96 protein-coding genes and 4 pseudogenes (1 of these 100 running past the window's edge) are annotated in these 115343 nt (G+C 71.2%); 38 read left to right on the forward strand and 62 right to left on the reverse strand.

Annotated elements, in window-relative coordinates; translation table 11 throughout:
• The 3 genes and pseudogenes from AB0K02_RS10605 to AB0K02_RS10615 form a co-directional block, all read right to left on the reverse strand.
• Nucleotides 1-96: pseudogene (locus AB0K02_RS10605) on the reverse strand (phosphoglyceromutase); the annotation flags it as partial.
• A 59-nt stretch (nt 97-155) separates the two neighbouring features.
• Nucleotides 156-1232 (reverse strand): methyltransferase, encoded by a 1077-nt coding sequence (locus AB0K02_RS10610; protein ID WP_365991994.1) that lies wholly within the window; start codon nt 1230-1232, stop codon nt 156-158.
• Nucleotides 1233-1298: 66 nt separating this feature from the next.
• Nucleotides 1299-2366 carry a right-handed parallel beta-helix repeat-containing protein gene (locus tag AB0K02_RS10615; RefSeq protein ID WP_365991995.1) on the reverse strand — a complete coding sequence of 356 codons (1068 nt, stop codon included), beginning with the start codon at nt 2364-2366 and terminating at the stop codon, nt 1299-1301.
• A gap of 152 nt (nt 2367-2518) precedes the next feature.
• Between AB0K02_RS10615 and hemC the strand changes: the two genes are divergently transcribed.
• Complete coding sequence (hemC, locus tag AB0K02_RS10620; RefSeq protein WP_365991996.1) at nt 2519-3454, forward strand: hydroxymethylbilane synthase; 936 nt, start codon at nt 2519-2521, stop codon at nt 3452-3454.
• Nucleotides 3455-3464: 10 nt separating this feature from the next.
• Here the strand turns inward: hemC and AB0K02_RS10625 are convergent, their stop codons facing one another.
• The 21 genes from AB0K02_RS10625 to AB0K02_RS10725 form a co-directional block, all read right to left on the reverse strand.
• Nucleotides 3465-4034: a hypothetical protein gene (locus AB0K02_RS10625; RefSeq protein WP_365991997.1), complete on the reverse strand. Its 570-nt coding sequence runs from the start codon at nt 4032-4034 to the stop codon at nt 3465-3467.
• A 176-nt stretch (nt 4035-4210) separates the two neighbouring features.
• Nucleotides 4211-5101, reverse strand: a complete 891-nt coding sequence (locus AB0K02_RS10630; protein ID WP_365991998.1) for a serine protease — start codon at nt 5099-5101, stop codon at nt 4211-4213.
• A 235-nt stretch (nt 5102-5336) separates the two neighbouring features.
• A complete protein-coding gene (locus AB0K02_RS10635; RefSeq protein ID WP_365991999.1) occupies nt 5337-5690 on the reverse strand; it encodes a VOC family protein in 354 nt (117 codons plus the stop codon).
• A gap of 129 nt (nt 5691-5819) precedes the next feature.
• On the reverse strand, nt 5820-7073 hold the full coding sequence (locus AB0K02_RS10640) for an MFS transporter (protein ID WP_365992000.1): 1254 nt from the start codon (nt 7071-7073) through the stop codon (nt 5820-5822).
• A gap of 49 nt (nt 7074-7122) precedes the next feature.
• Nucleotides 7123-8196: a diiron oxygenase gene (locus AB0K02_RS10645; protein ID WP_365992001.1), complete on the reverse strand. Its 1074-nt coding sequence runs from the start codon at nt 8194-8196 to the stop codon at nt 7123-7125.
• 84 nt (nt 8197-8280) lie between these two features.
• On the reverse strand, nt 8281-8568 hold the full coding sequence (locus AB0K02_RS10650) for a PqqD family protein (protein WP_365992002.1): 288 nt from the start codon (nt 8566-8568) through the stop codon (nt 8281-8283).
• Nucleotides 8568-9356, reverse strand: a complete 789-nt coding sequence (locus AB0K02_RS10655) for a nucleotidyltransferase domain-containing protein (protein WP_365992003.1) — start codon at nt 9354-9356, stop codon at nt 8568-8570. Before AB0K02_RS10655 ends, AB0K02_RS10650 begins: the two co-directional genes overlap by 1 nt.
• Nucleotides 9357-9448: 92 nt before the next feature.
• Entirely contained in the window at nt 9449-11647 is a 2199-nt protein-coding gene (gene asnB / locus AB0K02_RS10660) for an asparagine synthase (glutamine-hydrolyzing) (protein ID WP_365992004.1), read from the reverse strand.
• Between the two features lie 57 nt (nt 11648-11704).
• Complete coding sequence (gene tmk / locus AB0K02_RS10665; protein WP_365992005.1) at nt 11705-12367, reverse strand: dTMP kinase; 663 nt, start codon at nt 12365-12367, stop codon at nt 11705-11707.
• A gap of 32 nt (nt 12368-12399) precedes the next feature.
• On the reverse strand, nt 12400-13215 hold the full coding sequence (locus tag AB0K02_RS10670) for a BtpA/SgcQ family protein (RefSeq protein ID WP_365992006.1): 816 nt from the start codon (nt 13213-13215) through the stop codon (nt 12400-12402).
• The gene (pyrF, locus tag AB0K02_RS10675) at nt 13215-13961 is read right to left on the reverse strand and encodes an orotidine-5'-phosphate decarboxylase (protein WP_365992007.1); all 747 of its coding nucleotides are present in this window, start codon (nt 13959-13961) and stop codon (nt 13215-13217) included. The genes AB0K02_RS10670 and pyrF overlap by 1 nt, the downstream gene beginning before the upstream one ends.
• Before the next feature lie 32 nt (nt 13962-13993).
• On the reverse strand, nt 13994-16351 hold the full coding sequence (locus AB0K02_RS10680) for a M20/M25/M40 family metallo-hydrolase (protein WP_365992008.1): 2358 nt from the start codon (nt 16349-16351) through the stop codon (nt 13994-13996).
• 1250 nt (nt 16352-17601) lie between these two features.
• A complete protein-coding gene (locus AB0K02_RS10685; protein WP_365992009.1) occupies nt 17602-18579 on the reverse strand; it encodes a hypothetical protein in 978 nt (325 codons plus the stop codon).
• A complete protein-coding gene (locus AB0K02_RS10690; RefSeq protein WP_365992010.1) occupies nt 18572-18898 on the reverse strand; it encodes a hypothetical protein in 327 nt (108 codons plus the stop codon). Before AB0K02_RS10690 ends, AB0K02_RS10685 begins: the two co-directional genes overlap by 8 nt.
• Nucleotides 18895-19809 carry a dihydroorotate oxidase electron transfer subunit gene (locus AB0K02_RS10695; protein ID WP_365992011.1) on the reverse strand — a complete coding sequence of 305 codons (915 nt, stop codon included), beginning with the start codon at nt 19807-19809 and terminating at the stop codon, nt 18895-18897. Before AB0K02_RS10695 ends, AB0K02_RS10690 begins: the two co-directional genes overlap by 4 nt.
• Entirely contained in the window at nt 19806-21125 is a 1320-nt protein-coding gene (locus AB0K02_RS10700) for a Zn-dependent hydrolase (protein ID WP_365992012.1), read from the reverse strand. Before AB0K02_RS10700 ends, AB0K02_RS10695 begins: the two co-directional genes overlap by 4 nt.
• Nucleotides 21122-21652 (reverse strand): hypothetical protein, encoded by a 531-nt coding sequence (locus tag AB0K02_RS10705; protein WP_365992013.1) that lies wholly within the window; start codon nt 21650-21652, stop codon nt 21122-21124. The genes AB0K02_RS10700 and AB0K02_RS10705 overlap by 4 nt, the downstream gene beginning before the upstream one ends.
• A 49-nt stretch (nt 21653-21701) precedes the next feature.
• Complete coding sequence (locus AB0K02_RS10710) at nt 21702-22286, reverse strand: orotate phosphoribosyltransferase (RefSeq protein WP_365992014.1); 585 nt, start codon at nt 22284-22286, stop codon at nt 21702-21704.
• Entirely contained in the window at nt 22283-23128 is an 846-nt protein-coding gene (locus AB0K02_RS10715; protein ID WP_365992015.1) for an IclR family transcriptional regulator, read from the reverse strand. Before AB0K02_RS10715 ends, AB0K02_RS10710 begins: the two co-directional genes overlap by 4 nt.
• A gap of 54 nt (nt 23129-23182) precedes the next feature.
• Nucleotides 23183-24511 carry an MFS transporter gene (locus AB0K02_RS10720; RefSeq protein ID WP_365992016.1) on the reverse strand — a complete coding sequence of 443 codons (1329 nt, stop codon included), beginning with the start codon at nt 24509-24511 and terminating at the stop codon, nt 23183-23185.
• Complete coding sequence (locus AB0K02_RS10725; protein ID WP_365992189.1) at nt 24484-25446, reverse strand: dihydroorotate dehydrogenase; 963 nt, start codon at nt 25444-25446, stop codon at nt 24484-24486. The genes AB0K02_RS10720 and AB0K02_RS10725 overlap by 28 nt, the downstream gene beginning before the upstream one ends.
• Before the next feature lie 457 nt (nt 25447-25903).
• Between AB0K02_RS10725 and AB0K02_RS10730 the strand changes: the two genes are divergently transcribed.
• From AB0K02_RS10730 to AB0K02_RS10740, 3 genes are all read left to right on the forward strand, one after another.
• Nucleotides 25904-26068 carry a hypothetical protein gene (locus tag AB0K02_RS10730; protein WP_365992017.1) on the forward strand — a complete coding sequence of 55 codons (165 nt, stop codon included), beginning with the start codon at nt 25904-25906 and terminating at the stop codon, nt 26066-26068.
• Nucleotides 26069-26253: 185 nt separating this feature from the next.
• On the forward strand, nt 26254-28809 hold the full coding sequence (locus tag AB0K02_RS10735; protein ID WP_365992018.1) for a SpoIIE family protein phosphatase: 2556 nt from the start codon (nt 26254-26256) through the stop codon (nt 28807-28809).
• A 506-nt stretch (nt 28810-29315) separates the two neighbouring features.
• The gene (locus tag AB0K02_RS10740) at nt 29316-30161 is read left to right on the forward strand and encodes a hypothetical protein (protein ID WP_365992019.1); all 846 of its coding nucleotides are present in this window, start codon (nt 29316-29318) and stop codon (nt 30159-30161) included.
• 10 nt (nt 30162-30171) lie between these two features.
• On the opposite strand, the gene AB0K02_RS10745 is transcribed toward AB0K02_RS10740, so the two are convergent.
• The 18 genes from AB0K02_RS10745 to AB0K02_RS10830 form a co-directional block, all read right to left on the reverse strand.
• Nucleotides 30172-31722 (reverse strand): BTAD domain-containing putative transcriptional regulator, encoded by a 1551-nt coding sequence (locus AB0K02_RS10745; protein ID WP_365992020.1) that lies wholly within the window; start codon nt 31720-31722, stop codon nt 30172-30174.
• A 178-nt stretch (nt 31723-31900) separates the two neighbouring features.
• Entirely contained in the window at nt 31901-32419 is a 519-nt protein-coding gene (locus AB0K02_RS10750; protein WP_365992021.1) for a phage tail protein, read from the reverse strand.
• A gap of 18 nt (nt 32420-32437) precedes the next feature.
• Nucleotides 32438-34405 (reverse strand): putative baseplate assembly protein, encoded by a 1968-nt coding sequence (locus AB0K02_RS10755; protein WP_365992022.1) that lies wholly within the window; start codon nt 34403-34405, stop codon nt 32438-32440.
• Entirely contained in the window at nt 34402-34827 is a 426-nt protein-coding gene (locus AB0K02_RS10760) for a GPW/gp25 family protein (RefSeq protein WP_365992023.1), read from the reverse strand. Before AB0K02_RS10760 ends, AB0K02_RS10755 begins: the two co-directional genes overlap by 4 nt.
• Before the next feature lie 5 nt (nt 34828-34832).
• Nucleotides 34833-35114 (reverse strand): PAAR domain-containing protein, encoded by a 282-nt coding sequence (locus AB0K02_RS10765; protein ID WP_365992024.1) that lies wholly within the window; start codon nt 35112-35114, stop codon nt 34833-34835.
• Between the two features lie 43 nt (nt 35115-35157).
• Nucleotides 35158-37011: a VgrG-related protein gene (locus AB0K02_RS10770; RefSeq protein WP_365992025.1), complete on the reverse strand. Its 1854-nt coding sequence runs from the start codon at nt 37009-37011 to the stop codon at nt 35158-35160.
• The gene (locus tag AB0K02_RS10775) at nt 37001-37783 is read right to left on the reverse strand and encodes a LysM peptidoglycan-binding domain-containing protein (RefSeq protein ID WP_365992026.1); all 783 of its coding nucleotides are present in this window, start codon (nt 37781-37783) and stop codon (nt 37001-37003) included. The genes AB0K02_RS10770 and AB0K02_RS10775 overlap by 11 nt, the downstream gene beginning before the upstream one ends.
• Before the next feature lie 5 nt (nt 37784-37788).
• Nucleotides 37789-38229 carry a phage tail protein gene (locus tag AB0K02_RS10780; RefSeq protein WP_365992027.1) on the reverse strand — a complete coding sequence of 147 codons (441 nt, stop codon included), beginning with the start codon at nt 38227-38229 and terminating at the stop codon, nt 37789-37791.
• 2505 nt (nt 38230-40734) lie between these two features.
• On the reverse strand, nt 40735-40890 hold the full coding sequence (locus AB0K02_RS10785) for a DUF6760 family protein (protein ID WP_365992028.1): 156 nt from the start codon (nt 40888-40890) through the stop codon (nt 40735-40737).
• Entirely contained in the window at nt 40887-41369 is a 483-nt protein-coding gene (locus AB0K02_RS10790) for a hypothetical protein (protein WP_365992029.1), read from the reverse strand. The genes AB0K02_RS10785 and AB0K02_RS10790 overlap by 4 nt, the downstream gene beginning before the upstream one ends.
• 7 nt (nt 41370-41376) lie before the next feature.
• Nucleotides 41377-41820: a phage tail protein gene (locus tag AB0K02_RS10795; RefSeq protein WP_100110404.1), complete on the reverse strand. Its 444-nt coding sequence runs from the start codon at nt 41818-41820 to the stop codon at nt 41377-41379.
• A 40-nt stretch (nt 41821-41860) separates the two neighbouring features.
• Nucleotides 41861-43444 carry a phage tail sheath subtilisin-like domain-containing protein gene (locus tag AB0K02_RS10800; protein ID WP_365992030.1) on the reverse strand — a complete coding sequence of 528 codons (1584 nt, stop codon included), beginning with the start codon at nt 43442-43444 and terminating at the stop codon, nt 41861-41863.
• Nucleotides 43445-43560: 116 nt separating this feature from the next.
• The gene (locus tag AB0K02_RS10805; RefSeq protein WP_365992031.1) at nt 43561-46920 is read right to left on the reverse strand and encodes a hypothetical protein; all 3360 of its coding nucleotides are present in this window, start codon (nt 46918-46920) and stop codon (nt 43561-43563) included.
• Nucleotides 46921-46923: 3 nt separating this feature from the next.
• A complete protein-coding gene (locus AB0K02_RS10810) occupies nt 46924-47628 on the reverse strand; it encodes a DUF4157 domain-containing protein (RefSeq protein WP_365992032.1) in 705 nt (234 codons plus the stop codon).
• Nucleotides 47629-47778: 150 nt separating this feature from the next.
• On the reverse strand, nt 47779-49800 hold the full coding sequence (locus AB0K02_RS10815; protein ID WP_365992033.1) for an ATP-binding protein: 2022 nt from the start codon (nt 49798-49800) through the stop codon (nt 47779-47781).
• Nucleotides 49800-50471 (reverse strand): DUF4255 domain-containing protein, encoded by a 672-nt coding sequence (locus tag AB0K02_RS10820; protein ID WP_365992034.1) that lies wholly within the window; start codon nt 50469-50471, stop codon nt 49800-49802. The genes AB0K02_RS10815 and AB0K02_RS10820 overlap by 1 nt, the downstream gene beginning before the upstream one ends.
• 6 nt (nt 50472-50477) lie before the next feature.
• Nucleotides 50478-54494: a hypothetical protein gene (locus tag AB0K02_RS10825; protein WP_365992035.1), complete on the reverse strand. Its 4017-nt coding sequence runs from the start codon at nt 54492-54494 to the stop codon at nt 50478-50480.
• 260 nt (nt 54495-54754) lie between these two features.
• Nucleotides 54755-55402 (reverse strand): response regulator transcription factor, encoded by a 648-nt coding sequence (locus tag AB0K02_RS10830; protein WP_365992036.1) that lies wholly within the window; start codon nt 55400-55402, stop codon nt 54755-54757.
• A 202-nt stretch (nt 55403-55604) separates the two neighbouring features.
• On the opposite strand from AB0K02_RS10830, the gene AB0K02_RS10835 reads away from it, so the two are divergent.
• A complete protein-coding gene (locus AB0K02_RS10835; RefSeq protein WP_365992037.1) occupies nt 55605-56915 on the forward strand; it encodes a hypothetical protein in 1311 nt (436 codons plus the stop codon).
• A 568-nt stretch (nt 56916-57483) separates the two neighbouring features.
• On the opposite strand, the gene AB0K02_RS10840 is transcribed toward AB0K02_RS10835, so the two are convergent.
• Genes AB0K02_RS10840 through AB0K02_RS10850 form a run of 3 tightly spaced genes read right to left on the reverse strand, consistent with a single transcriptional unit; the run spans nt 57484 to nt 59811 of the window.
• Nucleotides 57484-58200: an NADPH-dependent F420 reductase gene (locus tag AB0K02_RS10840; RefSeq protein ID WP_365992038.1), complete on the reverse strand. Its 717-nt coding sequence runs from the start codon at nt 58198-58200 to the stop codon at nt 57484-57486.
• Nucleotides 58201-58228: 28 nt separating this feature from the next.
• Entirely contained in the window at nt 58229-59257 is a 1029-nt protein-coding gene (locus AB0K02_RS10845) for an LLM class flavin-dependent oxidoreductase (protein ID WP_365992039.1), read from the reverse strand.
• A 50-nt stretch (nt 59258-59307) separates the two neighbouring features.
• Nucleotides 59308-59811, reverse strand: a complete 504-nt coding sequence (locus AB0K02_RS10850) for a DoxX family protein (protein WP_365992040.1) — start codon at nt 59809-59811, stop codon at nt 59308-59310.
• Here AB0K02_RS10850 and AB0K02_RS10855 point away from each other — a divergent pair.
• On the forward strand, nt 59810-60427 hold the full coding sequence (locus AB0K02_RS10855; RefSeq protein WP_365992041.1) for a TetR/AcrR family transcriptional regulator: 618 nt from the start codon (nt 59810-59812) through the stop codon (nt 60425-60427). The two genes, AB0K02_RS10850 and AB0K02_RS10855, sit on opposite strands and share 2 nt — an antisense overlap.
• Nucleotides 60428-60675: 248 nt before the next feature.
• Here AB0K02_RS10855 and AB0K02_RS10860 read toward each other — a convergent pair whose 3' ends face one another.
• Both AB0K02_RS10860 and AB0K02_RS10865 read right to left on the reverse strand, forming a co-directional pair.
• On the reverse strand, nt 60676-60822 hold the full coding sequence (locus AB0K02_RS10860; protein WP_365992042.1) for a hypothetical protein: 147 nt from the start codon (nt 60820-60822) through the stop codon (nt 60676-60678).
• The gene (locus AB0K02_RS10865) at nt 60822-61028 is read right to left on the reverse strand and encodes a hypothetical protein (protein ID WP_365992043.1); all 207 of its coding nucleotides are present in this window, start codon (nt 61026-61028) and stop codon (nt 60822-60824) included. The genes AB0K02_RS10860 and AB0K02_RS10865 overlap by 1 nt, the downstream gene beginning before the upstream one ends.
• 4 nt (nt 61029-61032) lie before the next feature.
• On the opposite strand from AB0K02_RS10865, the gene AB0K02_RS10870 reads away from it, so the two are divergent.
• The gene (locus AB0K02_RS10870; protein WP_365992190.1) at nt 61033-61305 is read left to right on the forward strand and encodes a LysR substrate-binding domain-containing protein; all 273 of its coding nucleotides are present in this window, start codon (nt 61033-61035) and stop codon (nt 61303-61305) included.
• A gap of 316 nt (nt 61306-61621) precedes the next feature.
• Here AB0K02_RS10870 and AB0K02_RS10875 read toward each other — a convergent pair.
• A pseudogene (locus AB0K02_RS10875) lies at nt 61622-62188 on the reverse strand (DUF6223 family protein); the annotation flags it as partial.
• Nucleotides 62189-62587, reverse strand: a complete 399-nt coding sequence (locus tag AB0K02_RS10880; protein WP_365992044.1) for a hypothetical protein — start codon at nt 62585-62587, stop codon at nt 62189-62191.
• Nucleotides 62588-62979: 392 nt separating this feature from the next.
• Between AB0K02_RS10880 and AB0K02_RS10885 the strand changes: the two genes are divergently transcribed.
• The 3 genes from AB0K02_RS10885 (at nt 62980) to AB0K02_RS10895 (ending at nt 64913) form a co-directional block, all read left to right on the forward strand.
• Nucleotides 62980-63855, forward strand: a complete 876-nt coding sequence (locus AB0K02_RS10885) for an MBL fold metallo-hydrolase (RefSeq protein WP_365992045.1) — start codon at nt 62980-62982, stop codon at nt 63853-63855.
• 378 nt (nt 63856-64233) lie between these two features.
• On the forward strand, nt 64234-64518 hold the full coding sequence (locus AB0K02_RS10890) for a hypothetical protein (protein WP_365992046.1): 285 nt from the start codon (nt 64234-64236) through the stop codon (nt 64516-64518).
• Nucleotides 64515-64913 (forward strand): PIN domain-containing protein, encoded by a 399-nt coding sequence (locus AB0K02_RS10895; RefSeq protein WP_365992047.1) that lies wholly within the window; start codon nt 64515-64517, stop codon nt 64911-64913. Before AB0K02_RS10890 ends, AB0K02_RS10895 begins: the two co-directional genes overlap by 4 nt.
• A 458-nt stretch (nt 64914-65371) precedes the next feature.
• Here the strand turns inward: AB0K02_RS10895 and AB0K02_RS10900 are convergent, their stop codons facing one another.
• On the reverse strand, nt 65372-66808 hold the full coding sequence (locus AB0K02_RS10900; protein ID WP_365992048.1) for an amidase: 1437 nt from the start codon (nt 66806-66808) through the stop codon (nt 65372-65374).
• A gap of 150 nt (nt 66809-66958) precedes the next feature.
• The gene (locus tag AB0K02_RS10905) at nt 66959-68026 is read right to left on the reverse strand and encodes an AsnC family transcriptional regulator (protein ID WP_365992049.1); all 1068 of its coding nucleotides are present in this window, start codon (nt 68024-68026) and stop codon (nt 66959-66961) included.
• 116 nt (nt 68027-68142) lie between these two features.
• On the opposite strand from AB0K02_RS10905, the gene AB0K02_RS10910 reads away from it, so the two are divergent.
• From AB0K02_RS10910 to AB0K02_RS10935, 6 genes are all read left to right on the forward strand, one after another.
• Entirely contained in the window at nt 68143-69711 is a 1569-nt protein-coding gene (locus AB0K02_RS10910; RefSeq protein WP_365992050.1) for an ABC transporter substrate-binding protein, read from the forward strand.
• On the forward strand, nt 69711-70610 hold the full coding sequence (locus AB0K02_RS10915; RefSeq protein WP_365992051.1) for an ABC transporter permease: 900 nt from the start codon (nt 69711-69713) through the stop codon (nt 70608-70610). Before AB0K02_RS10910 ends, AB0K02_RS10915 begins: the two co-directional genes overlap by 1 nt.
• The gene (locus tag AB0K02_RS10920; RefSeq protein ID WP_365992052.1) at nt 70610-72445 is read left to right on the forward strand and encodes a dipeptide/oligopeptide/nickel ABC transporter permease/ATP-binding protein; all 1836 of its coding nucleotides are present in this window, start codon (nt 70610-70612) and stop codon (nt 72443-72445) included. The genes AB0K02_RS10915 and AB0K02_RS10920 overlap by 1 nt, the downstream gene beginning before the upstream one ends.
• Nucleotides 72442-73233, forward strand: coding sequence for an ABC transporter ATP-binding protein (locus tag AB0K02_RS10925; RefSeq protein ID WP_365992053.1), 792 nt, complete (start codon nt 72442-72444; stop codon nt 73231-73233). The genes AB0K02_RS10920 and AB0K02_RS10925 overlap by 4 nt, the downstream gene beginning before the upstream one ends.
• Nucleotides 73230-74471, forward strand: a complete 1242-nt coding sequence (locus tag AB0K02_RS10930) for an amidohydrolase (protein WP_365992054.1) — start codon at nt 73230-73232, stop codon at nt 74469-74471. Before AB0K02_RS10925 ends, AB0K02_RS10930 begins: the two co-directional genes overlap by 4 nt.
• Nucleotides 74472-75272: 801 nt before the next feature.
• Entirely contained in the window at nt 75273-75581 is a 309-nt protein-coding gene (locus tag AB0K02_RS10935; RefSeq protein ID WP_365992055.1) for a hypothetical protein, read from the forward strand.
• Between the two features lie 650 nt (nt 75582-76231).
• Here the strand turns inward: AB0K02_RS10935 and AB0K02_RS10940 are convergent.
• On the reverse strand, nt 76232-77467 hold the full coding sequence (locus AB0K02_RS10940; RefSeq protein ID WP_365992056.1) for a helix-turn-helix domain-containing protein: 1236 nt from the start codon (nt 77465-77467) through the stop codon (nt 76232-76234).
• A 321-nt stretch (nt 77468-77788) separates the two neighbouring features.
• Here AB0K02_RS10940 and AB0K02_RS10945 point away from each other — a divergent pair, with 321 nt between their 5' ends.
• Nucleotides 77789-78397 (forward strand): XRE family transcriptional regulator, encoded by a 609-nt coding sequence (locus AB0K02_RS10945; protein ID WP_365992057.1) that lies wholly within the window; start codon nt 77789-77791, stop codon nt 78395-78397.
• A gap of 134 nt (nt 78398-78531) precedes the next feature.
• On the opposite strand, the gene AB0K02_RS10950 is transcribed toward AB0K02_RS10945, so the two are convergent.
• The 3 genes from AB0K02_RS10950 to AB0K02_RS10960 form a co-directional block, all read right to left on the reverse strand.
• On the reverse strand, nt 78532-79896 hold the full coding sequence (locus AB0K02_RS10950) for an FAD-binding oxidoreductase (RefSeq protein ID WP_365992058.1): 1365 nt from the start codon (nt 79894-79896) through the stop codon (nt 78532-78534).
• 179 nt (nt 79897-80075) lie between these two features.
• Nucleotides 80076-81134: a dihydrodipicolinate reductase gene (locus tag AB0K02_RS10955; RefSeq protein ID WP_365992059.1), complete on the reverse strand. Its 1059-nt coding sequence runs from the start codon at nt 81132-81134 to the stop codon at nt 80076-80078.
• A 206-nt stretch (nt 81135-81340) separates the two neighbouring features.
• Entirely contained in the window at nt 81341-82789 is a 1449-nt protein-coding gene (locus AB0K02_RS10960; RefSeq protein WP_365992060.1) for an APC family permease, read from the reverse strand.
• Between the two features lie 610 nt (nt 82790-83399).
• On the opposite strand from AB0K02_RS10960, the gene AB0K02_RS10965 reads away from it, so the two are divergent.
• From AB0K02_RS10965 to AB0K02_RS11045, 17 genes are all read left to right on the forward strand, one after another.
• Complete coding sequence (locus AB0K02_RS10965) at nt 83400-84935, forward strand: NAD(P)/FAD-dependent oxidoreductase (RefSeq protein WP_365992061.1); 1536 nt, start codon at nt 83400-83402, stop codon at nt 84933-84935.
• A complete protein-coding gene (locus AB0K02_RS10970; protein ID WP_365992062.1) occupies nt 84928-85863 on the forward strand; it encodes an alpha/beta fold hydrolase in 936 nt (311 codons plus the stop codon). The genes AB0K02_RS10965 and AB0K02_RS10970 overlap by 8 nt, the downstream gene beginning before the upstream one ends.
• Nucleotides 85847-87241, forward strand: coding sequence for a flavin monoamine oxidase family protein (locus AB0K02_RS10975; RefSeq protein WP_365992063.1), 1395 nt, complete (start codon nt 85847-85849; stop codon nt 87239-87241). Before AB0K02_RS10970 ends, AB0K02_RS10975 begins: the two co-directional genes overlap by 17 nt.
• A complete protein-coding gene (locus AB0K02_RS10980; RefSeq protein WP_365892232.1) occupies nt 87238-87942 on the forward strand; it encodes a transporter in 705 nt (234 codons plus the stop codon). Before AB0K02_RS10975 ends, AB0K02_RS10980 begins: the two co-directional genes overlap by 4 nt.
• Before the next feature lie 26 nt (nt 87943-87968).
• Nucleotides 87969-89327 (forward strand): NAD-dependent succinate-semialdehyde dehydrogenase, encoded by a 1359-nt coding sequence (locus AB0K02_RS10985; protein ID WP_365992064.1) that lies wholly within the window; start codon nt 87969-87971, stop codon nt 89325-89327.
• Nucleotides 89328-89356: 29 nt separating this feature from the next.
• Nucleotides 89357-90472: a Zn-dependent alcohol dehydrogenase gene (locus AB0K02_RS10990; protein ID WP_365992065.1), complete on the forward strand. Its 1116-nt coding sequence runs from the start codon at nt 89357-89359 to the stop codon at nt 90470-90472.
• A gap of 17 nt (nt 90473-90489) precedes the next feature.
• Nucleotides 90490-91746 carry an aminotransferase class III-fold pyridoxal phosphate-dependent enzyme gene (locus AB0K02_RS10995; protein WP_365992066.1) on the forward strand — a complete coding sequence of 419 codons (1257 nt, stop codon included), beginning with the start codon at nt 90490-90492 and terminating at the stop codon, nt 91744-91746.
• Between the two features lie 98 nt (nt 91747-91844).
• The gene (locus AB0K02_RS11000) at nt 91845-93401 is read left to right on the forward strand and encodes a long-chain fatty acid--CoA ligase (RefSeq protein ID WP_365992067.1); all 1557 of its coding nucleotides are present in this window, start codon (nt 91845-91847) and stop codon (nt 93399-93401) included.
• A gap of 41 nt (nt 93402-93442) precedes the next feature.
• A complete protein-coding gene (locus AB0K02_RS11005) occupies nt 93443-95122 on the forward strand; it encodes an AMP-binding protein (protein ID WP_365992068.1) in 1680 nt (559 codons plus the stop codon).
• 3 nt (nt 95123-95125) lie between these two features.
• Nucleotides 95126-95908 (forward strand): SDR family oxidoreductase, encoded by a 783-nt coding sequence (locus AB0K02_RS11010; RefSeq protein ID WP_365992069.1) that lies wholly within the window; start codon nt 95126-95128, stop codon nt 95906-95908.
• Nucleotides 95909-95935: 27 nt separating this feature from the next.
• A complete protein-coding gene (locus tag AB0K02_RS11015) occupies nt 95936-97174 on the forward strand; it encodes an acyl-CoA dehydrogenase family protein (RefSeq protein WP_365992070.1) in 1239 nt (412 codons plus the stop codon).
• Nucleotides 97174-98274, forward strand: a complete 1101-nt coding sequence (locus AB0K02_RS11020) for a phosphotransferase family protein (RefSeq protein ID WP_365992191.1) — start codon at nt 97174-97176, stop codon at nt 98272-98274. The genes AB0K02_RS11015 and AB0K02_RS11020 overlap by 1 nt, the downstream gene beginning before the upstream one ends.
• Nucleotides 98275-98404: 130 nt before the next feature.
• Nucleotides 98405-98680 (forward strand): hypothetical protein, encoded by a 276-nt coding sequence (locus tag AB0K02_RS11025; RefSeq protein ID WP_365992071.1) that lies wholly within the window; start codon nt 98405-98407, stop codon nt 98678-98680.
• A complete protein-coding gene (locus AB0K02_RS11030) occupies nt 98677-100353 on the forward strand; it encodes a transporter (protein ID WP_365992072.1) in 1677 nt (558 codons plus the stop codon). Before AB0K02_RS11025 ends, AB0K02_RS11030 begins: the two co-directional genes overlap by 4 nt.
• A 355-nt stretch (nt 100354-100708) precedes the next feature.
• Entirely contained in the window at nt 100709-101578 is an 870-nt protein-coding gene (locus AB0K02_RS11035) for a phytanoyl-CoA dioxygenase family protein (protein ID WP_365992073.1), read from the forward strand.
• A 64-nt stretch (nt 101579-101642) separates the two neighbouring features.
• Nucleotides 101643-102014, forward strand: a complete 372-nt coding sequence (locus tag AB0K02_RS11040) for an aminotransferase class III-fold pyridoxal phosphate-dependent enzyme (RefSeq protein WP_365992074.1) — start codon at nt 101643-101645, stop codon at nt 102012-102014.
• Nucleotides 102011-102286 carry a hypothetical protein gene (locus tag AB0K02_RS11045; RefSeq protein ID WP_365992075.1) on the forward strand — a complete coding sequence of 92 codons (276 nt, stop codon included), beginning with the start codon at nt 102011-102013 and terminating at the stop codon, nt 102284-102286. The genes AB0K02_RS11040 and AB0K02_RS11045 overlap by 4 nt, the downstream gene beginning before the upstream one ends.
• 299 nt (nt 102287-102585) lie before the next feature.
• Here AB0K02_RS11045 and AB0K02_RS11050 read toward each other — a convergent pair whose 3' ends face one another.
• Nucleotides 102586-103038: a hypothetical protein gene (locus AB0K02_RS11050; RefSeq protein WP_365992076.1), complete on the reverse strand. Its 453-nt coding sequence runs from the start codon at nt 103036-103038 to the stop codon at nt 102586-102588.
• A 308-nt stretch (nt 103039-103346) separates the two neighbouring features.
• On the opposite strand from AB0K02_RS11050, the pseudogene AB0K02_RS11055 reads away from it, so the two are divergent.
• The 3 genes and pseudogenes from AB0K02_RS11055 to AB0K02_RS11065 all read left to right on the forward strand — a co-directional run.
• A pseudogene (locus AB0K02_RS11055) lies at nt 103347-103517 on the forward strand (hypothetical protein); the annotation flags it as partial.
• 224 nt (nt 103518-103741) lie between these two features.
• Nucleotides 103742-104782 (forward strand): ATP-binding SpoIIE family protein phosphatase, encoded by a 1041-nt coding sequence (locus AB0K02_RS11060; protein ID WP_365992077.1) that lies wholly within the window; start codon nt 103742-103744, stop codon nt 104780-104782.
• A 90-nt stretch (nt 104783-104872) separates the two neighbouring features.
• The gene (locus tag AB0K02_RS11065; protein WP_365992078.1) at nt 104873-105499 is read left to right on the forward strand and encodes a TetR/AcrR family transcriptional regulator; all 627 of its coding nucleotides are present in this window, start codon (nt 104873-104875) and stop codon (nt 105497-105499) included.
• Nucleotides 105500-105570: 71 nt separating this feature from the next.
• Here AB0K02_RS11065 and AB0K02_RS11070 read toward each other — a convergent pair whose 3' ends face one another.
• The gene (locus AB0K02_RS11070) at nt 105571-108786 is read right to left on the reverse strand and encodes a cytochrome P450 (RefSeq protein ID WP_365992079.1); all 3216 of its coding nucleotides are present in this window, start codon (nt 108784-108786) and stop codon (nt 105571-105573) included.
• A 251-nt stretch (nt 108787-109037) separates the two neighbouring features.
• On the opposite strand from AB0K02_RS11070, the gene AB0K02_RS11075 reads away from it, so the two are divergent.
• The gene (locus tag AB0K02_RS11075; protein ID WP_365992080.1) at nt 109038-110099 is read left to right on the forward strand and encodes a zinc-binding dehydrogenase; all 1062 of its coding nucleotides are present in this window, start codon (nt 109038-109040) and stop codon (nt 110097-110099) included.
• Nucleotides 110100-110184: 85 nt separating this feature from the next.
• On the opposite strand, the pseudogene AB0K02_RS11080 reads toward AB0K02_RS11075, so the two are convergent.
• The 5 genes and pseudogenes from AB0K02_RS11080 to AB0K02_RS11100 all read right to left on the reverse strand — a co-directional run.
• A pseudogene (locus AB0K02_RS11080) lies at nt 110185-110310 on the reverse strand (DUF1345 domain-containing protein); the annotation flags it as partial.
• A 700-nt stretch (nt 110311-111010) separates the two neighbouring features.
• A complete protein-coding gene (locus tag AB0K02_RS11085; protein WP_365992081.1) occupies nt 111011-112411 on the reverse strand; it encodes an aminotransferase class III-fold pyridoxal phosphate-dependent enzyme in 1401 nt (466 codons plus the stop codon).
• A 62-nt stretch (nt 112412-112473) separates the two neighbouring features.
• Complete coding sequence (locus tag AB0K02_RS11090; protein WP_365992082.1) at nt 112474-113340, reverse strand: phytanoyl-CoA dioxygenase family protein; 867 nt, start codon at nt 113338-113340, stop codon at nt 112474-112476.
• Between the two features lie 101 nt (nt 113341-113441).
• Nucleotides 113442-114950: an aldehyde dehydrogenase family protein gene (locus AB0K02_RS11095; RefSeq protein WP_365992083.1), complete on the reverse strand. Its 1509-nt coding sequence runs from the start codon at nt 114948-114950 to the stop codon at nt 113442-113444.
• Nucleotides 114947-115343, reverse strand: the 3' portion of a protein-coding gene (locus tag AB0K02_RS11100) for a gamma-glutamyl-gamma-aminobutyrate hydrolase family protein (RefSeq protein WP_365992084.1). It continues 380 nt past the right edge of the window; the window shows 397 of its 777 coding nt (coding positions 381-777); the start codon falls outside the window, past its right edge; the stop codon is at nt 114947-114949. The genes AB0K02_RS11095 and AB0K02_RS11100 overlap by 4 nt, the downstream gene beginning before the upstream one ends.

Below are 115343 nucleotides of genomic sequence, written 5' to 3' on the forward strand. Positions count from 1 at the left end.
GTCGGCGTCGAGCTCGTAGACCAGCGGGATGCCCGTCGGGATGTTCAGGCCCGCGATGTCCGCGTCGGAGATGCCGTCGAGGTGCTTGAGCCCCGCGGATCACCGCGGGGCCGGCTGCTGGTGTCGTGCGCTCCCCTTGGCCGGGGGCCGGCGGCTCAGCCGGGGACGACGCTCTCGAACGCGTGCAGGTAGGAGTTCACCGGGCGGATCTCCCCGACGACCAGACCCGCGGCCTCCATGCGGGTGGTCATGCTCTCCTTCGTGTGCTTGGCTCCGCCCACGTTCAGGAGGAGCAGCAGGTCCATCGATGTGGTGAACTTCATCGACGGCGAGTCGTCGACGAGGTTCTCGATGACGATCACCCGGGCGCCGGGGCGGGCCGATCCGACGACGTTGCGCAGCGTCCGGGCGGTGCTGTCGTCGTCCCACTCCAGGATGTTCTTGATGACGTAGACGTCGGCGTCGACCGGCAGGGAACGGCGGCAGTCGCCGGGCACGATGCTCACCCGGTCGGCGAGCGCACCGCCCTCGCGCAGGCGCGGGTCGGCCCTCTCGACGACACCCGGCAGGTCGAACAGCGTGCCCTTCAGGCCGGGGTTCTTCTCCAGCAGGCTGGCCAGCACATGGCCCTGGCCGCCGCCGATGTCGGCGACCGTCGAGGCCCCGGTGAGGTCGAGGAGTTCGGCGACGTCGCGCGCGGACTGCATGCTGGAGGTGGTCATGGCCCGGTTGAACACATGGGCCGACTCCTCCGCGTCCTCGTGGAGGTAGGTGAAGAACTCCTTGCCGTACAGATCCCCGAAGACGCTGCCGCCCGTGCGCACCGCCGCGTCGAGGCGGGGCCAGGCGGCCCAGGTCCACGGTTCGGTGCACCACAGGGCGATGTAGCGCAGGCTGTGCGGATCGTCCTCGCGCAGCAGCCGGGACATGTCGGTGTGCGCGAAGCGGCCGTCCGCGTCCTCGGCGAAGATCCCGTAGCAGGCCAGGGCGCGGAGCATGCGCCGCAGCGCTCTCGCGTCGGTCTTCACGGCCGCGGCGAGGTCCTCGGCGGTTCTGGGCGTGTCCTCCAGGGCGTCGGCGACGCCGAGTCTGGCCGCCGCGCGCACGGCGGCCGCGCAGGCCGCGCCGAAGACGAGCTCGCGCAGCTTCATGGAGGCATGGGGGGCGGGGGCCGCGGTGGGCGCGGTGGGCTCAGTGGATGCGGTGAGTGCGGTGGGTGCGGTGGTGGTCATGCCGCCTCGCTTCTCGTGAGTGGGGCCGGGCCTGGCGGCGCGGCCGGTTGGTCCTCGCGGCGTCGCTCAGCACAGTCCGGCGGGCTCGGAGACGCCGCACACGTTGGCGTCGAAGCGGTTGCCGGTGCCGGCGGAGTCCCGGTCGGCCAGGTCGGCCGCCCCGTTGCGCACGACGACGTTGTCGCGGACGACGTTGTCCGTGCCGGGGATGCCGACGACGCTCTTGAACAGGACGATGCCGCCGGAGAACGGCGAGGAGCCGACGTTGCCCCACACGATGTTCCGCTCGACGACGGTGTCCTCGGTGCCGGTGAGGACGATGCCCGCGCCCTGGATCTCGGGCAGCCGGGCCGTGGCCTTGCAGGCCTTGTTGTTGCGCAGGACGTGGTTGCCGGTGACCGTCAGGGCGCCCGCGCGCGGCTTGGACTCGTCGCCGACGAGGAACAGGCCGGCGCAGTTCGCCGTCATCGTGTTGCGGTCGACGGTCAGGTTGCGCACCCTCCGGACCGTGGCGCCGATGCGGTTGTCCGTCATCACGTTGCCGCTGATCCGCGTCCCCCTCGTGTCGGTGGCGCCGGCCTCCTCGGAGACCGTGTTCGCCACGAAGATCCCGGCGTCGCCGTTGGACCTGACGATGTTGCCCGTCAGTACGGAGCGGGTGGAGCGCTGCTCGGCGATCCCCCAGGTGCCGTTCTTCTCCGAGGTCACGCCCCGCACGGTCAGCCGGTCGGTCCAAGAGGCCCACAGACCGCTCTTGGCGAAGCCGGACAGGGCCAGCCCCTGGATGCGTACGTTGTCGACGGACTGCTGGGCCGTGCCGGTCACGCAGACGCCGTTCCCCCCGGCGGCGCAGGCGTTCTCGGCCCGCGCGGTGGCCGCCGCGGGCTTGATCACGGTACGGGCACCGGCCCCGCGCAGCGTCAGGCCGGACGTGGTGATCTGCACGCTCTCGCGGTACGTGCCGGCGGCGATGACGACGGTGTCGCCCGGCCGGGCGGCGTTCACCGCGGCCTGGATCGACTGACCGGGGCTCACATGGTGGATGTGGGCGGCATGGGCGGGGGCCGCTGCGGCCACTCCGGAGGCGACGAGCAGGGCCGTGGAGGCGAGGCAGGTGATTTGTCGTTTCGTCATAAGCCGAAGCTATGCGCCGAAGCGTCCGAATCCGGACATACCGGGGCGGTCCGCGGTCGTGTCGCGCGCGTCGCTTCCCCGTGCAGCGCAACGGGTTTCCCCAGAGGGAGCAACGTCTCCGGGCCTGTCGCCGACGCCTTATCGTGGTCGCCATGACTGCGCCCGAGCGGATCCGCATCGTGTCCCGATCCTCCCCCATGGCCCTCGCCCAGGTGGAGCGCGTACGCGCCGAGCTGGCCGCGCTGCATCCCGGCATCCGTACGGAGGTCGTGCCCGTCACCACGACCGGCGACCGGTGGATGGGCGACCTGGCCCAGGTCGAGGGCAAGGGGGCGTTCACCAAGGAGGTCGACGCCGCGCTCCTGGCCGGTGAGGCCGACCTCGCGGTGCACTGCGTCAAGGACATCCCGGCCGACCGGCCGCTGCCCGCCGGCACGACGTTCGCGGCCTTCCTCAAGCGGGACGACATCCGTGACGCCCTGATCCACCCCGGCGGGCTGACGCTCGACGAGCTGCCGGCCGGTACGCGGATCGGCACGTCGTCCGTCCGGCGGACGGCCCAACTGGCCGCCTCGCACCCCCAGCTGGAGTGCGTGCCGATGCGGGGCAACGCCAACCGGCGCCTGGAGAAGCTGCACGCGGGGGACGCGGACGCGCTCCTGCTCGCCGTCTCCGGCCTCGAGCGCATCGGCCGCACCGACGTGATCACCGAGATCCTGTCGGTCGAGACGATGTGCCCGCCGATCGGCGCCGGGGTTCTCGCTCTCCAGTGCCGCGAGCACGACGACGCCGTGATCGACGTGGTGAGCGCCCTCGGCGACCCGGACGCCCACCGGGAGACGACCGCGGAGCGGATGTTCCTGCACGTCCTGCAGGGGCACTGCAACAGCCCGATCGCCGGTTACGCCCAGGCCGAGCGGAACGGCGACCTCTCGCTGCGGGCGAAGGTCTTCACCCCGGACGGCAAGACCGTCCTCAACGCGCACGAGTGGGCCGGGCGGCTGGACCCGGCCACGCTCGGCACGTCGGTGGCCGTCGCACTGCTGCGCCAGGGAGCGCGCGAGCTGATCGACGGCATCGCCCACTAGGGCGTGGTGGTCAGGACTCCTCGAAGTAGGCGTCGAGCACCGCGTCCAGCTCCGCCGTCCACTCCTTGAGCCGGCTCCTGGCGTCCGCCTCGACCTCGGCGTTGAACCAGCGGTTGGCCGCGACGTGGACCGTGACGGTGAAACGGCGGCCGAACCGGGGGGTCTTGACCTCGACCGCGCCGATCTCGTCCCAGCGGAAGTCGGCCTCCTGGTCGTCGAGGCGGAAGCGAACGCCCTCGCGGTTCGCGGTGATCGAGCCGCGGCGGTCGCTGACCTCGAAGACTGGTCCGCCGTCCCCGGCGCCGTCGGCGTCCTCACCGTCCGCTGCCGCGTCGTCCGCTGCCGTCTCGTCTCCGGCCGCGGCCCCGCAGGCGTCCTCGACCGCCTCCTCGGCCTCGTCGTGGGAGACGTCCTGCGGGGTCTCCTCCCCGGCGGCGTCCTCCGGCTCCCCGCCCTCGCGCTCCCGCGTCCCGTCGGCCGCCGCGGGGGCGGCACGGACGCCGACGAGGCCGGGGAGGAAGGCCGGGTCGGTGCTCACGGCGAAGTCCGGCTTGATCTTCGGATCTATCTGCTGCTCCACGGCGGGCAGTATGGACGACGAAGCTGTGCGAGGCCAATGGGCGTTCGGAGGCGGCGCTTCGAGGAGGCGGGTCCGGCCGGTGCGCAACGGAACGGCCCCGCCGCCCGGTGCGGCGTCCGGCCCTTCGACCGGAGGCGGCGCATCGGGCGTCGGGGCCGTCCGGCACCGCCGCGGCGTCAGCGGCGCAGCAGTTGCTTCATCCGCTTGCCCTCGCGGGACTCGGCGAGGGTGTCCCACAGCTTCTTCGAGCTGGTGGAGGTGTAGACACCGGGCGCGCCCTGCTCACCGCAGCCCTCGCCGTACGACACGATGCCGATCTGGTAGGTGCGGCCTGCGACCTTGCGGAACAGCGGGCCACCGCTGTCGCCCTGGCAGGAGTCCTTGCCCTCCACGCCCGCGCAGACGTTGACGGCCTTGTTGTAGCCCGGGTACGTCGCCGTGCACTCGGCGTGCGAGAGCAGGGGCACCTTCACGCCGCGCAGCCGGTCGGGGTAGCTGGGCACCTCGGTGTCGGTGTTGCCCCAGCCGATGACCGTCGCCTGCGCGCCGGGGCGCAGCAGGGCGTCCGTGCCCGCGGTCGGCATCTTCACGGCGGCGACGCCGGTGACGGGCTTGGCCAGCTCCAGCAGCGCCAGGTCGTACGCCTCGTCCCCCTTGGTGTAGCGGGGGTGCGAGACGATGCTCCGCACGTTGCGCAGCTGCCCCTGGCGCTTGTCGGACAGCACGGTCCGGCCGACCGTGACCTCCAGCTCCTTCGGCTTGGTGCCCGTCACGCAGTGGGCCGCCGTCAGGACCACGTCGGGGCTGATCAGGCTGCCCCCGCAGAACTGGCGGTCGGCCGGGCTTCCGGAGCCCTTGTTCAGGAGGGCGGCCATCCACGGATGGGCGTCGACGGGCTGCTCCACGCCTCCGATGATCTTGATGCTGGGCCTGGTCCGCTCGTCGTCGGGTGCGGTGTGGGCGGACGCCGTGGTGACGGCCGACGCGACGAGGGCCAGCGCCGCACTCGCCACCAGCCCGACGGAGGTTATCCGGCGGACACGGTGACGGGTCGGGGAAACTCTCATGGGGGTTGGTCTCCACTTCTGATCACGGACACCGAAGAGCCCGGCCCGGCAAGGGCGTTGGTCCTTCGGCACTGTCGTGTCATCAGAGCGGCAAATCGCGCGTGAGGTTCACTCGCCGCCGGAGGTTTTCCGGTGCGGCCGCGAGGCGAGGTACGCGTCGGGTCGACCTCTCCGAACCGGGGACCTCCGCGCTGCTGGACGTGTCACGCCGGCACGGCAGGCCGAGCGTGGTGCCTTACTGACGCCGCCGGCCGAGGACGCAGAACTCGTTGCCTTCGGGGTCTGCCAGAACGACCCACGACTGATCGCCCTGGCCGATGTCCACACGCTGCGCGCCGAGAGCCACCAGACGAGCCACCTCGGCGTCCTGGTCATCAGGCCGGAAGTCGAGGTGCAGTCGGCTCTTGGCCTTCTTGCTCTCGTCGAGCCGGACGAAGTCCAGCCCCGGCAGGCGATCCGGCTCGGGGCGGATCTCGAACTCCTCATCGGAGGAGTGGACCACGACCCAGCCGAGAGCGTCGGCCCACCACTGTCCCAAGGCCACCGGATCTTCCGAGTGAACGATTACCTGTTCCCATTCCAAGGTCATCCGCCGAGCTTAGACCGGCCGGGACTGCCAGGAACAGGCGCTCGGGGACGGCATCAACTCACGTGCGCCGCCTGCGAGTCGGTGGCTCACCCGGCTCGGCTGCGGCGCACGGCCGGCGACGCCGGGGACTCACGCCAGGTCGCGGGCACGCCGCACGGGGCTCCCCAGCATCAGCACCGGGATCAGGAGACCGACGCCGCAGGACAGCCAGAGCGCACCCCGGGTCCCGAGGGCCGTCGCCGTCAGGCCCGCCGCGAGGGCGCCGAAGGGTATCGCCCCCCACGAGACGAAGCGGACGGTCGCCATCACACGCGGCAGCAGACCGGTCGGGGTCACGGTCTGGCGGTGCGTGCGGGTCAGGATGCTGAACACCACCACGCCGCAGGAGAAACCCGCGTTTCCCACCACGAACAACGCGAGGCCCCAGCCGGAGCCGCTCAGTGGGAGCAGCAACTGGCAGGCCATCAGGAAGACGGTGGCGTACAGCACCCCGCGGGCGCTGCCGACGCGCCGTGCCACACGCGGGGTGACGGCCGCGCCGAGCAGGCTGCCGACGCCACCCGAGGCCATCAGGAGACCGACCAGGCCCGCGGACACGTCGACGGTGCGGACCAGGAAGACCGGAACGAGGGCGGCAAGGGCGCCGCAGCAGAAGTTGATGAGCGTCGCCGCCACCACGCAGGGCCTGATGACCGGGTGGCGCGCGACGAAGTGCCAGCCGTCCTTGATCAGTTCGACTGCGGGGACTCCGCGCCCGCGTTCCGCGCCGTCGGCCGCGGGCGGCCTCGGAAGGCTCCTGAGCAGAACCGCCGACACCAGGTAACTCGCGGCGTCCACGAGCAAGGTGGCCGGAGCGCCGAAGATCTGCACGAGCACACCCGCCGCGGAGGGGCCGCCCAGTTCGGTGGCGGCGTTGGACGCCGACGTCAGGCTGTTGCGCGAGGTGAGCTCCTCCTTGCTGACGATCGACGGCAGGAACGTGGAGTTGCCGACGTCGAACACGACCGTCGCGAGGCCGATCACCAGGGCGACGGCGACGAGGAGCGTCAGGTTCAGACCACCGAGGGCCGCGGCGACCGGTACGGAGAGCACCGCCACGGCCCGCAGGACGTCCAGGGCCACCTGCGTGCCCCGCAGCGGCAGTCGTTGCACGATCACCCCGGCCGGCAGGCCGATGAGCAGCCAGGCCGCGTACCCGGCGGCGGTGACGAGACTGACCTCCAGGCTGCCGGCGTTCAGCAGCTCTATCGCCACCAGGGGCAGGGCCACGGCCGTTATGGCGTCGCCGGTCCTGCTCACCGTCGAGGCGGTCCAGTAGCGCCAGAACACCCCGGCCCCGTGCCGGGGAGGGGAGGGCGGGGACGCCACGGTCGTTCGAGCCATCGCTGTTACCTGTCTCCTTGATGCGCGGGTGCCGGCCTGCCCGTCCTGGTCATGACGCGTAGCCGTGGGCGTGCAGTTCGGCCTGCGCCCGGGGGTCGTCGAAGGCGCCCAGCCGGTCGAGGTAGCGCCGGGTCATGCGCGAGGTCGCCCGCGAGTGCCGGCTCAGCACCTCGGGCGTGTAGACCTCGCCGACGACCTGTTCGACCTGCTCCTTCGACAGCCCGTAGCCGGCCAGCTCGGCCCGCAGGCTGTCGAGGTCGGGGAGGAGGAAGGCGTCCATCAGCCGCGGTACCAGCCGCCCCGCGAACTGCCGTTCCGCGGTCGACAGCTGCGCCCACAGATGGCGCAGAAACACGGCGAAGTACGCGTGGTGGCGCCCCTCGTCGACCGCGTGGTCGCGGATCGACTCCCTGACGGCCGGCACGAGGCCGTCGCTGTCCGGGATCTCGGCCAGGCTGGCGGAGATCAGGGTCTCCGAGACGATGACGAAGAGCAGCTCGGCCAGGCCCCGTTCCTCCGCGGGCAGCTCCGCCAGGATCTGCTGCAGTCTGCGCAGGAAGAACGGCTCGTCGGGCAGCCGGGGGCGGATGCCGGTGTGCTGCTCGACCTGTCGCATCAGATCGACGGCGGACAGGGCGTGATACGCCTCGTCGCAGTACATCTTGAGCGCGTCGAAGCGCATCTCCTGCGGCAGCCGGACACCGGTCGACCCGTGCGCGATGCCCACGAGGGTCCGGTTGACGACGAGGTACTCCAGCTTCGCGGTGAAGTCCAGGTACCGGTAGAGGTGCTGCACCAGGATCTGGTCGAAGACCGGCTCGGGAAGGGCCTTCACGAGGGGGTGGTGGGCCACCGGGACGAGGTCGGGTGAGAAGAACCGCAGCGCCGTGTCCCCCTCGGCGACGGTCCGGCGCGGCGCCTGGCGCACGCTGGCACGCTCGTACCAGGTCTGGAAGGCGCTGCGGTACTCCTCACCGCCTGCGTCCTCACCGCCTGCGTCCTCCTCGACGGCCGGGATGCGCGATCCGTCGCCCGTGGGCCGGGCCGCGTGCGCCGCCAGCAGGGAGCGGGGGCAGTAGGACAGGGCCGAGCAGCCCACGAACATGCCGACGGTTCCGCACATGTCAGCGGCCCCCGTTCTCTCGCCGGTGCGCCGGCGACGCGTGCGGGCGCGGCTCGGGGCGGGCGCCCGGGCCCGGACTCCTGCTCATGCGGCGACCGAGACCATTCCGGAGGCCAGCAGCTCGGACAGCAGCTCGATGCTGTCCGCGGTCGCCTCCTCCGCCGACACGTCGTACTCGGCGGAGAGCTGTTCCCCGATCTCCCGGACGGTCATGGCGCCGTCGAGCCGTTTGAAGATGAACTCGGCGACCTCGTCCAGCTCCAGCGTGCTGTCGGCGCGGGCGACGAGGAGACTGCCGCGGAACTTGCGCACCCGGATGTCGGACGAGCGGCGGACCACCGACGCCTGTGTGAGAAGGGGACCGGCGTCCATCAGATCTCCACCTCCATGCACAGGCGGTTGCACACCTCGACGGTCTCCTTGACCCAGACCTCCGGGGCGGCGGGGTCGAATCCGCGCATGGTCTCCAGCGCCCAGTACTCCTCGAACGACAGCTGCGCGGGGGCCGCCTCCTGGAACCGGCGGGCCCGCCACTTGGGCTGCGCCGAGCCGAAGCACCCGTGGGACTCCAGCAGCGCGTCGACGACGTGGCCCACGGCGCGGCGCGCCGAGAGCACCGCGGACGCGGTGTCTCCGGCGTCGAGCTGTCCCAGCGCGTCCTCGACCGCGGAGTCCAGCCCCGCGAGCGAGCGGGTGGCGGCGAAAGCGCGGAACGCGGACTCCCCCAGCTCGCGGCAGCGCTGCCCGACCCACGCGTCCCCGACGAGCGGGACGCAGGTCAGCAGCCGCTCCAGGCACAGCTCCTCGACGTCCAGGAGCACCTTGGCAAAGACGGTTCCCGAGTCGAACCGCTCCCAGGACACCTTGTCGAGCAGCTGGCCGATCTGGCCGTCGGTCCAGTACTTGATCTCCCAGCGCCGGCCGTCCACGTGGACGGTCACGGTGGGCACCGTGCCGGGCCGCAGGGGCACCGGGAGGCAACGGGCGCGCTCCGTGGCGAAGGGCTCCCCGGTGACGACGACGAGGTCGTAGTCGCTGCGCTCGTTCGCCCAGCCGCGGGCGACCGATCCCACGCACAGCACCGCCCTGTGGTCCTCGGGCAGCAGCCCCTCGTTCCGGAGCCGTGCGACGACACCCTGGAGGTCCGGCTGTGAATCCATGTCCCTTCCCTTTCTGTTGTGCTCGGGGGTCCCCGCCATCGCCGCCGCCCCGCCCGGCGGCACAACGGCATGCGGGCGGGGGCCGCGCCCCGTCACGGCGTGCCGGCCGCCGGCAGCAGGAGCCCTGCCTCCAGCGCCTCGGCGAGCAGCGGTTCGAACGGCTTGAGCTCGAGCCCCAGGGCGGACACGACGTCGGCGAGGGGCCGCACGCCGTCGAGCGCCTGGAGCAGCGGGATCCAGTCCGGCTCCTCGGACTCGTCGACGACGTACTCGATGCTGCCTTCCACGGCGAGGTACCAGGTCGTCGGCTCGTCGGGCGACCGCAGCAGCAGCAGCTCCTCCGCACGGGCCAGGACGGCCTGCGGGTCGACGGCGGGCCGCCGGACGACGAGCGCCGTGATCTCCGCCGCCTGCCGGTCCCAGTCGGTGATCGGCACCGCACGCGGGATCGCGGCCCCCGGCGCCGAGACCAGCGGCTGCGGCAGGTCGGCGGCCATGCTCTCCAGCAGCCCGAGGTTGACGGCACGCAGCGGGAACTCGACGTAGCCGGAGCGGGGGTCGTTCTCGATGCGGCGCACCATGGCGCGGATGTTGTCGGCGTCGAGGTACTGGCGGGCTCCCGGTCCGCTCAGGGCCTCCTCCAGCAGCAGGCCGCCCTGCTGCCCGAGCATCCTGGCGAAGGCGCGGTAGGTGTGGGCCACCCCGGATCCGTAGAAGAACGGGATCTTGGGGCGGTTCACCACCTCGTCGGGCAGGACGCCGGCCAGTCCACGGCGCAGGATCTGCTTGTCCCAGATCAGAGCGGGGCGCAGGGCCTGCGGGACCGCCGCCACGATCTCCACCAGACGGTGGTCGAGGAACGGCACCCGTGCCTCGATGCCGTTGCCGGCGGCGGTGCGGTCCTCGTGCCAGCAGTTGTAGAGCTGGACATCGCGGTACTTGGTGCGGAACAGCATCTCGTACGCGTCGGGCCTGCTGCCGCCCGCTGCCGCCCGCAGGGCCTCGGCACGGACCAGGGGCAGACCTGGCTGGTCCCACCACGCCCCGAGCTCGGGGCGGCGCTGCTGGTCCCATCTGACGCCCATCCGCCCGGTGTTGGCCACGAAGTCGGACCAGTCACCGCCTCCGGCGAGTGACGACGAGTACCCGCCGTTGAACTCGTCGGAGCCGCCGCCGAGCAGCATGGCCTTGATCTCCGGCGCGTGCGCGCCCACATGGCGGTAGAGCTCGTACTTGTAGTACGTCTCCGGTCCGGCCAGCGGAGTCTCCATCTGCCACAGGTGGCGCTTCCACTCCTCGGTGCCGGGAACGGCGGCCGTGTCCTGGAGCACCTGGTGGTTGACCAGACCGAGCCCGGCCGCCGTCCGGTGCGCCCATTCGGCGTCCCGGTTCTCCAGCGTGCTGCCGTTGAGCGCCGTGAAGGTGCGGGGCTTGATGCCGGCCAGCGCCGCCACCGCCGCGGAGTCGATCCCTCCGCTGAGGAACAGGCCGATCTCGACGTCTGCCATCTGGCAGTCCCGCACGGAGGCGGCCAGTGCCTCGGCGTACGAGCGGACGAGGTCCGACTCCGAGCCGGTCCGGGAGCCGTCGAACTCGGGGAACGACCAGTACCGGTGGGACCGGCGCTCGCCGGAGACGAGGTCGAAGGTGAGGATCGACGCGGCCGGGGCGAGTTCGATGTCCTTGAACCAGGCGTGCGGCGGTGCGTCGTCCAGCACGAGGTTGCCCGTCATCTGCTGGTCGGACAGTGCCCGCTCCCAGTCCAGCTCCCTCGGGCAGTCCGGGTCCTCGAAGAGCGCCTTGATCTCCGACGAGAAGACGACGCGGTCCCTGTTCGCGTGGAAGTACAGCGGCTTGATGCCGAAGCGGTCCCGCGCGAAGACCAGCCGGCCCCGGTCCCGGTCCCACAGGACCACCGAGAACATACCGCGCACCCGGTCGAGGAAGGACAGCCCGTCCCGCCGGTACAGGTGGAGGAGGACCTCGCAGTCCGAACCGGTGCGCAGCCGCGTCCCGGCCGGCAGACCGGCGGCCAGTTCACGGTGGTTGTAGATCTCGCCGTTGGCTATGAGCACCAACGAGCCGTCCTCGGTGCTGAGCGGCTGGCCGCCGCCCTCGGGGTCGACCAGGGACAACCGTACGAAGCCCAGGCCGACGGGGCCGGAGCGGAAGAACTCCGTCTCGTCGGGGCCCCGATGGGCGATCGTGCGCGTCATACGCCGCAGCAGGGAGTCCGCCGCGGCGGGGAGCTCGCCCCCGCCCCATCTCGCTGTTCCCGCCAGGCCACACATGTCTACCTCACTCGCTGCTGCTGCGGTCTCGTCCACCGGCCGGCCGGCCGGGCATGCTCACCCCGACAAGGAGTCCTTCATATGGCGCAGGATCGAGGCGGTGACCTCCTCCCGGGCGGCCCCGCCGTCGATGTGGACCAGTTCCGGGCCGAGTTCCTCGTACGTGCGGGTGATGGACTCGATCCGCTCCGCCGACTTCTCCTCGTGCTTCAGCCGGTCGCCGTCGCGCAGACGCAGACGCCGGAGCAGCTCGTCGGTGGGCAGCTTGAGGTAGAAGGCGTGGTCGGGGCGGGGGATCCCGCTGTTGATCGTCGCCAGGAAGCGGAAGTCGACCCCGCGGTGCACGAAGACGCCGAAGGTGGCGTAGACGTAGCGGTCGCAGAGCACGACCGCGCCGCGCTCCAAGGCGGGATTGATCACCTCCATGACGTGCCGGCGGCGGTCGGCGGCAGCCAGCAGGGCGAGGATGTGCGCGGTCTCCACGGAGCCGCCTTGGTCGTGGAAGACCTGCACCTCGGCCAGTTCCCGGTACCAGTCGGCGGGCTGGCGGGTCTCGACCACTTCCCTGCCCTGAGCGCGGATGGCCTCCGCGACCCGCTCGATCTGCGTGGTCTTGCCGGATCCGTCGAAGCCGACGATCGACACGAGCAGTCCGCTGTCGGTCCTCTGCGGCTGGAAGAGGCCGGCCATCGCCTCGTCGTCGACCCTGCGCTGCGGCATGTTCTGTCCTGGTTCTCGTCGATCGGTGGTCGTCATGCCCGGGTCACCCCGGAGTGGGCGCCGGCCGCGTCGCGCAGCGCGCGCACGCGTTCCATCAGGCCGGCCACCCGTGACTCGTCCACCGGGTTGCCGGGCACTCCGTCCACCTTGAAGTGGCTGCCGACGATGAAGCCGTCGGCGTGCTCGTACACGGAGGCCAGATTCCCAGGGGTGACGCCGCTGCCGACGAGCAGGGGCCCGGCCGTCGCCCCGCGTGCGGTCAGCAGGTCCTGCGGGCTGGTCTCCAGGCCGGTCAGTTCGCCCGAGACGATGATGCCGTCCGCCCGCTGCGAGAGGTCCCTGACCTCGGTGGCGAGGTCCTGGTAGACGAACGGCTGCGAGTGTTTGACACGCGCGTCGGCGAAGATCGCCACGTCGCTGCCCAGCGCCCGGCGCAGCCGCAGCGTCTCGTGGCTCCTTCCGGTGAGCAGCCCCTGTTCGGAGAGGACCGCTCCGACGTGCACATTGACGCGGATGAAGTGGGCGCCGGTGGCCGTGGCGATCGCGAGCGCCGCCGAGGCGTCGTTGCGCAGGACCGCGACGCCTGTTGGGACCGTGGACATCCGCACGACCTCGCGCGTGACACCGGCGACCGTGGCGGCGGTCTCGACGGGCACGGTGTCGGGGTGGAACGGGGCGTCCCGGAAGTTCTCCACGATCAGGGCGTCGACGCCGTGCCGCAGGAACACCTCGGCGTCGCGGAGCGCGGAGTCGTAGATGTGGTCGATCCTGCCGTCGTAGCCGGGCGATCCCGGAGTGGGCGGGAGGTGTACGCAGGCGATCACGGCCTTGTCGGGCAGGGTGAGCATCACGCTGCTCCCTCGATCTCCTGGAGGACCTCCAGAGCGGCCTTGCGCCGGTCCGCCGCGTGGTGGATGCGGCGGCCGAGGACGAGCAGGGACGATCCGCCGGCGAGCGCCTCGGCATGGGTGCCGATCCGCTTGTGGTCGTTGCCGCTCTCCCCGGGGGAGCGGGTCCCGGGTGTCACGTAGAAGAAGTCGTCCGGCAGTCCGGGACGCACGAGGTCGATCTCGGACGGCGCGCAGACGATGCCGTCGAGGCCCGCCTCGGCGGCGAGCAGCGCCCGGCGGCGCACCTCGTCCTCGATCGTGCCGGGCACGTTGAGGTCCCCGTTGAGCGTCTCGCGGTCCACGCTGGTGAGCAGGGTGACTCCGACCAGTCTGGGGCGCTCCACGCCGAGTTCGGCGGCGGTCCGGTCGGCGGCGGTCACGGCGGCCCGCATCATCTCCAGGCCGCCGCCGGTGTGCAGCGTGACCAGATGGGCGCCCAGGACGGTGACCGCGTGACCGTATCCGGCCAGGGTGTTGGGGATGTCGTGGAGCTTGAGGTCCATGAAGACCTTGACGTCCCGCGCGAGGATCTCCCGTACGAGGTCGGGGCCGTGGAGGGTGAACGCGGAGTTGAGCTTGAAGTACCCGATGAGGTCCTTCAGTTCGTCGACCAGCGCGAGGATCTCGCCGCGGTCCGCGAGGTCGAGGGCGAGGCAGAGGCGCTCGCGGCCGCTCGCACCGAGGTCGTTGCCGATGGCTGTCACGTGATGTTCCTGTCTTGATGGGGTGGCCGCACTCACCGCTGGTCGCCGACCAGGATGCTGCGAAAGATCTCGGTGGCCGCGGTCAGTTCGTCGAGGTCGACGACCTCGGTCTCCGCGTGCGAATGGCGCGCGTCACCTGGTCCGAAGACGAGGCTCGCCCCGCTGAACCCGGCCAGCACGCCGGCTTCGCTGCCGTAGGAGAAGGTCTGTGGCTCGCAGCTGCCCGTCACGTTCTTGACGGCCGCGAAGAACTCGGGCACGAGCGGCGAGGCGGGCGGCACCTCGTTGGGCGGCGACACGAAGGTCAGCGGCTGCAGGGCGAAGTCCGCCTCGGCGGGCAGCAGTGTGCGCAGTTGGCGCTCGATGTCGGCGGCGAACCGCTCGCCGGTCGTGCCGGGGAGGAAGCGGCCGTCGAACCGCACCGTCACTTCGGTGGCGCTGAGGTTCATCCCGCCGTTGCTGTCGAGCCGGGTGACGGTCAGCGTCGGCGTGCCCAGGTCCGGGTGGCCGGGACGGCGTGCCAGGTCCGCGTTCAGGCGGGCGACGGCGCGCACCAGCTCGGCCGCCGAGGCGACGGCCGTGGCCTCGGCGGGGTAGGCCGCGTGGCTCGCCGGTCCCCGGACACGGAAGGCGCCCCGCACGATGCCCTTCTGCGCCACGACGGGGACCAGCCCGGTGGGCTCCCCGGTGACGGCCAGCGTCGGGCTCATGCCGTGGGAGGCGAGGGCACGGGCGCCCTGGAGCAGGCACTCCTCGTCCACGGTGGCGGCCAGGTACGCCTCGCGCCGGTCGGGCGAGGCCGCGGCCTGAAGGAACGCCGTCATCATCGCCGCGAGTGAGCCCTTGGCGTCCGCGCTCCCCCGCCCGTACAGGCAGCGGCCGTCAGCGACCGGTTCGTAGCCCGCGCGTGGCCCTCCCGCCGGGTAGGTGTCCATGTGCGCGCTGAGCAGGACGACCTCGTCGTCGGCGGCGCCGGCGCGCGGCAGATGGGCGATCACGTTGCGGCGCCCGTCGGTCACCTCCTGCGTCTCGACGTCGAGCCCGGCGGCCCGCAGGCGGTCCGCCACGAGGGCGGCCAGGTCCCGCTCGTCCGCGATCCCTTCGGAGCCGGGCAGCAGCGGGTTGACGCTCGGTACGGCGATCAGCTCGCGCAGCAGGGCCTCGGCGCAGGCGGCCGGGTTGTCGGTGGCCGTTCCGACGGTGATGGCGACGTCCGTGGTGGTGCCGACCCTGGTGGCGTCGTCCGTGGTGGCGTCGTCCGTGGCCGTGGCATCCGTGGCTGCGGTGTCCGTGGCGGCGCCGAACAGACCGGGGTGCAGACGTGCCGCACGGTCGTAGGTCTCCCGGAAGGCGGTGAAGACCTCCGCGCCCAGGTCGCTGAAGATCTCGCCCGCGTGAGGGCCGATCAGGCCGAGGTCCCGCAGATGGCGGCGGGCCACGGAGGCGAGGTGCCGCTCGAAGGACGGCAGCTCCCGGGCGTCGGCGAGGCCCTCGTCGAGGACGCCGAGGACGATCTGGTACTCCATGTGCTCGGTGAACAGACCGTGGAACGCGTCGTAGACGTTGCGCGGATCGTCCTGGCCGATCAGCCCGGAGAGCGGGGCCTCGGGGTCCACGCGGAAGAAGTCCCCGCGGCTCAGCGTCGCCTCGCTGAACAGGATGTGCCCGCCTTGGTGGACGAGTTCCTCGACGAAGTAGTCCGTGCCGGCCGTCGGCGGAACGTTCAGGAAGATCATCCCGTGCATGCCCAGAGCGGCGAAGGACTCGGCCGTCGGGTGCTCGTAGAGGAAGACGGCGCGCAGGGATTCGGTGAGCGCCCGGTGGTAGGCCGGGCTCACCGCCGCGATCAGGTCGAGGGCGCGGGAGATGTGCGGCAGGTGCGCGTGGGCGTCGGCGACGACGGCCAGGTCCTCGTAACCGTCGATGTGGCGTTCGAGGAAGGCGTCGAGGATCGGATCCAGCCGGTCGACGAGCTCGATCGCCGTGCCGGGCACGCGGGTGACCGGTTCCAGGGCGTACGTCTCGCCCCCGGCCTCCGCCGTCAGCGTGCGCGCCGTCGGGTCGTGCCGCACGGTGAGCCGGGCGGAGCGGTGCGGTGTCGTGCAACGCCCCAGGCCGGGTACGTAGACGACACCCTCGTCGTCCGTCAGGACCTCGCGCGACGCTCCGTCGTCCGGGCAGGCCGCGAGAACGAGTTGGTCGGCCGTCATGGAGCCGAAGCCGCCGAGCACCAACTGGCTGTACAGACGCGGCTCGTGGAAGGCGCCGGCCGGGGCGGTCCCGGTCGCGGCACTGCCGGTTCCCTGCTGCGCGGACAACGTCCGCATGGCCTCGGCCAGTTCGGATCGCGCCGCACGCCGCCGGTCGCCGAGCAGCCCATCGAAATCCATGTGTCCAGGTGCCGTCATCGACGCAGCCCCCTCAGTTCGGTCCTGTCGCCAGGTCGCGGCGGCGGCTCGCACCGCCGCCGCGACCGGTGCGTCACTTGCTGTTCTGGCAACCACGCTTGACGGCGCCGGTGGACAGCTGCTTCATGATGTCTGCGGAGATCATTTCTCCACTCCTTTTCCTGGTCCCGAACACCGTTCCCCGGTGTTCTGATGTATGCGAAACGAGCTGCTGATCGGCACACCGCGGGTGCGGCGTGCACGACGGACGGCTCAGGCGCCGTTCACGAGGACGGTGCCCTGGTCGACCTTCTTGGAGGCCGGCTTGACGTACTTACGCATCGAATACACCCCCTTTTCGGCTTCGCGTATCCCTTGGGCCCACTCAGGCGTTTCCGCTGACAATGGTGCCCTGGTTGACCTTCTTGGAGGCCGGCTTGACGTACTTGCGCATCGAATACACCCCCTCGTCCTCTCCTGCGGCACATCCGGATCCCGGCACGTTCGAGCACTGCCGAGAACGCGATGGAAAGCCGCTTCCGGTATGTCGGATCGACAGGTGAGGCGACGCGTTCACCGCCACCACAGCATCCCGGCCAGAATCATGTCGACTTCCGATCGGGACAGGTCAGGGGAGTGGGTTCCGCCATCGTCGCCCGCCGGTGGGCCGGCTAGCGGCTTTCGCAGCTCCCGCAAGGAATCCGGTCCGGATCCCTCACGATTCGACACATGCACGAAGGCTGACCCTCCAGCAATCCCTTGCCCTTTGCAGAGCTTGTCGGGACGACGCAATAGCGTGCCATCTCAAGTCCTCACACGAGTGGCGGTGCGCGGCCGCATCATCCGCATCCGCTCCCCATCAATACTCCGTCATGTCGGAGCACGAAGGAAGCCCGAACGGCTGGCACAAAATGACCTGGCACATTCGTGCCCCGCACCGTGCGGCACAATTGTGCCGGGCCAGTTCGTGCCACAACTGCGGGCTGACACACGGGCTTTCGCTGTGCCACGATCCATGGCACCGGGTCCGACGTTCCGATATCGGCCCCGGATACCGATGCCGTACGCCATGGAGGCGTACCGAATGGAAATGGGAGAAAACCATGACCGTGAACGCCGATGTCCTTCGCCAGCTGTCGACCGGCGCCGTGAAGCGCGGCTGCCAGAACTGCGGCAAGTGAACTGATGCGGATCGCGGCGGCTTCGTCTCGGACGAAGCCGCCGCCCTCCGCTGCCGCACCGTGCGGCGGAGCTCACAGGAGTCCGCGCTCGGCGGCCCGCTGGCCGAGCTGGAACCTGCTCTGGGCGTCGAGGAGTTCGGACAGCCTCGTGAGCATCCTGCGTTCGGTGCGCAGGGACACACCGAGTTTGCGTGCCGCGGCCTCGTCCGTGAGGCCCTGGGCGAGCAGGCGCAGCAGTTGACGGTCCTGCGAGGTGATCGCGTCCTCCCCGCCGGCGCCGACAGGCGTGGCGGAGGACCAGACCGTCTCGAAGAACGAACGCAGGAGCGCGACAACGGCCGGCTCGTCGATCACCAGCGCGTCCTCGGCGGTGTCACCGGAGTTCAGCTGGACCACAGCCCTCCTGCCGTCGGCGATGTGTGCGCGGAACGCGAGCCGCGGAACGGTCCGGATCTGCGCGCCCTGCCGGCCCGGCGCGCGCCCCGCGCGGGAAACGGCCCGGCGCACGTCGTCGGGACAGATGATCCTGACCGTGACCGGCCGAGTCCTGCCCGCCGAGCGCGCCGCACCCGGTGCCTCATCCTCGCCCCCGTCCCCCGCGCTCCTGGGCTCGTCCCAGGCGAAGGACAGCAACTCCCGTTGCGCCGCGGCCTCGATCCGGGCGATGCTCCGGCGCACCGCCGCCTCCCCCTGGACCCGCTCCACGTCCATGCCCGGCACCGAGGCGTACCCGGCCGCGCGGTGGTCCGCCGGCGGTCCCGCCGCGCCCCGGGCTTCCTCCTGCGCCTGCTGCCGACGCACGGTCTCGGTCCGTTTCCGCGCGAGCAGCGCCCGGAGGCCGAGCCGGGGAGTCAACGGCTGGACGGATTCGGTCTCTTCCCAGGAACGGTGGACCAGGGCCAGGTCGGCGAGCTCGTACAGCGCCCGCCGGATCTCCGACTCGTCCAGCGTCAGGCTGTCCCGCAGCCCGTGCAGATCGATCCCGGGCCGCCGCAGCGTCTCCCGATAGACAGCGGCCGTGGTGTCCTCTACCTCCCAGAGGTCAAGCATGGTCCTCCTCGTGGTTCCTGAAACCGCCCTCCGCGGCGGCCCGGGAGCCGGAAGTGATGGTCTCGCTCTCCTCGCCGCCGGGCTCCCGCGGGCGGGTGTGGAGATCGACGAGCCCGCGCCGGGTCACCGGTCGGGTGGCGTCGTCACGTCGCGGTCCGGAGGAGTCGGCGGCCTCCGGACCGACGGTGACGCTTCTCCCGTCGTGGATCAGCACATCGGTGGGCGGGGCGCCGAGCACCCGGACGCCGCTGAGCACCACGGCGCCCGGTGTTGCCGGCTGCGCGGCGACGCCGGACACCGTCGTACGGGCGGGCGTCACCGGCGGACGCCCGATGTCCCGGCGAGCGGCTTGTCACCGGTCGCGCAGCCGCCGACACGGAACACGGGGCCGTCCTTGCAGATCAGCGGGGACTCGGCGGGACCGCTCCGGCTGCCGGTCGCGCAGCCGTGGCAGTAGCCGAGACCGCACGCCATGTGCGCCTCGAGGGACACCTGCACGTCCGCGCCCCAGCGCCGCCCCAGCGCGCCGCACAGCCGGGCCAGCCGCTCCGAGCCGCAGGTCATGATCTGCTGCGGCGGACTTGCGTCCAGGTCGGCCGTCAGCAGACGGCGCAGGCTCTCGACGGCGCTGGACCCCGATGCGTCCGTGACCTCGTGGACGGCTGCGGCACCGAACTCGCGGTACAGCCCGCCTCCGATCAGGTTCGCCTCGTTCCGGGCGCTGGTGACGGCGACGACCTCGGTGGGCCCGTCGGACAGGTCCTGGGCGACGGTGGTGAGCGAACACGTGCCGATGCCGCGGCCCACGAGCAGAACCCGCCGGGCGGCCGGGTCCAGTTGGAAACCCTTTCCGAGCGGCCCGACCGTGAGCATGCGCTCTCCGGGGCGGAACGTGCTCAGCCGCCGGGTGCCCGCGCCGACGACGCGGTAGACGCACTCCACCGTGCCGGCCGCGGCGTCCCGGCGGTACACGGCCATCGGCCTCGGCAGGACCGGGCCCCTCTCCTCCTCGCGGGCGGCCGTCAGCATCACGAACTGCCCGGGGCGGGTGAGTCCCGCGACGCTGGGGGCGTGCAGCCGCAGGTGACGGTACTGCTCCCCGACGGCGAAGTGGTCGAGCACGTCGGCGTGATGCCAGGTGGGGCGTGGCCGGGGGGACTGCCGGTCGTCCGGTATGACGGTGAGCGAGGCGCTCAGCGCGGGCCGGTCCGCAGCGGCGGCGCTCGTCATGTCCCGTTCTCCTCTCGTTCGTCGTGCCCGTCGCGCGCGGCGGCCAGGCGGCGGTCCAGTCGGAGCAGCCCGGCCGCCAGGACCTCGGCGCCCAGGGCCAGTTCGTCCGCGCCGGTCCATTCCAGGGGGCTGTGGCTGATGCCCTCGCGGCTGGGTACGAAGACCATCCCGGTCGGCACCACGTGGTTGACCATCTGGGCGTCGTGGCTCGCACCGCTCGGCAGCACGCGGTAGTCGACGCCGAGTCCCCGGCACGTACCGGCCAGGGTCTCGCGCACCCAGCCGGGAAGGATCACCGGTGACGCGTCGGCGAGGGCACGGGCGGTGAGGCCGACGCCCCGGCGCACGCACAGGGCCTGTGCCCGCTCCACGATCTCTGCGGCGGTCAGGCGCTGCCGGTCGCTGTCCACGTCCCGCACGTCGACGTACAGCTCCGCCTTGCCGGCGATGGTGGTGATCGAACCGGGCTCGACCAGGAGCCGGCCCACGGTGGCACGGGTGCCGTGGTGTCTGCTGTCGTTCGCGACCGACTCGACGAGCAGGACGATCTCCGCGGCCGCCGCCACGGCGTCCGCGCGCAGGTGCATCGGCGTCCCACCGGTGTGCGAGGCGCGGCCGGTGACCTCCAGGAGCAACCGGGTGCTGCCGGAGATCAGGTCGACGACACCGATCGGCGTTCCCGTCGCCTCCAGAACGCTGCCCTGCTCGATGTGCAGTTCGACGAAGGCGGCCCAGTCCGCCGGATCCCAGCGGGCCGCGCCCACCGCCTCGGGCGGCAGCCCCACCGAGCGCAGGGCGTCGGCCATGGTGGTCCCGTCGGCGTCCCGCATGTCCGCCAGGTCCTCCGCGGCGGTGAGCCCGGAGACGATGCGGCTGCCGGTGCACGCCTGTCCGAAGCGTGCGCCCTCCTCCGCGGCGAAGGCCACGAAGCGCACGGGATGGGCGTGCGCCACGTCGTGGTCACGGTAGAGACGAGCCGTCTCCATCGCCGCGACCACCCCCGCGATTCCGTCGTACGCCCCGGCGTTGGGGACGCTGTCGAGGTGCGAGCCGGTGCCGAGTGCCGGCAGGCCGGGGACGGTGCCGGCGCGTTCTGCGATGGTGTTGCCCGCCGCGTCGGTCCGTACGGTCAGCCCCAGGGACCGCATCTCCTCGGCGAAGACGGCGTGCGCCTCGCGTTCCATGGGCGTGTACGCCAGCCGGGTCACTCCGGGGCCGGAGCCGGGTTCGCTGAGCGCGGCGAAGGTGTCGAGGCGGGCCCGCAGGCGCTCCGGATCGGCTTTCAGCCGGGCCGGCGCCACCATGAGGTTGCTCATGCCCGGCCGCTCCCCGCCTCCGGGTGTCCGGCCGGCTCGGCGGTCAGGGCGTCGGCGGCGAGCAGGGTCACCATCGGCAGGTCGCCCTCCGGCCGTTCGGGGCTCGCCAGCACGGACGCGACGGCGACGATCTCGACCCGGACCAGACGCGCCATGGTGACCAGTGCCTGCAGGCGCATGGGGTGGGTCCAGGCGGTGGCGAGGAGGGCGACCCGCGCGCCGGCGGGTATGTCGGCGGAGAGCGCGACGACTCCCTCCACCTCGTCGGCGCGGACCACGGCGGCGCCGAGCTCCCTCGCGACGACATGTCCGAGGACGGCCTCGTCGCTGGTGTTCCAGAAGACGACGGTCGTCGCGTCGTGGGGACGCAGCGCGTCGGCGAGCGAACGGCCGACGAACTCGACGGCCTCGGACGAGACGGCCGTGTTCAGTGTGGGCCCGTGGGCGTCGGGTGCGGTGCCGAGTTCACGGACGGCGGCGCTGACGTCGGCGTACGCGGTGGGGGGACCGTAGCTGTTGTTCGACATGCGTGACTCTCTTCCTTTCGGGCGTGTACGGCCGGGCGGACGGCCGCGTTCACGGGGCGGTGCCGTCGGTGAACAGCGCCCGCAACCGGTGGCCGGCGGCGGCCAGGCGTGCGACCGCTCCCTCGTCGCGGTCGATCACCGTGAGGACCGAGGCGACCTCGGCACCGTGCCGGCGGGCCAGTTCGGCGGTGCGCAGCGCGCTGCGTCCGCCGGCCGTGACAGTGGTGAGGACGGTGATCCGCTCTCCGCGGTGCACTTCCCCGAGCAGTCCGGTGCCGCCTTCCGTCCCCGGGCCTTTCCCGGCGAGGGCGAAGGGCAGCCCGGTGTGCAGCGCGACGGCGGTGACCAGCGGGGTGTCGGCGCGGTCGGCGGCGACGAGGCGGTCGAGCCGGGCGGGGAGCTCGTCGGCCAGCAGGGCGGCCAGCCGCCGCAGGATCGTCGGCCGCGTGTGCAGCGCGTACGGGTCGACCGTGTGTCCCGGTGCCGGCGCCCCGTCGTCGTGTGTGCTCGGCCGGGGGCCTGCCGGGCGGGCGGCGGCGAAGAGGTCGGCGCGCAGTTCGCTGCGCCGCCGTTCGGGGTCGAGGAAGACGGCCACGGCGTCGCCCCGCGCGGCCAGTTCCTGGGCGAGGCTCATCGCACCTCCTCCACGGTGTCACCGGCCTGCCGCTCCGGGCCGGTCGTCCCGGCGGGTGACGCGGCGGGATCACCGGCGCCGTCGGGCCACTCCCCGTTGAAGCCGAGTTCCGTGGACAGTTCCCGCGCGGCGGTGAGGACGGTCTGCACCGCCGTGGCGCGGGTGAGGGGGTCACGCATCCTGCTGCCGGCGGCCGCGAGCGTCACGCTGGCCGCGACCGCGCCCGTGGAGGTGAACACCGGTGAGGAGACCGCCCAGACGCCGCGGTCGAGTTCGTCGTCGCAGACGTCGTATCCACGGGCCCGTACCAGCGTGAGGTGGGCGAGTACCTCGTCCACCGTCACCGGCGTCTCCTCGGTGAAGGCGGTGAGGGCCCGCTTGGCCAGCAGGTTGCGTACGTCCGGCTCGGGCCGGTAGGCCAGCAGCGACCGGCCGGACGCGGCCGCGTGCAGCGGCATCTCCTGGCCGATGCGGACGAACAGCCGCAGGGGATGGCGTCCTTCGGACAGGGCGACGCACACCGCCCTGTCGCCGATCAGCTCGGTCAGGAAGACGGTCTCGCCGCTGGCCTCCGCCGCCGCGACGACGGCGCGGTGCGGGGTGACCAGGAGAGCGGACTGGTGCTGGTTCTGTTCGGCGAGCTGACGGGCTATCGGGCCGAGGAAGAAGCGCCGGTTCACCGGTGAGCGGGTGACGAAGTCCTCGTTGCCGAGGGTGGTGAGCAGGCGGTGCAGGCTTCCGACCGGAATGCCCAGTTCTTCGTGCAGTTCCTGGAGGGTGGCGCCCTTCGGCTTGGCGGCCAGCGCCCGCAGGACGTGCAGCGCACGCACCACGACTTGCATGGATGTCTCCGTTCGTTCGTCCGGCGGAGGCCGGACCTGGGTGCGTTCCGGCGGTCAGGGACCGGGCACACCCGGCTGAGGCTCGAGACGCGTGGTCAGTGGCGTCGCGCTCCGCTCGGGTATCAGCAGCATCGCAGCCATGTCGATCACGTAGATGACGGCCAGCATCGCGATGGCCGTGCCGAATCCGACGGACTCGGCGGCGAGCGCCACCACGACCGGGGCGAAACCGCCCACCGCCCGCCCCAGGTTGAACAGCACGTTCTGCGCCGTGGCGCGCACTTCCGTGGGGTAGAGCTCCGCCATCAGGGCCCCGTACCCGCCGATCATCCCGTTGGCGAAGGCGCCCATGATCGCGCCGCCGACCAGCAGCGCCCAGCCGGACGTCAGCTGGCTGTAGACCAGGACCGAGACGGCCGAGCCGAACTGGAACATCCAGAAGGCACGCCGCCGTCCCAGGCGGTCGGCGACCTGGCCGAAGACGAGGCCGCCCGCGGCCATGCCGACGACGGTGACGGCCGTCCACAGACCGGACTTGGTGAGGCTGTAGCCGAACTCGGCGGACAGGTAGGTCGGCAGCCAGATCATGATGCCGTAGTAGCCGAAGTTCTGGACCGAGGTGAGCACGAGGACGCCGGCCGTGGCCCGGGTCGTCGTGGCGTCCGCGACGAGCAGCCGCAGGGGCACCCTGGCCTTGGCCGCCTGGGCCCTGCGCGCCGCGAGGGCGGCCCGGTGCTCGGTGAACGCCTCGGGCTCGTGCAGGCGGGAGCGGAAGACGACGGCGACCACGGCGGGCAGCGCGCCGAGCAGGAACAGGCCCCGCCAGCCCCAGTGCGTCAGTACCGGAGCCGAGACCAGCGCCGCGAGCAGGACGCCCGCCTGCCAGCCCACACCGACCAGAGCCGTCGCCCGTGCCCGCTTGCGTGCGGGCCACGCCTCGGCGGCGAGGGTCATGCCGACGCCGAACTCGCCGCCGATGCCGACGCCCGCGAGGAAGCGGTAGACGGCGAACTCCGTGTAGCCGTCCGCCAGGGCGGTCAGGCCCGTGAAGACGGCGAAGAAGCAGACGGAGTAGGTGAGCACCTTGACGCGGCCGATGCGGTCGGCGAGGACACCGAAGAGGAGTCCGCCGAGCACGGCGCCGAAGAGGGTGATGGTGGCGAGGGAGCCGGCCTCGCCGTTGCCGAGGTGGAGTTCCGCCGTGATCGCCGACAGGGCGAAGCCGAGGATGAGCAGATCGAACCCGTCCATCGCGTAACCGATGGAGGAGGCGAGCACCGCCTTCTTCCCGTACGTGCTCACGGGCCCGTCCTCCGGTGGCGCGGACCGGGCCGCGTCGCCCGGTGGAGTGGCGTTCAGCGGGGCTTCGTCGATGTCGCGCATGGCTTCTCCCGGGGGATCTCGGTGTGACGCAGGCCGCCGACGAGCTCGGCGAGGCGGGTGACGCCGAGTTCGGCCCGCAGCCTCTCCAGCCCGCGGACGATCTCGACCATGGTGTAGGGACGGGTGAAGGTCGCCGTGCCGACCTGGACGGCGCTCGCCCCGGCGAGCAGGAACTCGACGACGTCCGTGGCCGTGGTGATCCCCCCGCAGCCGACGACCGGGATGTCGACGGCACTCGCCGCCTGCCACACCAGGCGCAGAGCGAGGGGTTTGACCGCGGGGCCGGACAACCCTCCGACACCGTTGCCCAGGACCGTCGTCCTGGTCTGGATGTCGACGGCCATGCCGGGGAAGGTGTTGCAGACGGTGACGGCGGTTGCGCCCGCGTACTCCGCGGCGCGGGCGATGTCGCCGATCGAGGTCACGCTCGGCGTGAGCTTGACGATCAGCGGGACCCGCGTCCGGGCGGCGATGCCTGCCACGACCCGCTCGACGGTCGCCGCCTCGGTGCCGATGGCGAGGCCGCCGTGTTCGAGGTTCGGGCACGAGACGTTGACCTCGTAGGCGTCGATCGCGAGGTCCGCGGCGGCCAGTTCCTCGGTGACCTGCCAGTACTCGTCGACGGTGAGTCCGCCGATGCTGGCCACGACCGGTACGCCGAACTGGCGGTAGGCAGGCAGGACGTGCCCGGCGAAGGCGGCTGTGCCGGGGCTCGGGATGCCGACGCTGTTGAGCATCCCGTGGGCCGTCTCGGTGAGGCGGTGGGCCGGGTTCCCCGAACGCCGCTCGGCGAACAGCGTCTTGGTGACGACGGCGCCCAGTTCCCCGACGGGCATGAGGGCGCTCAGCTCCGGACCGAAGCAGCCGGAGGCCGGCATGACCGGGTTTCGCAGCGTCAGTTCCCCCAACCGCGCTTGTAGGCCGTTATCAGCCAGGCAATGCGGCTTCGTGTCAAAAAGGTGGTCTCGGTCATCCAGCACCGCGGCATCAGACAGCGCATCCGCCATGTGAAAACGTCCCCTCCGTCTCACGGATGGTGTGAATATGCGGGCTGTGGTGAGGTGCCGTCAAGTGCTCGCGTGTTACGGCTTGTTACATGAGAGAAAGTGGAAAAACCGCAGTTCAGAGACGTTACGCACACAGTTTCCGTGGGGCGGTTCACTTCGGCTCGAATATTTCCGCGACACGGAAACAAGAAGTCGCCGCCCCTCCATGGATTTGCCCGTCGAATCTCGCGAATTGACGCCCGGTCACTGCCGGCAGCCCCGACGGGCCCATCGTGTCGGCGCGAATTCCACCCTTGCGCGCCGTTGTTCACAACGGGCTCCAAAAGGGTCAAAATCCCGGACGGTGTACCACGCTGTGGATCAGATTGGGCAACAGGCATGCCAAGTGGGCGAGTTGTGCCCCACAGCCGTCGACTCCCGGCTGCGCCTCCCGGAGCGGTCGCCGGCGCGGGCGACGAGCGCACCGCACGCCTTCATCCGTCGCCCGTCGTTCCGCTTCGAGCGCAAGGCGGCGGAACCGCAGTACGGCGAGGCGCGACCCGAGCCGTAACGGCTGCCGATCGCCGCCCGCGCCTCGGCGGCATCCGCAGGGCCCACGATCGGGCCGGAAGACGGCTGAAGCGTCGGCCGGTCCCAGCCGCGCCGGCCGGCCCACCCCCGCCGTCCCCACAGCCGGCCAGGCGCCCGCCCGCGGGGAGCGGCAGACAATCCTAAAATGGAACAAACTGTCCGTGGGTGATCGAGGGCACTGTGTCGGCCGATGGCGTGACATCGAGGTCGTATCCGTTCGGCGCCGGGAGTGGCGGTGAGGCTCCCGAGCGTGACGACGCGCTGGCCAGTGCGGTCACCAGCGCCGTCGAGGCGGCCGGAGCGCATGCGGGAAGCGTCTTCCTGCTCTCCGGCGACCATCGCTCGCTCGTCGTGGCCGCGTCGTGCGGCACGCCGCCCACCATGATCGGCGGGTGGCGCCGGATACCGGTCAACAGCCCCATTCCGGTGGCGGAGGCATACCGCTCCGGGCGCATGGTCCACCTGAGCGGCGCAGAGGAGACGATGCGGCGCTTCCCCCAGCTCTCGGTCGCCCTGCCCTACCCGTTCGGCTCTGCCTCCCTCCCCGTACGAGCGGGCGAGCGGACCTTCGGCTGCCTGTCCGTGCTGTGGACGCCCAGGCCCGACGGGACGGGGCTGTCGAGGGCGCAGCGCCGGCGGCTGCGCTCCGCGGCCGACCGCCTGGGCACCGCCCTCGCCGGGCTCAGCGAACGCCAGGAGTTCGTCTCCTACGACGAACGGACGGCTCCGGTGGTGGTGCCGCTGCCGTCCGCTCCACTGATACGGGTCGGCCTGTTCGACTGGAACCTCGACACCGGGGTCCTCACGACCGACGACGAGCTGTGCGCGATCTTCGGGATCCCGCCCCGTGAGTTCGACGGCCGGGCGGACACCCTGGCGGCCAGGATCGAGCCCGCGGATCTGCCCGGCTTCCGGTCCGCCGCCCGTGCCGCGGTCCAGGAAGGCCATGTGCTCGCGCACTGCCTGCGCATCCGGGACGGCGGTGGAAGCCCGCGCACGGTCGAGCTCTGGGGACGGGTGCCCACGAGCCCGGAGGACCCGCAGGCGTCCTCCCATCTGGTCGGCGCCGTACTCGACTCCGGGAGCGGCATGGCCGCCATGGCGGCGATCGACCGGCTCGCGGACGGTTTCTTCGCGCTCTCTCCGGAGGGGCGTGTCGCCTACGCCAACCACAGCCTGGAGAACCTGCTGCAGGTCCGCCAGGACGAACTGCTCGGCCAACGCCTCTGGGACGTCCTGCCCTGGCTGGCCGATCCCGTGTACGAGGACCGCTACCGGGCCGCCCTGGTCTCCCAGCAACCCGTCTCCTTCCTGGTCCGCCGCCCGCCCGACGAGTGGCTGGTCATCTCCCTCCATCCGGGCTCACAGGGCACGACGGGATGGGCGGCACCCGTGCGACAGCCGGTACCGGCCGGCACCGGACCCGGGACGTCCGTCGCGCAGGAGGGTCCGCCCGTCTCCGCGTCCCCTCCGCCCGCTGCCCCCCGTCTCGGGGCCCTCTATCGCGTGCTCCAGCTCGGCAGCGCCCTCACCGAGGCGGTCACCGCGCGCGAGGTGTGCGACGCCGTCGCCGAGCAACTGCTGCCGGCTTTCGGCGGCCAGAAGCTGGCGATCTGCGTGGTGGAGGAGCGGCACCTGCACCTGTTCGCGGAGCGCGGCTGTTCGCAGGAGGTCCGCGCCCGGCTGGAAGGCATCCCGTTGCACGCCCGGCTGCCCGTGACGGACACGCTGACCTCCGCGGCCCCGCTGTTCGTCGAGTCCCGCAAGGAGCTCCACGAGAGGTATCCCGGGGTCCCGGCAGGCGAGTGCAGTTCCTGGGCGTTCCTGCCGTTGATCGCCTCCAACCGCCCGGTGGGAGCCTGCATGCTCGGCTTCGACGCCGTCCACCGGTTCCCCGACGAGGAGCGTGGGGTCCTCACCGCGCTGGGCGGCCTGATCGCCCAGGCCCTCGAACGCGCCAGGCTCTACGACGCCGAATTCGTCCTCGCCCGCGGCCTGCAGAACGCGCTGCTGCCGCACCGGCTGCCCACGCTCGCGGGCCTTCACGTCACCGGGCGCTACCTTCCGGGCACCAGGGGCATGGACATCGGCGGCGACTGGTACGACGTCATCCCCACGGGCGATGAGGTCGCGCTGATCGTCGGGGACGTCGAGGGACACAACGTCGCCGCCGCGGCCACCATGGGCCAGTTGCGCAGCGCGATACGGGCCTTCGTCACCGCCGGCCACCGACCGGGCGACATCGTCGCCAGCACCAACCGGCTGCACATGGACCTCGACCCGTCGCTGCTCGCCAGCTGCTGCTACGCCGGCCTCGATCCCCGCTCGGGGGTCGTGCGCATCGTCCGGGCGGGTCACTGTCCGCCCCTGGTGCGCCTGCCCGACGGGCGCACCGAGATCCCGGATCTGCCGTGCGGCCCTCTGCTCGGCGTCGAGACGGTGCCCGACTATCCGGAGTCGGAGCTGCGCCTCGTGCCCGGCTCGGTCCTGGCCCTGTACACGGACGGGCTTGTCGAGAGGCGCGACTCGGACATCGGTACCGGCATCGACCGCCTGGGGACCTCGCTGGCCCGCCTGGGCGGGGGCAGTCTGGAGGATCTGGCCGACGGGCTGCTGGAGGATGCCGGCCGGTCTCCCGACCGGGCGGACGACATCGCGCTCCTGCTCGCCGAGTACGACCCGCCGGCGGCTGCGGCGCGCGCTCCTGCGCGTTCCGGCTGACGGTGTCGCTGAAGCCCTGCGCGTGGCCCTCACCGTCGTCGCCGCCGAGGGCGGCCGCACGCTCACCGGGACGGGCGGGGCGACGGACCTCGTCCACGGCGCCCGTGCACGGTCGTCGTGATGACCCGCGTTCCGGGGCGTCATCACCTCGCACGCCCCCCGCCCCGGCCCCGGCCCCGGCCCAGGTCGCGCCACGGCGCCCGAAAGGGCAGCGGCGGGCGCTTCGGTGGTTGCCCTCGCAGGCGTGTGCGGGAGGCGCCGCCTGGCGCAGCATGGGCTGCGGAAGGGGTGAGGGGTCCGTGGTCAACTGCGCAGCGTGCGGGAATCGTTGTGATCCCGGAGAGCAGTTCTGCGGTGCCTGCGGGTCCTTCCTCGAGTGGTCGCGGCCGAGCGCACCGGCAGCCGCGGCCCAGCCGGATGCCGCAATCCCGCCCCCGACAGGGCCGGACGCCGCCGTGCCCCAAGAGGAGCCCGCGGTCCGGGCGAGCGGGCCTGCCGTCCCGCCGATGCCCACCGCCCCGCCCACGCGCGCCGTGCAGCCTCAGGTCGAGGAGCCCGGCCGTCCGGTGCCGCCGCCGTCGCGGCACACGGACGCCGCCGAACCGCCGCCCCAGGCCGGGGACCTCATCTGCGGCCGGTGCGGCAGCGGAAACGTGCCGACGAGGCGCTACTGCCGACGTTGTGGTGCCTCCCTCGCGGACGCCCCTGTCGTACCCCGGCCGCCCTGGTGGCGACGGCTGTTCAGGCGCCGCCCCAGACCGCAGCCCGTCGCCGGGGAGCGGCCACCGCGCCGGCAGTGGCGGCGACCGCGATTCGTCCTGCCGCTGCTGGTGCTCTGCGTCCTCGTGGCGGTCGGGTACGCCTTCCGCGGGGAGACCGGCCGAGTGGTGGAGGCCGTACGGGACCGGATTTCCAAGACCGAGCAGATGCATGCGGTGAAGGTGACGGCGTCGAGTGCGGGCAAACAGCACCCGGCCGCCCTTGCCGTGGACGGGACGACCGACAAGTACTGGACACCCGCGCTCCCCGGATCCGTCCAAGGGGAGTATCTGGAGGCCGCGTTCGCCGAACCCGTTCGCCTGCTCGATCTCGTCGTCCATCCCGGCAGCTCTCCGGTGGCCGAGAAGTTCCTCACCCAGGCGCGGCCCAGCACTGTGCTGATAACCGTCACCTCGAAGGACGGCCGGACGACCGTCAGGACCGTCCGGCTGGCCGACGTGCCGGGCGGTCAGCGCTTCCACGTCGCCGTCAGCGATGCCGTCCGGGTCCGGCTCACGGTGCAGGGCGCGTACGGGGCCGGGGAGGGCCGGTATCTCGCCCTCGCCGAGGTCGAGTTCTTCCGACGGCGCTGAGCCGGGAGTCTCACACGACACCCAGGGTGTCCAGCATCTGCGCGTGCCGCCGCTCCGCGTGCCGGGCCGCGACCGGGTCACCGGCCTGCCGGTGGGCCGCGATCAGCAGCCGCCACACCGCGTCCTGGAACGGATCCAGGGACAGCGCGTGCCCGGCGGCCGCCACCGCAGCCGCCGCGCGGTTCCGGCCGAGTTCCACTTCGGCCAGCGCGTGGGCCGCCCGCACCGCCTGGTTGCGGTACTGCTCACGGATCGGCACCACCCACTCCGCCGGGCCGTCCTCCGGCAGCAACTCCCCGGTGTAGAGCCGAAGGGCCCGCGCCAGCGTCCCCGCCGCCCGGTCCGCCTCCCCGCGCGCCGCCGCCCGCAGGCCCTCCCCGGCCGCGGCCTCGAAGGCCTGTACGTCGCAGCTGGCCCCGGGGCCCAGCGCCAGCATGTACGCCTCGCCCGACCGCACCAGCACCTGGGACCTTCCTCGTCCGGTGCCCGGTTCCAGCACGGTCCGCAGGGCCGAGACGGCGACCTGCAGTCCTCGTCCGGCCGTATGGGCCGGGCTCTGCGGCCACAAGGCGGCCATCAGCTCCTCCCGGTGGACGGGCCGCCCCGCGTGGACGGACAGCAGCCGGGCCAGCGCCCGTACGCGCGGCCGGGTGCGGCTCCAGTCCAGCGGACGCCCCGCAAGGGTGGCCTCGTACCGCTGGAAGCAGCGCAGGGACAGCGACGCGGACGGGGCTCCCTCGGTGCGGTGCGGGGTGCCCGTGTGCCGGGCCGGCCGTACGCAGCGCCGGGCCAGGTGCGACCGCAGCAGCGGCACGTCTGTCTGCAGGCCGTATTCCTCGGCGAGTTCGGGCGCGTCGGCCCCGTCGTGGCCGCCGGGGTCGTCGGGTCCCCGTTCCATCAGACGCACGAGCCGGGGCGGCAGCGCTTCCAGCACTTCCCGGTCCAGATAGGTGCGCAGGGCGGCGAATTCCAGCGGGTCGCGGCCCGCCAGTACCGCCGGCCTGCTGAGTCTGAGGAGAGCGGGCCAGCCCTGAGTGAGCACGGCGAGCTGCCGGGTGACCTCCGGGGTGTCCGGGAAGACGGATGCGATCTCACCCTCGTCGAGCCGCAGTTCAGCGGCGCGCAGCACGGCGGTGTCCGCCAGTTCCAGCCGGGTGAGGTTCAGTGCGGGCATCCGGCGGCCGGCCAGGATCAGCCGCAGGTTCCGCGGCGCCAGCACGGCCAGTTCCTCCAGTAATGCCTCGGCCGGGCTGCCGTGCACGTGCTGGACGCCGTCGACGAGCAGCAGGACCGGGTCCGCACGGCGCTCGACGGCCAGCAGGACGGACTCCACGGACACCGCGTCGGAGAGCTCCAACTGCCTTCCCAGACTGGCCAGCAGTGAGGGCACCCCGAGGGTGTCACGGCACGGACGCCAGTGCAGCACCTTCCCCGGGAAGACGTCCGCGGTCCCCGTGAGCAGGGTGGTCTTGCCGTACCCGGCGGGAGCGACGAGCAGCGTCAGCGGTGCCGTTCCCCGAGCGAGCCCCGGCACCAGCCGCTCGCACACGGTTTCGTGCATAAAGGCCTCCTCCCCCGACAGGAGGTCAAGGATGAGCGCTCACTCTCCGCACCGGCGGAGTAACTGATTACCCCATATGGGCCCGCGCGTGCAACATGCGTGCTTCCCCGGGCGTTCTGCGCGCCCCTGGTCATTCGGGGCCGCCCCTCGGGTGGCAAGGCGCCGGTCGTACGCCCCGCTACGGCTCCACGATCACCTCGACGGTGAACGGCAGATGCACCGGCCTGTTCCGGGCGACGAGCGCCGATACGGCCGCCTCGTCCACCGCCTGGGACGCGGGAACCCGCAGCCGCACCGTCAGGTACGGCTGCGGCGCGCCCGGGAGCGTGGTCAGAGCGGTCGGCGACCACACCGTGCCGCCGCTCTCCTCGATCTGCGGGGTGACCCCGAAGACCCGGCGGACCTGCTCCGCGAGTCCCTGCGCGGTGCCCCGCGAGGCGTGCCCGGGCACCGCCCCGCACACCTCGCCCTCGGTCCCCGCCCAGGCGGCGAGCAGCGCCCGGAAGTCCTCGGGTGCCAGGCGCGGGTCGAAGTACGCGGGAAGGCTGTCGAGCACGCCCAGCACGGGCGCCAGCACCTCGTCGAGGGCCTCCGTGAGCCGCTGGACGAAGTCGTCGTCCGCGTACATGCCGGGCAGCCGGGCCCCCAGCGGATGCCTGGTCCGCAGCCCGGGCACGATGCGGCGCTCAGTCGCCACCGGTCACCCCCACTCGTCTCACACCGCCCGCACCTGGTGGTCGTAGCTGAAGACCAGCGAGCCCGCGTCCAGCGTGATCCGCTCCGCCGGTTCGCCGCGCCGGCGCGTCTGGAGGTCCGCGGGGAACAGCCGTACGCTCTCCACGGCCTCCACCCCGGCGACCTGCTGGAGCACCGCGAAGACCTCCCCGCTGTGCACGGTCCGCCCGAACGGCCAGCCGTCGCCGTCCGGGCCGCCGGTGAGCGGGTTCAGACGGCGGTGGAGGGCGGCGAGCGCCGCCCGCTGCACCCTGGCGGCCGGGACACCCGCCGCCGCCTGGAGCACTGCGACCACCGTCACGCCCTGGTAGTACGGCGGCTCGACGACCAGCCGTGCGCCCAGCATGCGCCGCGCGTCCAGATGTGCCGCGACCCGGGCCAGGAGCTGCGCGGGGCAGGCCATCTGCCCGAACTCCAGGCGTCCTTCGCCGTCGTCCTCGGCGGCCGGGACCAGCAGCACCCGCACCCCGCCCGCGCCCGCGTCCACGCACCGTACCCGGGCGATCTCAGGAGCCGCCTGCCTGGTCAGGTACTCGTAGTCGTCGGCCGTCACGGCCCGCTCCCGGGTGCGCAGCGCCGACGCACCGCGCAGCCGGGCGTTCGCCACGTCCTCGCCGTCGACACCGCCGCTCGCCGCCCGCCGGTTCTCCACCCGGGCGATGTACGGGATCGAGCTGCGCAGCACGGCGAGGGCGCGGCGCGCCACGTTGCCGCGCCGTCCGCCGCCCGCGAGATACGAACGGGCCCGCACCGGGACGCCCTTGGCGGGAACGGCCCCGTAGTGCCGGAGGGTGCCGTCGGGCTGCCGCACCGCCGGGCCGAAGCTCACCTCGCCGGTGCTTCGATCCAGTCGTATGTGCCGGTCCAGGGGGCCGGATTCGCCGAAGTGCTCGACCTCGGTCCACTCCCTCCACTCCGCTCCGGGGGCCGCGGTCTCCACGACGAACGGCGGCCCGCCCGCCACCACGGGGGCCCGGTCCAGCGCGAACGTCTGGGCGGGCACGCCTTCGGAGACCCCGAGGAGTTCCTCGCCGGCCCGTTCGGCGTGCACGGCCGGGGCGGTCCCGCCGACGGTGAACGCCTCGGCGGACAGCAGCTCCGGGGTCGCCGAGTACGTGCGCTGCCCCTCGACGGGGGCCTGCACCACGCACCGCAGCCAGCCCGCCCGCTGCCGGGCCTCCACCGACGCCAGGTGCCCGGACGGCAGCTGGACCAGTACGTCGCCGGGCCGGTTGAAGCCTCCCGTGCCGTCGCGGTCGACCTCGCAACGGGTCCAGCCCTCGGCGGTCCACGCCTCCCAGGCCAGCGGCGGGTGCTCGGGGTCGATGCCGTGGCCGGCCACCGGGAAGTCCAGCCGCAGCGCCACCACGCAGGAGGGCGCGGCCCGCGAGAGGCCGAAGAGCACGGCGTCGCCGGGGCGCGGTACGGCGGAGAAGCACGGCACCCCGCGGCCGGCTGGGGGTCCCCCCGGACGGGGTCCGGGGGACAGCTCGGCCGCCTGGTCGGCGGCCACGGCGCCCGGTTCGCCGGTGACGGCGGCAAGAGCCGTCAACTCCACGGGGACGATCGCCAGTTCGCGGACCGTCGAGAAGACCACGGCCTCCTCGGTCTCCGTGCGGTGCGTGGCGACCTCGGTCCCCTCCCGTACCCGCACGGTCTGGTCCTGCGGCGCCGACAGCCAGAAGGTGACGTCGGTGCGGGCGGCCGTGGGCGGGTACAGGGTGAGCCCGATCAGGTCGAGAAACGCCAGGTGGTTCTTCTCCGGGATCCGGTTCAGCCGGTAGATCAGCTGATCGGTCATGTGCGCGAAGGCCTCGATCAGCGTGACGCCCGGGTCGGAGACGTTGTGGTCGCTCCACTCGGGGCAGCGCTGCTGCACCATCCGCTTGGCCTCGTCGACGAGGTCCTGGAAGCGCCGGTCGTCGAGATGGGGTTCGGGCAGGTTCACCGGTCACCAGCCTCCGCGGAGCCGCTCTCGTGCGCGGGGATCACATAGAACGGAAACACCAGGTTGCGGGGGTCGTTGGTGCCCCGGGGCGCGTACCGGATGTCGATGTAGAGGGTGCCCTCGTCCCGTGCGTCGAAGGTGACGCCGACGTCGACGAGGTCGATCCGCGGCTCCCACCGCTCCAGCGACAGCCGGACCTCGTACGCGATGTGCGCGGCCGTGGCGGCGTCGGCGGGCGCGAAGACGTGGTCGTGGATCGCGCACCCGAACTCCGGGCGCATGGGCCGCTCGCCGGGCGCGGTGCCGAGGATCAGCCGCATGCTCTCCTCGATCTCCCGGTCCCCGCCGACCAGCGCCACGGCCCCGGTCGCGTCGGTGTGTACCGGAAAGGCCCAGCCGGAGCCGATGAACTGCTCTCCCACGGTCCTCAGCCCCCGATCAGCACGGTGACCGCGCCCATGACGATCGGCGCCCCGCACGCGGCCAGGTCGCCCATGCGCGCGGCCGGCATGCCGCCGATGAGAACGGTGGGGCAGCCGGGCGGGGCGATCACGGACGGGGGGTGCACGGCCGGCGGTGGGAACGAGCAGATGTGGGGGGTCGAGACCACGGCCGCGGGCATCCCCGCGATGAGCACGGTGGGCACCCCGGGCGGCCCGATCACCCCCGGGTGCCCGGTGGGGTCACCGACGCGTGCGGCAGGCGGCATCTCGTACGACTCCTCAGGCTGGTCGTTGCGTTGGTCGGTACGGCTAGTTGATGCGGACGAGGGCGGCGCTGATGGAGCAGCTTGCTCCGCCCTTGATCTCGGTGCTCGCCTTCCCGTCGACCCCGACGGTGGTGCCCTTGACCTCGACCTGGCCGTTGGTCTTCAGCCCCACCGTGCCCGCGCCGCCGTCGACGTCGACCCCGGCCTGGGCCTTGATCTGGACGGACTGACCGGACAGTTCGAGTTCTCCGGTACCGGCGTCCATGCTGATGCCCTGCTCGGCCCTGACGGTGACCTTCTCCTTCGCGGTGATCTCGACCTTCCCGTCGCTGTGCACGGTGACGGAGGTGGCCTTCTGGTCGAGGTGGAGGGTGAGCTTGCCGTCGCCGGTCGCCAGGCGGACTCCCCTGGGCCCGTTCGCCGCGTCCAGCAGCTCCAGCCGGTTGCCGGAACGGGTCACCAGGGAACGGCGATTGGTGGCCCCGCTGGTGGAGTCGACGAGCGCGCAGTCGTGCTCGGACGGCTTGTCCTGGCCGTTGTAGAGCCCGCCGAGGACATAGGGACGGTCCACCCGGCCCTGTTCGAAGCCGACCAGCACTTCGTCGCCGACGTCCGGACCGAAGACGCCTCCGCCACCCTTGCCGCCGAGGTCCGCTGTCCTGGCCCAGTCGCTGACGTACTCCCCGTCCAGCCAGGGGAAGGCCAGCTTCACCCGGCCCCGCCCCTCGGGGTCCCGGGTGTCGGTCACCGTCGCGTTGACGAGCCCGCCGACGCGGTCCTGCGGGAGTCCGCCGCCCCCGCCCGAGGCGAGCCCGTACAGCGAGCGGTTGGAACGGCCGCCGACCGTGATCCACGTCTGGTAGCCGGTGTCCGGGTCGAAGACGTGCCGGCTGCCGGAGATCGTGTACTTGCCCTCGAAGGGCGCGCCGACGCCTGCGAGCGTGACCGCTGTCCCGGCACGCAGCTGCGGAATGCCCATGGCGACCGCGTCGAGCTCCGCGAACGAGGCGGCGAGGTCGGCCGCGAGCGCCCTCGCGGCCTGGTCGGCCTCGGCCTGGGTGCCGTACGGGGTGTCCGTGGCCAGGAAGACGGCCTTGCCGAAGGGGCCGGCGGCCTGACCCGGCGTGAGCCCGAGCTGGAGCCGTTCGCTGCGGTCGGCGGGAGCCCGGCCCACGACGGCGGCCTTGGCCTGCACGTCCCAGCCGCGCACCTCGACCTGCTGGACCTGGTCGGCGGCGGTGACCGCGGCCTGGCAGCGCAGCAGGTTCCGCCCGAACTCGAGCACGTAGGGGCTGGCCTGCGGCCGGGTGGAGGTCGCGGGCGCTGTCTCTGCCCTCGCCGGATCGCGGAAGACGAACTCGCCGTCGACGACGGCGACTTCCGCGCCCGCGAGGTCCGCGAGCCGGTGCAGGAACTCCCAGTCGGTGATCCCCGGCTGGGCCAGGTGCTCGTACACCGTGGTCGTGGAGTCGACCCTGCCGATGGGCAGCCCGGCCCGCTTGGCCACCTGCACGGCGACGTCGGAGGCGGTCATCTGCCGGTACCCGGCGACGCGGCGGCCGCGGAAGAACCGGTGCGCGTGGTCGAGCCCGCGTACGACGGTGAAGGTGCCGGTGGCGTCGAGGTCGATCTCGACGGCCGTGACCTCCCCGGAGACCAGGAGCCGGCGCTGGGCGTCGTCCCCGGCGCGCGCGTAGAGCCTCATCGGTGTGCCGATGGTGATGCCCGTCCTGGGAAGCACCAGGTGATGGGGGTCGCGGAAACGGACGACGAACAGATCGGGCAGCTGGGTGGAGTCGTCGACGTAGGCGGAGACGATCAGTTCGGCCAGGGGCGCGGGCAGCGGCTGTCCGTTCACCTCGACGGCGAGGGTGTTGGCGAAGCTCTCACCGGCCATGCGGGGCCCCGATCTCCTCGGCGGCGGGCAGCAGCAGTTCCGTCCCGGGCGCCAGGCGCATGGGGTCGTCGATGCCGTTGGCCTCGGCGATGTCCCGCCAGGCGGCCGGGTCCCCGTACTCGCGCCACGCCAGCAGCGCGAGCGTGTCCCCGGAGACGACCCGGTGCACCCGGCGGGCGGCGAGCGCGCCGGAGGTGGGGTTCTGTCCCGGCACGGGCCCGCTGATCTCCTCCAGGGTCACCTGGCAGGTGGCCCGGACGGGCAGGCCGCCGGGTGTGAACAGGGTGTACTTGGCCTGTACTTGGCTGACGTACCCGACGAATCCGGTGAGCCCGCCCCAGTGGAAGATCACCCACGGCGGCACGCCCTGCTGCTTCTGGTGGGTCTGGTCGGTGGGCACACAGCAGGACAGCAGCGACTCGACGGCCGACACCACACTGTCGTCCTGCTTGCCGGTGGCGTCGAAGAACATCTCCAGGGTGAGCTTCGACGGTCCCGCGCCCTTGAACTCGGCGGGCCCAGCCTTCTTGGCGCCCTTGGCGGTCTTCCGCTCCCACTTGGCGGTCTTGGCGAGGGTGAGTTCCTTCGGGTTGAACTGGAAGTCGATCTGTCCCATGCGCGGGCCCGGGGTCGTCGTCCCGCCGTCGGCCGGGGGCTGGCGCAACTCCAGATAGGCCCGTTCGAGCTTGGGGCGGGAGCCGCCGCTCCCCTTCGGGTCCGCGGGCCCGGGCGGGGCCGCGGCGGCGATGAAAGCGACCGGCTGGTTGGCCATGCGACTCAACTCCCCCCGTGGAGAAAGCCGTGGTGGGCGATCTCCAGGGTCTCGGTGGCCACCTTGACGTTCTCCGGGCTGAGGGACGGCCCGGTCCAGCGCACGGGGACCACGTCCATCAGGCTCCAGCGGGCCACGACGGTGCCCTCGACGGTCATCGCGCTGATGTGCGCGGTCTTCCGGTCAACTCCGTTGATCATGCCGGACAGCCAGGCGGTGACCTTCTCGGTGTCCTTGGTGACGGGCCGGCTCAGCTTGATGTTGGAGTACTTGATCCGGGACGGCAGCTGCCAGACGTAGCCGTTGTTGCCGCCCTCCTCGCGTTGCTCCATGACGACTTCGCAGCCGAGGCCCTCACAGCTGTTGAACGCCCCGAGGTTGATGTTGTCGATCTCGACCGTGAAGCACACGCTCACGGCGGGGTCCGGCTGCTGGTTCTGAGCCATGGCTTCCTTTCAGGCGTTCGGTGGTTCTGACGTCGTTCAGTGGCGGGGATCGAGGCGTACGCCGGCCCGTTCCCGGTCGAGCCGCAGCTCGGCGCGGAGCAGTCGGCCGAGGGGCCCGACGAGCCGCCGGACGAGCTCGTCGGTGGACTCGCCGGCGCCCGGAGCGGCGGGGGCGGCCGGGGTCGCGGCCTGTTGCTGCGCCTGGGCGGGAGCCGGCTCCGGCGGTGGGGGCGGCGGGGGCGGCTCGGGTGCCGGTGCCGGTTCTGGTGCGGGTGCCGGTTCTGGTGCGGGTGCCGGCTCTGGTGCGGGTGCCGGTTCCGGCGCCGGCACCGGCTCGGGTGCTCGCTGTACGGGAGCGGGCGCGGGCGACCAGGACACCGGCACAGCGGGCCCGGGTGACGGTTCGGGCAGCAACACGCGCTGTACGGCCGCGGATACGGGTACGGGTACGGGCTGCCGGGGCATGGACGCGGGCGAACCGGGCGCCGTGGCTCGCTGCACGGGCAGAGGCGAGGGCACGGGCTGTGCTGCCCAGGACGCCACGGCCGGGGACACGACGGAGCCCGGAGCGACCGGCTCCCCTCGCCGTACGGGATCAGCGGAGGTGGGCGCCCAGGTCACCGGGGCGCCGGCCGGTGCCGTGGGTGGTCCGGCCGCCGTCCCGGCGTGGCTCCCTCCTGCCGGATCGGCCCGCACGGATCGCTGCACGGGCGCGGGAGAGGCGGGCGAGGGGACCCAGGTCACCGGCAAGGCCGTGGGCGGCGCGGCCATCGGTTCCGGGCCCGGGGCCATGGCCTGCGGCGCCGGCTCGGGTGCGGACTGCGGCTGAAGTCCGCGCTCCCCCACGAGCCCGGCCACGGGCTCCGGTCGCGCCTCCGGCACCAGGGGGACCTGCTCGGCGGCCCGCTGGAGCGGGGTGGTGCGTACGAGGGGCAGCGGCTCCTCCCGGCGCTGAACGGGCACGGGTGCCGCGGCCGGTTCCTGTGCGGACGCCGCCGGAGTCTCCGATGGGACGGACACGGGCGCCGCGGTCTCGGGGACCGGAGGTGGAGCCGATACCTGTGAGGACACGGGCACAGGCACGGGCGCAGGTACGGGTACGGGTACGGCGGGCAGCGGAGCCCCCAGGCCCAGCCGCCGGGGCACGGGGGCAGCACCCGGTGGGGCAGCAGGCTGCGACTCCTGACGCTGGACAGGTGCAGGTCCCGGCAAGGACGGCAGCGGGGCCCCCAGTCCGACCCGCCGGGCCGGAGCGTACTCCGGTGCCTCCGGTGCCTCCGGTGCCTGCGGTGTCTCCGGTCGTGGAGCGCCCGCAGACCGCAGCGGCTGCTCTCCCACCAGCGGGCGCTCCGGCGGCGTTTCGACGACCGCGGCCGGGGGCCCGTCCTCCGAGCGCTGCACGGCAGGCACCTCGTGGTGGACGTGCCGCTCCATCGGCAGATGCGGGGCCGGCGGCGCGGGCGTCCGAGGTGCCGGCGGTTCCTGGGCTCCGGGTGCCGTCAAGGGCGGTGCATCCACGGAGGTCGTCGCCTGATCCCCGAGCAGGGGCCGCTCCCGCGTCTGTCCCACCGCATCGGCGGCGGCCTCCTCGACCGTCCGGAGCTCCGGCTGACGATCAGGCCCCGCAGCCGCCGGAACCGCCGGCACCGACCGCTCGCCTCCCTCGAGAGGAGCCACGTCCTGTGCACGCTGCACCGCAGCGGGCGCGACCGAAGCGATCTCCTCTGGGGCATCGGCTGCGGGCCGTTCCCCCACCAGGCGTTGCTCCGCGTCCGCGGAGGCCCCGGCCGGCTCGGGTCCCGGGTGGGGCTGGGGTCCTCCTTCCACCCGCTGGACCGGCACCGTCTCGCGCGGCGCCGTCGCCGCCGAAACCGCCGGCAACGCCTGGGCCGGAAGCGTCCGCAACGGCAGCTCCACCGTCCGGGCCACGACGAACGACGGCTGCGGCGCACGCGGAACCACCGCAGGAGCCACGGGCGTTACGGGCGTTACGGGAGCGACCACCTTCGTGACGGTCTCAGAAGGAGCCCCGTCGACCGAGTCGACCGACTCGACCGACTCGACCGACTCAACCGGCCCGGCCGGACCGACCGACTCGACCGGCCGGACGGCCGCAGCCGTCTCGCCACCGGCCGCCTGGTCCACCGGCTGCCCCTGCGGCGAGACCCGGCCCGCCGACGCCTCCCGTCTCTGCACGAACGCAGGGCTCGGACGCGGCTCCAGCACCCCGCCGACGACCCCCGACGGAGCGTCCGCGCTCACCGCGTGCCCCAGACGCCGCTGCAGCGACGGATCGCGCCAGGAGGCCAGCGAGTCACCGAACCCCTGCGGGTCGCTCACCAGCGCCGGCACCCCGAACGTCAGCCGCTGCACGGGCAGTTCGCGCCAGCCGGTATCGGCCTCACGAGGGGGCACGGCATCGGGTGCCGTATCCGGCCCCGGGCCTGCCGGGGCCCCAGGAGCCCTTCCGCGCAACCAGCTCCGCAGCGCGTCGAACACCACCGATCACCGCCCCCCGGCCAGCCGGTTCAGCCGGGCGATCTGGTCGACGTACCGGCGCCGCTCGGGGTGTTCCAGTTCGAGGATCGCCTCCAGTGGCCAGTGGAAGTGGTAGGCGATGTACGCGACTTCGTCGTACAGCTGCTCCGTCGCGTACGTCACGATTCCCCCAGGCGCCCACCACCCGCGAGATCGACCGCGAAGGCCGTGTCGCACGACGGGCACGTCACCTGCGCCCGGGTGTGGCCCTCGGCGTTGATCCTCCGGTAGAAGTCCTGAAGGAACGCCAGGTCCGAGGCGAACAGGTCCTCGATGACGCCCGCGTGGATGTCCGTCACCGAGCCGATGCGCTCCACCACCCGCCCGAGCAGCACCACCGACAGATACGCCGGGTTCTCCCGCACCCGGTCGTCCCGCAGCGGTACGAGCTCGTCGCGGGCGGTGGCGAGCCGCATCACCCCGCTGCGGTGCACCCGCCCCGCCTCGTCGACGTACCCGCGGGGCAGTTCGAAGGTGAACTCGGTCCGCATGGAGTCGGCCCCGCCGAGGTCCCCGGCCGGGGCACGGACCGCCTCGACCGTTCCGTCTCCCGCCTCGGCGTTCTCGTCGGCGGCCGCCGTCGGCGCAATCTTCCGTCGCATCAGGCGCTCACGCCACGTCCATCTGCTCGTACGTGATGACGAGCTTCTCCGTCAGGACACTGGTGTCGCCCGCCTTCAGCGAGCTGATCTCCAGGCTCTTGGGCCAGGCGTTCACCAGGGTGTAGCGCTTGATCGCCTGGCCTTCGTAGTCGAAGACGATGATGGCGCCGCCCTTGCGGGCCGTGCCCATCTTCCCGAACCGGGCGTCCTTGATCCATTTCTCGAAGTTGTTGTCCGCGGTCAGACCGCGCGTCAGCGTGACCTCGCCCGCCTTCGGACGGCCGGGCAGCTTCTTGATGACGTACTTGCCGTCCGCGGTGTTCTGCTTCAGCTCGATGACGTCCTGCTCCATCTTCAGGCCCGTCACCTCGTTGATCTGCTTGATGACGACTCCGTCGATCTCCAGCCCGAAGGAGTGACCGACCGAGGTGTCCATGTCCGGCAGTGCCATGCCATCCGCCCCTTACCCGCTCTTGTTCTGTTTGGCTGCTCTACTCGTTGACGAGGCTGGTGCCACCCGAGAACTGGGCCAGCCGGAAGATCACGAACTCGGCCGGCTTCACGGGCGCGATCCCGATCTCGCAGACCACCTGACCGGCGTCGATGCCCTCGGCCGGGTTCGTCTCGCGGTCGCACTTCACGTAGAAGGCCTCGTCGGGCGTCATCCCGAACAGCGCGCCCTTGCGCCACTCGTTGACCAGGAAGGCCGAGATGGTCCGTCGGATCCGTGCCCACAGGGCGTCGTCGTTCGGTTCGAAGACCACCCACTGGGTGCCGATGAGGATCGACTCCTCGATGTAGTTGAACAGCCGCCGGACGTTGAGGTACCGCCAGGCCGGGTCGGACGACAGGGTCCGTGCGCCCCACACCCGGATTCCGCGTCCCGGGAAACTGCGGACGCAGTTCACACCGATCGGATTGAGCAGGTCCTGCTCGCCCTTCGTCAGGTGGACGGCCAGGTCCACGGCTCCCCGCACGACCTCGTTGGCGGGAGCCTTGTGCACGCCGCGGCTCTCGTCGTTCCTCGCCCATATCCCCGCGACAGCCCCGCTCGGCGGGATGAACTTCGCCTGGTTCGGGGCCGTGGGATCGGCCACCTTCACCCAGGGGTAGTAGAGGGCCGCGTACTTGGAGTCGTATCCGGCGCCCGTCATGCGCCAGTCCTTGACCCGCTGCGGCGAGAGGTCGGGCAGCGGGTCGATGATCGCGACGCGGTTCCCCATCAGCTCGCAGTGCGCGATCATCGCCAGCTGGACGGCCTTGACCCCTTCTGCGTCGAGCGCGCCCTGCTGGTATGCGCTCATCAGGTCCGGCACGGCCAGCATCGTGATCTCGTCGACGGTCTCCAGCCCGCCGAAGCCGGTGCGGTCGTCGGTGCTGCCGACGTAGTCGGACGGGCTGAGGACCGCCGGGACCGCGGGCGCCGCCGCGGGGGCGGGCGCCGCGGCGAGACCCACCGTCTGGTTCTCGGGCCGGCCCAGCGCCTGCGCCGGCCCGGCGTCCTCCACGGTGATCAGCCGTGACTTGTCCCGTACCACCGTCACCACGTAGTTGCGCTGGCTCCGCTTGGCGGAGACCTCCCAGGTCTCCTCGACCCGGTCCGCGCGCTTCACCGTCAGTGTGAAGGCGTCCTCGCCGGGCGACTCCCCCTTGGCGTCCGCCACCTCGACGGCGATCCCGTCGCCCGTCCCCTCCAGGGCGGCGACCTGAAACCCTCCGAGCGCGCTGCGCGGCCCCGCGGGCAGCGCCCCTGCCTTCCCCCGCTTCCCGGCGGCGGCCGTGGGCCGGGACTCCTGGGCGGCAGGCCCGCCGTCCCCGCCGATCCGTACGACGTAACAGCTCCCTCCCCCGTTGAGGAAGTAGGCGTAGACGGCGTGGGCCAGGTACGACCCCTCCATGAAGTCCCCGAAGGCGGAGGTGAACTGGCTCCAGTTGGTCACCAGGGTCGGCGTGTTGTACGGCCCGTCGGCCGCCAGCCCGACGAAGGCGGCCACGGCGGTCCCGACGCCTTCGATCGGGCGCGAGCCGGCCTCGACCTCTTCGACGTAGACGCCTGGTGACAGGTACGACGGCATCCTGGCCCTCCCCTGGGACGTAACGGTCGCCTTCAGCCTGCGCCGTGCGCCCGTTCAAGGTCATGACCTGCCGTACGGGTCTGGGGGAACCCCGCGGTGCCCCTTCGGGCAAGCGGCTACTCCAGCTTGGCGGCCACCTTCTTGCCGTTGACTTCCCACTGCCCCCCGAGCAGGGTCTCCGCGGCGTTGGTTCCGGTCCCCTCCCAGTCCTTGTGCTCCTTGGCGTCATAGCTGATCGATGCGGCGACCGCGCCTCCTCCGCCGAGCCGGGCCAGCAGCTCGTTCAGCGTGCCCGTACAGCCCGGGCAGGGCCCCTTGCCCACGACCCGCAGGCTGAGCTCGGTCACCTTCGAGCCCCGCTTCACCGTCTTGTCCAGCCATGTCGCGAACTGGTACTCGGCATGGCTCCGGTGGGAGCCCCTCACCGGGTCCCGGGTGTTCCAGGTCTCCACCTCGGCGACCTTCCCGCCCGGTGTCATGGGGAGGATCTGGCCGCCGATCTGGGTACCGCGCCTGGTCCTGCCCCCATGCCCCTCGATGGCCGCGGGAAGGGAGTCGGGGACCATGACGGGGCGGCCGTCCTGCATGACGACGCGGCCGTTGCCGTCCTTCAGAGCCTGCGAGCCGAACCGTTCCTCGATGGCGGGCGGTTCCTCGAAGGTGACCGACGCCTCGCAGCGGACGGTGGCCTGCTGCTTCAGTGTCACCTTGCCCGCGCCGCTGGTGGGACTCGCCGTGGCCAGGACCTCGAAGCTCTCCTCCCCTCGCTTGACCACCTCCAGCCTCTTCAGGCCCTGCCCTCGCAGGTCGCCGGCGATGCCCGCCACGACCCGGCGGAGTCCGGCCTCGTCGTGGACGGTCGGCCAGGCCTGCTGCAGTCTGCTGCGGGCCAGCGCCTTGACCTGCCTGCTCTGCTCGGTGTCGGCGCCCCCGCCCCTCAGGGATCGCAGAATCCTCCTGCCCGCCGTGACGATCTTGTCGATGACCCAGTCGACCGCCTTCGTCACCGGTGCCTGGACCTTCTGCAGGATCTCCTTGATCTTCGCGGAGATGCCGCCCAGGCCCAGCAGGCTCGCCAGGAAGTCCAGGACCACCGGGACCGCCTTCGCCAGGCTCTGCTCGATCAGGGCCGGGACGCCTCCCCCGCCGCCCCGCGCGATGCCCTCGATGGAGTCGAGGACCGAGTCCACGAAGCTCTTGATCTGCGCCGCGCGGTTCACGAAGAACATCACCACGTCGTAGATGGCCTTGCAGGCCCGCACGAAGGCCGACGCCGGGTTCAGCAGGGAGACGATCCAGGTGATGCCCGCCGTGACGATCTTCTCGGTGACGAAGTCCTTGATCGCGCCGATGACCGTGTCCTTGAGGTCGGACAGCTTCTCTACGATCCACTTCCACAGGCCGCCGACGCCTTCCGTCACCAGCACCTTGACCATCTCGAAGCCGGTCTCCAGCGCCCCCATCGCGCGCTCGCCGATCCGGGCCACGATGCGGGTGCGGATGTTGGCCCAGGTCAGGCCGAGGACGGAGAGGATCAGCTTGAGGATGCCCTTGGCGTCGAAGGTCTCCGGGATCTCGATGCCGCCCGCCGAGAGCTGGCCGAACAGCCACTGTTTGAGGCCGTTCCTGAGGTGCTCGCCGATCCGCGCGGCGAAGCCCGTCACGCCCGCCTTGACCGCGTTGACGAGATTGCCGAGGAAGCCGATCGGATCGGAGATGATCTTGTCGATGGCGCCTGCCGCCCGAGCCAGCACGCCCAGGAGCATGTCCTTGAGCTTCAGGACGGTCTCGATCGTGCCCGCGACCGCGTCCTTCGCTTTGCTCAGCAGGCCCTTGTTCTCCTCCTGGAGCTTCTTGATCTCCTCGTCGAGTTCGCCGCGCGCCGCGACGTACCTGTCCGCCAGATCCTGCACCAGCGACTGCGACTTCTCCGAGACCGATGACTCCAGCTGCTGGAACTCCCCGCCGATGTCGTTCGCCGCCTGCTGGGCGAACCTCCGCAGACTCGCGGGCTGTTCGGCGACCTTGCCGGCGATCTTCTGCTTGCCTCGCGCGATGGCGCCGGACGCGTCGGCCAGCCGCTTGCCGATCAGGTCCGCGATGTTCGAGATGACCGCCCGCATCTCGCGCTCGTAGACCAGACGCGCCTCGGCGAAGATCTGGTTGGCGCGCGGCGGAGGGTCCAGCACCGCGTCGGCGAGCCAGCGGGCCGCGCCCGTGATGCCGGAGTAGCGCTCGTCCTTCCAGGCCTTCATCTTGGTCTGGTGGTCGGCGTCGAAGGCCGCCTTCGCCGCCTTCTGCCCGTTGTCGAACGCCGTCTCGACCTCGGTGTCGAGCGCGCCGAGGATGCCCTCGACCTCCTGCTTCGTCGCGTCGAAGATCCCCTTGATCTCCGCCGCGACGCGCGCCCGCTCCTGCTCCTCCTTGGACTGCGCGGCGCCCTGGCCCGCCGCGACCTGCTGCGCGGCACCCGCCTTCGCCGCCGTCATCGCCTGGATGCCGGCCGGGCCTGCGGCGGCCGCGCCGCCCTGCTCGGAGGCCACCCGCACCGCCTCCGCCGCCCGGAACCGGTCGGGCGCCGTCGCCGCGTGCGCGTCGGATTCCTTTTTCGCGTCCAGCGCCGCCTTGAACTGCGGCTCGTTGGAGTGCGCCAGCTGTTCCGGGGTGACCTTGGCCTCCGCCATCATGGCGTCGGTCTCCTTGGGCCCCGTACTCAGATCGGTCTGCTCGGGCGGGGCCTTCGCCACCGCCGCTGCCTTCGGGTCCGGGGGCGCGAGCGTCGGCGGTGCGGGCTGTCCCGGCAGCGGGGTGACCGGTTTCTCCACGGCCTTCGACTCGTCGGGGGCCTTCGCGGTCTTCTCGGTGATGTCCTTGGCCGAACCCTCCTTGCCCGCCTTCACCTGGCCGGAGACCTGGGACTTGATCTCGTCGGTCTTCCCGGACCGGGTGAACGTGTCGGCCTCGTCAAGGGTCTTGGGCGCCTTCGCCGCGATCGCGGCGGACACCGCAGCGACGAAGGCCTCCTTGTCGAAGGTGCCGGGCTTCGCCGTGCCCATCTCGCCGGCCTGCGCTGCCTTGGCCTGCGCCTCCTTGTCGTCCCGGGGCGGCTTCGCCGCGTCCTTGGCGGCCTTGACCTGGGACGAGGTACTGGGATGGGCAGCCAGGGCGTTCTTCTTCGCCCGGATGTCACCGGCGGCCTTCTGGAAGCGCGGGTCCGTCTGCGGTGTGAGGCCGGTGGGGGCGACGGGCAGTGCGGCGCCGGAGTCCAGCCGCTGCACGGGGGCGGGCTGCGGCTTCGCCACGAGACGGGCCACGGCGGCGTTCCCCGCACGGGCCTGCAGCCGCTGGACCACTCGCGGGTCCAGCGGCCGGGGCCGGGCGGCCGCGCCCGGGGCGCCGTCAGGAGCCCGGCGCGACGGCGCCTCGGTCTTCCGCGCGGGCTCGTCCCCTGCGGCCCGGTCCGCTGTGGCCTTCACCCCCTACTCCGCCGGGGCCTCGTCCTCTTCGGCCTCCTCAGCCGCCGCACGCTGCACGAAAACGCCCTCCCCGGAAGCCTCCCGGCCCCCTTCGGTCTCGCGCTGCACGGGCGCGGCCGGAGCCGGCGCGGCCATCACGCGTTCGGCGTTGGCCACGGCCTCCCGCTCGAACCGGTCGGACGGGTCGCTGACCTTGATGCCGCCCGCGGTCTCGGTGCCGTCCACCGGACCCGACCGCTGCTGCACGACATGCGTCAGCTCGTGCGCCAGGGTGGTACGCCCCTGGTGGGAGCCGGGGTCATAGGCGTCCCGCTGGAACACCACATGCGAACCCACCGTGTACGCATGGGCGTTGACCGATTTCGCCGATTCGTGCGCGGCGGAGTCCGTGTGGACCCGTACGTCACCGAAGTCGTGTCCGAGCCGGGCCTCCATGTCGGTGCGGACCTCGGCGTCGAGGGGCCTGCCGCCACCGGAGTTCACCACGTCGTGCACGGAGGAGCGCTGCACCGCGGCCCCGACACCGCTGTTGCCGAGGGCCCGTTGCAGCCGCAGCATTCCGCCGGGGCCGAGCACATCGGCCCGTCCGCCGGCCGCCGCCTTGAGCAGCAGGGCGTCGGGGGCGCCGGCGTCGTCCCGCTCGGCCTTGGGCCGCGGGCCGGCCGCGCACTCCGCGTCGTGCTCGTGCCCGTGTTCGTGTCCGTGCATCTCTCCCCCTGACCCGGGTGCCGCTGTGAGGGCTCGGTTCGGCCGGCTCACCTGCCACCATCCGCCATGCGGCGCCCGTCGGACAGAGGCCTCCGGTCCCCCCGCGGGCAGGGCCGACTGCCCCTTCGGGCAGACGGCACCGGCCGACGGCTACCGCACCAGGCCCACATACGGCCCGAACTCGCTCGCGAGGCACAGCCGGCCCAGCTTCCGGTACTCCCTCGCCACCGCCGCCACCAGATCCGCCATCGAGACCGGACGCTCAGCCTCCGCCGCCAGGTAGGCCGCTGTGACCGCAGCCGAGCGGATGTCGCCGCCCGCCAGCTCGAACGCCCTCGCGCAGAAGGCCAGGTCGAGGTCGCCGGCCCGTGGGAGCGCGCTGCCCAGGCAGCGGTCCCACAGCGCCTCGCGCTGCTCGGCGTCCGGCAGCGGGAAGTCCACCACCAGGTCCAGGCGGCGCGTGAACGCCTCGTCCAGGTTCGCCCGCAGGTTCGTCGCCAGCACCGCCAGTCCGTCGAAGGTCTCCATCCGCTGCAGCAGATACGCGCTCTCCACGTTGGCGTAGCGGTCGTGCGCGTCCTTCACCTCGGAACGCTTGCCGAAGACCGCGTCCGCCTCGTCGAAGAGAAGCACCCCGTTGACGCCCGCCGCCTCGGCGAAGATCCGTTCCAGGTTCTTCTCCGTCTCCCCCACGTACTTGTCCACGACCGTCGCCAGATCGACCGTGTACAGATCCAGTCCCAGCGCCCCGGCGATGACCTCCGCCGACATCGTCTTGCCCGTGCCCGAGTCCCCGGCGAAGAGCGCCATCACCCCGCGTCCGCGCCCGCCGCCCGGCCGCATCGCCCAGTCCCCCAGCACCCGGTCCCGGTGCCTGGCCCGCGCGGCCAGCTCTCTCAGCTGACCCATGACGCCCGGCGGCAGGACGAGGTCGTCCCAGCCCACCGCGGGCTGGATCCGGCGGGCCAGCCGCTCCAGACCGGAGGTGTTCTGCGCCCGTGCGCCGTGGAGCAGTTCCGCCTCGCCCACCCGGCCGCCCCCGAGGACCGCCTGCTGCCGGGCCGTCGACGCCGCACGCCGCATCTGCTCGGGGGTGAGGCCGAAGGCCGCCACGGCGTCCCCCGTACTCCCGTCCCCCAGCACCCGCCGCCACAGCGCCGCCCGCGCCGCGGCCCCCAGCCGTCCGACCTCCACCAGCAGCGGCGCGCCGTCCGACCACTGCGGGTCCCAGCCCGCCTGGCCCGCCAGCAGCACCGGTACGGGCAGCCCGGCCAGTGCCCGCAGCAGCTCCAGCCGCTCCCCCAGCGCCTCTACCGGGGCCGCGATCAGTCCCGCCCCCGCCAGCGCGGCCTCCCGGCCGGCCGCCCTGACCAGTGCCTCCGGGCCGGTCTGCCGGGCCAGCCGCGTCAGGTCCAGGACGAACGCCGCGCGCCCGGCCCCAGCCAGGGCGTCCGCGGCCAGCTCCTGCGCGGTGCCGCCGGCGCTCTCCCGCAGATACACCGGCGAGATCGCGTCCCGTACGGCACCGGCGAGCCGCTCGGGCAGATCACCGAGAACCCCCTCGGGCAGTGCCCCGGCCCGCGCCGGGCGCATCACGTCCACCAGTGCGGGGTCCATGGCGTCATCACCCAGCAGATGGCTGGTGACCCGGTCCGGCACCCGCAACGACCGGCCCAGGAAGGGGCGTTCCGGCTCCTCCACGAGCAGCAGGCCACGCTCCACCAGCGGCGCGTCGGCAGCGAGCCGGGCCCGTGCCCCGGCCGAGACCGCCGCCACCCCGCACAGGCCCAGGGCCAGCCCGATCGTCGGACGCCGGCGCGTGACGTCGTCGTTGAGGTAGCCGTAGAGCTGCTCGAACCGGCGGTCGAGGTCCGGTGCCAGCGCGATGAGCAGCAGCTCCACGTCCAGCGGCGTCAGGCCGAAGTGCCGTTGGAGTGCGGTCAGCCTGGAGGTCTCGGCGGTCCGCTCCGGGGCCTCCCGGCCAGGCGCGTCCACCGGGTCGTCCGGCCGGGGCACGGCCTGCGGCTCGTCCAGGATCCGCTGGACCGCCTCATCGGACAGGTAGAGGCCCCGGAAGGGGTCGTCCGCCTCCGGGTCCACGGCCCGTCGTGCCTGGACGGCCCGGCGTACCCGCGCCTCGACGATCGCGAGCCGTGCCAGCAGATGGTCCATCAGGCTCCCGTCCGGTCGCCCGGGCGGCGGACGCGTCGCGGGCCACGCGGCCCCGGGACCGGGACCGGTACGGACGCCGGCGCGGCGGCCGGCGCATGGACGTCCGACAGGTCGACCGCCAAGCCCTCCTCGACCGGTGGCCCAGCCGGGTAGACCGGTGCCGTGGTGACCGGCGCGCTGACCACGACGTCGAGCGAGGGCTTCAGCTCGCCTCCCAGCGCCGACCACACGTCCGCGAACGCCCGGTCCTCCGGCGGCGGCAGCGCGATCGAGAGCGGCACCGGCAGCCCTGTCGCCGTCAGCTCGGGCCCCAGCCGCCCGCCCGGCACTGCGTCATGCCGCAGGAAACACGCCAACAGCGCGGACAGCAGCCGGTGTTCGTCCTCCGGTCGCTGGGTCCACGCGCTGATCAGGTACGAGAGCTTGAAGTAACGGGGCGGCAGGGTCCGGGCCGTGACCCGGCCCTGCGCGTCGTAGATGTTCTGCCGTCCGCGCGAGCGTCGCCGCAGGTCCTCGCGGATGTCGTACAGGTAGAGGTTCACGGTGGGGGTGTTGCGCCGGGCCGCCCAGTCCCGGGTCGGCGCGTCGAAGACGACCTCGACGTCCGCGCCCTCCCCCAGCGCCTCTCCTCGCACCAGACCCCGCAGTGCCTCGTCCACTTCATGGATCACGTCCGGTCACCTGCGCCACTGGAAGTCGGACGGCTGCAGCACCCCGGGCACCACCAGGTACTCGGCCGTCACCTCGCGCATCAGCGGCTCGGGCACGGCGTCGTGCGTCGCCCTGAGGTCTCGCGGCCCCAGCGCGTCCTGTACGAGTACGAGGACAGGCGCCGAGAAGGTTCCGTCCGCCCGGACCACGACCGGCGCGGACGCCGCCGTCACGCCTTCGCTCCAGCGCAGCCGCACCGTGGCCCCGGGCGGGAAGGAACTGCCGTGGGCCTGGGTGACCGCACCGGGCGGTCCCAGTGCGGGGTCGAGCCGGACCACGGGCCGGCGCACGGTCAGCGGTGCGCTCGCCGTGTTGTCGGCGGGGTTGCTGTCCGAGCCCGTGGTCGTGACCGTCGCCGTGATCGCCCCGGTCAGCGCCCCCTCCGCCGCCAGCCGCAGCCGTACGGTGGTGCGGGCGGCGGGCGCCAGGTTCGCGAGCGTGCAGCCGTCCCCGGTCAGGCACGCCGGCCGGGACACCGACACGACCCGGAGCCCGGGCGGCACGACGACGTTGAGCGTCAGCCCGGTCGCGGTGACCGGCCCGCCGTTGCGGATGGTCACCTCGGCGGTGATCCCGCCGCCCGAGTACGCCGTGCGCGGCCCGGCGGTCACCGACACGGACGGATTGGCGGAGCGCCGCGCGGGCGGCGGCTGTTCGTCCACGGTCAGCGGCGCCGAGGCGGAGTTGTTGCCGGGGTCGGTGTCCGGGCCGGGAGTGGTGACCGTACCGGCGACGGACCCGCGCAGGGCGGTGTCCGCGGTCACCACCCGGGTCACGGTCACCGTCGCGCCCGGAGCCAGGTCTCCGAGGGCGCAGCCGGCGGCGGGGCAGGCGGGTGTGGCGGTGACGACCGACAGCCCGCTCGGCAGTACGGGCGTCAGCAGCACCGACTTCGCGGGGGCGTCGCCGAGGTTGCGCACCGTGTAGACGACGGTCGACCGGTCACCGGTCGGTATCCGGGAGGGCGTCGCGGTCACGGTGACCGCCGGGTCGGGCATCCGGGGGTCGACGACGGTCAGGTCCACCGACGAGCGGTCGTTGCCGGGGTTGATGTCCCGCGTGCTCGCGGTCACCCTGCCCTCGATCGTCCCGGAGAAGGCGTTCCGGGCTGTGTAGACGAAGGTGACCTTCTTCTCTCCGCCGGGAGCGATACTGCCGAGGTCGCAGCCGGTGGCCGGGCACTGCGTGCCGGACAGGAGCGTGAGGCCGGGCGGAACGGCCGGCGTGAGCCGGGCGTTCACGGCGGTCGCGGTGCCGGCGTTGCGGACCGTGAACTCGACGGTCGACCGCTCGCGGATCTTGATGACCGGCGGGGTGGCCGTGGCGGTGACCGCCAGGTCCGGGACCACGACCACCACCGCCAGTTCGCCGGTGTTGTCCTGCGGCTGATGGTCGGTCAGCCCGCCCTGCGCGGTGGCCTGGATCGCCTGTGCACCCGGGGCGACGCCCTTGACTCCCAGCTCGATCCGCGCCTGTGTGCCGGACTTCAAGTCGCCGACGTCGCAGAGCAGTTGGCGGGTGTCGGCCGGATCGGCCGTGCAGGCATCCTCCGGCTCAAAGGGCGCGACGAAGTCCAGTCCGGCCGGCAGCCCGACGCGGATCCTGGTGCGCGGCGAGTCGGCGACGCCGCGGTTCCCCACGACGAGGACGACCGTGCCGGTGTCGTCCAGCATCAGCGGCGAGTCATCGGTGGTGAGGTTGACCCGCAGGTCGGAGCTCGGCTTCCAGGTGGGCTGCTGCTGGCCGTTGTAGAGCTTGCCGGGCAGCGTCTCTCCGCGGCCGCTCGCCGGGTCGACCACCCGGATCCGGCGGTCGGTCACCGAGTCCCAGCCGGACACCACCACGTCGACGGCCAGCCGGCGGCCGTCGGGCGACCAGGCCGGGTTGTCCGGCATGTCGTGGCCCGGCCCGTCGCCGCCGGGCGCGGGCACGGCGAGAGGGCAGCTGTCGCCGAAGGGCACGAGCCCCCGGCAGCGGGTGCCGTCGTCGCCCGTCTCCAGCACCATCCGCGGCCCTTCGTAGCCCGAGACGGGTGCGGCACGCAGGCCCGGTTCGCTGGTCACAGCGGTCTGGCGGACGAAGGCGATGCTGCCGGTGCCGGGCCGGTAGGCGGGCCGTACGTCGACCACGCGGCAGTCGGGTCTGCCGCACTGCGCGGCCGTCACGTCGAACTGCACGCCGCCGTCCGGCGTCGCCCCGGCGGTCCAGATGTGGCGGTCGCGGGTGTCGTCCCGGAGCCGTACGGGACCGTCTGAGGTTCCGGCGCCGTCATCCGAAGGCGGGCCGCCGTCGACGGGAGGCCCGCCTCCGTCCGACGTGCCGCCGCCGTCGTCGACGGCGAGCCTCGCGTCACCCGGGACCGGCCCCCGCAGCCGCCCCGGAACCGCGTTGATCCTCGGCCTGCAGTAACTCCACCGTGAGAAGGCGAGCTTGCCGCCGTCCGGTGACCAGGCCGGGTCACGGTCGTCCGAGTAGCACACGTATCCGGACCTCGTCCGCTCCGGCACCACGTGGAGCAGCCGTCCGTCCTGTGGTCCCCGGGAGATGTCGACGACCACGATCTCGGCGGCCGGATCCGGGACGTCGGGGTCGGGAGGCGCGGACCGGGCGAAGGCGAGCCTGGTGCCGTCCGGGGACCAGGCCGGCCGCTCCTGGAACTCGTTCTCGTCCATCCCCTCGTACCTCAGCGGCACCGCCCGGGCCGGCCCGAGCTCCTCCCCGACCAGGATCCGCCGGGAGGTCTGCGCCTCCAGCCGCCCCGTGGTCCGTACGAAGGCCATCCTGCGCCCGTCCGGCGCGTACGCGGGATCGGACAGGGCGATCTCCTCGCTCTGTCCGGCCCGCAGTTCGAGCCGGTCCAGCGGTACGGCGGCCCGCTGGCTCTCGATGCCGAATTCCTCCGGATCCTTCCCGGACACCATGACGACGGGTTCGCCCCCGGCCGGGGTGTGCCAGCCGACGCTCTCCGTCTCGTAGCCCACGACCTCGTACGGGTCGTACAGCGGCGTGCCCCGGCAGGTGCCGCAGGCCTCCGCCCGGGCGTCCACGAGGTACGGCTCGCCGGACAGGAACACCAGTGCCTCGCCGTCGGGCTTCCACGCGGCGCCGTGTCGTGCGTCCTGGTGGCGCGCCCCGACCGCCAGGATGTCGGCCGGCGCCTCCCCGCGGCCGGCCGCGGGGACCGTGGCGAGCGCCTGCTCACCCCGGCCGGTGCGGGTGATGTACGCGATCCGGTTCCTGCCGCCCGGGACCGCGGGCTCCCAGACCGGCTTGGCCGCCGGGGTCTGCCCGTACGAGACCGGGACCTCCGCGCCGCCGGCGGCCACGGTCGTGCGGTAGGCCCGCTGCTCCCGCGTGAAGACGAACTCCGTGCCGTCCGGGGACCAGTCGGCCCAGTCCGCGTAGGCGACGGCCTCGCGCAGCCCGGTGCCGTCCGTGCGGACGACCCACACGGAGGGCCGCGCACCGCCGAACCGGCCGCGGGAGTCGTCGCAGCGGTCGGCCGACGTGCGGCTGCCCTCGCCGTCGTCGTTCTCCCACGACACGAAGGCGATCCAGCGCCGGTCCGGGGACAGCACGGGATCGGCCACCCGCCCGCCGTCCAGGTGCACGACCGGGGTCACCGGCCCGCCGCCGGTGCGCCGGAACACCCCTTCCCCCGTGCCGCTGCGGTCGCTGACCCAGACCATGTCGTCGCCGCGCGCCGATGCCTGGCAGTCGTTGCCCGCCGCGCCGGGCGGCAGCAGTGGCGCGAGAGCGCCGCGCGGGCCGATCGTGGCCACGCTGCGGTGCGGGCCGTCGCCGACGTACGCGATCCGGCCCGGGTCGGACGGGAGTTCGTCGACGGCCGGCGCGGGCAGGGGTTCGGCAGCCATGACGGCGGGGCCCGCGGCAGGTGTCGCACCCACGAGCACCATGGCGAGCAGCAGACCCAGCCCTCGCCGCCCCCGGACGGAGCGGAAGACACCTTCGAGCACGCGCATCCGCCGGATGTTTTCCCCCGCGCCTCCCGGGGCGTCCCCGGGAGGAGCCGACAGCATCCGGACAGCCCTCCTCACGACGACCCTGTCCGAAGCCCACCCCGCAGGCACCCCGAGAAGGGGCACCGGTCGGGGTAGCCCCCACTGCCCTAAGAGGCAGCGCGTCCGGGGTCGGCGCGAGCGAGCGGTGTCCGGCGGCTCGGGGCGACCGCGGTGGAGGCCGCCCCGGACGCCGGATCACGTGCGGGCGCGGTGGGGCCGGATCAGATGAAGCCCTGCCGCATCGCGTACGCCACGGCGTGCGAACGGTTGCGCAGCTGCAGCCGCGTCGTCACGTCATGGAGGATGTTCTTGACCGTGCGCTCAGAGAACGCCAGTGCCCGCGCGATCTCCGCGGTGTCGCTGCCCTCGGCGATCAGCCGCAGCACGTCGACCTCCCTGGGCGCCAGCCCGGTGAACGCGAGGCCGCGCGGATCCAGCACCTGCCGCTGCAGCCGCCCCACCTGGTCCAGCAGGCGCCCCAGCAGGTCCGCAGGCACACTGCCCTCGCCGCTCGCCGCGGCCGTGATGACCTGCACCAGCCGGTCCGTGGACGCCTCGGCGCGCCGGACGACACCCAGCACTCCGCATTCGGCGGCCGCGACCAGCCCCGCGTCGTCGATCTCGGTGGCCACGAGCACGGTGCCGCATCCCCCGCCTCGCTGGAAACGGCGCAACGTCTGCATCTCCGTCTCCCCGATCCGGTCCGCGGACACCACGGCCACGGCCGGCCCGTCGTACTCCTCCTCCCCCAGCAGCTCCAGTTGGGGGCAGTTCCTCAACTGCCCCGCCAGCCCGGCGCGCGAAATCGGGTCCTGGGCCATCAGCCGCACCCGGATGCGCTCCGCGCCGCTCTCTCCTTGGTATCGCATGTTCGACTTCCCCCTGTTCGGCGCGCCCCCACGCCATGCGAGAGCGGCGCCTGTCGTGCCAGGCACTTCCTCACTTGGTCGTCCAGTGAACACCCGGGCAGTCAGCAGCCACTCCACGCCAGCTCAACGGGCAACGCAACGTGCCCCCAGGTGTGTCCGTAGGGGAGCGGAGCCCTCCGGGCCGGATCCCTACCGTCCCCCCATGACCACTTCCGCTCTTCTGGACGCCTCACCCGCCTCGGTGCTGCCCGGCGAGGAGGCCCGGATCCCGCTCGAGATCCGCAACGGCGGAAACGTCGTCGAGGCCTACCGTTTCGAGGTCCTGGGTCCGGCCGCCGGCTGGAGCGCGGTCGAGCCGGCGACGCTGTCCCTGAACCCCGGCACGGGCGGACAGGTGGAGCTGGTGGTCCGGCCGCCCCGGGACGCCACCGTCCCGCCGGGAGAACTCCCCTATGGCGTACGGGTGCTGCCACAGGAGCAACCGCAGTACGCCACGGTGCCCGAGGGCGTCCTGCACATCCGGCCGTACGCCGACTTCACCGCGGAACTGACCCCCCGGCTGGGCCAGGGCCGCACCGGTGCCCGGTACCAGGTGGCGTTGGACAACCGCGGCAACTATCCCCTGGCTGTTGCCCTTTCGGGCATGGATCAAGGTGATCTGCTGAAGTTCGGGCTGCCTTCCGGGCCCACGGTGGTGGATCCGGGGCGGGCGGCGTTCGTGAAGCTGCCCGTCAGGCCGAAGAGGTGGATGTGGCGCGGGGTCGCCGTGCCCCACGTCTTCCAGGTGATCGCGGCTCCGTCCCCCGGCCCGGAGGGGGCGCCGGAGGTGGCCCCGGAGCCGCTCGACGGCAGTCTCCTCCAGCGTCCGATCGTCTCGGCGGGCCTGCTGAAGCTGCTGATCGCGCTGCTGGTGCTGCTCTGCGTGCTGGCGGGTCTGTGGTTCGGGTTGCTGCGGCCGGTCGTCCGCAGCGCCGCCAAGGAGGCGGTGAAGGCCCCGGTCGAAGCGGCGGAGTCCAAGGCGGCCGAGGCACAGGAGGCGGCGGACGAGGCCAAGGAGGCCGCGTCGGCGGGCGCCGGGGGCGACAAGCCGGGCCCGGGCGGCAGCGCGGCGCCGTCCCCGTCGGCCTCGGCGACTCCGGGCACAGGCCCGGCTCCGCTCCCGCAGGCCGCACTGTTCTCGTACCGCCTGACCCCCTCGGCTCCGGCCGGCGGCACAGCCGCGGCGACGTACACGGTCCCGGACGGCAAAGTGCTGCGCCTGACGGACCTGGTCATGGAGAACCCTCAGGGCGACGCGGGCACCATCACGCTGTCGGTGGACGACAAGACGCTCCTCGCCCCCGCCCTGGAGAACTTCCGCGAGCAGGACTTCCACTGGGCATCGGCGATCCTGGCAGGCCCGAAGCAGAAGATCACGGTGACCCTCGCCTGCCGCACGGTGGGCCGCCCGCCCTCCGGTCCGGCCCCCGACCGCTGCAGCTCGGCGGTCCTCTTCAGCGGCACGCTGGAGTGATGCGGCGAGTCGCGCGTGAGACGGGGGTGGCGCCCCGGGCGCATCGGCGCCAGGGGACTGTGTGCGACACGGATTGACGGCAGGTCAGTTGCGGCCGGCCATGACGCCGCCGTCGACGTCCCAGACGGCGCCGGTGACCCAGTCGGTCCGGTCCGACAGCAGGAGCGGCGACGTCGTCGGGGATCTCGTCGTCGGACCCGCCCCGCAAGAGACATGACCAGTACCGCGCCCGTCGGCCCGACGGCCCTCGTATCCGACCCCGCCACGGCACAGCGGCGCATCCTGCGCGTGCTGGTCACCTCCCAGATCCTCAGCGGCGCCGGGCTCGCCGCCGGCGTCACCGTCGGCGCCCTCTTCGCCCCAAACCACCGACTGGACCGGCGAGGGGCAGGCGGTGGCCCCGGAGCCCGGCTTCATCGGCGATCACGAACGGGACCGCCACGGACAACAACCCATCCGAGGGCACGGGGCGGATGTCATCGCCCCGTTCCGGCGCACGCCGCGAGGGACAGAGCACGGCGTGCGGTGGGCGCACCGACGCGCGTGAGGCGATCCACGCCGACCTCGGTCATGACGGGTTCGCGGCGAGTGCCCCGTGACGAGAGCGCGCGCCGATGACCGCCCGTCCGCGGTCCGATTCCGGGAAACGGTCGAGCATCGCCCGCAGTTCAGCGGCACCGACGTTGGCGCCGAAGGGCTCGGTGCCCGGTTCGAGCCGCACGCCGTCGGCCAGCGGCCCGGCGGTGACGGGGTCGAAGCCGAGCGCGTCGACGAGGTGCGCGACGACGGCGAGACCCTCGCGGTCGTCGCCGGCGATCGCGATCGCCTTGCGACCCGCCTCGCCGGACGGCCGGGCCCCGTCCTCCAGGTCGTGGTACCCCATGTGGTTGAACGCCTTGACCACCCGCGCCCCGGCCAGGAACCCCTGCACCACCTCGCTGGAGGAGGTGCGCGGGTCGGTGAGGTCGTCACGGATGCCGTCGGTCTCCCACCAGTAGTTCATCGCGTCGACCACGAGCTTGCCCCGCAGCGCGTCGGCGGGGACCGTGCGGTACTTGCCGAGCGGCAGCGCCAGCATCACGACGTCGGCCCCGGCCGCGGCCTGCTCGGCGGTGACCGCGACCGCGCCCGGGGTCAGTACGTCGACGGTGAGCGCGATCCGGTCGGGGTCGCCCGATCCGGCGATCAGCACGCGATATCCGGCGCCGAGCGCGAGCCGCGCCAGGACCGTGCCGACCTTTCCCGCTCCGAGGATGCCGAGGGTGCCCACGTCCACGGTGTTCATCTCCACTCCTTTCACGACAGCCGTGCGGTCAGCCCGCGAGGATGTCCCGGACCATCGGGATGACCTTCGTGCCGTACAGCTCGACGGCACGCAGGCGGGCGCTGACCGGCAGGGTGCCGGAGCCGTAGATCATGTCGAACCGGCCGACGCCGAGCGCGGTGACGGCACCCGCGATCCTGCGCGCGACCGTGTCGGGCGAGCCGACGTAGAGCGAGCCGCGCTCGATCTCGTGCTCGTACTCCGCCCGGCTCACCGGCGGCCAGCCGCGCAGCGCGCCGATGCGGTCCCGCATCACCTTGTAGCGGGGCCAGTGCGCCTCCCGCGCTTCCTCGTCCGTGTCGGCGACGAAGCCCGGTGAGTGCATGCCGACGGGGTGGGCGGTGGTGCCGAACTGGCCGGTGGCGCGGTGGTAGAGGTCGATGTACGGCGCGAAGCGCTCCGGACTGCCGCCGATGACGGCGATCATCAGCGGGAAGCCGTACCGCGCCGTGCGCACGACCGACTGCGGTGAACCGCCGACGCCGACCCACGTGGTGAGACCGGACTCGGTCTTGGGGAACACGTCGGCGTCGGTGAGCGGGGCCCGCTTGGTGCCGCTCCAGGTCACCGGCTTCTCTTCCAGCAGCTTCGCGAAGAGTTCGATCTTCTCCTCGAAGAGCACGTCGTAGTCGGCCAGGTCGTATCCGAACAGGGGGAACGACTCGGTGAACGAGCCGCGCCCGAGGATGACCTCGGCCCGGCCGTTCGCGAGGGCGTCCACGGTCGCGAACCGCTGGAACACCCGGACCGGGTCGTCGGAGCTGAGGACGGTGACTCCGGATCCGAGCCGGATCCGGTCGGTGCGTGTCGCGATGCCCGCGAGCACGGTCTCCGGCGTCGAGATCGCGTACTCGGGGCGGTGGTGCTCACCGAGGGCGAGAGCGTCGACACCGGTCCCGTCGGCGAGGACGGCCTCGTCGACGACCTGCCGGATGGCCCGCGCGTACGACACCGGACGGCCGGAGTCGTCCTCCGGCACATCGCCGAACGTGTCCAGGCCGAAGACGAGTTCAGACATGGGAGGGGCTCCTTCACGAGTTCGGTTCGGGTGTCTGGGATCAGGCCGGGTCACCAGGCGTAGGGGCCGAAGCGCCCCCAGGCGATCACTGCGGCGATGACGAGCAGCACCACGCCGGGACCGATCTGGGACCACTCCTTGCCCCGCGCGTGCGTGACGATCGCGCCGATCATGATCAGTGCCGTGCCGGTGGCGGCGAGCGGCGTGAGGACCGGGGCGATGCCGGTGGCGGCCGGGAGGATCAGCCCGAGCCCGGCCAGCACTTCGAGTGCGGCGATGGTCTTGACCTGGCCTGCGCTGAAGCGCCGGGCCCACGGCATGGCCTCGGCTGTCTGCTCGTAGGGCTTGGCGAGCTTGCCGCCGCCGGCGGCGAGGAGGGCGAGGGCCAGCAGGATCTGCAGGATCCACAGAAAGACGGTCACGGTTCGGTCCTGTCGCAGAGAGGTCGTCGCGGGAACGGGCGGCAGGCCATCGGTCATGCGGCTGCCGTCACCGACGACAGCATAAGCGGACTTCACCCCGCTTAATATTCCCAGCGGTAGGTTGGAGCGCATGGACAGTCCCCTGGTGCCGCTCGGGCGGCCGCGTGCCGAGCGTGCCGACGCCGCCCGCAACCGCGAGCAACTGCTGGCCACGGCCCGTGCGATGGTCGCCGAACTGGGCGTGGAGAAAGTCACCATGGACGGCCTCGCCGAGCGCGCCGGCCTCGGCAAGGGCACCGTCTACCGCCGTTTCGGCACCCGCGCGGGGATCTTCCACGCCCTGCTCGACGAGGACGAGCACGCGTTCCAGGAGCAGGTCCTGAGCGGCCCGCCACCGCTCGGCCCCGGCGCCGCCCCCGTCGACCGGCTCATCGCCTACGGCCGCGCCCGCACCGCCTACCTCGCCGACCACCTGGCGATCGTGCGCGCCTCGCTCGACCGCAATCAGCCCGTCCCCGCCGGAGCGGCCGCCACCCTGACGCGGATGCACATCCGCATGCTCCTGGGTCTGGCCCGGCCCGGTGTCGCCGACCTCGACAGCCTCGCGATGCAGCTCACCGCGGCACTGGAGGGGCCGGTGATGCTGTACTTGTCGGCGCCGCAGCCGGCATCCACCCCGGACCCCGAGCGGGCGGGCCGCCTCGCCGACAGCTGGCAGGCACTGATCGAGCGCGTGTGCCGACCCTGATACCGCCCGTTCACTCGAGCCGCACGCACGGGCGCCCGACGCCCGCGCCGCGCAGGGCTCCTCCCCCGGCTCCACCCCACCAGCGGGGCCGTCACATCACCGCCCGCCACCCCCGGCTCCCGCCCGGTAGCGACGAAGGGCGGCCCGGTCGTCGTCCGTGTCGGGGTGCTTGGGCGCGCTCCTTGACGGGCACTCAGGACGCGCCCGGAGCCGTACGGCCCCCGGTCCCTCCCGGAGGGCCGCGGACTTCAGCCACGCAGGGGTCCGTGGGCGGTGGCACGGGCGGCGCCATCATGGCCGCAGCCGGTCGCGTCCGCATCGGTCAGGGCGAGGCGGTTGACGCCGCACAGGCCGGTGCGCTCGGCGTCGTACGCACCGATCTCCGCGAGGTCCATCACCGGTCGGGCGGCGGGTACGGCTGACCGAGCAGGCCGAAATCCTCGTCGCCCACACCGAAGCGGTCCTCGAACGCCTGGAGCGCGCGCAGGCGGACATCGCCGCCTCCCTGACCGACCTGACCGGCACGCTCCGCATCGCCTCGTTCCAGACGGCCGCCCTGGCCCTGGTTCCGACCGCGCTCGGCCTGCTGCGCGAAAGGCATCCGCATCTGCGTCCACGTCACGCAGACGGAACCGGAAAGGGCACTTCCAGCGCTCCTCGCCCGCGACTTCGACCTGGTCCTCGCCGAGGAATACCCCGGCAACCCGAACCCGCGGCCCGCCGGACTCGAACAGGAGGACCTGCTCGACGACCCCCTGCACCTCGCACTGCCGGAACCGGCCGGTGACACGGACACCGAAGCCCCGACGGCGGCGCCTCGCTCACTGGCGGACCACCCCTGGGTGATGGAACCCGAGGGCACCGCCGCACGGCACTGAGCCATGACCCTGTGCCGCAACGCCGGCTTCGAACCCGACGTGCGGTTCGAGACGAGACCTCCTGCTCCACCTCCGCCTCGTCGAGCAGAAGCACGCTGCGGCCTTCCTGCCCGGCCTCGTGTGGAGCGGGCAGCCCCCGACCGTCGCACTGCGACAGCTCCCCCGCGGCCAGCGCACACGCCGCATCTTCACGGTCGTACGCAGCGGCCGCGGCCGGCACCCCGCGATCCAGGCGTGCCGCAACGCCCTCCGTCAGGCGAGGCGGAGTGGATCGAGCGGATTCGAGATGCGTCATCGAACTCGGCTGGGAACGGGAGCGGGCCAGCCCGCCCAGGGTGACGGCGAGCAGGCCCAGGATCATGGCGAAGCAGGCGCCGCCGAGTCCGTTGCCGGTGCCGAGACCGCCGTCGGCGGTGGCCGCGACCGCCCCGCCGACGACCAAGGCGACGAAACCCGCCGCGAGAGCCGTGACGACTCCGTTCCGCCGCGCCCAGGCGCCGATGCGCCCCTGGCCGGTGGACCGGGCCAGGGCCAAGCCGCCGCTGACCGCGCCGAGGAGGCCCACCAGTGCCGACATGGAGGCCCCGACCCGGCCGACGCTCACGGTGGAGACGCTTGCGGCGACCGGCTGGACCGTGGCCTCCGCGACCGCCGGCTCGGCGAGTGCGAAACCACTGACGAGGACGGCCATGGTCACGGCGAGCACAGTTCTAACGGACATGAGGTGTCCTCCCTTTCGGATACGGGTCTGAACTGGTCGTGCCTGAGATCGATGGATCGCCGGGCCCCCGAGCCCGGCCGACGGCTGCGCGAGGCCCTCGCGGCCGATGCGCGTACGCCGTCGGGATCGCCCCGACCGATCGGGCGGCGGTTCGCCGGGCATCTACGGCCTAGCAGCGGAGGCAGGCGGCAGGCGCGGGGACAGCGCCCGGACCAGGGCCAGGGTGCTGAGGGTGAACATCACCACGCCCAGCGGCACATGGAACGACGGCACATGGGCGACACCCAGCGCCACCTGCACCGAAGCGAGGACGAGGAAGCCCGTGGCGTACAGGACGGGACGCGACGCTCCGCCACCCGGACGCCACGCCAGGACCGTGGCGAGCAGGTACAGCATGGCGGCGCCGTACATGACCTTCGAACCGATGTCATGCAGCAGATGGCCATGAGACGACGTCAGCAGCGCACCTGCCGTGGCCGCCTGGAAGAACAGACTCAGGGTCTGCAGGGCGACCGCGATCCTGAGGAACGTGAGGGTGGTGTTCGTCGTCCGTCTGCCCATGGCGTGTTCTCCTCCGTCGTCTCCGGGCGTTCGGCCACAGGACACCGGGTCCGCTGACGCTGTGACAGCCTGTGATACGGATCACTTCGCGATCAGGCGGTGAACGGCTGGGAGCCGAAGCGGCCCCATGCCACGAAGACCGCCAGGACGAGGTAGAGACGAGGTCGCCGGCGACCGTCACCCGCTCGCCGGCGTCGGGCGCTGCGACGGTGCCGCCTCCGGCGTCCTCGGCGCGGCTCTCTACGGTGGCCGGGGCAGGGCGGGCCTGATGACCGCGGCAACGGCCTCGTACATCGTGTTCTCAACGGCCGCCGTGCTGTTCGGGCCCCGGACGACGAACCGTCCGCTCGAAGGAGTCACCGCCGACACACTCACGGCCAGGAAGGTATGAGATGCGAGAGGAATACGGCGCGGCCAGCGTGCTCGTAGGACCCCACCGGGGCGCGTACCCCTACGGCAACTCGCTGCTCGTGCGCGGCACGTCCGAGTCGCTGGTCGTGGATCCGTCGCTGACTCTGGTCGACGATCCACCACCGGCGGACGCGGTCCTGGTCAGCCATGCCCACGAGGACCACATCGCCGGCCTGGACGGCTACGAAGCGGCGGTCCACGTCCACAAGGCCGACCTCGACGCGCTGCGGTCGCGCGAGGCCATGATCGCGGGCCTCGGCCTCCCGCCCGAGGCCGTTCGCGGCGTCGACCGGATGCTGCGGGATCAGTTCCACGTCCACGGACGCCCGGACGCCCGGAGCTTCGAGGACGGCACCGTCTTCGACCTCGGCGGGCGCACGGTGACGGTGGTGCACCTGCCGGGCCACACGGCCGGCCACAGCGGCTTCCTCGTCGAACCGGACGGCTTCCTCTTCGTCGCGGACATCGACCTCACGTCCTTCGGCCCGTACTACGGCGACCCCGGCAGCAGCCTCGACGCCTTCGAAGCGTCGATGCGCCGCTGCCGCGAGATCGACGCCCGCTGGTACGGCACGTCCCACCAGAAGGGCGTGATCGAGGGCGCGGCGGAGTTCCGCCGGCGCCTCGACGCGTTCGAGGCGGTGGTACGGAAACGGGACGCCGCACTCCTCGCCTTCCTGCGCGAACCCCGCACGGTCGAGGACATCGTCGAGCACCGACTGGTCTACCGACCCCACGTCGAAGCCCCACATGTGGAGCCGGTGGAACGGCGGACGGCCACACGGCATCTGGACCGGCTGACGCACGCCGGACTCGTCACCGAGGTGGAGCACGGCATGTTCCGCACGGCCCGCTGACCCACCAGGTGACGCACCGTCAGAAAGAGCGTCATGTATGCGTCGCGAAGCGTCGTTTCAGCGCCAGGACATCGCCCGCAACGCTCACGGCACACATCACGCACACCGCCCGAACCTGAAGATCAGCGGCCTTCTCGGCGGGCTCCAAAATCGCCACGCACTCCACGTGATGCGTCACAAGAAACAGGTTTACACAAAACAGGTCAAAGAAAATCGCAGGTCAGCGGCGCACGAGACACAAAAGGGACGCAAGATCAATGTGCATTACCTGCGCGATGGGCGCTACGTGTGGTCCCTGTCGCCCGGCCGAGCGACCATCCAGGGCCCTGTGCCGCCGAGGATCTCGCTGTATAGCATTCAAAATGCCATACTTGTGTCATGGCTGACGACGACACTGACTTCCCACCCGGCGATGGCCCCAGCAGCGGCATCTCCGTCTCCCTGACCGCCGGCACCCTCCAGGCGATCCGTGAGCGCGTCGGCAAGCGAGGTGTGTCCGCGTACCTGGAGAAGGCCGCGCAGCGGCAGATCGAGCGGGACAACCTGGACGAGCTGATCGCCGAGTTCGACAAGATCCACGGCCCCGCCGACCCGGAGGCCGTCGCCGCCAAGCGAGCCAAGCTCACCGGCGGCACCTCCTCCGCAGCTGGGGCGGCCGCGTGAGCGGCGCCCTGATCCTGGACAGCGAGGGCCTGGCCAAGGCCGTACAGCGCGACCGCGAAGTCCACGAGTGGCTCACCGCCGCCCGCGACGCCGACCTACCAGTGATCACCTCGGCCGCCGTCCTTGTCGAGGTGATCCATCCCCGGATCAATGACGCCGCGCTGAAGTGGACGCTGTCCCGGCTGCGGGTCGAGCCCGTCACCCAGACCACCGCCCAGTCCGCCGCCACCCTGCTCCGCACGGCGGGGCTCCACGGCCACAAGTACGCCATCGACGCCATGCTCTGCGCCACCGCCCTCGCCCAGCCAGGCCGGGTCACGATCCTGACGTCCGACATCGAGGACATCACCATGCTCATCGCCGACCACCCACGCGTGACCACCGAGAAGGTCTGACTCCGGCCTCCCCACGGGACTCTGTGCTCCGCCGTCCAGCGTCGGTGGGGTGGCCCTGCCCAGTGCCCACCAGGACTTCTTCGCACGACAGAGCGACGTCCGCCCCAGGCGTATCGGTGTCGCCTGCCGATTTTCAGCCGGGCGCTGGAACACGAGATGGCCGGTGCGCCTCGGCGAAGCCGGCCGGCGTCCCTCCGTCGTCAGTGGCCGGCCGCGAGTTCGCCGCTGAGCTTGCCGTGATGTCGGCGCCGGGGTGTTGAGGGCGGTGATCTCGATGATATTGCCGCGCTCTGGGCGTACTTGGTCTCAAAAGCTGCGACGGAGGAAGCGTCGCAGCGGCGACGAGCTCGTCGGCGCGGGCACCCGTTTGAGGGACTCCGGGGCGATGGAGTGCCGGTCGAAGGTCGGCCCGTCGACCCCGGCAGCGACTCAAGGCCGGCGCGACGGGCGTGGACCGGTCAGGAGAGACGGTCCTGGACGAGTGCGTACGACCAGGGCCGTACGGCTTCCAAGGCCCTGCCGACGCAGAAGACGGTTGGGTCCTCGTAGGGGTGGCCGACGATCTGGAGGCCGGTGGGCACGTCCCAGCTCGACATGCCGGAGGGGACGTTGAGGACGGGACAGCGGTTGTTGATGTTGAACGGGTTGGTCATGGCGCACCACAGGGTGTCGGCGACCTCTTCGCCGTTCACCACGACCTTGTCGCCGGCCAGGTCGTCGCCCGCGTGCCAGCCCGGCACGGCGGTGGTGGGGCAAAGCAGGGCGTCGAATCCTGCCATGGCGGTGGCGAGTTGGCGCTGGAGCCGGTGTTCGGCGCGCAGGGAGTCGAGGTAGCTCACCTGGGTGCGGGCGTACGACATGACGTCCGCGAAGGCGACCGCGTACGGGCTGAGCAGGTCGCGGTGGGTTTCGGTGGCCTCGCTGACGACGGCGCCGAAGATGGTGGAGAAGTGTCCGGCGATCGCGGTCAGCAGGTCGTGGTGGGTCCAGGGGAGGGTGATCTCCTCCACGTGGGCGCCGGCGTCGGCGAGGGCCTGGGCGGTGGCGCGGGTGTTGGCCTCGACCTCGGGGTGGACGTCGTACTCGCCCAGGCGGACGCACAGAGCGATCCGCATCCCGGTCACGTCCTCGTACACCGTGGGCAGGGTGAGCTTCGGGCGGATCGAGGCGTGGTCGCGGGGGTCGGGTCCCGACAGGATGTTCTGGAAGGCGATGACGTCGTCGACGGTGCGGGCCATCGGGCCGTCGCCCCGGTAGTGGTCGGCCGTGAGCACGCCGAGGCCGGGGTTGCGGCCGTAGGGGGCCTTGAAGCCGACGGTGCCGGTGAACGCGGCCGGGATGCGGGTGGAGCCGCCGATGTCGGAGGCCGAGGCGAGCAGGGACGTACCGGCGGCGAGGGACGCGGCGGAGCCGCCAGAGGAGCCGCCCGGGGTGAAGTCGGGGTTCCAGGGGTTGCAGGTGATGCCCCACATGCGGGAGTGGGTGTAGGTGGCGATGGAGAACTCGGGGGTGGTGGTACGGGCGTGGATGATGCCGCCCGCGTCGAGGATGCGGTCGATCACGGGGGCGTTCTCGGTGGCGATGTCTCCCTCTTTGCTGAGGGAGCCTTCGGTCAGGGAACGGCCCAGGATCGCGTGCTTCTCCTTCGCCGCGACCGGAATGCCTTCCAGGGGGCGGGGGGTGAGGCCGTTCCTGCCGAGGTAGCGGTCCTCTGCGTGCCGGGCCTGTTCCAGTGCCTCGTCGAAGAGGCGTTCGGTGAAGGCGTTGATCCGCGGTTCGACCTTCTCGGCGCGTTCGATGACGGCCCGCATCAGCTCGACCGGTGACAGCTCGCGGCGGGTGAAGAGCCGCAGTGCCTCGGTGGCGGTGAGATAGCCGAGATCGGTGGACGGCATGGGTTTCCCCTCTCGCTCGTGGCCCGGGGCGGGCCGTCTGGCGGTGCCGTCAGCCTCAGGGACCGGCCCGGCCGTCCGGCTGGATTGCACGGATCCGCCAGGGGCGGGGGTCAGGTGCCGGAAAGCGCAGCGGGCTCGGGGAGGGGTGATTCAGGCGACCGGGTGCCAGACGTCGATCGGCACGCAGCCGGTGCTGCGGCCGTCGGCGGCGAGCAGGCGGCCCATGCGCTTGACCCAGCGCAGGGTGACCGTGCGGTTGAGCACCCGCACGGCGGGGATCCTGGCGGCGACCTGGGTCTCGTAGCGGGCGAGGTCGTCGAGGGAGTGCAGCCACACGACGGCCAGCAGGTTGGCCTCGGAGGACACCGACGCCGCCATGCGGGTGTCCCGCATCCGGCACAACTCGTCGCCGGCGCGGGTGAGCTGAGCGGGCGGTACGGACATCCACAGCGTGGCCGTGCTGCGCCAGCCCGCATGCAGGTGGGCGGCGTCGCAGCGCAGGACGGCCCGGCCCCCGTGCAGCAGGGAGTTCAGCATCCGCCGGACCGTCGACTCCGGGCGCTCCAGTTGGGCCGCGATGGAGGCGACGGGGCGGCGGCCGTCCTCGGCGAGGGCGAGCAGCAGGATGCGGTCCTCGGTCGTGAGGGTGGCCCCGGCGGCGGTCCGCGCGGCGGCTTCCTCGGTGTCCGTCAGGTCGCGTTGCTGGTCGCGGGAGAGCGAGTCCATGCGCCACTCGCTTCCCTCGCGGTGCAGGTGCTGCACCAGGTGGGTGCGGGTGGCGGTGACGGCCTCGATGCGGCTGAGGGCGAGGACGTAGCCGCTCATCAGCGACATCGTCACTGTGGCCACCGTCAGGAGCAGGTCGCAGGATCCGGCCACCAGCTCCACGCTCATCGCCTGCGGATGCCGGGCGAGCTCCTCGGCCAGGGCTACCCGGGCCTGGGGCACGCACGACACCTCGATCAACGCCATGGCTCCGTACGTCACTTGGGAGGGCGCCGCGTAGCAGGTGACCCAGGCCGCACCGGAGTCACGCAGCCGGGCCCAGCGGCGTGAGAGCGTCGCGGCGTCCACGCCGAGGGGCCGGGCGAGCTGCGCCCAGGGGGCGCGGGGTGCCATCTGCAGGGCGTTGACGAGCGCGAGATCAAGTTCATCGAGTGTTCCCCGGGGCGGGGTGTCGACCGTACCTGGGACGGCAGATGGTGCGGATTCGTGCATTCGATCAGCCTCCGGTCGCGGATTCTTGCAATTTCGGGCCGGGCCGGGAAGTGGCCTGTTCTGTATCCCGCATCACACCGCCCCCCGCTTCGCCCACAGCCCTGGGGAGTTCCTTCATGCATCGTTCGAGGTTCCTCGCCGGCGCCTCCGTGGTCGCCGCCGCCTCGCTCCTGGCCACCGCCTGCACGACCGGCTCCGCCGACAGCCCCTCGTCGGGCGACGGCAAGAGCGGCGGCACCGTCAGGATCGGCATGACCTCCGACGTCACCTCGTTCGACCCCGCCAAGGGCGCGGGCGCGACCGACTACGTGATCACGTCGCTGCTGTACCAGCCGCTGCTCGGGCAGGACGACGGCGGTACGTTCGTCGCCGGGCTCGCCGAGTCGTGGACGTCCACGCCGACGAAGACGACCCTGACGCTGAGGAAGGGACTGACCTGCTCCGACGGCGCCCCGCTGACCGCCTCGCAGGTCGTCGCCTCGCTGGAGCACTACCGGGCGACCTCGGCCGGCGCGCTGCTGACCTTCGGCGCCGCGAACGCGGGGAAGAAGACCACGATCACCGGCGACGACAAGGCCGGCACCGTCACCATCACCACCGCCACCCCCTGGGGCGAGGTCCTCACCGGCCTGGCCGGCACCGGCGCCGGGATCATCTGCAAGGCCGGACTCGACGCGGGCGCCGCCGCCCTCGCCCAAGGCGCCGTCAAGGGCGCGGCCTCCGGCCCGTACGAGATGGTGAAGGCGCGGCGTGGCGCCTCGTACGAGCTGAGGCTGCGCAAGGACTACGACGCGTTCGCACGCTTCTCCGCGCAGCCCTCCGGGAGGCCCGCCGACACCCTGCGGATCCAGATCTCGAAGAACGAGTCCACCCTCGCCAACCAGCTGCAGACCCGGGCCCTCGATCTCGCTCCCTTCAGCGGCACCGACGTCGCGCGGTTCACGAGCGACGACACATACGCCGTCAGGTCGGCGCCGCTCATCCGCAACTTCATCGCCTTCAACCAGCGCCCCGGCCGTCCGGGCGCCGATCCGAAGGTGCGCAAGGCGGTCGCCCATGCGGTGAGCGCGACGGCGTTCAACAAGGTGTTCGGCGGCGCGGGCCAGGTCATGACCTCGTACGTGGACGAGAAGTCCGCCTGCGTCTCCACCGACACCTCCCTGCTGACCGCCACCGACCCGGCCGCGGCGAAGAAGGCGCTCAGGGGGGTCTCAATCAAACTGGAGGGGTCGAACGCGGTGGCCGGCGGCGCGGGCAACTCCTACGTCGCCGAGGCCCTGCGCGCCGCCGGCGCCGAGGTGAAGCTCGCCAACGCCGACAACGCCACGTGGGCCACCGACGTGACCGCCAACCAGGGCGACTGGGACGCCACCGTCTTCCCCCTGATCACCGGCAACCTCGCCCGCGGTGGTGCCTACTTCGTGGGCCCCGAACCGGTCAAGGGCGGCCTGAACTACGGCGCGGTCGGCAACCAGGGCTTCGCCGCGAACTACGTCGCCGCCACCTCCACCACGGACCCGGGCGCCAAGTGCGCAGCTTGGCAGAAGGCGCAGGACGCCCTGCTCAAGGCCCACGACGTGATCCCGCTCGCCACGGTGAACGTGCACTACGTCGCCCGCAACGGCATCGCCTTCGCGACGCCGGGAGGCAACCTCGTCGTCTCCACGCTCCGGGTCACCGGCTGATGACGGCCACTGTCGATGCCGCGGGGGCCGGGCGCACGAGCCTGCTCGGCCCCTGGGGCGCCTTCCTCGTACGGCGCCTGGCCGGGCTCGCCGCCGTCGCGGTCACGCTCGTCGTCGGCACGTTCCTGATGGTGCAGCTCATCCCCGGCGACCCGGCCCGTGTGGTGGCCGGCGCCGACGCGGCGCCCGCCGACGTGGAGCGGGCCCGGCACGAACCGGAGCCCGTCGCCGACGTCATCGGCACCCGTCTGCCCTTCACGGCCGAGCTCGCGTTCCTCTCCGTCCTCGGGGTGCTGGTGCTCGCCGTGCCGATCGGGCTCGCCGTTGCCGCGCGCCGAGGCCGCCGCACGGACGGGGCGTTCACCTTCGTCACCGGTCTGGTCGGCGCGACGCCCGAGTACATCATCGGCACCCTGCTCGTCCTCGGCTTCGCCATCAAGCTCGGCTGGCTCCCGGCGGCCGGCGCCGAGAGGGTCTCGTCGATGGTGCTGCCGGTCGCGGCTCTCGTCCTGCCGGGTACCTGCGTCATGGCCCGCATCGTGCGCACCGAGGCGGCGCACGTCCTGGCCCAGGACTACGTGCGCACCGCGCGCGGACGCCGCCTCCCTCCGCTGCGCCTCTACGCCCGCCACGCCCTGCCGAACCTGCTGACCGCCACCCTCACCCTCGGCGGGCTGATCCTCGCCGGCCTGCTCGGCGGCACGGTCGTCGTCGAGTCCGTCTTCGCCTGGCCCGGCATCGGGCTGCGCGTCGTCGAGGCACTGCTCGTGCGCGACTACCCCGTGGTCCAGGGCTGCGTCTTGGTCCTCGGCCTCCTCGCCGCCCTGCTCAACCTGCTCGTCGACGCCGCCCTCGCGCTGCTCGACCCGCGCACCCTCGCCGGAAAGGGAGGCCACTGATGCGCCGTATACGCTGGAACGCGCCTCTGGTCACGGCCCTCGCCGGGCTGGGACTGATCGCCGTCCTCGGCATCGTCGCCCCGCTCCTGTGGGAAGGGAAGGCGACCGCACTGAGCGACGCGGCCCGCGTGCATCCGAGCGGCGAGCACTGGCTCGGCACCGACGCGCTCGGCCGCGACGTCCTGGCCCGCACCCTGGTCGCCACCCGCCTCACCCTGGAGATGACCCTCGCCGCCACCGCGCTCGCGGCCGTCGCCGGGATCCTCCTCGGCACCGTGGTCTGGGTGTCCGGGCCGCGCGTGCGCGAACTGGGACTGCGGCTGATCGACGTGATGATCTCCTACCCGGCGCTCCTCCTGGCGATGGTCATCGCCACGGTCCTGGGCACCGGACCCACCGCCTCGATCCTCGCGATCGGCCTGGGCGGCGCGCCCGCCTTCGCCCGCCTCACCGCGAACATGGCGGCCTCGGTCGCCCAGCGTGACTTCGTCACCCAGGCCCGCCTGATGGGCGTACCGCCCTCCCGGTTGCTCAGTCGGCATCTCCTACCGAACATCTCCGGGCCGCTGCTGGTGCTGTTGTCGGTGGCGTTCGCCAACGTCCTCGTGGCCCTGTCCGGCCTGTCCTTCCTCGGCGTTGGCGTGCAGTCGCCGGACTACGACTGGGGCGCGCTGCTCAGCTCCGGTCTGGAGTCCCTCTACACCACCCCGGCCGAGGCGATCAGCCCGGCGGCGGCCATCACCGTCACCGGCGTCCTCGCGGGCTTCGTCGGCGACGGCCTCGCGACGGCGCTCGACCCGCGCGGCGGTGATACGAAGACCAGGGCGCCCCGACCCGTCGTCGTACCCCCGCCCTCGCACCGCGCCCCGAAGGACGCGCTGGTGACGGTGGACGGCCTGTCCGTCGCCCTGCCGGACGGAACGCGGCTCGTCGACGACGTCTCCTTCCATGTCATGCCCGGCGAGATCGTCGGACTGGTCGGCGAGTCCGGCTCCGGCAAGTCGGTCACGGCGATGAGCGTGGCGCAGCTCCTGCCCGACGGGCTCACGGCCCACGCGGCCCAACTCACCCTGGGCGACCTCGACCTGGCCACTCCCGCCGCCGACCCCAAGCGGCTGGCCACCGAGATCGGCATCGTCTTCCAGGACCCGTCGGCCTCCTTCAACCCCGCGCTGCGGATGGGCGGTCAGCTCACCGAGACGCTCCGAGTGCACCAGAGCGTGCCCCGTGCGGAGGCGCTGCGCCGTGCCGTCGAGGCTCTGGAGCAGGTCCGGATCACGGACCCGGCCCGGGTCGTGAAGCAGTACCCGCACGAGCTGTCCGGCGGCATGCGGCAGCGCGCGGTGATCGCCGCCGCCGTCCTCCCGGGTCCACGGCTGATCGTCGCCGACGAACCGACCACCGCCCTCGACGTCACCGTCCAGGCCGAAGTCCTCGACCTCCTCAAGGACATCAACCGCACTCGCGGCACCAGCACCCTGTTCATCTCCCACGACATCGGCGTGGTCAGCACCCTGTGCCACCGGATCGTGGTGATGTACGCCGGCCGCGTCGTCGAGGAACTGACCGCGGCCGATCTACGGGCGGACCGCGCCCGGCACCCGTACACCAAGGCGCTGCTGGCCGCGAGCCCCCGCCTCCACGACACGGACGCCGAGGAGCGGACCTTGCTCGCGACCATCCCTGGCCGGCCGCCGACGCCGGCCGACCGCCCGGCCGGCTGCGCGTTCGCCGACCGCTGTCCGGTCGCGCTCGACGTCTGCGCGAGTGAACGGCCGGAACTGATCAACGCCGTCGCCTGCCACGCCGTACGCCAGGAGGTGCAGCCCGCGTGACCACACCCCCGTACAAGCTGGCCGTCGAAGACCTGACCGTCGTCTTCGGTCACGGCAAGCGTGCGAGAACGGTCCTGCACGGTGTGTCCCTGGGCGTACGGGCCGGGCAGACGCTCGGCCTGGTCGGCGAGTCCGGCTCGGGGAAGTCGACGATCGCCACGGCGATCGTGGGCGTCCATCCAGTGCGCGCGGGCCGCGTCACTCTCGATGGCGAGGACCTCACGGGGCTGCGGGGCGGACGGCTCGCGGCGGTGCGCCGCCGGGTGCAGCTCGTCTCCCAGGACCCCTACGCCTCGCTCAACCCGCGTATGACCGTGGGCCAGGCCATCGCCGAGGCCGTCGATCCAGTACGGGCCGACGCCAGCAAGCACGCTTCGGCGGTGAAGCGCTGGCTGGAGACGGTCGCACTCGACGGCTCGGCGGCACAGAGGTATCCGCACGAGTTCTCCGGCGGTCAGCGCCAGCGCATCGCCGTCGCCCGCGCCCTCGCCGTCGAACCCGAGGTGATCATCGCCGACGAGATCACGTCCGCGCTGGACGCCTCCGTACAGGCCGAAGTCCTCAACCTCCTTGAAGAACTTCGCCGTTCCCTGTCGCTGACGATGCTCTTCATCTCGCACGACCTGGCCGTCGTCCGTCATGTCAGTGACGAGGTCGCCGTCCTGCGCCAAGGAGAAGTGGTGGAACACGGGCCCGTACGGGACGTCTACCGCACCCTCCAACACCCCTACACCCGCCGCCTGCTGGCGAGCGTCCCGACCTTCGAGGAGAAGGAGCAGCCCGCATGAGCGATCCGGCCACGGCAGCACGACTCACCCTGGATCTCACCGCCGGCCTGAAGCCCGCCGAACTGGAGGACTTCTACCGGGATCTGCACCGCCACCCCGAACTGGCCTTCCAGGAACACCGCACTGCGGCGAAGCTCGCCGCACGCCTGCGCCCGGCGGGCTACGACGTCACCGAAGGCGTCGGCCGCACCGGCGTTGTCGGCGTCCTCGTCAACGGTGACGGTCCGGTCGTCTGGTTGCGCGGCGACATGGACGCCCTACCGGTCCAAGAGGCCACCGGCCTGGAGTACGCCTCCACCGTCGACGGCGTGATGCACGCCTGCGGCCACGACCTGCACGTCACCTGGCTCGCGGCTGCCGCCGAGGTCCTCGCGGCCGCCCGCGACACCTGGTCCGGCACGCTCGTCGTCGTCGGACAGCCCGCGGAGGAGTCCGGCGGCGGGGCTGCGGCCATGGTCGCCGCCGGCGTGCATCCGCGCTTCCCGCGCCCCGACGTGCTGCTCGGCCAGCACGTCACACCCGGCCTCGCCGGGTTCTACCCGCACACGCCTGGCCTGACGATGTCCGCCTCCGACGACATCGACGTCGTCGTCCACGGCATCGGCGGCCACGGCTCGCGCCCCGAGTCGACCGTCGACCCGGTGGTGACCGCCGCGTACATCGTCACGCGCCTGCAGACCGTGGTGTCGCGGGAGGTCGCGGCGCGGGAGTCGGTTGTCCTGACGGTCGGCCGGTTCAACGCCGGCACGAAGCACAACATCATCCCCGCCGAGGCCCGGCTCGCCCTGAACCTGCGCACGCAGGACACCCGGGTACGGGAGCGCGTCCTCGGCGCCGTCCGCCGGATCGTCGCGGGCGAGTGCCAGGCGGCGGGCTGCCGGGTACCGCCTGAGGTCACCGTCCGGCCCGGCTATCCGAACACCGTCAACGACGCCTGTCTCGACGGTGAGATCGCGGCTGTGCACCGCGAACTCTTCGGCGCACACACGGTGTTCGACTTCGGCCCGGCCCTGGGCAGCGAGGACTTCTCCCTCCTCGCGCCCACGGACGTGCCGTACGACTACTGGTACGTGACGGCGACCCCTGCCGAGGTCTGGGAGGCGGCGCCCGGCGACGACCTCGCCGAGAAGTTCGGCAACGTGCCGGGCAACCACAGCCCGCTGTTCGCACCCGACCCGTCGGTACTCGTGCCCGGTGTGCGGACGCTGGTGTCGGCGGCGCTGAGCCGACTGGCCTGAGCGCGCGTCACCGCTGGGTGCGGCGCACCTCCAGGACCGCCCCCGCTCCTTCCCGCATGTCGAAGTAGCAGTAGCCGCTGCCGTCGGCGCACCGCCCGTGCGCGAGGACGCCGAGCCCGAGCCGCCCGGCATGGGCCCGCGCGTCGGTCAGGTCCGGCGTCTCGAAAACCCAGGAACTGTACGGCTATCGAACCCACCGAGGGTACGAAATCAAACTCCTCGACATTCCATCCTGGCACCTGGTCGAACTCACCCCTGTTCCTGTACCGGCCAAACTCACCCGCCCCATCCTGTGGTGGTCGACCTCCAACGCCCGCCTCAGCCAATGGGATTGACAAAGGCCGTTCAAGGGCGCGCCCTGCGCATCATCCAGGCACTCATCATCGCCACCGAAGCACAGGGCCATTCAGCCGCACTCGGCCCGACACAAGACGCTCCCCCGCGCCATCGACGCCGTAGCGCGCCGCCCCATTTCACCGTTACCGCACAGGACGAGAAAGTCAGCTTCCCGGTCCTCCAGGAACAGGACCGCAGCGAACACACCCTTACTCGCCGACACCAAGAAGCACTCATGGATGCGTCCACCCCGCTTCGACTGCACACCCTCCGATCGCCTGCGCCTCATCCTCCGCGGCGGTAACCCACACCGCGCCACGGAATGGGCCCACACCCCGACCCGACCCCTCGAAGACCAGCTCGCCGAGATCACCCAAGAAGTCACCCTCCGCGGAGAAGCCGGAACGCAGGCGCCGTGCGGATCAGGAAGTCGCCGAGCAACAACGACAGCGCTGGGAAGCCGCAATGCAGGCGGCACGCTCCGCCCATGCCCACGCCTACCGAGTCAAACACCTCGAAGACCAGGCAGAAGCCCGGCACCGAGCCATGCGCCTGACCGAATACGTCGCAGCCGTTCGACGGCACGCCGCATCACTGCCGCCCTGCCAGGAAAAGACCGAGGTCGAGGCATGGATCGCGTTCGCAGACATGCATCTCCAACACCTCACCGAAGCCGCCTCGGCGCCGAAAATCCCCATCCCGCCCAAGCCCGACCCTGCCGACCTCAAGCCGTTCCTCCACGGATGGAGCCCGTACGGCCCCCGCTCGTACTGAGCCCCAACACCAACAACGACCGGCTCAACATCTCCAAGAGACAGTAAAGCCGGCTCCTCCGCGCCTCACACTCCCACCAAGCGCCACCTGCACGAGCCCTGACCTGATGCGGCGTCAGGACCTGCGTCAAACGTGCGTCACGCAGGCGCTTCGTGCGTCAAACATGTGTCAAGATATCGCCCGTAACGCACACAATGCACATAACGTACACCAGATGAAACAGCAGGTCAGGAGCCCTTTGCGGCAGGCTCAAGGATCGCGACACACTCAACGTGGTGCGTCATCGCAAACATGTAGAACCAAAACAGGTTAAGGAAAACCGCAGGTCAGTAGCCCGACAGGCGCAAAACGCACTCAAGATCAATGTGCATTACGTGCATCATGGGCGCTATGTGCGACCCCTGACGCACGCACGGAGGACACCGAGGCGCTTTTCACCATGCTGACCTCCGAGGTCGGCCTCTAAGCGGCAGTGTCGGCGCGCCCTCGCCGTCGATCGCAAACGTTCCGGAAGGAATGCCACTGGCGAAGGCAGACCGCCTAGGCACCGTCCGGGCGCCCGCGCGGTTCTGCCCACCTTTCCCCGTCTCGCCCTTCCGGGCTCTTCCCTGGGCAAGGAAGCTCGAGCACCGCAGCTGCGTGGTGTGAGCTCAGCTCGGAACGATCCTCGCGATGTCAGGCGCGATGTCCAGCGCCAAGAGCGCCGCCGCCACGTGGGTCGGGTTGTCCTCCACTTTGACGGTCGAGAGCTCGTTGGCGCGTGAGACGCGCCGTTCAACGGTGTTGCGGTGCGCGTAGAGGTTGGCGGCCGCCCGGGTGGTGCTGAAGCCGGACTGCACATAGGTGAGCAGTGCCTGCCGCAGCGCTGGGTCGGCTTCGGCCAATGACCCGAGGGTGTTGACGACGAACCGACGTGCGCCGGGCCGGTCCTTCGTGAGCGCGTCGATCAGCTCGACGTCGGCGTAGGCGGTGAATCGCCGGTCGGACCCCAGCCGGATCACCAGCGCCTGCGCCGCGAGGGCGTCCTGGTGGCTGGAGCGGAATCCTTCGAGACCGCGTCCCGGCCTTCCCACCGCCGCGCGGACCTCGTCGGCCGCCGCGAGGTCCTTCTCCACGTGGTGAAGGTCCGGGACGGCTTCCCCCGAGAGCCAGATCCACCGCGACGTGGCGCTGGCGCGCGCCACCAGGGCGCTCCGGCCACCGGCGGAGGGGCGCACGGCGGCGATCGCCTCGTCCAGGGCGTCGGCCGCCTGGGGATCATCGACCCAGAGGACGAGACCCACGTGCCACCGCGCCATCCGGTAGCGCAGGCGCCCTTCGGCGAGGTCCTCCGCCATCGGTGCCCCACTGGCGATCAGCTGGATCAGTGCGATCCCCTCTGCATCCGTGTTCCCCATCGCCGCGGCGAGGCCGGCTTGCCGCAGGGCCGCGACGGAGTCGAGGGCGTACTGCACCAGCGACTGCGCCGTCACGTCCAGGACCCCCACGAGAAGATCGGGGTCCGTGCAGTCCGCCACGCATTCCTCAAGCCAGCGCCGCCAACCGATCCCCAGGGCCACGCGCCAGGCACCGGCGAAGTCGGGCGCGATGCCGCGGGAGACGAGATCGTTGATGTACGCCGTGGTCCTCGGGCTGACGTAGGGCTCTACCCTCCGCCCCGGTTGCTGAACGTTTGCGGTCAACCATTGGACCACCTCAGAGCGGTTGAGCGCGCGATCCTCCTCGACCAGCGATGCGTCCGCGAGGAGAGCGGGATCGTTCTGGGCGACGAGAGAGGGCCTTGCGAAGGCGTCGATCAGGGCCTCCGTTTCCGTCAGCAGGCGCTGACACAGGGACCTGATCGCATCGGCGACCTCACGCGAGGGCGGGGGCCACAGCTCTTCCATGTTCTCAGTGTCCCTTCTGCTCTCGGGGAGCCGAGGCTCCCGACATGCCGTGTCACAGACAGATGAAGGGCCCGTCGGCGGCCTGGCCGACGGCGAAGGCGCGGGCCCTCGGCCGCTGTTTACTACCACTAAACGGCGGCAGATTTACCACGCCCTCGCCGACGCCACAAGGGGTTCGACGCCGTCGCCCCCTCCACAGGGGCGCACCGACTGCCCCTGGCACGCATGCCTTAGCCTCGTGTCACGGAGAGGACTCGTCCGGGTCGGCCCGTCACCTGACGGGCACACGACCTCGGCCTCGGGACGGGCGGTGAGCACACCATGTCCATCGGTGACGGCGGGACAGCAGGCGGAGCGGAACGGGGCGCCGCCGCCCTCGAAGCGTCCACAGGTGCGCAGCTGCGGAAGATCAGGCTCGACCGCGGGTTGTCGTTGACGGAGGTCGCGCACCGGGCAGAGGTCACCAAGGGCTTTCTGAGCCAGTTGGAGCGTGGGCTCACCAGCGTGTCCGTCCCGACGTTGCTGCGCGTCTGCGAGGTGCTGCGGATCGGGGTCGGGGAGCTGTTCGCGTACCCCGACGAGCAAGTCGTGGACGGTGGAAGCCGGATCGACATGGGCGGTGAGGGCGTGGCCGAATACCTGCTCACGCCCGCCGGCACCACGGCGTTCCAGGTCTTCCGTTCCGTGATCGAGCCAGGCGGGGGCACCGGAGGCCCCTATCGGCTCGACACCGCCACGATCTTCGCGATGGGGCTGAGCGGCTCGACCCGTCTGATCGTCGGAGACGAGACCCGGATGCTGTCGGCCGGGGTGTCCACCTCGTTCTCCGGCCAGACGCTTCACCAGTTCGACAATCCGGGTACGACGGTGAGCGAGGTCCTCTGGGTCCTGTCGCCTCCCCTGCTGCGCGCCGCGCGAGGGCCCGCCTAGATCCTGGCGTCGCATGCCGGGCCCGCATCAGGAGTGATGCGAGGGCGACGGCTGCTTCGCAGGACCCGGCGGTGTTGTCGTAACGGGTGGCGATCTCACACCGCGCCGTCACGGAGCAGGCGTCGCCCGAACCTTCAGGAGTCCCCGCGCCTGGCACGACGGAGTGCCCGCCGGGCCAGCTTCCTGCTGCCGTTGAAGAAGTCGTTGAACCGGTCCAGCCCCCAGATGGCCCGGAGAACGAACGGCTGCATCAGCAGCGACATCGACGGCGAGTACTTCGGGGCGTCCGACCAGATGCCGGCGAGGTCTTCCGGCATCTCGCCGTCGACGATGTAGTCGGCGAGCTGATGGGTCACGTACGGCACCTGGCAGAGACCGTGGCCGTTGCAGGCCATCGCGTAGAAGACGTTGTCACCCACCTGCCCGGCGACCGACAACCAGTCCGGGCTGATGCCGATCCAACCGCCCCAGGCTCGCTCGATGGCCACGTCGGACAGCGACGGGAACCGGTTGGCCAGATCCTTCCCCATGTCCCGCACGACACCGGGGTCCGGGACCCGGTCCGGGAGCGGGTAGGTCTGGCCTCGCTGCGCTTTGCGGACCCCGCAGACGATGGTGTTGCGCTCGGTGAGCCGGTAGTGAGTCATCAACTGGTGCTGGGTGATGATGCCGGACCGACTGGTCCAGTCCAGCGCGGCGAGCCGCTCCGGCGCGATGGGTTCCGACTCGATCTCGACGACGTACAGCGGCGTCGCGAGGTTCTTGGGCGTGATGTCCCACTCGCCGCCGTAGACGCTGGTCGCGAGCAGCACCTTGTCGGCCCGCACGGTGCCGTGCGGTGTCGTGATCTCGACGGTGCTGCCGGTCCGCCGGACATCGCTCACCCGCGACTGCTCGAAGACCTTGGCCGAGGAGGCGAGCAGTGCGCGACGCACACCACGAGCGAGCTTGCCCGGGTTCAGCATCCCGCCGATGGATTCCCGCATCCCGCCCACGAAGCCGGCGGGGAGGCCGAGCTCCTCTCTGCTGCCGACGGTCCCGTGCCCGCCGAAGGCGCGCAGGATCGCCGCCTGGGTACGCACCCTGAGCATCATGAGGGGTGAGACCGCACCCCACACCAGGCCGTTCGCCACGTAGTCGCAGTCGATGTCGTGCGTCTTGATGAGGTCTTCCACGTAGCGGCCCGCATGCTCCGCCAGTTTGGCCATGACCGGCATCTTCTTCGGGGACTGGAGGCTGAGCATCCGCAGGTCGCCACCGGGCGCCCCGGCGATCTGACCGCCGTTGCGCGAGGCCGAGCCGTAGCCGCAGAACTCGGCCTCCAGCAGGACAACGTCCTGGTCGCGCTCCGCGAGGCGCAGCGCGGCCGCCATGCCGCCCATGCCGCCGCCGATGACGGCAATGTCGCAGGTGAGATCGCCGTCCAGCGCGGGCTGCACGTCGTCCGGCGGGTCGATCCAGCCGGTGAAGTTGGTGTACTTCGTGCTGTCGGTCCTCATGCTGTCCCGATCTCCTTCCAGGTGGGGCGTCCGCCCCACTTCGTACTCCGCGTCGAGGCGTGCTCGGCAGCGCGCCCGAGCCCCCGTTCCCGTCCGGCGGATCGACCGTGACGGGCGGCTCTTCGGCGAGACGCGTGAAGACGGCGAACAGGAGGTTCTCCGTCTTCTGCGTCTCCGTCTCAGTCCTGAGAAGGCGTGGCCCCGAGCGAGGCCCGGCCCGCTCGCCGCTCTCCCTTGGCCGCGACCGAACGGGCAGGCAGGTCCCCCATCGACAGGAGACCGGGACGCGCCTCGACGACCGCGGTGGAGGCGTTGACCGCCGCCGCGACGGTGCTGAGGAAGGAATCGAAGCCCACGGAGGAACGGAGGTCGACGACCTGCTCCTCTCCGACGATCCGGTAGTCGTCGCCCGCGACCACCTCATCGGCCGGCTCGAAGAACCCGAACGTGATCTCCAGATCGATCACCACGTCGCCCTTGAGCACGCCCCGGGCGGCGTGAGTGACCGCCGCGATCTGCCCCGGTTCGATACGCATGTGGTCCCCGACGCGCGGCGAAGTCGTCACGACAGCGGGTTCGACCTCTCCCACGTCCACCGAGTCGAGATCCCATCCGACCCCTGCCGCGAGCGCCCCGATGGCCTGCTCGAAGCCGTGGTGCCCGACGACCTCGCCCCGGCTGCGAGCCGTCGCGAACTCGCGCATGGTCAGACCGAGGCCGAACTTCGACAGGATCGCGCCGTAGCGTGACATGTTCGTCCGTCGGCGGATCCGCACGCTCTCCACACGCTGAGTCAGTGCAGTCAGGAGGAGAGGAAGCGTGTCCATCAGGACGCCCGGGTTCGCCCCGCTGCCCAGGACGGTCACGCCATGCGCCTTCGCCGTGTCGTCGAGCCGCCGGGCCAGATCGGGGTGGCTCCGCCATGGATAGGCCAGCTCTTCGCAGATGCTCAGGACGTTGTACGAACGCTCCAGCAGCGGCAGCAGGACGTCGGCCGCCCTGTGCAGATCCGAGACGGTCGCCACGATCGCGAGGTCGGCGGCGGGCAGCTCGGCCGGGTCGCTCACGACGACGACACCGTTCGCGACGCCACCGAGGAGCACTCCGAGGTCTTGACCGACCACGCGGGGGTCCCGGTCCGCCGCTCCCACGATCTCCACGTCCGCGCGTTGCAGCAAGGAAGAGGCGATGGCCCGGCCAGTGGCGCCGAGCCCCACCACGACAGTCCGATTCTTCAACGTCCCTCCCCTGGGCGCCCCGGTCGGCCCGCCCACGACACGGTGCTCGGCGAAACCGGACTTCGCCGGTGGCGGTTGCCTCGTACCCCACTGTCACAGGCCGCGGTCGCGGTGAGAACGACACCGGGCACCGGCTTCCCCCGGGGACGGTGCACGGTGCACAGACCGGCCGCGCCCCTGCGCTCATGAGCTGACCGGCAAGTCGCTCAGAGTCGCTCGTAGACAGCCGGTCGGCGCGCTCGCAGGACGAGGGCCTGCACCGCGCCGGCCACGGCCGAGAGGGCGACGAGTCCGCCGATCACCCAGGCACCCGTGGTGGTGCCGACGAGGAGCGGGAAGTTGGCGACCATCATGCAGACCACGCAGGCCAGGCCGAGGAAGGCGACGGCCGGGGCCACGACCGTCCGCCACACCGACTGCCGCCCGTCGGCGCGCCGGAAGAAGCCGACGACGGCGAGGCTGGTGGCAGCCATCAGCAGGACGATGCCGAGGGTGGCGGCACCGGAGAACCAGGCGTAGAGGTCCCCGATCGGGTCGAGGCCGAGCGAGGCGACGACGAGCGTGGTGACGAACGCGACCGCCGAGGCGACGGCAGAGGACGCCGACGGCGCGCGGTGCCGGGGGTGGACGACGCCCAGCGACGCCGGAAGCACACCGGCCCGGGACAGCGCGAACTGGTAGCGCGTCACGACGTTGTGGAAGGCCAGTACGCAAGCGAACTGGCTTGTGATCAGCAGCAGTTGCATGATGTCGGCCCAGACGGACCCGACGTAGCTCCGCGTCAGCGTGAGGACCAGGCCCTCGGGGTCGGCCTGCGCGGCTCCGACCACGGCGTCGACGCCGGAACCCACCACGATCGCCCACACGGTGAACGAGTAGAAGGCTCCGATCACCAGGATCGCGACGTATGTCGCCCGCGGGACCGTGGCGTCGGGGTCCTTCGCCTCGTTGCGGAACACGGCCGTCGCCTCGAAGCCGATGAACCCGAAGATGGCGAACATGATGCCGAGGCCCAGGGAGCCGGTGCCCACGATCGAGGGCGTCACCGGCTCGGCCGTCAGGCCGTGGGCGCCGCCGTGGCCCACGATGCCGAGGTCCAGGACCAGGAGCAGCAGGGATTCCAGCACCAGCACGGCACCGAGCACCTTGGCGCTCAATTCGATGTCTCGGTAGCCGAGGAAGGCGATGACGCCGAGTGAGACGAGCGCCCACGTCCACCACGGGGAGCCGACATCGGCGTACCGCTCGATGACGTTGCTCGTCGCGACGCCGACGTAGGCGTTCACCCCGACGAGAAGCAGCGTGTAGGAGAAGAGCGCGAGGGTCGCGGCCGAGAGACCGGGGATCCGGCCCAGCCCCGCCTGGACATAGGCGTAGAAGGCCCCCGCGTTGCGTACCCGTCCGGCCATCAGCGTGAAGCCGGCCGCGAAGATCAGCAGCAGCACGGTGGACAGCGCGAAGTACAGCGGCATCCCCGGGCTGCCGCTCACGGCGAAGGCGAGCGGCACCCCGCCGGCCACCAGCCCGAGCGGTGCCGCCGCGGCGACGACCATGAACACGATCTGCGACACGCCGAGCCCACGGTTGAGCGGATTGCCCGATCCCGCTTCACCATCGGCTGCTTCGACGTGCCCTGTCTTGGAGAGGTCGGTCATCGCGACCACCTTTCGGCTCACGGGCCGGTACCGGCTCGTCATGGGTGGGTGAAGGGGCGCGTGAGGCGGTTGCCTGCGCGAACGAACGGGTGCGGCTCCCTCGCAGCGGGCTGAGCCGGAGCAGCAGGAGGCGGATCTTCCCGCCCGAGAAGACGTGGCCCCGCACAGGTTCCGGGTCGTTGGCCACTTCCGCTCGGCCGCGATCGCGGGAGCGACGGCGGCGATCCCCCTGCGGCTCGATTCACCCGGGGGCGCGACGCGCAGCGAGGTCGTGACGGCAGCGGGTTCGACCTCTGCACGACCGCGACGGGGTGTTTAGTACCACTAAACACCGGGGCAAACCTCTATCACGCCGGTCTTGCTGCCGCAACGGCTGCGGCACGACCTGCCGCTGGACGGCTGTCTCCGGACGCCCTGCTCCCGGAAGGGCCGGGCCGCGGGCTCGACCGGGGCCTCGGCCCGAACGTCGGACACCGTATGGGCGCAGTGGCCCGGCCCGCCTGTGCATCGTGCACCGAGCCCTGGCGAAGGAGGTGCCCGCTGTCGTTCTCGCAGGCGGTCGCGGCTCGCGACAGTGAGGTAACCGCCACAGGAACAGCGAGGAAACGCCATGACAGCTGAGGTGTTGGACGCCGTCGAGGAGTTCGACGTGGTGATCATCGGAGCCGGGATCTCCGGGATCGGCGCGGCCACCTATTTCAGCCGGGAGCTGCCCGACAAGTCGCTCGCCGTACTGGAAGCGCGCGACGACATCGGAGGCACTTGGGACCTGTTCCGCTATCCCGGCATCCGCTCGGACTCCGACCTCCACACGTTCGGATACGCGTTCAAGCCCTGGCGCCACGAAGCCGCGATCGCCGACGCTCCCCTCATCAAGGAGTACCTCCACGAGACCGTCGAGGAGAACGGCCTGGAGCGCGTCCTCAGGCTCGGCCACCGGGTCGTCCGCGCGGAGTGGTCCACGGCGGACTCACGGTGGACCCTCACCGTCCAGACGTCGGACTCCGCCACGGGAGCGACCCGGACCAGGACGATCCACTCGGGATGGGTCTTCGCCGCCACCGGCTACTACCGGTACGACGAGGGGTTCTCCCCGGAGTTCCCGGGGCGGGACGACTTCGAGGGCCAGATCGTCCATCCGCAGCACTGGCCCGAGGGACTCGACTACAGCAACAAGAAGGTCGTCGTCATCGGCAGCGGCGCGACCGCGATCACTCTGGTGCCGGCCATGACCACCGGGGCAGGCGCCGCCCGGCACGTGACGATGCTGCAGCGCACCCCCACCTACGTGATGGCGCTCCCCCGCGTCGACAAGGTCGCCCTTGCGCTCACGAAGCTGCTCGGAGAAGAGCGCGGGTACGCCGTGACGCGATTCAAGAACATCTGGACCGAACACGCCGTCGTGAAGGGTCTGCGGACCTTCCCCAAGGCCGGACGCGCGCTGATCCGCCGCGAGAACATCAAGCGCCTTCCCAAGGGATTCGACGTCGACAAGCACTTCAACCCGCCGTACGACCCGTGGGACCAGCGGCTGTGCGCGGCACCGGACGGCGACTTCTTCGACGCGATCAAGGAAGGCAGGGCCTCCGTCGTCACCGACGCCGTGGCGAGGTTCAGCAAGCGCGGCATCGTCCTGGCGTCGGGCGAGGAACTGGAAGCCGACGTCATCGTCACCGCGACGGGGCTGAACCTGCGGCTCTTCGACGGCATGCCCATCGTGGTCGACGGGCGCCAGGTCGACATCGCGGACGCGCTCTGTTACCGCGGCATGCTGCTGAGCGGCATCCCCAACTGGGCGATGGCGATCGGCTACACCACCTCGTCCTGGACGCTCAAGGTGAGCCTGATGTGCCGTTACTTCATCGACCTGGTCAGGCACATGGACGCCCGCGGATACGACACGGTGGTTCCGGTCGCACCGTCGGGGACGAAGCGCAGGCCCGTCATGGACCTCCAGGCCGGGTACGCCAAGCGCGGCGAGAAGCTCCTGCCCAAGCAGGGCCCCGAGAAGCCCTGGCGGATGGCGATGTCCTACCCCGAGGACGCCAGGGCGCTGCGCGGCCCGGTGGCCGACGAGAACCTCCGATTCGGCGCCCGCCGGGCGGCCGCGCCGGCGACCGGCGGGAGGCGAGGCACCCGTGTCTGAGACGAGCGCCGCCGAGGGCGGCGACCAGTACGCGACCCTGCCGTCCGGGATGACGATCTGCTTCCGGGACCACGGCCACAAGGACGCCCCCGCGATGCTGCTCATCGCGGGACTGGGCGAAGACCTCACCTTCTGGTCCGACTCGTTCGTCGGCTCCCTCACCGCCCACGGTTTCCGGGTCGTCGCGATCGACAACCGCGACGCCGGCCAGTCGACGTTCGTCGCCTCGCCCCCTCCCGGGCTCTGGCGTCAGATCGCCGCACGTCCGCGCGGCGACGCGTACACGCTGGCCGACATGGCCCAAGACGCCGTCGGCGTACTCGACCATCTCGGGATCGCGCGGGGGCACCTGGTCGGGCGGTCGATGGGCGGAATGATCGCGCAGACGATCGCGGCAACGGCGCCCGAGCGGGTCCTGTCGCTGGCCTCCCTCTACTCCACGACCGGGGCGCGCAAGGTCGGTCAGCCGGCCCTGTCGACGATCCGGCTCCTCGCCGCCCCGCCAGCGAGGAACAGAACCGCGGCGGTCCGTGCCCACCTGAGGCTCACCCGTCACATCGCGGGAACGGGGCACCCCATCGACGACGCGGCCGAGGCGGCCATCGCGGCTCGCGGCTGGGACCGCAGCGCCGGCGACCCGGCGGCCGGCACGGCGCGACAGATCCAGGCCATCCAGCGCTCCGGAGACCGGACGGCCCAGCTGAGCAGGATCACCGCTCCGACGCTGGTCATCCACGGCGACCGTGACCCGCTGGTGCACCCGAGCGGCGGCGCCGCGACCGTCCGGGCGATCCGCTCGGCCCAGCACGTGGTCATCCCCGGCATGGGCCATCACCTCCCCGAGGCCCTCGTCGCCCCCGTCACCACCTACATCGCGCAGCACGCGAACCGCGTGGGCGAAGGAGGAAGCCATGTCCGGATCTCGTGAGCCCCGCTCCGGGAGCACCAGGGTCGACGTCGTGGTCGTCGGTGCCGGTTTCGCCGGTCTGAGCGCGGCGGAGCGACTGGTGAGCACGGGGCGGTCCGTCCTGGTCGTGGAGGGCCGCGACCGGGTCGGAGGCCGCTCGCTCTCCGGCGAGGTGGCCGGTGTGAAGGTCGACCTCGGAGCGACGTGGGTGGCCCGGCGCCACACCGCCGTCCGGGACCTCGCGAGCCGGGTGGGGTGTACCACCACCGACCAGTTCGCCCAGGGCCACAACGTGCTGTGGATGGCGGGCCGGCGCCGCACCTACAGCGGCACCATTCCCAAGGTCTCCCCCGCTGCACTGGTGGACATGGCCCGCATGCAGGCGGCGGTGAACAAGCTGGTCGCGACCGTCGACGTGAACGCCGCGTGGGAGACGCCCGGGGCCGGTCGGCTCGACACCCTCTCGTTCGGCGAGTGGCTCGACCGGAAGAACGCGCTGCCCGGCACCCGCGCGCTGATGACCGTGATCAGCAAGGTGCAGTGGGGTTGCACGCCGGGAGACGTCTCCCTGCTGCACGCGATGCGCTACATCCGTTCGGCGGGCGGGCTCGATCACATGCTGGACGTCGAGGGTGGTCAGCAGCAGGACCGGATCGTCGAGACCACCCAGGAGATCGCCAAGCGGGTGGCGGAGCGGCTCGGTGACCGCGTGCGCCTGGAGACACCGGTGCGCCGCATCGCACAGGACGACGACGGCGTCACCGTCCGCACCGACTCCGGCGAGATCCGCGCCCGGTACGCCATCGTCACCGCCTCGCCGGCGCACCGCGCCGCCATCACCTTCGAGCCCGCTCTGTCCGAGCAGGGCGAAGGGCTCACGCGGACCTGGCGCATGGGCGTGCTGAGCAAGGCGTTCGTGGCCTACGAGAGGCCGTTCTGGCGGGCCGACGGCTGTTCCGGCGAGGCGGTGACCGACACCGGAACCGTGTTCATCACCTTCGACGCGTCCCCCGCCCCCGGCGGACCGGGCGTCCTGATGGCCTTCTGCGATCCGCGCGTCTTCGACGGCTTCAGCCCCGAGACCCGGCGCGACCGGGTGGTCCGGCAGCTCGCCGACCTCTACGGTCCGCAGGCGCTCACCCCGATCGACTACGTGGACCACTGCTGGGGAGCGGAGCCCTTCGCCCCGGGCGGCCCCAATCCCGCCGTCGCTCCTTACGCGACCACGAGCTTCGGCAAGGCGCTGAGCGAGCCCCACGGGCGCATCCACTGGGCGGGCTCCGAAACCGCCGGCGAATGGGCCGGAACCATGAACGGCGCGGTTCTGACGGGCCAGCGCACCGCAGAGAGCGTCATCACCCTGCTGTCCCGCGACGTCCGAGAGGGGGCGTCCCGATGAGGGAGACGCTGTTCCTGCTGGCCGACCTGTGGATGATCTTCGCCGGCTACTTCTACGGCTGGAAATTCATTCGCCGCTACGGCAACTACCTCCTGGGCCTCGAATGGATGGTCGTCGCGACGTCGGGCAGCAACTTCCTGCTCTGGTCGCTCCTCGGAGCCAAAAGCGACAGCGTCCTGTACGACCTGGCGTACTTCTTCGACGCGTTCTCCAGGTCGGTCGGCATCACGCTCATCCTGGTCCTGGGCCTGATGAAGGTCACCCATCGTTACAAGCCGAGCCGCAGCGTCGACGTCGCCGTATTCGGGGTCGCGATCGTGGCCGCCCTGTTCCTCCGGCCCTTCCACGACGCGGATCTCCACACCGACCGTGGTGCGTTCTGGGTCTCCGTGTTCTACGTCGTCGTCAACCTCCTCACGGCGATGTTCCTCTGCTACTTCGTCAAGCGGCTCTGGGGCGCGGGCGCGAGGTGGCCGGCGGTCTGGACCGGACTGGTCACGGCCGCCGGGACCACCATCGCGATTACGTACGACTTCTTCCCGCTGCCGTTCGACGACGCGAACCGCACGATCTTCTACACCGCCGCGCTGGCGACCTGGGGCACCCAGGGATTCGTCTACTTCCGCGCCTACCGCGCGCTGCACGACCGCAACGCGGCCTTGGACTCGAACCCGGCCCGCACGGCCGGGGCCCCCGCATGAACCCGAATCACGACGAAGGAGTCAGTATGGCGAAGCGGCACGTGTACGCGGTGGTGGACCCGGCCACCGGCAAGCTGGTCAAGGAGTACCCCACCGCGACGGACGAGGCCGTCGACGGGGCGCTCGACGCGGCGGCGAACGCCTACGCGCACTGGTCGAGGCAGACCTCCGTGGAACAGCGCGCCCAGCTGTTGAACACCGTCGCCGCCCTGCACAGCGAGCGCAGCCGGCAGCTCGCCGAGATCATCCACCGGGAGATGGGCAAGCCGGTGGACGAGGCCGTCGGGGAGGTCGAGTTCAGCGCCTCGATCTACCGGTACTACGCCGAGAACGCGGAGAAGTTCCTCACCGACGAGCCGATCGAGCTCCTGGAGGGAGAGGGCACCGCCTTCATCCGCCGCCAGCCGGTCGGCGTGCTGCTGGGGATCATGCCCTGGAACTACCCGTACTACCAGGTGGCCCGGTTCGCCGCGCCCAACCTCGCCCTGGGCAACACCATCGTGCTCAAGCACGCGTCGCAGTGTCCGGAGTCGTCCGCGGCTCTCCAGCAGCTGTTCACGGACGCGGGCTTCCCCCAGGGCTGCTACGTCAACGTCCACGCCACCGGCGAGCAGATCGGCCGCGCCATCGCCGACCCCCGCGTGCAGGGCGTCTCCTTCACCGGTTCGGAGAGGGCCGGCGCAGAGGTCGCCGCGAAGGCCGGCCGCAGCCTCAAAAAGGTGGTGCTCGAACTGGGCGGCTCGGACCCCTTCATCGTGCTGTCGACCGACGACCTCGACGCCACGGTCCAGGCGGCGATCGAGGCTCGCTTCGAGAACGCCGGGCAGGCGTGCAACGCCGGGAAGCGCTTCATCGTCGCCGAGGACGTCTACGACGCCTTCCTCGACAAGTTCACCGAGAAGGTGCTCGCCCTGACCGACGGCCTGGCGCCCCTCTCCTCGGTCGCCGCCGCCGAGTACGTCGAGGAACAGGTCGGGCGAGCCGTCGACGAGGGGGCGACCTTCGTCTCCGCACGACAGCGCGAGGGGGGGTACTTCCCGCCCGGCGTGCTGACGGACGTCTCGCCGGCGTCGCCGTCGGCCGCCGAGGAGCTCTTCGGCCCGGTCGCGACCGTCTACCGGATCGGGTCCGAGGACGAGGCCGTCGAGCTGGCGAACGACACCCCGTACGGGCTGGGCTCCTACGTGTTCACAACGGACGCCGAGCAGGCGCTGCGTGTCGCCGACAGGATCGAGGCCGGCATGGTCTTCATCAACGGCGTCGGCCTCGATGGCGCGGAACTGCCCTTCGGTGGCGTCAAGTTGTCCGGATTCGGCCGCGAGCTGGGACGGGCGGGAATCGACGAGTTCGCCAACAAGAAGCTCATCCGTACCGCTCGGACGTAATCGCCCCAAAACACGGAAGGAAGACTTTCATGACGATCGAGTTCGACGCCGCCGTCTTCAGGACGCCGAACCAACCGCTGACCATCGAGAGAGTGACGATCCCCTCGACGCCTCCGCCCGGCGAGGTGCTCGTGCGGCTCCAGGCGAGCGGGGTGTGCCACAGCGACCTCCATGTCCTCCTGGGCGAATGGGAGGTTCCTTCACCGATGATCCTCGGCCATGAGGGAGCCGGGATCGTCGAGAGCGTCGGCGAAGGCGTCACGACGCTGAAGAAGGGCGACCACGTCGTGCTGTCCTGGACGCCCTCGTGTCGCCGCTGCCGCTACTGCATCAGTGGCAGGCCCGTCCTCTGCGACATGGTCAGCCAGCACTCGGCGAACCACCTCTCGTTCGACGGCCGGTCCCGGATCGCGTCCGCCGGCGGGGGCGACGTGCTCAGCTTCGCGGGCCTCGGAACGTTCGGCCAGTACACCCTCGTGCCCGAATCGGGCGCGATCGCCATCCGGGACGACGCCCCCTTCCCGCAATCGGCTCTGGTCGGATGCGCCGTCACGACCGGTGTCGGCGCGGCCGTCAACACCGCCGGCGTGCGGCCGAGCGACACCGTGCTGGTCCTCGGCTGCGGAGGCGTCGGCCTGAACGCGATCCAGGGTGCCCGGCTCGCCGGCGCGCGGAAGATCATCGCCGCGGACATCTCCGACGAGAAGCTGGAGCAGGCGCGCGTCTTCGGCGCGACCGACCTGATCAACAATGGCCGCGAGGACTTCGCGGACCGGGTGCGACAGCTCACCGACGGACGCGGTGTGGAGATCGCCATCGAGGCCATCGGGCTGCCCCGCACCATCGAGTCGGCCTACGAGGTCCTGGCCCGGGGCGGCACGGCGGTGGTCGCCGGGCAGGTGGCGGACGGCCTGAAGGTCTCCATCGATCCCTTCGTCATGTCCGATCAGGAACTCTCGCTCATCGGCTCGAACTACGGCTCCAGCAAGCCGGCTTCCGACTTCCCGCTGCTGATCGACCACTACATGAACCACCGCATCGATCTCGACTCCCTGGTGACGAGCGTGATCGGTCTGAAGGACGTCAACGAGGCGTTCGACCAGATGAAGCGCGGCATCGGCATCCGCTCGGTGATCACGTACTGAAAGGCAGGGGCGATCTCATGGCCCTGGAATCATCACGCTCGGCCTTCGAGCGAGCCCGCCGCAGCGTCGGCGGGGGTGTGGGATCGGGCCTGCGCGCCGCGATGCCACCCCATCCGCTCTTCGTGCGCGAGGCGCGGGGCGCACACGTCTGGGACCTGGACGGCGACCGGTACGTCGACTACGTGATGGCCTGGGGACCGCTCGTCCTCGGTCACAGTGACCCGCGTGTGCTGTCAGCGGTGTCCGAAGTCGCGACGAAGATGCAGGTCGTCGGCACCGGCCACCCGCTCGAGTACCTCGCGGCGGAAGCGGTCCTCGAAGCCGTGCCGCACGGCGAGCGACTGCTGTGGAGCAACACGGGGACCGAGGCGGTGCAGGTGGCGCTGCGCCTCGCGCGCGCCGCCACCGGGCGGCGCCGCGTCCTCAAGTTCGCCAAGAGCTACCACGGCTGGCACGACGCCGTGTACGCCGGGATGTCCGAAGACGACTGCGATCGCCCCGCCACCCCCGGTGGGGCGGGACAGTCGGCCAGCGTGCTTGACGACCTGGTCGTGGCGCGCTTCAACGACGTGCGGCTGGCCGAGCGCCTGCTGAGCGAGGCCGTCGAGCGCAACATCGCGGCCGTGCTCGTCGACCCGGTGATGAGCAACGCCGGCGTCGAAGCACCCACACCGCAGTTCCTGTCGACGCTGCGGACCCTCTGCGACCGGCACGGCGTCGTCCTCGTCTTCGACGAGGTGATCGCCGGATTCCGGATAGCCCGGGGCGGGGCGGCCGAGAAGTACGGCGTGCTGCCCGACTTGTCCGTCTTCGGGAAGGCGATGGCCGGAGGGTTCACCCAGAGCGCCGTCGTCGGCCGGGCAGATCTGATCGACCAGGTGACTTCCGGCGTCGTTCACGCCGGGACCTTCAACGCCAACCCGATCGCGCTGGCGGCCGTCGCGGCGACGATGCGCGTCCTGGCCGATCCCGCGGTCTACGAGCAACTCGAAGGGATCTCGTCCGAGTTCGAAGCCCTCGTCGGCGCCGTTCTCGGTTCATCACCTGACTTCGGAGGCTTCAACCGGGTCGGCTCGCTCCTCCAGTACGTCCCCGCCGGTGGCGCCACGGGGCTTCACGGAACAAGCGGGCTCTGGGCGGTGATCCTCGAGGGGATGCTGCGGCAGGGCTTCCTGTTCATGCCGTCCGGCAAGGTCTTCCTCAGCACGGCGCACACCACCGCCGACGTCGAGGCGACGGCCGAGGCCCTCGACCGGCTCCTGCGGCAGTTGTGACGTCCGCGTCAAGCCGCGTGTAACCCCACCCGCCCCGAGCCAGGCCGCGTGTTCCGATCCCCCGCGGCCTGGCCCGGTCCACCTTTCCGGAAGACACCATGCTGAATCTCTCGGTCCTGCTCGAGGACTCCGCCCGCACGCACCCGGACAGGGACGCGGTCGTCCTCGGCACGACGCGTCTCACCTACGCCCAGATCGACGCCGCCGCCAACCGGGTTGCCAACCTCCTGGTCGACCGCGGCATCTGGCCCGGCGACAAGGTCGCGCTCAGTTGTCCGAACGTGCCCTGGTTCCCGATCGTCTACTACGGAATCCTCAAGGCCGGCGCCGTCGTCGTCCCCCTCAACGTCCTGCTCAAGGGCCGGGAGGTCGCCTACCACCTCGCCGACTCGGGGGCGAAGGCGTACTTCTGCTTCGAGGGCGGCGAGGGCCTGCCGATGGGTGCGGAGGGACACGCCGGGTTCACCGAGACCACGGGCTGCGAGCACTTCTTCCTCATCACCGCCGACCCCGCGGCGGAAAGCCCGGTCGAGGGCATCGAGACCATGGGCGCCGCACTGCGGGGCACCGCGACGACGTTCGACAGCATCGGGACCTCGGGGGACGACTCGGCCGTGCTGCTCTACACGAGCGGTACAACAGGACAGGCGAAGGGCGCCGAACTCAGCCACGCCAACTTGGTGCTCAACGCCCTCGCGGTCAATCAGCTCTTGGAGAACCGGCCGGCCCTGGACACCCATCTGGTCGTGCTGCCGCTGTTCCACTCCTTCGGCGCGACCGTCCAGATGAACGCCGGCTTCTCGACGGCGAGCACGCTGATGCTGCTGCCACGGTTCGACGCCCGGCAGGCGGTGTCCCTGATGCAGCAGGAGGACATCACCGTCTTCGCGGGCGTCCCCACCATGTGGTGGGGCCTGTTGCAGGCGCTCACCGACGACGTCGACGTCGAGAGGATCGCGAGGAACCTGCGCGTCGGCGTCTCCGGCGGTGCCTCGCTCCCCGCAGAACTCACCAAGCAGGTCAGGGAGCGGCTGGGCGTCCAGGTCCTGGAGGGCTACGGCCTCTCCGAGACCTCGCCGGTGGTGACCTTCAGCAATCCGGCGCGGGAGCCCCGGCCCGGGTCGATCGGCGTACCGATCTGGGGCGTCGAGGTCAAGCTCGTCGACTCGGACTGGTCGGAGGTCGAGGACGACAGCACGGGCAGCGCCATCGGGGAGATCGCGGTCAGGGGCCACAACGTGATGAAGGGGTACCACGGCCGCCCCGAGGCCACCGCGGAAGCGATCCGGGACGGCTGGTTCCGCACCGGTGACCTGGCCCGCAGGGACAAGGACGGCTTCTACTACATCGTCGACCGGGCGAAGGACCTGATCATCCGCGGCGGCTTCAACGTCTACCCGCGCGAGATCGAGGAGGTCCTGATGACGCATCCGGCGGTCAGCCTGGCCGCGGTCGTCGGCGTGCCGCACGAGAGCCACGGCGAGGAGATCAAGGCGTTCGTCATCCTCGAGCGTGGCGCCGAGGCCCGCCCCGATGAGCTGATCGCCTGGGGCAAGGGGCAGATGGCCGCCTACAAGTACCCGCGCATCGTGGAGATCGTGCAGACCCTCCCGATGACGTCCACCGGAAAGATCCTCAAGCGTGAACTCACGTGACCGGCGCGCCAAGGCATGAACATGGGTGGGAAGGACGGCAGATGACAGTGGATGAGGGTCGGCGGCGGGACACGTTCCCCGACGGGTCCGGTACGCGGACGGACGCGGTTCCCGGCTCGCTCGTGGCCGCCTGGAAGGCACGCGTGGCGAAGAACCCGGAGGGCACGGCGCTCCGCTTCTTCGACGGTGCTCTGTCCGCGCGGGAGGTGGACTCCGCGTCGGACGCCCTGGCCGCCGCGTTCGAGGCTCGCGGAACCGGCCGGGGTGATCGCGTCGGGGTGTACCTGCAGAACGTCCCGCAGTACGCGCTGGTGCTGCTGGCCCTGTGGAAGCTGGGGGCCACGGCACTGGGACTCAATCCGATGTACCGGCGTCAGGAACTCCGCCGGATCATCGAGGACTCCGGGGCCGTCGGCGTCGTCTGCGCGGACGAGGACGTCCACGAGACGCTCGGCACGCTGGCGGGGAGCACGGTGCGATGGCTGATCAGCACATCGGCGCGGGACTACCAGTCGAGGAACGATCCACGGGTCTTCGCGACGACGCAACGCCACGCCCCGGCCCCGGACGGCGACCTGGTGGCCCTGATCGGCGAGTACCGCGGGCGCCGCCCCGCTCCGGTGGAGCTCACCCCCGACGACGTCGCGTTCCTGACGTACACCTCGGGGACGACGGGCCCGCCGAAAGGCGCCATGAACACCCACGGCAACGTGCTGAGCGTGGTGGCGACCTGCGCGTCGTGGATGGGTGTGAGCGACGGGGACGTCGTGTTCGCCATGGCCCCGCTGTTCCACATCACCGGGGCGGTGGTCAACGCGACGATCTCCCTGCTCACCGACACCACGCTGGTCCTGGCGGGCCGGTTCCACCCCGAGGTCGCCCTGGAGTCCTTCGCCGAGAACGGGGTGACCTACACGATCGGCTCCATCACGGCGTACAACGCGATCTACGAACTGCCGCAGGCGGGACCGGAGCACTTCGCGTCGGTGAAGGCCCTGTACTCGGGCGGCGCGCCGATCCCGCCGGCCACCGTCGAGCGGTTCCGGGACCGGTTCGGCGTCTACCTCCACAACGGCTACGGGATGACCGAGACGACGTCCGCCGTCATCGCCGTGCCGCCGGGTGAGCGGGCGCCGGTGCACCTGCCCAGCGGGACGCTGTCCATCGGCAAACCCCTGCCGCACCTCACCGCGCGCGTCGTCGACCCTCACGGCGACCCGGTGCCGAGCGGGAAGCAGGGCGAACTCGAGTTGAGCGGGCCGCAGGTCGTGCCCGGCTACTGGGACAAGCCCGACGCCACCCGCCGGACCATGCCGGAGGGCCGGCTCCGCACCGGCGACGTCGCCGTCATCGACGAGCAGGGCTGGGTCTACCTGGTGGACCGGCTCAAGGACCAGATCAACGTGTCCGGATACAAGGTCTGGCCGCGCGAGGTCGAGGACGCGCTGTACGAGCACCCGTCGGTCCTTGAGGCCGCGGTCGTCGGACAGCCGGACCCCTACCGCGGCGAGACCGTCGTCGCCTACGTCTCGCTCAAGGCGGGTCTGAACGCCACCCCGGAAGAACTGATCACCTTCTCCCGCGACCGGCTGGCCGCCTACAAGTGCCCCCGCACGATCCATTTCCTCTCCGACCTGCCCAAGACCCAGAGCGGCAAGATCCGGCGGGCCGAGCTCCGCGGCCTCGACGGCACCAAGCCGGATTCCCCCTCGAAGGACTGATCCATGAGCGAGAACCTCGCCGTCCAAGGCCGTTTCTCGGGCCGCACCGCCGTCGTGACCGGAGCGAGCCGGGGCATCGGTCTCGCCGTCGCGGAACGGCTCGTCGCGGAGGGTGCGCGCGTATGCCTCACGGCCCGCAAGGCCGGACCGCTCGAAGAGGCCGCCGCCACGCTTCCCCCGGGCAGCGTCATCACCGTCGCGGGCAGGGCGGACGACCCCGAGCACCGCCGCGAGGTCTTCGACACGGTCGCGGGCGAGTTCGGCGGGCTGGACGTCCTCGTGAACAACGCGGGCATCAATCCCGCGTACGGTCCCGTCGTCGGCCTGGACCTCGACGTCGCCCGCAAGGTGCTTGAGGTCAACGTCCTCGCCACCCTCGCCTGGGTGCAGGACGCCGTGGCCCACCCGAAGCTCGGTTTCACCGAACGCCGCGGCACCGTCGTGAACCTCTCCTCCGTCACCGGCGACACCCCGTCACCCGGCATCGGCCTCTACGGAGTGAGCAAGGCGGCGGTGTCCCACCTGACCAGGACCCTGGCCGTCGAGCTCGGCCCGGAGATCCGCGTCAACGCCGTGGCCCCCGCCGTGGTCAAGACGCGGTTCGCCGAGGCCCTGTACGAGGGCAGGGAGACCGAGGTGGCCGCCGACTACCCCCTGCGGCGCCTGGGCGAGCCGTCGGACATCGCCTCCGCCGTGGCCTTTCTGGCCTCGGAGGACGCCTCCTGGGTCACCGGCCGTGTCCTCACCGTCGACGGCGGCCTCACGGTCGCCGGCGGCACCGCGTAAGACCGCACCCACCGACAAAGGACTGCCATGACTTTCCCTCACCTTCCCCCGGAGATAGCTGAGCTGCGTGAGCGCACGCGCCGGTTCGTCCGCGAGTGCGTCGTCGACGCGGAGCCCGTACCGGGCGGACGTCTCGACCAGGCCACTCGCGACCGGCTGCAGACTGCGGCGAAGGAGGCCGGTGTCTTCGCGCCGCTCGTGCCGAAGGAGTACGGCGGGCAGGGACTGCCCATCCAACACTGGTCGCCGATCCTGCAGGAGGCCGGATACTCGCCGATCGGCCCCCTCGCGCTCAACTGCATGGCCCCCGACGAGGGGAACATGCACATGCTCAACCTCATCGCCACCGAGGAGCAGAAGAAGCACTACCTCGCGCCTCTGGCGGCGGGGGACGTCCGGTCCTGCTTCGGCATGACCGAGCCCCACCCCGGAGCGGGATCCGACCCGGCGGCGCTGCGGACCACCGCCGTACGCGCCGGTGGCGGCTGGATCATCGACGGCCACAAGCGGTTCACCAGCGGCGCCGTCGGTGCCGGGTTCTGCATCGTCATGGCGCGCACCCCTGCCGTCGACGGCTCCCCCGAGGGGGCCACCATGTTCCTCGTCGGCATGACGAACCCCGGCATCAGGGTCGGCGAGGCAATCCACACGGTCGACCGGTCCATCGACGGCGGCCACCCGCATCTGTACATCGAGAACTGCTTCGTCCCCGACGACGCGGTCCTCGGCGAGGTCGGACTCGGCTTCCGGTACGCGCAGGTACGGCTCGGCCCCGCGCGGCTCACGCACTGCATGCGCTGGCTGGGACTGGCGCGCCGGGCGCACGACATCGCCCTCGACCGGGCCGCGAAGAGGGAGCTGTTCGGTGGTCCGATCGACTCGCTCGGCCTGGCCCAGCACCTGATCGCCGAGTCCGTGATCGACATCGAGACGTCCGACGCGATCATCACCAAGACCGCCGCCCTGCTGCACAGCGACCCGAAGGCGGGCTCGGCGATGTCCTCGGTCGCGAAGGTCCACTGCTCGGAGGCAATCTTCCGGGTGATCGACCGCGCCATCCAGATCTGCGGCGGAGACGGGGTCTCCGACGGGCTCCCCCTCGCCCAGTACCTGAACGAGGTGCGCCCGTTCCGCATCTACGACGGCTCGAACGAGACCCACCGGTGGGCCGTCGCCCGCCGGGCCTCGGCCGGCCGGCGCGCCGCCGTCCAGGCCGGTGAGCGATACCTGGGCGACGCCGTCGTCGGCCGGGACGGGGGCGCGTGATGCACACCGTCCCCGACGGCGTGGAAGTCGTCGCGAGCCGCGAGCGGGCCCGTCACCTCGACAGCCCTCCGCTCCTGGTCCTCGACGCGGTCACCGGCTTCCTCGACACACACGGCATCGGCAGCGGACCGATCGCCTGGCAACGCATCGGCGACGGCCACTCCAACGTCACCTATCTGATCGAACGCGGCAGCGAGTCCGTCGTCCTGCGCCGCGGCCCGCGCCCGCCGCTGCCGAAGTCGACGCACGACATGGTCCGCGAGGCACGCATCCAGAAGATCCTCCACGGGCACGGGGTACCGGCCCCGGAGATCCTCGCCGTCTGTGAGGACGAGGACGTCTTGGGCGTGCCGTTCTACCTCATGGGCCGGCTCGACGGAACGGTCATCACCGACACGATCCCGCCCCACCTCTCCACCGCCGACCAGCGCCGGGCCACCAGCGAAGCGGTCATCGACACCCTCATCGCCCTGCACGGCATCGACGTGTCCGGAGGGGAACTCGCCTCCCTGGGCCGAGCCGAGGGGTATCTGCAGCGCCAGGTCGAGCGGTTCCGCGGGTTGTGGGAGGTCAACACCACCCGCAGCCTGCCCGCGGTGGAGCGCATCGCGGACTGGCTGGCGCGTAACCTGCCGGCGAGCCAGGCGGCCTCGGTGGTGCACGGCGACTACCGCATGGGCAACCTCATGTTCGCCCCGCAGGCCCCGGCCGAGGTCCTCGCGATCCTCGACTGGGAGATGGCCACGCTCGGCGACCCGCTCGCGGACCTGGGGTACCTCACCGCCACCTGGTCCGAGGCAGGCCGCCCCACCACCCCGCTCGAACTCACCCGCGTGACCCGGTCGCCCGGCTACCTCACCCAGCGCCAGCTGGCCGAGCGCTACCGGTCCCGCATGGGCCTCGATCTGACCCCGCTGCCCTGGTACCAGACCCTCGCCCTGTGGAAGGCAGCGATCTTCTGCGAGGCCATCTACACCCGCTGGCAGCGTGGCGAGCGCCCCAACGACACGGCCTTCGGGCCCTCGCTCGAAACGGGTGTCCCCCGTCTGCTGGAACGGGCCGGGCAATACGCCAGCCTGACGGCGACCACGCGCCGCTGACACCCGACGCGTCCCGGTACGGAGCTCCTCACCGACCTCGTCGCGGCCAGGCCGTCCAGCTCGTACGCCGCGGTCGCAGGCATGCCGTTCCTTCTTGTCTCCGTCTTCCTGCTCTTCAGAGAGAGGTACCGTGCCCTCCGCTCCCTCCCAACCCACACCCCGCGACACACGGGTCCTGGTCACGATCAACGCGCTGCCGCTCGCCGTCGGTGTCCTGCTCTCCTGCTCCACGACTCTCGGAGAGATCTCCGTGTACGGACGTCTCACCCTTGCCATGGGATGGGCGCTCACGCAGCTTGTCGTCCTCGTCGGCGGGACGTGGTGGTACGAGAACCGGGCCGTGTCCTCCTGCGAACCGGCGTCGGCGACGACCGCTGCCTCTCGTCCGGCCGGGGGCACGTGGTGACGACGTACCTCCTGAGCGTCAGCTCGCCCGACCTCATAGGCCCCGCCGCGAGGGGCGCGGTCATCATTGCCTTCCTCGTCTTCATCGGCCTCTGCCTGCTGTGGGTCTTCACCCTCGCCACTCAGGACGACGACCCGGAACGCCTCTACGTCGCCGGCCGGTCTCTCCCACCCGTCTTCAACGGCGTCGCGATGGCGGGGGAACAGATCACGGTCGTCATTCTGGTCTCGCTGCCGGGAGCAATCGCCCTCTTCGGCTACGACGGAGTCTCGACTGCCGTCGACAGCGCCCTCGCACTCGGCGTCTTCCTGCTCCTCGCCTCCAGGATTCGCGCGACCCGCCGCTACACCCTCGGTGAGCTGTTCTCCCTGCGTGCTGAGGGACCGGGAACGCGGATCGCCGGCGCGGTGGTGACGCTGTGCATCGCCGTACCCCTGCTCATGGTCCAACTGCGTGCCGGCGGCATCACCGCCGCTCTTCTGATCGGCATGCCGACCGAGACGGCCCAGGTGGTGTGCACGGTGATGATGGGATGCCTCATCACGTGCTTCGCCGGCGTGGCCGATCTGCGCGGCACCAGTTTCGTGCAGGTCGCCAAGGTGCCCGTAGCCCTGGCGACACTCACTGCGGTGATTCTGGTGGCGCTCCGCCTCTTCGACTGGAGTCCCGCATCTCTGCTGTCGGCCGCCGTGGACAAGAGCATGTCACCGGACGAGTACCTCAGCCCCGGGCTGTGGGCGCACATCGCCGACGTCGGTCCGCTCGGCACACTCAGTGACCACATCGTCGTCATCCTCGGCACCGCCATGATGCCCCACCTGCTCCTGCGCGTCAGCGCCAGCCGGGACGTACCCGCCGCCCGGCGCTCACTGAGCGTCGCCGTCGGGCTGACCGGCCTCTTCTACCTGCTCCTGATCACGACCGGCTTCGCCGCGGCCGCGGTGGTGGGCAGCGGACAGATCGGGGCAGTCGATGCGAGGGGACAGGGAGCCCCGATCCTCCTGGCATCGGAGGTCCTCCCCCACCATTCCACCGGCCGGGTCGTGCTCATCACCCTCGTGGCCTGTGTCGCCTTCCTCGCCGTCCTCACAGCCGTTGCGAGCGTGACCTTCGCCGCCGCCGTCTCCGTGGCCCGCGACCTGATCGGGCAGAAAGGCCGTGCCAGGATCGACATCGGAGAGCCGGCAGTCGTGCGGCTGTCCGTCGTCGCGCTCTGCGCCGTAAGCCTTCTCCTCACCACCGCCGTGCACCGCTACCCCATCGAGTTCCTCCTCGCCTTCTCACTGAGCCTCGCGGCCTCATGCGTGTTCCCCGCGCTCGTCTACTCCTTCCTCTGGACCGGCTTCAACCGCCGAGGGCTGCTGTGGCTCGTCTACGGAGGGCTGTCCCTCTGCACACTCCTGACCCTTGCCTCCCCCGTTGTGTCCGGGACGAAATACGCGCTGCTGCCGGAGCAGGACTTCAACCTGTTCCCGCTCCACACCCCCGGGCTGGTCTCCGTCCCGGCAGCCTTCCTCCTCGGATGGCTCGGCAGCGCACGTCCGCGGGAGCGGACCGCACGGACCCGGCCCACGGCAGTGAAGGCGGCGGGAGATCAGGGGCACGCCCTGACTTTTGACCGTGGTGGCCCCCGGGCAGGCGTCGGATCCGACCGGGACGGCGTCACCGGATAGATCCGCTGTGGTTGCGCAAGAAGAGTCGGATGCCGAATCGGCCGCCGAGAAACCACCGGCAGCGGCGCGACCGTCGGCGGCGCTCGGCTGTCGATAACCGTATGAGAGCGGCGATGCGACCGGCCTGTGCATCGTGCACCGGGCCCAAGCAAAGCAGGTGCTCGCTGTCGTTCTCGCCGACGGTCGTGGCTGGCGACAGTGAAGCAACCGCCACAGGAACAGCAAGGAAACGCCATGACGATCGAACCCACCTGACCGCCGCCAAGACAACGCGCAGTCGACCACCAAAGCCAGGATGTCTGCGGCCGATCGGATGTCCGATCAACCGGAGTTCACGTTGAGGGAGAGAATTCACATGACAGCACAGGAGAAGGCCCAGGCGGCCCTGACGTCCGTGGCGAATGACACGCCGGCGGACGAGATTCTCAAGATCGTGAGCCGTGACGGCGGCGTCATCGTCAGGAACTTCCTGTCGAAGGATCAGATCGAGCGCTTCAACGCCGAGATCGAGCCGCCGATGGAGGCGCTCAACCCGGGTTCGACCCACGAGAACGAAATCGTGGCCGCATTCCACGGCAGCAACACCAAGCGGCTCACGAACCTGGTGACGCACAGCCCCACGTTCCGCAGCGAGGTCATCGACCACCCCCTGGTCCACGAGATCAGCGACCGGGTCTTCCTCGAGGAGTCGGGCACGTACTGGATGACCACCGCCCAGGTGATCGAGATCGGCCCCGACAACAAGGCGCAGATGCTCCACCGTGACCTGGAGAACTGGTTCCCGTTCATCGGCATGGGGCCCGGCGGCCCGGAAGTCACCATCAACTTCCTGGTCGCCCTGACCGACTTCACGGAGGAGAACGGCGCCACCCGCGTCATCCCCGGAAGCAACCACTGGAGCGACTTCGAGGACCGCGGGACTCCCGAGCAGACGATTCCCGCGGTCATGAACGCCGGAGACGTCCTTCTCATCAGCGGCAAGACCGCGCACGGCGGCGGGGCGAACCAGACCGGCGACGAGTACCGGCGCGGCCTTGCCTTCACGTTCAACGCGGGCTTCCTCACCGGCGAGGAGGCGTACCCCTTCCTGGTCGACAAGGAGATCGCCAAGACGCTCTCGCCGCGCGTCCAGCGCATCCTCGGCTTCCGCTCCCAGTACCCGACGGGCTCTCCCGGCCTGTGGCAGGTCGACTACGCCGACCTGGGCGACTACCTCAACCTCTGAGGCCGGCCCCATCAGCTCACGCCGCCGCGTCGCCGACGCCTCGTGAACGAGACGCGCCCCGCAGATGACCGTCCAGCGGCCTTCTGCGGGACGTCGCCATGGCATCGCATCCCGCGGCCTGTTCCGGCAAGGAAGGAACACCGAATGGGCCTGGAGTCATCGCGCATCGCCTTCGAGCGAGCCCGGCGCAGTGTGGGAGCAGGGGTCGGCTCCGGCCTCCGCGCAGCCCCATCCGCTCTTCGTTGGCGGCTTCACCCAGAGCGCCGTCGTCGGACGAGCGGACCTGATCGACCAGGTGACCGACGGCGTGGTCCACGCCGGGACGTTCAACGGAAACCCTGTCGCGTTGGCCGCTGTCCAGGCGACCATGGGAATTCTCGCGGACGAGCCGTCTATCAGACGCTGGAGCGCGTCTCCGCTCGGTTCGAGCGCGTGATCGGCGCCTTGCTCGCCTCCGCGCCTCAGGCTGCCCGCCTCAACCAAATCGGTTCTCTGCTTCAGTTCGTCCCGGAGCGCGATGCCACCGGCCTGCACGGGACCGGCGGTCACTGGCCGCAGATACTGGGCGGAATGTTCGCCAACGGCGTGATGTTCATGCCTTCGGGCAAGATCTTCCTCAGCACCGCGCATCGCCAGGCGGACATCGATGCCACCGCCGACGCCCTCGACAAGGTCCTGCACCAGTTGCAGGCGGCCGCGCAAGGCTGAACCGTCGCGTGCGACTCCGGGACTGACGAGTTGGAACAGGGCGAGAGCCCGAGTCCCGATCGTTCCCGGGGCTCTTCGCACGGCGGACGTCTGCTGTCCCGAGCTCAGACACCCCCTGACTTTCGACCGTAGTGCTCGGTCACGGTGACGGGGTCTGGACCAGCGGCTTCCCCTCCCGAACGGCGGTCACCGGGCTGGATCGGACCAGGTCACGGGGCTGCCGCAGCTGTCCGAGGAGCGCACGCCAAGGCTTTCCCGTACATTCGCACTATGGGAACCGCCGTCGATGCGTTCCTTGGTCAGTCGATGCGTTCCTTGGTCAGCTGGCCCGCCACCTCAGACCACAGAAGCTGACCGGCCTGCTGCTCCAGCGCCTGAACGGCGAACTCCCCGAGGTGTGGGAGGACACGGACATTGAAGCTCTGGCCCTGGCGGAGACAGCCCAGCGCGTCACCGCCTTTCTGGATCTCCTGGAGACCCACCCCGGTGCGAGCGCGTCGGAGGCTCCTCCGGCCGCCTTGGAAGCAGGCCGCCTCTACGCCCGGCGAGGAATCCCGGTGAGCAGACTCCTCCGTGCCTACCGGCTCGGCCACCTCAGCTTGCTCGAACAGGTGCAGGCCGACGCTCCCCGCCTCACCAGCGACTGGCACACGATCCATCTGGCCGCGATGAGGCTGGTCGCGATCGGTTTCGACCACGTGGACCGTTCCTCGGAAGAGGTCGTCGCCGCCTACCAGGAGGAGCGCGACCATCTGCTGCAGCGTCGGCTCGCCCTCACCAACAGAGCGAGCAAGCGGATCGGGACCACGCTCGACGTCACCCGCACTGCAGAGGAGTTGACGCAGGTCTGCACCGAGGACTTCGCCGACCTCGTCACTGTCGACCTCTTCGACTCCGCCCTCGACGAAACGGGCACGAGCTCGCCAGAGGCTCTGACGCAGCGCCGAGACGCCCAGCGCTCCTCCTCGACGGCTGTCCGGAGTCCCTGCTCCGCATCGGTGAGGCCCACGCCTACCCCGACGACTCGGAACCGGTTCGCGCACTGGCCACCGGACGATCCGTGCTGCACCACATCGCGGGGACCGAGATGCCCACGTGGATGGCACCGTCCGAGTCCCACGGCCGAGTGTTGCGCACGCTTGGCCTCCACTCGGTTCTCCTCGTGCCCTTGCACGCCCGCGGGGACACCCTGGGCCTGGTGCAGTTCGTGCGCCATCGCACCTCGGTCCCCTTCGACGACGACGATCTCCTGCTGGCACAGGAGATCGTCTCCAGGGCGGCGGTGTCCATCGACAACGCCCGCCGGTACACCCATGAGCGTTCCACCGCGCTCAGCCTCCAGCGGACGCTGCTGCCGCGGCACACAGTGAAACAGTCGGCCGTCGAAACGGCCTCGACTACCTGCCGGCCGGGTCCCACGCGGGTGTGGGCGGTGACTGGTACGACGTCATCCCATTGTCCAGGGCCCGCGTGGCGCTGGTCGTCGGCGACGTGGTCGGTCATGGCCTGCACGCCGCCGCCGCCACGGGCCGACTCCGCACAGCCGTCCGTGCCTTCGCCGACATCGATCTCATGCGCGATGAACTCCTCACGCATCTGGACGACGTGGTCGTCCGGATGCAGCGCGAGGAGTCGCGAGACGAGGGCGAGACCAGCGCCACCTGCCTGTACGCGATCTACGACCCCGTCTCCCGCCTCTGCTCCCTCGCCAGTGCCGGCCATATCCCGCCGACCGTGGTGACCCCCTCGACCACCGGCGAGGCCACCCGGACCTCCAGCATGGTCGAGTTGCCCGAGGTGCCGATCGGACCGCCCGTCGGCCTGGGCGGGCTCCCCTTCGAGACGACCAAGTTCGAACTACGGGAGGGCAGCCTGCTGGTCCTGCACACCGATGGGCTAATCGCCGGCCGCACGCGTGACGCGGACCTCGGACTCGCGACGTTGCACGATGTCCTCACCTCGGCACCGGATTGGCTGGAGGAGACCTGCGACCAGCTGCTGGCCGCACTGCTGCCCAGCCGCCCTGCCGATGACGTCGCTCTGCTCGTCGCCCGGACCCATGCCCTCGACCCGAACCGCGTCGCCACGATGGACCTCCCGTCCGATCCAGCAGCCGTATCCGGGGCCCGCCGCTTCGTATCCGACGTCCTGGCGGCCTGGGGGCTGGAGGAGATGTCCTTCACCACGGAACTGACCGTCAGCGAACCGGTGACGAACGCGATCCGCTGCGGCAAGAGCCCCATCCAGCTGCGACTGATCCTCCAGTCGACGCTCACCTGTGAGGTCTCCGACGCCAGCAGCACCGCCCCACATCTGCGCCGCGCCCGGATCTTCGACGAAGGCGGCCGCAGCCTGCTCCTGGTGGCACAGGTCACCGAACGCTGGGGCACACGACACAGTCTCGAGGGAAAAGTCATCTGGGCCGAGCAGGCTCTCCCAGCCGGCAGCGGGTCCGACCACCTGACGAACGAAACACCGCTCGGGCCGCGAGGATAGGGCGAGTTCGACCAGGGCGTCCGCTTGGCCGGTGGCCGAGCCCTCGACCAAGCCGACTGTGTCGACCGACTAAGTCGATATAGTGGGCACATGGCTCATGTTCCCGCGGCGGAGCGCCGCCCCCAGTTGATCAAGGCGGCCATGGACCTCATGACCCGGGAGGGCGTCGCCGCGGGGAGCACCCGCGCCATCGCCGCAGAGCTCGGTGTCGCGCAGGCCACCGTCCACTACACCTTTGGGACGAAGGAGGACCTCTACCGCGCGGTCATGGACCAGATCACCGACGAACTGGTCGCGCAGGTGCAGCGGGCGGCGCCGGAGGACGCAGGCTTCGAGGAGACCTTCAGCGCCCTGGCGGGGGCCCTGTGGGGCACCGTGCGCGAGCCGACGTCGCAACACCAGCTGCTCAGTGAGCTGACCATGTTCGCCCTGCGTGTGCCCGGTCTCAACGAGGCCCGGCAAAGCCACTACCGGCGGGTCATAGAGGTGACCGCACAGGTGATCACGGAGACGGCCGAGAGGACGGGGCAGAAACTGGCCGAGTCTCCGGAAACGGTGGCCCGGTTCTTCCTCTCCGGCTTCGACGGACTCACCATGCAGGTCCTCCTGTGCCTGCCGGACGACGCCACTGAGCGAACGGGCCTCAGGGCACTCGTGGCCGCGACCGTAGCGCTGGCCAAGGGGAGCCTCGACCTCCCGGACGTGCCGACGGCCTGACACGACGTGGACACGTTCGTGGGCGCACCCTTCCGGGTGCGCCCACAAACGTCTCTGCCTCCTCGTGAGAATCAGCCGGCCCAGACGTCCTCGACGTAGCGTCCGGACTCGACGAGCTCCGCGAGCCATGCCACGGCCTGCTCATCGCTCGCACCGGTCCGCTCACGGTAGATCGCCATGAACGCTTCCCGTACGGCGGGTGCCATACGGCGGCCGTCGCCGCAGATGTAGACGCGTCCGCCGGCCTCCAGGACCGACCACACCTCCTCGCTCTCGCGGGCGATGCGCTCTTGGACGAAGCGCGTGCCGTTCTCGGGCGTGTGCATGAAGGTGGGACGCATGCTGACGGCGCCGGCCGCCTCGGCCGCCTCGAACTCCTCCCGGTGCAGGAAGTCCACGTCGGGGTGGTCGCAGCCGAAGTAGCAGAGCAGGGTACCGGTCGAGCCGGTGTGGTGGCGATCGAGGACCGCGCCGCGGAAGGGCGCGAGGCCGGTGCCCGCGCTGACCAGGATCACCGGCACGGAGGTGTCCTGGGGCAGGCGGAAGGACTCGCTGCACGGCAGGACCCGGGCCTGGATCACGTCACCCGCGTTCACGGTCTGCAGGAAGTGCGAGGCGATGCCCCGGAAGGTGCCTTCCCCCGACCGGTGGGGCGCGGCGAGCAGCGACACCATCAGGTCGGCCTCGCCGGGCCGGGCCGCGGCGGACGACGAGATCGAGTAGTGCCGGGGACGCAGCACCGGCAGCAGCTCCAGGAAGCGCTCGAAGGGCAGCTCGCACGCGCGGTAGCGCTCCAGGAGGTCCAGAACACTGAGCCCAGCGACGGTCACCTGCTCCCGGAAGGTCTCCGGGTCGGCGGTGGCGAAGGCGGTGAGCGGCTGCTTCTCGGGTGGGCAGGCGGTGTGCTCGGCGAGCACGGCGAGCTGCTCCTGGGTGGCCGGGTCCTGGAGCTCGACGAAGTCGGTGAGCAGGCGGCGCAGGGTCAGCGGCCGGTCGACGGGCAGGGCGCCCCGGCTCCGGCGGCGGGCGCGCAGCCGGACGTTGCGGTCCAGGTCGAGGCCGAAGCGGTCGGCGACGCGCTGGACGAGGGCCTCGGGGTTGCTGGGCAGGACGGCCAGGTGGTCAGCGGTCCGATAGGTGACGCCCTCGGGCAGGCGGAGCCGCAGGAACCGCTTGGAGCGGCCCAGTTCGTGGTCGGTGTCGACGAGTTCGTACGCTTCGAGGACCTCCATCGGCTGGACGCCGTGGCGCTCGGCGAGACCGCCGAGGACCGACTCCGAGGTGTCCTCCAGCTCGTACAGCCCTTCCCCTTCCGCCTCCGGTACCGGGCCGGCCGCTTCGCCGGCGACCGCCTCGCCGTACTCGTCCAGGAGCGCCGTCCACAGGTCTTCCGTCCACTGGTCGACCGCTCCGCCGAAGTCACCAGAGGCGTCGGCGCTGCCGCGCTCCAGGAGCGGGGCGGCGCCGGCGGCGGTCAGCCGCTCGTCGATCAGGGTGGGGATCCGCTGGTAGGTGGCTGCCCAGTTGCGGTCGCCGACACCGAGGACGGCGTACCGCAGCCCGGTGAGCGAGCCGGGGGCGAGGTTCTCCAGGGAGGCGACGAACTCGGCGGCGTCGTCGGTGGGGCGGCCGTTGTAGGAAGCGGCGACGATGACGACGGGGCCCTTGGTGCCGGTCAGCCTCTCCGTGTACTGGTTGAGGGAGGCGACGGTCGGGGTGAAGCCGTGCTCCTCGCCGTCCGTGCCGAGGTCGCGGGCGATGCCTGCGCAGGTGCCGAGGTTGGAGCCGTGCAGCAGGGTCAGCGCGGTGCCGCTCGCCCGGCGCGTCAGGGCCGCGGTCCGGCCCGCGACGGGGTCCGCCTTCGTCGCGGCGGGCAGGCGCCGTTCGTCGCTGGTGCGGCGGGCGAGCCGGAGGCTGAACCCGTCGGGCTTGATGGTCAGCGTCGACTTGATCTTCAGCTGGTAGTCGGTGTGGTCGATCAGGCGGTACCGGTGCACCAGCAGGCCGAGCAGCAGGGTGGCCTCGTGCAGCGCGAACTGGCGGCCGATGCAGGCCCGCTCGCCGTTGCCGAACGGCTTGAAGGCGTGGACCGAGCGGGCCGCCTCCCGCTCGGGAGTGAAGCGCTCGGGATCGAACAGCTCGACGTTCTCCCCCCACGCCGGATCACGGTGAAGGGCTGAGGCGATCACCATCAGCGATTCGCCCTTGCGTACGGGGTACTTGCCGCCGATGACGGTGTCCTCGATCGGCTCGACGGCGTACGCGGGAGCCGTCGGCCACAGCCGCAGGCTCTCGTTGAGTATCTGGCGGATGTAGGTGAGCTTGCCGATGTCACCGTACTGGGGGTCCGGGGAGTCGGTGTCACCCCACAGGGCGTCCACCTCGGCCTGGGCCCGGGCGAGCACCTCCGGATGCTTGGTCAGGTAGTAGAGGGCGAAGGAGAGCGCGCTGCTGGTGGTCTCATGGCCGGCGATCAGGAAGGTGATCACCTGGTGCCGGATGTTGACGTCGTCCAGCGGCTCGCCCGTGACGGGATCCTTCGTGTGCAGCATCAGCCCCATCAGGTCGTCCGTGCTGGTGTCGCCGGAGGCGCGGCGCTCCTTGATCACGTCGTCGACGAGGTCCGTCATCAGGTCGACGTCCCCGCGGAACTGCTCGACCTTCTTCCTCTTGAACAGCTCGGAGCCCGGGATGGACTCGCCCTTCTCCTGGGCGAAGACGAGGGCCCGGGCCATTGCCTCGACGAACGGGTGCAGGTCGTCGCGGCGGAAGGACTGAAAGTCGTAGCCGAAGCCGCACAGGCCGATCGTGTCGAAGGTCAGCCGGGTCATCTCGTCGGGCACGTCCACCGTCTGCACCCCGGCCAGCCGGTCCCACTTGCCGATCAGAGAGCGGGCGACCTTGAGCATGGGGGCGTGGTAGCTGCGCATCGCGCCGAGCGAGAACGCGGGCATCAGGATGTCGTGGGCCTTGCGCCAGTTCGGTTCGTGGTTGTAGGCGGTGAACAGACCGTCCCCGGCCAGGGCCCGGACCTCGACCAGGTCGGCGTGGACGTGCTTGTGGAAGCGGGTCTCGTCCGACAGTTCGGTCACGAGGTCCAGGCCGCCGACCATGACGGTGTCCCTCCCGAAGACCCGCAGCCGGTACACGGGCCCGAATTCCCTGAACTCCTTCAGCAGGTAGGCCAGGAAGTCCGCGCCCGCGGGAACGTTGAACGCGTGGCCTACGAGGGGCAGCGGGGGGCGCTCGGGGATCGCCCGCGCCGCACCTACGGACACCTGAGTCATGAGCGTGCCTTTCGTTGCACTCCAGCAGTCGCCGAATAACCTACACGCGACTTTGTCAGCTGAACATGTCGGTTGACTGCATTGATTGACACAGTCGCGCATCGGAACTTTGCGACCCCTGCGAACGTCCCGGTGGGAGCGGCTTGACAGGCGACATTGTCACCCGACACGGTTGAGCGACATGGTCAGTCGACCATGTCGCGCGTATGAGCTGCATGCGCGCTTCTCACCGAGCACATCGAGGTTTCCGCATGAAGACCATGCTGGCCGGACGGCTTCGCCTGGACACCCGTACCTTCGCCGTCGAAGAGGTCCCGATCCCGGTTCCCGGCCCGGGCGAGGTCCTCGTCGAAGTGCGGGCCGCCGGCGTCTGCCTGTCCGACATCCATCTGATCGACGGCAGCCTGAGCCCCTTCTACCCCGTGGACGCCGTCAGGGACTCCGGTGCCATCACCCCTGGCCACGAGGTGGCCGGCATCGTCCACACCGTCGGCCCCGACGTGAAGGGCGACTGGACTCCCGGCCAGCGGGTCGTGCTCCAGGCCGGGCAGGCGTGCGGCGACTGCGCCGACTGCCTGCGCCACATGACCTGTCGCCAGCCCTTGACCCGAGGGGTGGACTACGACGGCGGCTGGGCGCAGTACGCCCTCGCCCGGCAGGACACCCTGCTCCCCATTCCGGACCACCTGCCGTTCGACCAGGCGGCGATCATCCCCGACGCCGTCTCCACCCCGTACGCCGCAATCGTGGACACCGGCGCGGTCCGCCCCGCGCAGGCAGTCGGCATCTGGGGCGCTGGAGGCCTCGGCGCCCACGGCATCCGGCTCGCCCGCCTGGTCGGCGCCGCCCCCGTCATCGCCGTCGACCCGCTGCCCTCCGCCCGCGAGCGCGCCCTCCTCTTCGGAGCCGACCACGCGCTGGATCCCGCAGCCGGAGACTTCGCAGAGGCGGTGCGCGAGGCCACGGCGGGCCGGGGCATCGACGTCGCGTTCGACTTCGCCGGCGTGGGAGCGGCCCGCGCCCAGGCCACCACCGCGCTCGGCCCGAACGGCGTCCTGGTGCTCGCCGGCCTCACCCCGGAGCCGGTCACCGTCGCCGACAGCATCGACTTCTGCTTCAATGTCCGGCAGATCCGCGGACACTACGGCTCCGAACCGGAGCACGTGGAACAGCTCGTCGGACTGGCCGCCGCTGGACGGATCGACCTCGGTCCCTCCGTCAGCGCCCACGTCCCCCTGGCCGAAGCCGCAGACGCCGTCGCCCGGCTGGAGAAGAAGATCGGAGACCCGATCCGCCTCGTACTCACCCCCTGAACTGTGGGGGCGGAGGCCGGCTCACCACGCACAGCGCAGACGATCCGCCTCCGCCCCTCCACCATCCGAAGATCAGCGGTATCCGTCAGGCACCCTGTCCGCTGTCCAGCGCCTCAACCCTGCCGGCCACGATCACTGTGTTGAAGACGAACGCGATGGTCGCGTTGGCAGCCACCGTCCGACGCATCTCACGCGACATCACCGTGACGTCCTGGAGTTCCCGTCCTCGAGTGGTACGAGTGGAGCGCCTACGCCGTCTTCGCGCCGTTCATCGCCACCGCCATGTTCAACGCGTCCGACGGGGTGTCGGCGCTGCTGTCCACCCTCGCCGTCTTCGCGGTGGGCTTCCTCATGCGCCCTGGGCGGCATCGTCTTCGGGCGCGTCGCCGACCGGCGCGGCCGCAAGTTCGTGCTGGTCACGACCATGCTGATGATGGCCGGCGGAAGTCTGGTCATCGGGCTGATAATCACCCTCTCCTCCTGATCCTCCATCAAGATCAGGATGATCGGACGATCACGAGGTGGGTCAGCTTTCATCCGCCCGCTTGATCAGCGGTCAGTTTTCACCCGATGCCGAGACGCGAGTGCGTACTCGACTCCGTTCGCGTACTCGACGGCCTGTGCCTCGTCCGGCTGCAGGCCGCTGCCCCTGCCAGGACCCATTCCTGCGTCGTTGTCGAGTCGCCCGTCTCAGGACACGGCGCCCACCGAAGACATGAGATGACCTGGTCCGTCAGGCACATCGCTTCCCGATCGCCAGCTATCTGCCCGCGCCAGGGGCCCGGGGTGATCGTCCAGGCCTCCTGCTCCGTTCCGGTATACGACCTGCCCGATGGCAGTCAGGAACCTGGGCGACAATCACAAAGCAGGCCCGGGGCCGCAGGCGGCTGTTCAGCCTGTGCGGCCTCCCGCTACTGACGCAGGACCTTCTCGAGGGCGTCGGCGGTGGCATCAATGTCTGCCTGGCGATGCGCAGTGCTGAGGAAGATCTTGCCCGAAGGCATGAACAACACGCCGCGGGCGAGCATCCCGCCCAGAATCTCCGACCAGAGGCCGCCGGTCCCATGCAAGCTCGTGGCCTCGCGCTCCGGGACGAACTGAAGCAGGGAACCGACTCGCTTGAGGCGGGCAGTTTGTGGCGCGGAAGCCAGCAGGTCCCCGATCACGAGCTCGAACTGGGCGGAGACGCTCTCCAGCGTCTGATAGACGGCGGGGTCCCCGAGTACTCCCATGGTCGCCTGGACTGCGGCCAGCGCGACAGGGTTTCCGTTGAACGTGCCGGCGTGGACCACACCGTCGGTCACCTGGTCGATCAGGTCCGCTCGACCGACGACAGCGCTCTGGGTGAATCCACCGGCCATGGCCTTGCCGAAGGTCGAGAGGTCGGGGTGCACCCCGAAGCGCTCGGCCGCGCCACCACGAGCGATCCGGAAGCCGGCGATCACCTCGTCGTAGATGAGCACCACGCCCTGCTGATCGCAGCGGGATCGCAACGTCTGCAGGAACTCCTGCGTGGGTGATTCGACACCGGCGTTGCTCATGATCGGGTCGACGAGTACCGCGGCGATGTCCCGTTCGACGGCCTCCGCGAGGATGCGTTCGATCATCTCCACATCGTTGAACCGCGCCACCACGAGGTCGTCGAGCACACTCGGGCTCTGGCCTCTGCTCGCCGGCACCGCGGCCTCACCCGTGTCGGCGTCGGTCAGGCCGGCGTACACGGTGTCGTGCCATCCGTGGTAGCTCTTGGCGAACTTCACGATCCGCCGACGCCCGGTGGCCGCCCGTGCCAAACGCAGGGCGACCTGAACCGCCTCGGTCCCGGTGTTGCTCCAGAGCAGGCGTTCGCCGTGCGGAACGGATTGCAGAACGGCCTCCGCCGCCGCGTACTCGAGGACGTGGCCGGTGCCGACGACCTGCATCCGGGAGACGACGTCGCGTACGGCGTCGACGATGCGGGGATCGCTGTGCCCGAGGACGAGGGGACCCCACGCCATGACGTAGTCGATGTATCGGTCGCCGTCGAGGTCCCAGACATGGGCTCCTCGGGCTTCGCTCACGAAGAGCGGATGGGGCTGCATGGCTGCGCGGAGGCCGGAGCCGACCCCTGCTCCCACGCTGCGCCGGGCTCGCTCGAAGGCGATGCGCGATGACTCCAGGCCCATTCGATGTTCCTTCCTTGCACGTCGCCGGAACAGGCCGCCCAGGAAGGCGGTCGGCGCCCCGGTGTCTGTCTGACGCCCAGTACCGGGCGTGGTGTCGCGGGATGCGATGCCATGGCGACGTCCCGCAGAAGGCCGCTGGACGGTCATCTGCGGGACGTCTCGCTCACCGGGCGTCGCCGACGAGGCCCCGTGAGCGGGTAAGGCCGGCCTCAGAGGTTGAGGTAGTCGCCCAGGTCGGCGTAGTCGACCTGCCACAGGCCGGGAGAGCCCGTCGGGTACTGGGAGCGGAAGCCGAGGATGCGCTGGACGCGCGGCGAGAGCGTCTTGGCGATCTCCTTGTCGACCAGGAAGGGGTACGCCTCCTCGCCGGTGAGGAAGCCCGCGTTGAACGTGAAGGCGAGGCCGCGCCGGTACTCGTCGCCGGTCTGGTTCGCCCCGCCGCCGTGCGCGGTCTTGCCGCTGATGAGAAGGACGTCTCCGGCGTTCATGACCGCGGGAATCGTCTGCTCGGGAGTCCCGCGGTCCTCGAAGTCGCTCCAGTGGTTGCTTCCGGGGATGACGCGGGTGGCGCCGTTCTCCTCCGTGAAGTCGGTCAGGGCGACCAGGAAGTTGATGGTGACTTCCGGGCCGGCCGGTCCCATCCCGATGAACGGGAACCAGTTCTCCAGGTCACGGTGCAGCATCTGCGCCGGGCTGTCGGGGCCGATCTCGATCACCTGGGCGGTGGTCATCCAGTACGTGCCCGACTCCTCCAGGAAGACCCGGTCGCTGATCTCGTGGACCAGGGGGTGTTCAATCACCTCGCTGCGGAACGTGGCGCTGTGCGTCACCAGGTTCGTCAGGCGCTTGGTGTTGCTGCCGTGGAACGCGGCCACCATCTCGTTCTCGTGGGTCGAACCCGGGTTGAGCGCCTCCATCGGCGGCTCGATCTCGGCGTTGAAGCGCTCGATCTGATCCTTCGACAGGAAGTTCCTGACGATGACGCCGCCGTCACGGTTCACGATCTTGAGAATCTCGTCCGCCGGCGTGTCATTCGCCACAGACACCAGGGTCTGGGCCTGCTTCTGTGCTGTCACGTGAATCCTCTCCCTCAATCTGAATGACGGTTGTCCGACTGCTCGATCAACCGCGGGCATCCTGGTTTCCCCGGTCGACTGCCGATCGTCTTCGCGACGGATCAGGCCAGTTCGATCCAGGTCGTCTTCAAGGTCGTGAACTTCTCCAGGCCATGGAGGCTCCGGTCCGACCCGTGACCGGAGAGCTTCTGACCGCCGAACGGCACCGAGGTGTCGCCCTCCTCGTAGCAGTTGACCCAGACCAGGCCGGCCTGGATCTCCCGCGACAGGCGGTGGGCCCGGGCGAGGTCGCCGGTCCAGATCGCGGACCCGAGTCCGTAGTCGGAGTTGTTGGCGATCGCGATCGCCTCGGCATCGTCGCGGAACGTCGTGACCGACAGGACGGGGCCGAAGATCTCGTGCTGGGCAAGGCGGCTGTGCTGGTCCACGTCCACGAAGACCACCGGATCCACGTACAGGCCGTCGGTCCTCTTCCGGTCCGATCCGAGGACGAGCCGGGCTCCCTCCGCGATGCCCTTGCGCACCTCGTCCAGCACCTCGTCGCGATGCCCCTCGTACGCCAGAGGGCCCATCGTGGTCTCCGGGTCCAGCGGATCGCCGATCCGGTGACGGCCGAGGTGATCCACCACCTTGCCGACCAGCTCGTCGCGGATGTCCTCGTGCACGAGAAGCCTCGAACCCGCCGTGCACATCTGCCCGCTGTTGAAGGAGATCGCCCAGGCGGCCATCCGCGCCGCCTCGTCGAGGTCCGGTGCGTCGGGGAAGACGATGTTGGGGGACTTGCCTCCCAGTTCCAGCCAGACCGGCTTGGCGTTGGACTGTCCGGCGTAGGTCAGCAGCTGCTTTCCGACCTCGGTCGAGCCGGTGAAGGTCAGCGTGGCGACGTCGTTGTGCAGCGCAAGGGCCGAGCCGACCGTCGCACCGCTGCCGGTGACCACCTGGAGCACCCCGGCCGGCAGGCCTGCCTCGGCGGAGAGTTCCGCCGCGCGCAGGAGCGAGAGGGGCGTCTGCGTCGCGGGCTTGACGACGACGCTGTTCCCCGACACGAGGGCCGCGGGAATCTTGAACATCGACAGTGTCATCGGGAAGTTCCACGGCGTGATCGCGCCCACGACCCCCAGCGGCTCCCGCGTCACCAGGGCGACGGCGTTGTTGCGGCCGCGGGGAGACTCGTCCATCAGCTTGTCCGCGACTTCGCCGTACCAGCGAATCGTGTTGATGGCGGTGCGCAGTTCGACGGACCATGCCACCGTGACCGGCTTGCCCATCTCGAGCGCGAGCAGCAGGGCCAGTTCGTCGCGGTGCTGGTCAAGCAGGTCCGCCCAGCGGATCAGCACGGCCCCGCGCTCACGCGGCTCCAGGCCCGCCCAGACTCGGGTCGAGAACGCCTGCCTGGCTCCTTGGACAGCCCGGTCCACGTCATCGCCGTCTGCGCTGGGGACGTCCGCGAAGGGCAGTCCGTCGCGCGGGCTGACGAGGGTGGCCGTCCGGCCCGTCCTCGATGCGGCCCATTCGCCGTTGATCCACATTCCGCGGGGCAGGCTCAGCCGGCTCTTGAGGGCGAGCCAGTCGTCCAGTGAACGTGCGGTGCTCGTTCGGTCCGTGTTCACCACGGCGCGCCTCCTGTCATGGCGGGTCCGAGGGCGTTCGCCGCCGATTGGTCGACGAGCCAGTCGAAGACGGGGTCCGGCGAGGCCATCCACTCGGGATGCCACTGCAGACCCACCACCGGGCTGTCGGCGAGCCCGATGGCTTCGACGACTCCGTCCGCGGTGCTGCCCATGACGGCCAGTCCTCGGCCGAGGCGGTCGACCGCCTGGTGGTGCCAGGAGTTGACGACGCGCTGGGGCCCGTAGAGCGTGTGGGCGAGGCTTCCCGGCGTGAAGCTGACGGTGTGTTCGTCGTCGCCGTCGTCGGGTGCGAGGTTCGGGGACGCGTGCACGATCCGGCCCTCTTCCAGGTGTTCGACAAGAGTGCCGCCGAGTACGAGGTTGAGCAGCTGG

This window comes from Streptomyces sp. NPDC049597 (assembly GCF_040675505.1).
In the GTDB taxonomy this organism is placed as follows: domain Bacteria; phylum Actinomycetota; class Actinomycetes; order Streptomycetales; family Streptomycetaceae; genus Streptomyces.

Coding starts and splice junctions, on each gene's coding strand:
- AB0K02_RS10835 (WP_365992037.1), top strand. CDS start 55,605: ATGACCACTTCCGCTCTTCTGGACGCCTCACCCGCCTCGGTGCTGCCC.
- AB0K02_RS10800 (WP_365992030.1), bottom strand. CDS start 43,444: ATGCCGTCGTACCTGTCACCAGGCGTCTACGTCGAAGAGGTCGAGGCC.
- AB0K02_RS10890 (WP_365992046.1), top strand. CDS start 64,234: ATGGCTGACGACGACACTGACTTCCCACCCGGCGATGGCCCCAGCAGC.
- AB0K02_RS10840 (WP_365992038.1), bottom strand. CDS start 58,200: ATGAACACCGTGGACGTGGGCACCCTCGGCATCCTCGGAGCGGGAAAG.
- AB0K02_RS10720 (WP_365992016.1), bottom strand. CDS start 24,511: ATGCGCGACATCGACGAAGCCCCGCTGAACGCCACTCCACCGGGCGAC.
- AB0K02_RS10795 (WP_100110404.1), bottom strand. CDS start 41,820: ATGGCACTGCCGGACATGGACACCTCGGTCGGTCACTCCTTCGGGCTG.
- AB0K02_RS10645 (WP_365992001.1), bottom strand. CDS start 8,196: ATGTGCGGAACCGTCGGCATGTTCGTGGGCTGCTCGGCCCTGTCCTAC.
- AB0K02_RS10780 (WP_365992027.1), bottom strand. CDS start 38,229: ATGGCTCAGAACCAGCAGCCGGACCCCGCCGTGAGCGTGTGCTTCACG.
- AB0K02_RS10850 (WP_365992040.1), bottom strand. CDS start 59,811: ATGCGCTCCAACCTACCGCTGGGAATATTAAGCGGGGTGAAGTCCGCT.
- AB0K02_RS11065 (WP_365992078.1), top strand. CDS start 104,873: ATGGCTCATGTTCCCGCGGCGGAGCGCCGCCCCCAGTTGATCAAGGCG.
- AB0K02_RS10900 (WP_365992048.1), bottom strand. CDS start 66,808: ATGCCGTCCACCGATCTCGGCTATCTCACCGCCACCGAGGCACTGCGG.
- AB0K02_RS10985 (WP_365992064.1), top strand. CDS start 87,969: ATGGCGAAGCGGCACGTGTACGCGGTGGTGGACCCGGCCACCGGCAAG.
- AB0K02_RS11010 (WP_365992069.1), top strand. CDS start 95,126: ATGAGCGAGAACCTCGCCGTCCAAGGCCGTTTCTCGGGCCGCACCGCC.
- AB0K02_RS11015 (WP_365992070.1), top strand. CDS start 95,936: ATGACTTTCCCTCACCTTCCCCCGGAGATAGCTGAGCTGCGTGAGCGC.
- AB0K02_RS11070 (WP_365992079.1), bottom strand. CDS start 108,786: ATGACTCAGGTGTCCGTAGGTGCGGCGCGGGCGATCCCCGAGCGCCCC.
- AB0K02_RS10830 (WP_365992036.1), bottom strand. CDS start 55,402: ATGCGATACCAAGGAGAGAGCGGCGCGGAGCGCATCCGGGTGCGGCTG.
- AB0K02_RS10670 (WP_365992006.1), bottom strand. CDS start 13,215: ATGCTCACCCTGCCCGACAAGGCCGTGATCGCCTGCGTACACCTCCCG.
- AB0K02_RS11005 (WP_365992068.1), top strand. CDS start 93,443: ATGACAGTGGATGAGGGTCGGCGGCGGGACACGTTCCCCGACGGGTCC.
- AB0K02_RS11020 (WP_365992191.1), top strand. CDS start 97,174: ATGCACACCGTCCCCGACGGCGTGGAAGTCGTCGCGAGCCGCGAGCGG.
- AB0K02_RS11050 (WP_365992076.1), bottom strand. CDS start 103,038: ATGGTCGCGCTCCTCCTGGTAGGCGGCGACGACCTCTTCCGAGGAACG.
- AB0K02_RS10885 (WP_365992045.1), top strand. CDS start 62,980: ATGCGAGAGGAATACGGCGCGGCCAGCGTGCTCGTAGGACCCCACCGG.
- AB0K02_RS10650 (WP_365992002.1), bottom strand. CDS start 8,568: ATGGACGCCGGTCCCCTTCTCACACAGGCGTCGGTGGTCCGCCGCTCG.
- AB0K02_RS10715 (WP_365992015.1), bottom strand. CDS start 23,128: ATGCAAGTCGTGGTGCGTGCGCTGCACGTCCTGCGGGCGCTGGCCGCC.
- AB0K02_RS10930 (WP_365992054.1), top strand. CDS start 73,230: ATGAGCGATCCGGCCACGGCAGCACGACTCACCCTGGATCTCACCGCC.
- AB0K02_RS11075 (WP_365992080.1), top strand. CDS start 109,038: ATGAAGACCATGCTGGCCGGACGGCTTCGCCTGGACACCCGTACCTTC.
- AB0K02_RS10635 (WP_365991999.1), bottom strand. CDS start 5,690: ATGACCTTGGAATGGGAACAGGTAATCGTTCACTCGGAAGATCCGGTG.
- AB0K02_RS11040 (WP_365992074.1), top strand. CDS start 101,643: ATGACCGTCCAGCGGCCTTCTGCGGGACGTCGCCATGGCATCGCATCC.
- AB0K02_RS10990 (WP_365992065.1), top strand. CDS start 89,357: ATGACGATCGAGTTCGACGCCGCCGTCTTCAGGACGCCGAACCAACCG.
- AB0K02_RS10710 (WP_365992014.1), bottom strand. CDS start 22,286: ATGAGCCTCGCCCAGGAACTGGCCGCGCGGGGCGACGCCGTGGCCGTC.
- AB0K02_RS10905 (WP_365992049.1), bottom strand. CDS start 68,026: ATGCACGAATCCGCACCATCTGCCGTCCCAGGTACGGTCGACACCCCG.
- AB0K02_RS10615 (WP_365991995.1), bottom strand. CDS start 2,366: ATGACGAAACGACAAATCACCTGCCTCGCCTCCACGGCCCTGCTCGTC.
- AB0K02_RS10655 (WP_365992003.1), bottom strand. CDS start 9,356: ATGGATTCACAGCCGGACCTCCAGGGTGTCGTCGCACGGCTCCGGAAC.
- AB0K02_RS10965 (WP_365992061.1), top strand. CDS start 83,400: ATGACAGCTGAGGTGTTGGACGCCGTCGAGGAGTTCGACGTGGTGATC.
- AB0K02_RS10920 (WP_365992052.1), top strand. CDS start 70,610: ATGCGCCGTATACGCTGGAACGCGCCTCTGGTCACGGCCCTCGCCGGG.
- AB0K02_RS10980 (WP_365892232.1), top strand. CDS start 87,238: ATGAGGGAGACGCTGTTCCTGCTGGCCGACCTGTGGATGATCTTCGCC.
- AB0K02_RS10630 (WP_365991998.1), bottom strand. CDS start 5,101: ATGAGAGTTTCCCCGACCCGTCACCGTGTCCGCCGGATAACCTCCGTC.
- AB0K02_RS10845 (WP_365992039.1), bottom strand. CDS start 59,257: ATGTCTGAACTCGTCTTCGGCCTGGACACGTTCGGCGATGTGCCGGAG.
- AB0K02_RS10945 (WP_365992057.1), top strand. CDS start 77,789: ATGTCCATCGGTGACGGCGGGACAGCAGGCGGAGCGGAACGGGGCGCC.
- AB0K02_RS11085 (WP_365992081.1), bottom strand. CDS start 112,411: ATGACCGTCCAGCGGCCTTCTGCGGGACGTCGCCATGGCATCGCATCC.
- AB0K02_RS10745 (WP_365992020.1), bottom strand. CDS start 31,722: ATGCACGAAACCGTGTGCGAGCGGCTGGTGCCGGGGCTCGCTCGGGGA.
- AB0K02_RS10810 (WP_365992032.1), bottom strand. CDS start 47,628: ATGCACGGACACGAACACGGGCACGAGCACGACGCGGAGTGCGCGGCC.
- AB0K02_RS10775 (WP_365992026.1), bottom strand. CDS start 37,783: ATGGCCAACCAGCCGGTCGCTTTCATCGCCGCCGCGGCCCCGCCCGGG.
- asnB (WP_365992004.1), bottom strand. CDS start 11,647: ATGTGTGGCCTGGCGGGAACAGCGAGATGGGGCGGGGGCGAGCTCCCC.
- AB0K02_RS10680 (WP_365992008.1), bottom strand. CDS start 16,351: ATGGATTTCGATGGGCTGCTCGGCGACCGGCGGCGTGCGGCGCGATCC.
- AB0K02_RS10825 (WP_365992035.1), bottom strand. CDS start 54,494: ATGCGCGTGCTCGAAGGTGTCTTCCGCTCCGTCCGGGGGCGGCGAGGG.
- AB0K02_RS10855 (WP_365992041.1), top strand. CDS start 59,810: ATGGACAGTCCCCTGGTGCCGCTCGGGCGGCCGCGTGCCGAGCGTGCC.
- AB0K02_RS10815 (WP_365992033.1), bottom strand. CDS start 49,800: ATGGACCATCTGCTGGCACGGCTCGCGATCGTCGAGGCGCGGGTACGC.
- AB0K02_RS10865 (WP_365992043.1), bottom strand. CDS start 61,028: ATGCCTTTCGCGCAGCAGGCCGAGCGCGGTCGGAACCAGGGCCAGGGC.
- AB0K02_RS10975 (WP_365992063.1), top strand. CDS start 85,847: ATGTCCGGATCTCGTGAGCCCCGCTCCGGGAGCACCAGGGTCGACGTC.
- AB0K02_RS10880 (WP_365992044.1), bottom strand. CDS start 62,587: ATGGGCAGACGGACGACGAACACCACCCTCACGTTCCTCAGGATCGCG.
- AB0K02_RS10640 (WP_365992000.1), bottom strand. CDS start 7,073: ATGGCTCGAACGACCGTGGCGTCCCCGCCCTCCCCTCCCCGGCACGGG.
- AB0K02_RS10940 (WP_365992056.1), bottom strand. CDS start 77,467: ATGGAAGAGCTGTGGCCCCCGCCCTCGCGTGAGGTCGCCGATGCGATC.
- AB0K02_RS10695 (WP_365992011.1), bottom strand. CDS start 19,809: ATGACGAGCGCCGCCGCTGCGGACCGGCCCGCGCTGAGCGCCTCGCTC.
- AB0K02_RS10910 (WP_365992050.1), top strand. CDS start 68,143: ATGCATCGTTCGAGGTTCCTCGCCGGCGCCTCCGTGGTCGCCGCCGCC.
- AB0K02_RS10960 (WP_365992060.1), bottom strand. CDS start 82,789: ATGACCGACCTCTCCAAGACAGGGCACGTCGAAGCAGCCGATGGTGAA.
- AB0K02_RS10860 (WP_365992042.1), bottom strand. CDS start 60,822: ATGGACCTCGCGGAGATCGGTGCGTACGACGCCGAGCGCACCGGCCTG.
- AB0K02_RS10740 (WP_365992019.1), top strand. CDS start 29,316: ATGCCCACCGCCCCGCCCACGCGCGCCGTGCAGCCTCAGGTCGAGGAG.
- AB0K02_RS10770 (WP_365992025.1), bottom strand. CDS start 37,011: ATGGCCGGTGAGAGCTTCGCCAACACCCTCGCCGTCGAGGTGAACGGA.
- AB0K02_RS10915 (WP_365992051.1), top strand. CDS start 69,711: ATGACGGCCACTGTCGATGCCGCGGGGGCCGGGCGCACGAGCCTGCTC.
- AB0K02_RS10685 (WP_365992009.1), bottom strand. CDS start 18,579: ATGCTTGACCTCTGGGAGGTAGAGGACACCACGGCCGCTGTCTATCGG.
- AB0K02_RS10610 (WP_365991994.1), bottom strand. CDS start 1,232: ATGACCACCACCGCACCCACCGCACTCACCGCATCCACTGAGCCCACC.
- AB0K02_RS10705 (WP_365992013.1), bottom strand. CDS start 21,652: ATGTCGAACAACAGCTACGGTCCCCCCACCGCGTACGCCGACGTCAGC.
- AB0K02_RS10935 (WP_365992055.1), top strand. CDS start 75,273: ATGCAGGCGGCACGCTCCGCCCATGCCCACGCCTACCGAGTCAAACAC.
- AB0K02_RS10700 (WP_365992012.1), bottom strand. CDS start 21,125: ATGAGCAACCTCATGGTGGCGCCGGCCCGGCTGAAAGCCGATCCGGAG.
- AB0K02_RS10790 (WP_365992029.1), bottom strand. CDS start 41,369: ATGCGACGGAAGATTGCGCCGACGGCGGCCGCCGACGAGAACGCCGAG.
- AB0K02_RS10950 (WP_365992058.1), bottom strand. CDS start 79,896: ATGAGGACCGACAGCACGAAGTACACCAACTTCACCGGCTGGATCGAC.
- AB0K02_RS10995 (WP_365992066.1), top strand. CDS start 90,490: ATGGCCCTGGAATCATCACGCTCGGCCTTCGAGCGAGCCCGCCGCAGC.
- AB0K02_RS11000 (WP_365992067.1), top strand. CDS start 91,845: ATGCTGAATCTCTCGGTCCTGCTCGAGGACTCCGCCCGCACGCACCCG.
- tmk (WP_365992005.1), bottom strand. CDS start 12,367: ATGCCGCAGCGCAGGGTCGACGACGAGGCGATGGCCGGCCTCTTCCAG.
- hemC (WP_365991996.1), top strand. CDS start 2,519: ATGACTGCGCCCGAGCGGATCCGCATCGTGTCCCGATCCTCCCCCATG.
- AB0K02_RS10765 (WP_365992024.1), bottom strand. CDS start 35,114: ATGCCGCCTGCCGCACGCGTCGGTGACCCCACCGGGCACCCGGGGGTG.
- AB0K02_RS11035 (WP_365992073.1), top strand. CDS start 100,709: ATGACAGCACAGGAGAAGGCCCAGGCGGCCCTGACGTCCGTGGCGAAT.